Origin of the sequence: Streptomyces sp. NPDC020299 (assembly GCF_044387825.1) — a bacterium.
GTDB lineage: Bacteria > Actinomycetota > Actinomycetes > Streptomycetales > Streptomycetaceae > Streptomyces.
In genome coordinates this window covers 1-115,343 of record NZ_JBIRWL010000002.1, presented here as the reverse complement: position 1 = coordinate 115,343, position 115,343 = coordinate 1, and the positions used below count along the sequence as shown (strand labels likewise).

Here is a 115,343-nt window from a genome sequence, read left to right as displayed (position 1 = left end):
CTCCCGGAGCCGCTACGCTTGGCTCGCCGCAGCACCTACACCCCTGCCTACGTGGGGAGTTGAGGCGAGGGGCGGTCGAGATTTCGGACGGCAAGAGGGTGGGACACAGGTGCTGACAGCGGGCCGATACCGGTTGCAGGACGCGATCGGGCGAGGCGCCATGGGGGAGGTCTGGCGGGCCTTCGACGAGATACTGGGCAGACCCGTGGCGGTGAAGTTGCTGCTGCCCCAGAGCACCGACCCCACCGCCACTTCCCGCTTCCATCTGGAGGCGCGGACCGCCGGTTCCCTCAACCACCCGAACGTGGTCGGCGTACTCGACTTCGGTGAGCACGAGCGCGGTCTGTTCCTGGTGATGGAACTGGTCCAGGGCGACAGCCTCGCCCGGCTGCTCGCCACCTCCGGGCCCCTGCCCGCCGCGCACGTCGCCCGGATGGCCGCCGAGGCGGCCGCCGGGCTCGCCGCCGCCCACCGGCAGGGCATCGTGCACCGCGACATCAAGCCCGCCAACCTCCTGCTGGACGCCGACGGCACGCTGAAGATCGGCGACTTCGGCATCGCCCGCTTCTTCGCCGACCCCGGCGCCGCCCTCACCGCCACCGGGCAGATCGTCGGCACCAGCCTCTACCTCGCACCGGAACGCGCCCTGGGCAAGCCCGCCGGCCCGGCCTCCGACGTGTACTCGCTGGGCTGTGTGCTCTACCAGCTCCTCACCGGCCGTCCGCCCTTCCAGGGGGACAGCCCGCTGATGATCCTGCACCAGCACCTGGACGCCACTCCGGTGCCACCCCGCGCACTCGGCGTCGAACTGCCCCCCGCCTTCGAGGACTACCTGCTCGGACTCCTCGCCAAGCGGCCCGAGGACCGGCCGGCGGCCGAGGAGGTGGCGGACTGGTTCGGGCGCGGCGCCTGGCGCGGGACGGCGCAGCCCCTGCCGCAGGAACTGCCCGGCCAGAACCGCGGGGCCGCCGCCGGGGGCCCGCTCGGGCCGCGGATCCCCGCCCCGCGGGCCGCCGCACCGGCCGCGCGGGGTGCCGGCCCGCGGATGCCCTCCGCCGCCACCGCGGACCGTCCCGGCCCGGCGGCGGACACGGAGTGGCGTACGTCGGTGCACCGGGCCGCCGCGCAGCGCTCCCGCCCGTCCTTCCTGAGCCGCTCCCGGGTGCTCGTCCTGCTGGGCTGCGCCGCCCTGTTCGTCGCCGCCTTGCTCGCCGGCATGACCTGGTCCTAGCCGTCCGGAGCAGCGCCGCTCGGAACACGGGGTGTGTCGACCGGCGCATCGGGGGGACCATGGAAGGCAAGGCGTCTTCCGGCGCAGGCGGGCCGCCCTGAGAACCGACGGACGGTCCGCGCCGCCGGCGGAAGGAGTGCCGGCGATGAGCGAGGCCGATTGGGCTCCGGCGATCCTCGGCCGGACCGGAACCGGGCGACCGCGGGACCAGTCGTCGCAGCCCAGCGGGCTGATGGACGTGCTCGCCGTCGCGGCGGTGCTGCTGGACGCGGACGGGCGGGTCGTCCTGTGGAGCCCGGAAGCCGAACAGCTGTACGGCTACACCGCCGAGGAGGCGCTGGGCGAGTACGCGGCGCGGCTGCTGGTCCACGCGGAGCACTGGGACTGGGTGGTCAAGACCTTCATCGACGTCATGGAGACCGGCCAGAGCTGGGCCGGCACCTTTCCCATCCGCCGCAAGGACGGCAGCACACGGCGGGTGGAGCTGCGCAACATGCGCCTGCTGGACGACCACGGCGACTTCTACGCCCTCGGCCTGGGCACCGACTCACCGACGCTGCACGAGCTGGAGCGCGACGTCGCCCTGTCCACCCGGCTGATCTCCCAGTCCCCCATCGGGATCGCGATCTTCGACAGCGATCTGCGGTACGTGGCCGTCAACCCCGCTCTGGAACGCATCCACGCCATGCCCGCGCAGGACCACATCGGCCTCCACTACCGCGAGGTCATGAGCGACCCGGAGTTCGAGGCGGCCGAGGTGGCGATGCGCGAGGTGCTGCGCACCGGAGCCCCGCTGGTCGAGCAGGCGCCCCTGGTGGGTCAGACCGCGGCCGATCCCGGGCATCCGCACGCCTGGACGATCTCGTGCTTCCGGCTGGAGGACACCCAGGGCCGGATCCTCGGCCTGGCCGAGCTCGTGGTGGACGTCACCGAGCGGTACCAGGCGGCCAAGGAGGCCAGTGAGACGCGGCGGCGCCTGACCGTGATCGCCGACGGCTCCGCCCGTATCGGCACCACCCTGGAGGTCGGACAGACGGCCAGGGAACTGGCCGAGGTCACCGTCCCCGCCTTCGCCGACATCGCCGCCGTCGACGTACTCGACTCCGTGCTCGACGAGCACCGGCCCGCCTCCCGCGAAGGCTCCCCCGCATTCTTCCGCGCCCTCGCGGTGAAGGCCGCCTACCCCACCGACGCCATCCGGGCCGCAGACCCGCCCGGCCGGATCACCACCTACCCCGCCGACCGCCTGGCCACCCGGTGTGTACGCAGCGGCCGCCCCATCCTCGTCCGGCACGCCGACGGCAACGACCTGTCGCGCATCGCCCGGGACGAGCAGTCGGCCACCCTGCTGGCCCGTGCCGGAGTGCACTCCTACCTCGCCGTGCCGCTCGCCGCCCGCGGCACCACCATCGGCTTCCTCGGCCTGTCCCGCGCCCGCGATCCGCGGCCCTTCGACGAGGACGACATGGCCATCGCGGTCGAGCTGGCCTCCCGCGCCGCGGTGTGCATCGACAACGCCCGCGCCCACCAGAGCGTGCGCAACGCGGCCGAGGCCCTCCAGCGCAGTCTGCTGCCCGACCACCCGCCGCGCCTGCCCGGGCTGCGGGTGGCCTCCCGGTACCAGCCCGCGCAGGCCGCCTACGAGGTCGGCGGCGACTGGTACGACGTCGTCCCGCTCGACGGCGCCCGCACGGCCCTCGTCGTGGGGGACGTCATGGGCAGCGGCATCGACGCCGCCGCCACGATGGGCCGGCTGCGAACCGCCACCACCGCCTACGCCGACCTCGATCTCGATCCCGCCCAGGTGCTCCACCACCTCGACGCGCTCACCTCACGGCTGGAGCAGTACATCGCCACCTGCGTGTACGCCGTCTACGACGCCCGGAGCGCCGAGTGCCACCTCGCCACCGCCGGCCATCTCCCGCCCGCCCTGGTCCGCCCCGGCGAGGCCCCCCGCCTGCTGGACCTGCCGACCGGCGCACCGCTCGGCGTCGGCGGCGTGCCCTTCGAGACCGCCACGGTCCGGCTCGCCCCCGGCGACCAGCTGGTCCTGTACACCGACGGACTGGTCGAGACGCGCGAGGACTCCATCGACGAGCGCCTCGAGCTCCTGCTGCACCTCCTCGACAAGGCGGACTCCTCCTTGGAGGAGACCTGCGACCGGCTCCTGCACGACTTGCGGCATCCCGCGAACCACGACGACGTCGCCCTGCTCATCGCCCGGGTCCGCCCCTTCACGCCGGAGCCTTGACCGGCCGCCCGAGATGCGGATCAGCGGGCCTGTGCCGACCCTGGTAACGGGGCCCGTTCCGCCGAGGGTCCGTTCCGCCGAGGAGGCACACATCATGTCCATGATGGACAAGCTCAAGAGCATGCTGAAGGGCCATGAGAGCCAGGCGTCCAAGGGCGTCGACAAGGCAGGTGACTACGTCGACGACAGGACCCAGGGCAAGTACAGCCGCCAGGTCGACACGGCCCAGGAGCAGATGAAGGACCAGCTGGGCCGCGAGCAGGGCCGGGACAACCCGCCCCAGACCTGACCCGCCACCCTCCGCGAGCCGTCGCCCCGGGGCGCGCCGCGCCGCACGGGGCGGCGACACTTGTCCTTGCATGGACACGACGAGCTGGAGGGTGGGCATGACCGAGGCGTTGGTGCTGGGCGGCGGCGGGGTCGGCGGTATCGCCTGGATGACCGGACTGCTGACGGGGCTGGCCGACGGCGGACAGGACGTGACGGGGGCCGACGTGACCGTCGGGACCTCTGCCGGGTCGGCCGTCGCGGCGCAGCTGGGCAGTGGACTGACGTTGGCGGAGTTGTACGCCCGTCAGGTCGATCCCGCGTTACAGGCCGCCGAGATCATGGCGGAAATGGATCTGGAGGGGTTCGCCGCGGACATCGCCGCCGCGATGGGCGGTGCCGCGACCGTGGCGGACATGCGGCGGGCGGTCGGCAAGGTGGCGCTGGGCGCGACGACCGTGCCGGAGCCCGAGCGCCGGGCGGTGATCGAATCGCGGCTGCCGGTGCACCTGTGGCCCGCGCGGGCGCTCAGGATCGTCGCGGTGGACGCCGGGACCGGGGAACCGCGGGTGTTCGACAGCGCCTGTGGGGTGAACCTGGTGGACGCCGTCGCGGCGAGCTGCGCGGTGCCGGGTGTGTGGCCGCCCGTGACGATCGACGGGCGCCGGTACGTCGACGGCGGCGTGCGTTCCATCGCCAACGCCGACTACGCGTCCGGCGCTTCGCGGGTGCTGGTGGTCGTGCCGATGGGGGGCACCGAGCCGTTCCCGAGTGACGCGCCGCTGGAACAGGCCGTGGCTCAGCTACGCGCCCAGGGCGCCGAGGTTCTGGTCGTGGAGCCCGACGAGCCCTCCCTGTCCGCGATCGGCCCCAACCCCCTCGACCCCTCCACCCGAGGCCCGGCCGCCGAGGCGGGCCGCACCCAGGGCCGCACACTGCGGCTCGAATGGAGCCGCGTCTGAGCGGCTCCCGCGGTGCGAAGTGCCGGCGGGCCGGCCCAGGCCGTCAGCGGCTGGGCGCAGGCGTCGGCGGCTCGGGGCACGCCGTCAGCCGGCCGGCGCCGGGCCGGTGCCAGCCGCCAGCGGTTCGGCGCAGGCCGTCAGCAGCTCGGGGTACGCCGTCAACCGGCCGGCACACGCCGACAACGGGCCGGCGCCGGCCCCCAGCCGCTCGACGCACGCCGCCAGCCAACCCACGCCGGGCCCGCAACCGGACCGGTGCCAGCCAGCCATCAACGGCTCGGCCCAAGCCGTCAACCGGCCGACACACGCCGACAACAGGCCGGCGCCGGCCCCCAGCCGCTCGACGCACGCCGCCAGCCAACCCACGCCGGGCCCGCAACCGGACCGGTGCCAGCCATCAGCGGCTCGGCGCAAGCCGTCAACCGGCCGGCGCAGGCCTCAACAGGCCGGTGCCGGCCCCCAGCGGCTCGCGCAGGCCAACAGCGGCCCCGCGCAAGCCCTCAGCAGGCCGACGCAAGCCCTGAGCGGCTCGGGAATGCCTCGTGGGGGCCGGGCGGTTCAGGTGAGTTCGACGAGGAGGTCGCCGCCCTCGACCTGCTGGATCCGGTTGATGGCCAGGCGGGACACGCGGCCCGCCTTGGGCGCGGTGATGGTGGCCTCCATCTTCATCGCCTCGATGGTCGCCACCGTGGCCCCCGCTTCCACCTCGGTGCCCTCGGTGACCGCGAGCGTCACCACTCCGGCGAACGGCGCGGCGACATGGCCGGGGTTGGTCCGGTCGGCCTTCTCGGTGGCCGGAACGTCGGAGGCGGCCGCCTTGTCCCGTACCTGGATCGGCCGGAGCTGCCCGTTCAGCGTGGCCATCACGGCGCGCATGCCGCGTTCGTCGGCGTCGCCCACGGCCTGGAGCTCGATCAGCAGCCGCACGCCGGGCTCGAGGTCGACGCCGTACTCCTTCGCGGGGCGCAGCCCGTAGAAGAAGGCCTTGCTGTCCAGGACGCTGGTGTCGCCGAAGGCCTGCCGGTGGGTTTCGAACTCGCGCGTGGGGCCGGGGAACAGCAGCCGGTTGAGGGTCGCGCGAGGGGACTTCTCCAGGCCCTCGCGGTCCTCGGCGGACAGCTGCCGCACCGGCTTGGCCTCGGCGCGCCCCTGGAGGGCCTTGCTGCGGAACGGCTCGGGCCAGCCGCCGGGCGGGGTGCCCAGCTCGCCGCGCAGGAAGCCGATGACGGAGTCGGGGATGTCGTACCGGTTCGGCTCCGCCTCGAAGTCCGCCGGGTCCACCCCGGCACCGACCAGGTGCAGGGCCAGGTCGCCGACCACCTTGGAGGACGGGGTGACCTTGACCAGGTGGCCCAGCATGCGGTCGGCGGCGGCGTACATCGCCTCGATGTCCTCGAAGCGGTCGCCGAGGCCGAGCGCCACCGCCTGGGTGCGCAGGTTGGACAGCTGGCCGCCGGGGATCTCGTGGTGGTAGACGCGCCCGGTCGGTGAGGCCAGGCCCGCCTCGAAGGGCGCGTAGATGCGGCGCACGCTCTCCCAGTACGGCTCCAGGTCGCCGACGGCCTGGAGGTCGAGGCCGGTGGGCCGGTCGGAGTGGTCGGTCGCGGCCACGATCGCCGACAGCGACGGCTGGGAGGTCGTACCCGCCATCGAGGCCACCGCGCCGTCCACCGCGTCCGCGCCGGCCTGGATCGCGGCGAGGTAGGTGGCCAGCTGGCCGCCCGCGGTGTCGTGGGTGTGCAGGTGCACCGGCAGGTCGAACTCCCGGCGCAGGGCCGAGACGAGCTTCGCCGCGGCCGGGGCGCGCAGCAGGCCCGCCATGTCCTTGATGGCCAGGACGTGCGCGCCCGCCTCGACGATCTGCTCGGCAAGGCGGAGGTAGTAGTCGAGGGTGTACAGGCGCTCGCCGGGGTCGGACAGGTCGGCGGTGTAGCAGAGGGCTACCTCGGCGATCGCCGTGCCGGTCTCCCGTACGGCGTCGATGGCGGGCCGCATCTGGCCGACGTCGTTGAGCGCGTCGAAGATCCGGAAGATGTCGATGCCGGTGGCGGCGGCCTCCTGCACGAAGGCGTCGGTCACCTCGGTCGGGTACGGCGTGTAGCCCACGGTGTTGCGGCCGCGCAGCAGCATCTGGAGGCAGATGTTGGGCACGGCCTCCCGCAGGGCCGCGAGACGCTCCCAGGGGTCCTCGGCGAGGAAGCGCAGGGCGACGTCGTAGGTGGCGCCGCCCCAGCATTCCAGGGACAGCAGCTCGGGCAGGGTGCGGGCGACCACCGGGGCCACGGCGAGGAGGTCCTTGGTGCGCACCCGGGTGGCGAGCAGCGACTGGTGGGCGTCGCGGAACGTGGTGTCGGTGACGCCGATGGTCGGCGACTCGCGCAGCCAGCGGGCGAAGCCCTCCGGGCCGAGCTGGACGAGCCGCTGCCGGGAGCCCGCGGGCGGCTCACCGGCGGGCAGCGGGGGCAGCTTGGTGGTCGGCTCGATCAGCTCGGGCCGCTCGCCGTGCGGCTTGTTGACGGTGACGTCGGCGAGATAGGTGAGCAGCCTGGTGCCGCGGTCCGCGGAGGAACGCGCGGTGAGCAGGTGCGGGCGCTGCTCGATGAACGAGGTGGTGATCCGCCCGGCCTGGAAGTCCGGGTCGTCCAGGACGGCTTGCAGGAACGGGATGTTCGTGGCCACGCCGCGGATGCGGAACTCGGCCACGGCACGCCGGGCCCGGCCGATCGCGGCCTTGAAGTCCCGGCCCCGGCAGGTGAGTTTGACCAGCATCGAGTCGAAGTGCGCGCTGATCTCCGTACCGGCGTGGGTGGTGCCGCCGTCGAGGCGGATACCGGAGCCGCCCGGCGAGCGGTAGGCGCTGATGCGGCCGGTGTCGGGGCGGAAGCCGTTCGCCGGGTCCTCGGTGGTGATACGGCACTGGAGGGCGGCGCCGCGCAGGGTGACCGTTTCCTGGGACAGACCGAGGTCGGCCAGCGTCTCCCCGGCCGCGATGCGCATCTGGGACTGCACCAGGTCGACGTCGGTGACCTCCTCGGTCACGGTGTGCTCGACCTGGATGCGCGGGTTCATCTCGATGAAGACGTGGTTGCCGTCGCGGTCGAGCAGGAATTCCACGGTGCCGGCGTTGCGGTAGCCGATCTGCCGGGCGAAGCTCACCGCGTCGGCGCAGATCCGGTCCCGCAGCTCCGGGTCCAGGTTGGGGGCGGGCGCCAGCTCGATCACCTTCTGGTGGCGGCGCTGCAGCGAACAGTCGCGCTCGAAGAGGTGGATGACGTCGCCCCGGCCGTCGGCGAGGATCTGCACCTCGATGTGGCGGGGCTCGACGACGGCCTTCTCCAGGAACACGGTGGGGTCGCCGAACGCGGAGGCCGCCTCGCGTGCCGCCGCCTCGATGGACTCTCGCAGCTGAGCCGGTTCCTCGACGCGCCGCATGCCGCGCCCGCCGCCGCCCGCGACCGCCTTCACGAACACCGGGAAGCCGATCTCGTCGGCGGCCCGGACCAGTTCGTCGACGTCGGTCGACGGGGCGGAGGAGCCGAGCACCGGTACGCCCGCCTCGCGGGCGGCGGCGACCGCTCGCGCCTTGTTCCCGGTCAGCTCCAGGACGTGGGCGCTCGGTCCGACGAAGGTGATGCCCGCCTCCTCGCAGGCGCGGGCCAGCTCGGGGTTCTCGGACAGGAAGCCGTAGCCGGGGTAGACCGCGTCCGCGCCCGCGCGGGTCGCGGCGGCGACGATCTCCTCGACCGACAGGTACGCCCGCACGGGATGCCCGGGTTCACCGATCTCGTAGGCCTCGTCGGCCTTGAGCCGGTGCAGCGAATTGCGGTCCTCGTACGGGAAGACGGCGACCGTGCGCGCGCCCAGCTCATAGCCGGCGCGGAACGCTCGAATCGCGATCTCTCCACGGTTGGCGACCAGCACCTTGCGGAACATTGTCGATCCCTCCAGCCTGCCGGTGACGAACACCATGGTGTCGGCCACTCCCCTGCCGTGCCACGCGATGAACGTTAGGGGGTCCTGGGCCTGATGGGGGGCGGGATACGTCACATTGACATGAGCGGATCCAGCCAGATGGCCAGGAACCGGGTGGTCTCCTTCGGATCGTGGTTCAGCGCCGCCCGGAGGCGGTACGCCTTCGGACATCGGTCATCAGCTTGTCCAGCAGCCCGGTGAGCGTGTCGCGCTCCTGAGGGGACAGGCTGCCGACGAGCGCGGCCTCGCGGCCGAGCACGGCGTCGACGGACCGCTCGATGAGCGCGTGCCCCTCGACGGTGAGCGACACCTCGACGCTCCGGCGGCCCGCGGCCCCGGGAGCTCGCCGGACGAGGCCGTCCCGTTCGGCGCGGGCGACCCGCTGTGAGATCGCTCCGGCGGTCACCAGGGTCCTCCGGGCGATCTCCCGGGTGCTCAGGGCGTAGGGCGGACCGGAGCGGCGGATCACGGAGAGCAGGTCGAGGGTGGCCGCGTCGATGCCCGCTTCGCGCAGCGCACGGCCGCGGTCGTCGGCGAACAGCTTCCCCAGCCACCAGATCGGCGTGACGATCTCGATCGACTCGGTGGGGGTGCCCGGGCGTTCCCGCCGCCATGCCGCGGCGATGTCCGCGGCGGAGTGAGGGGGCACAGGGCCCCTTGGATCTGCCGGGCCCCCCGGTGCGGCCGTGGTGTCGGACATGTTTGCGATCCCTTGCCGGTGGCACCTACGTTTAGATCTAAACGTAGCAGTGAGCGAGGAGGGCCAGTGACCCGCACCGTGCTCGTCACCGGAGGCAGCAGCGGCATCGGCCGCGCCATCGCCGCGAGGTTCGCCGCCGACCGGGCGGAGGTCGTCATCACCGGACGCCGCGCCGGCACCGTCGAACGCGCCGCGAAGGAACTGGGTGTGCGGGGCGTGGTCTGCGACGCGACCGATCCCGACCGGGTCGCGGAGGTCGCCGGACAGCTCGCCACGATCGACGTCCTGGTCAACGCGGCCGGCGGCCTGCCCCCGGACGTTGCCGACGGCGGAGCGGCCCTGGAGCAGCTGCTGGCCCAGTGGCGAGCGAGCCTGGCCCAGAACCTGCTCGGCGCGGTCCTGACCACCGCCTCGGTGCGCGACAAGTTCACCGCGGGCGGCCGCGTCATCAGCATCGGCTCGATCGGGGCCGAGCGGCGGGGCGGCTCCTATGGTGCGGCCAAGGCCGCGCTGGCCGCCTGGAACGCCTCGCTGTCCGGCGAACTCGGGCCACACGGCGTCACCTGCAACGTCATCTCCGCCGGCTACATCGCCGGTACCGACTTCTTCCGCGGCGGGGTGAGCGACGAGCGCCACAGCGCCCTCGTCGCGGAGACGCACGACAAGCGCCCGGGCGGTGGACGACATCGCCGCGACCGCGCACTTCCTGGCGTCGCCCGGCGCCCGGCACATCACCGGCCAGACCATCCACGTCAACGGCGGTGCGTTCACCACCCGTTAGTCCCGGCGATGCCGTGAGCCCCGCCCCGCGCGAAGCAGGGCGGGGCTCACGGCATCGCGCCGTCCGGCCTCAGCCGATGTGGTAACTGTCGCCGTACACCTTCCAGTCCAGGGGCGGGTTCAGGTCGAGATTGCCCTTGCGCAGGAAGACGCGCTGCTCGGTGTCGACCCGGGTGGTGTCGCTGTGGGCCTCCTCCTGCTTCATGGCCCACACCCGGGCGTCGAGGAAGGCGCCCAGGTACGTCTTCTCGTCGCCGCCCTGGGCCGGCGGCTTGGCGCTGCGCAGGGCCCGCTTGCGGATGTTTCGGAAACTGGTGGGGTCGTCGCCGTCGCCGTGCATGACGATGGCGTCGTAGTAGGCGAACTGGCCGAGGGCGCGCAGCCCGTCCGTCTTGCCCTGCTTGACGGCGGGGTTGAAGTACACACGGTCGCGTTCGTCGTTCTGCGCCTGCTGGAACGCCGTGTCCTGGGCGGCCTTGCGCCAGTCCCTGGGGAAGTCGGGGTCGAGGCCGTCGTGCGAGTCGGAGCCGTTGACCCTGCGCAGCGCCGGGAGGTACTTGGCGAGGACGTTGCCGGGCTTGCGGTCGGTGTAGAGCTGTACGAGGTCGAGCATGTCGCCGGTGCCCGAGCAGAAGCCGATGATGCCGGCGGTGTAGCCGCGGCCGTCACCGATGTCCTCGATGTACTTGTACTGGGCCTTCCAGTCGAGCGAGGAGTTCTCCGCGCTCGACACCAGCTTCATGGCGATCTCCTTCTTCGCCGGGTCGTCGAGGCCTGAGGCGGCCGCCGGCTTCGCGACGGCTCGCGGGACGCTGAGCAGGGCCCCGGACGCCACGGCACCGATCACGGCGACGACGGTCCTGCGGGTAAGGGGGGTGGGGGCTGTTTCGCGGTCGGGGTGCGACACGGAGGCTCCAAGTGGGTGTGGGGGGTGGCGAGTTGGGGCGCGTGGACTTGATAGGAAAGTTTCCTATCAATCGGCTGTCGCAGCGGTAACCCTTCACGCGCAAATTCGTAGGAACACACAACGCGGGTGGTCCCCCCGTGCGAGTGGTGCATCGCCCGGGACGGTCGTAGCGTCGATAAAGAGTCGATCGTGGACGGGCGGTGTCGAGATGCGCGGACCGGTTGTATGGACAGCGATCACGCTCGGGGCGGGCGCGCTGCTCGCGGCGGCCGTGCCCCCGGCCGTCGCCACCGCGCCGGCCACGGCATCGGCGGCGGCACCGGCGGCGGCGACGAGCAGCACGGCGGTACGGCAGACCAGGCCCGTGCTCCTCGACTGCTTCGGGAATCCGGACGTACGCCCGGCCGCCTTCATCCTGGCCTGCGGTGACGGCAACAGCCGCCTCGCCAGGATGCGCTGGTCGCAGTGGGGGATGTCGGCGACGGCCACGGGCGTGAACCTGGTGAACGACTGCAAGCCGTTCTGCGCGGCGGGCAGATTCCACGCGTACGCGGTGACCGTGCGGCTCGACCGCCCCAAGCCCTGGAAGAAGCACCCGCAACTTCAGCAGTTCACCCGGTTGACCCTGACGTACACCGGCAGCAGCAGGCCGGAGGGGTTCCCCCGCGTGGTGACGTACCCCTTCCAGGGCTGATCCCGGGTCCGGCGCGGGTCAGCGCCGCCCGGCGTGCTCCCGCGCGGCGACGTACAGCTCCTCCGAGGTGGTGATCAGCTCCCGCCGCTCCTCCTTCGAGCCGACCATCGGCTGGGAGCCGTTGAGAGGCACCTGGGCGCTCTCCGGCAGGAACCGCACCGTCACCAGGCCGATGGCGCCGGCCAGCATGAGGTAGTAGGCGGGCATCATGTCGTTCCCGGTGAGGTTCACCAGGGCCTCCGTGACCAGTGGAGTGGTGCCGCCGAAGGCCGCGACGGCGAAGTTGAAGCCGATGCCCATGGCCGCGTAGCGCACGGCCGTCGGGAAGAGCGCGGGCAGGGTGGCCGCGCTCGGCGCGGCGAAGCAGGCGAGCAGGGTGGAGAGCAGGAGCACTCCGAGGACCGGGCCCCAGGTGCCGTGCATCTTGATCAGCAGGAAGGCCGGGACCGCCAGGACGACCATCGCGGCCGCGGCGACCCCGTAGACCGGGCGCCTGCCCACCCGGTCGCTGAGCCGGCCGATGAAGGTGAGCAGTACGACGATCCACACCATGCCGACCAGCACGAGGATGTCGGCGAAACCGCTGGAGCGGTGCAGTGTCTCCGTCTGGTACGTCGGCAGGAAGCCGGTGACCATGTAGTTGGTGACGTTGTAGAGCAGCACCAGACCGACGCAGATCAGCAGCGCCCGCCAGTGGTTCCTGACGATCGCCTTGAGCTCGCTGCCCGCCGACTCCTGCGCGAGGCTCTTCTCGTGTTCGTCCAACTGCTGCTGGAAGGCGGGCGATTCCTCCAGCTTGAGCCGCATGTAGAGACCGATCGCACCGAGCGGTCCGGCGATCAGGAACGGGATCCGCCAGCCCCAGGAGAGCATCTGGGTATCCGTCAGCATCAGGTTCAGCAGGGTGACCAGCGCGGAGCCGAGGGCGTAGCCGACGAAGGTGCCGAAGTCGAGCCAGCTGGAGAGGAATCCGCGCCGGCGGTCCGGCGAGTACTCGGCGACGAAGGTGGTGGCACCGCCGTACTCACCGCCCGTGGAGAAGCCCTGCACCATGCGGGCGAGGAGCAGCAGCACCGGAGCGGCGATGCCGATCGTGCCGTAGGAGGGGATCAGCCCGATGGCGAAGGTGCCGACCGCCATCATGATCATGGTGGTGGCGAGCACCTTCTGCCGGCCGAGGCGGTCGCCGAGGGGGCCGAAGACGAGGCCGCCGAGCGGGCGTACGACGAATGCGGCGGCAAAGGTCGCGAAGGACGAGATCACCTGGGCGGCGGGTGAGGCGCCCGGGAAGAAGACCTTGCCGATGGTCGCGGCCAGGTAGCTGTAGACGCCGAAGTCGAACCACTCCATGCAGTTGCCGAGGGCCGAGGCCCCGACCGCGCGCCGGAGCAGTGGCGGCTCGATGACCTGCACGTCCTCCTTGCGGAAGGCGCGCCGGTTCCGGCGGAGCCTGCGGGTGAGGTCGTCACGTACCTGTCGTGGCAGGTTCGCCACGCGTTTCGTGCCCTTCTGCCCGCCCGGGGATTCCTGTTGGCCTTCAGTGCCGGTGTCGACCATGCCGCCACCTTTCTCTCCTCATACCGCAATTCGCACACGCGACCGATGAGCCCCTGGGCCGCAACCCGCCGCATGTCACAGCTACTGCCCGGCTTTGCTCCAGGCACACGGGCAACGGAACGCATAGGCGGTGCGGCCGCCGGTCCGGCGGCACGGTGACCCCCGCCCGGCCGATGTCGTCGTCTCGGAGGGCACGCTCTCCGGTGTGATCGACTTCGGTGACCTCGGCGCCGGGGACCCGGCAGCCGGCCTCTCGGCCGCGTGGCTGCTTCGTCCGGTCGGCGCCGGCTCTGGAGCGGGTGCCGGTGGCGAGCTGAGCGGGGTCAGGCCAGGCAGGTCAGGGGGCGGCCGCCGTTGTAGGTGACCATGTCACTGAGCGCGGCCACGGCGTCGATGCGCCGGCCGAGCGGTCCGTCCTCCAACTCCGCGTAGGCCCGGTGCAGGTTGCCGACGATCCGCTCCCGGTCGAGCAGTTCGCCGTACTCCCCCAGGTCCAGTTCGCGGGCGGTCTGAAGCGGAGTCAGCCCGGCGTCGCGGCCGTCGCGGGCGGCCTTCTGCACGAACCGCAGATACCCGAGGACGTCATCGATGACCTCGGGCCCCGCGACGGCGCCGTGCCCGGGGACGATGGTCGTCGCGCCGAGCGGTTTGACGACCTCCTCCAGGACCTGGATCGCGCCGGCCACCGACCCCTGGAGCAGGAACGGGGTGCCTCCGTTGAACAGCAGGTCGCCGCTGAACAGCAGTTCGCGCTCCGGCAGCCAGACGATCGAGTCGTTCGTCGTGTGGGCCGGCACCCCCACGTGACGTACCTCGGCGCGCAGGTCGTCGGCCCACACGGTCACCGAGTCGGTGTAGGTGAGGAACGGCGGCTCTAGGACGAACTCGCCCCAGTCGACCTCCGTCCAGAACGGCTTGTCCTTCGGCTCGCCCCATTCGAGGACGCCTGCCCGGGTGGCCTCGTGCCCGACGATCGTGGCGCCGTTGAAGAGGTGGTTGCCGAAGGTGTGGTCGCCGTGGTGGTGGGTGTTGATGAGCGTGCGCACCGGCTGCGGCGTGACCTTGGCGATGGCGTCCAGGTAGGCGCGGGTGCGGCGGACCGTGGAGCACGCGTCGACGCTGATCACCCCGCGCCGGCCGACGAGGAAGCCGGTGTTGTTGATCCACCATGTCCCGTCCGGCTGGATGTAGGCGAAGACGCCGTCGCCGACCTCCTCGACCCGGGCCGGGGGAAGCGTGGCGACGTCGTGGTGGACACTGCTCACTGCGGGCTCCTGCGGTGGGTGAGCGGGGGTTCGTCGGACATCCCCGTGATCATCGCATCCGCGCCGGGCCCGCCGGTACCCCGCTCCCCGGCCGCCCGGGTCCGTCAGACCGCCGCCGCCCAGCCGTCCACGGTCGAGACCGTCGCCTGCTGGGGAAACACCTTCTCCGTCAGCACCCGGTGCACCTCCGGGTCGGCGTCGAGGCAGCCGTCGGACAGCACCGTGAGGGCGTAGTCCAGGTCCGCCGCCTGACGGAGGGTGGACAGCACGACGCCGCTGGTGGCGATGCCGGTGAGGACGAGGTGGTCGATGTCGTTCGCCCGCAGCACCATGTCGAGGTCGCTGCCGGCGAAGGCGCTGACACGCCGCTTGGTGACCACGATGCCGCCGGGTTCCGGCGCGACGCCCGGATGAACCCGAAGGGCGTCCTCGCCGCCGGCCGCCGGGGCACGGGACGGGAGCGCGCCGAACATCTTGTTGCGGGCGCTGACCTCCGGGTAGCCCGGACGGAACCCGACGACCACGTGGATCACGGGCAGCCCGGCCGCCCGCGCCGCGTCGATCGCACCACGCAGGCGCGGAAGGTAGGCGGGGTCCGGGAACCGGTCGACGACGGCCTGCTGGACATCCATGACGAGAAGTGCTTGCTGGGGCACCGCGCTGTTCCTTCCGTGCCGGGGGCGTGAGCGGATGGACGAATAGGTCATCGATTGATTACTTGCTGCTGACGTCCTTTTCAACCGCCGACCGGCGGGAGGCGCCTGGGCGGAGCGACACGGACGCGCTCCCGGGCGTTCCTGGGGGAACGCCGCCCCGTCAGTCCCGTTCCAGCGGATGCGCCAGCGTGCGCTCCGCCCAGTCCCCCGCGACCAGTTCCGCCGCCGCGCAGCCGGGCTTGCGCCGGGCCTGGTCGCGGAAGAGGTGGACGAAGGAGGCGGCGAAGCCCCGGCGGGGGTAGGCGGCGACCAGGGCCTCGCAGAAGCCGGGGTCGAACATGCCGAATCCGGTGCCGGAGACGTCGGCGCTCGTGCCGACCTGCAACAGATGGCTCTCCACGTCCGCTTCGGGCGCCACGTCGTCCCGCATGTGGAGCACGATCAGCTCCGCCGCCCGGTCGCGCCGTTCGGCCGGCCAGCCGAGGCCGGCCGTGAAGACCCGGGCCAGATGGCCGCCGGCGTCTTCGAACGGCAGCGTATGGCTGTCGAAGGGCGGGGTGAGGGCCAGATCGTGCAGCATCGCCGAGACGAACAGCAGCTCACGGTCGAAGTCGAGGCCGCGGGCGTCGGCCCAGGCCGCGCCGAAGAAGTACGCCCGCGACGAGTGATGGTGGAGGGCCTCGTCCGCGTACTCGGCACACACCAGCCGCGCCGCGTCCACGGCCGGCCCCGACGGCGCCCGGACCCCGGCCACGTCCTTCTGCATTCGCACTCCCCGCCCACCAGTCCAGCAGCAGAGAGATGATCATCCCACGGGCAGCCGCTCCTCGTGCGGATGTTCCGCGCACAGGCACCCCACTCCCTTCTCGATCCACTCCCGCCCGGCCCACTCCGGGTGCCGCTCGATCATCAGGGCCGAGACCTCCTCGACGATGGTGCTCTCGCTCACCGTGGTGTCCCGGCGCGCCCAGGTCTCGTCCCGCAGCAGCCGCAGGTAGTCACGTACGTCGGCCAGCAGCCGCGGTCCGCCGACGGCCCCGTGCCCGGGCACCACCACACGGGACGGCCGGGCGGCCAGTCGCTCCAGCACCGTGAGCCAGCGCAGGCCGGACACGTCGGTGTCGTGCGGCGGGAACCAGGGGAAGATCGCGAACTGCCCCGCCTCGACGAGGTCCCCGGTGAACAGGACGTCCGCGTCCGGCACCCGCACCACCTGGTCGCCCCTGCTGTGCGCACGGCCGGTGGCCTCCAGCCGGACGGCCCGTCCGCCGAGGTCGAGTTCATGGCTCCGGTCGTAGACGACATCGGGCTCCACGAGCTCCACCCCCCGCAGCCGCTGGGCCACGGACTCGCCGAGCCCTCGGAACATCCCCAGGTAGCCCGGCCCCTTCACCTTCAGATCCTCGGCCTGGGCCCTGTTGACCACGTACGTCGCGTGTTCCTTGAAAACCCGCGCGCCGAACGCGTGCTCGGGGTGGAAGTGAGTGGTCGTCAGAAAGAGCTTCCGCCCCCTGGCGTACTCGGCCGCGAGGGTCAGCACCGCCTCCGCGTTCGCGGGGCCCAGGCCGGTGTCGACGACCAGGACGGAGTGCCGTCCACCGATGACGCCTATGTTCGGCACCAGATCGGCGCCCCGGTCGGGAACGACCAGGAGGTCCCCGGCGATTTCCTGTGCGCCGGTCACATCGACGGCGGGGTCCTGCGTCACGGTGGGCTGGGTCACTACGGCTCCTCGGTACGGGCAACGGTCGGCGAACTGCCGCTCGTCCCAGTGCACCCCGCGGCGCCCAGGGGCGTCCAAGACCGATCCGGCACCCCCGATACCGCGCGGGTATCGTGGCCGGTGGTGGAGGGGCTCGCGCCGCTCCCCGTTCACCTGCCCGCGGGCCTCACCGCGGTGCCCCTGACCGGGGTGCCGCCCAGCGACCTCGTCATCGCCTGGAGCCGTGACCGGAGCACTCCGCTCGTCCGGTCCTTCGTACGGATCGCCACGGCGCTCCTCGGCCGGTCACAGGTGACGGCGGTCGGTGGGCTCCACGCTTGACTTGGAGTGCGCTTCAAGTTCTAGCGTCCTTGGCAGAGAGACGATCCACTCCGCAGGAAAGGCTGGACTCATATGAAGCAGCGAAGGCTGCGGGACCTCGAGGTGTCAGCCATCGGCCTCGGCTGCATGGGCATGTCCGCCTTCTACGGCTCCGCCGATCAGGACGAGGGTGTCCAGACCATCCGACGCGCCCTCGAGCTGGGCATCAACTTCCTCGACACCGCGCAGATGTACGGCCCGCTCACGAACGAGACGCTCGTGGGCCAGGCGGTCAAGGGCCATCGCGACGAGTACGTGATCGCCACCAAGTTCAACTACCGCATGGACGACGCCGTCCCCGGCGACATCAGCACGGTGGGGCGGCAGGACGGCTCGGCCGAGCATGTCCGCAGCTCGGTGCACGGCTCGCTCAAGCGGCTCGGCACCGACTACATCGACCTCTACTACCAGCACCGCGTCGACCCGAACGTCCCCATCGAGGAGACCGTCGGCGCCCTGGCGGAGCTGGTCGCCGAGGGCAAGGTACGGCACATCGGACTGAGCGAGGCGGGGCCGCAGACGCTGCGCCGCGCGAACGCCGTCCACCCGATCGCGGCCGTGCAGACCGAGTACTCGCTGTGGACGCGCGACCCGGAGGCCGAGGTCCTGCCGACGTGCCGGGAGCTCGGCATCGGCTTCGTCCCCTACTCGCCCCTGGGCCGCGGCTTCCTCGCGGGCCGGTTCTCCTCGCCCGACGAACTCGACAAGGAGGACTGGCGCCGCAGCGGGCCCCGCTTCACCGGCGACAATCTGGAGGTCAACCAGCGGCTCGCCGAGAAGGTCAAGGAGATCGCCGCCGAGAAGGGCGTGACACCGGCCCAGCTGGCGATCGCCTGGGTGCTGGCGCAGGGCGAGGACCTGGTCCCGATCCCGGGGACCAAGCGCCGCACCTACCTCGAGCAGAACGCCGGCGCGCTCGACGTCGAGCTGACCAAGGAGGACCTGGCCCGCATCGACGCCGAACTGCCCAAGCCCGCCGGAGAGCGCTACGACGAGGCCGGCATGCGGTCGGTGAACCTGTAGGACCCACGCGAAGGGGCCGGCCGAGCCGGCCCCTTCCCTGCTTCCCGCGCCGCGGCTAGGTGAAGTCCGCGTAGGCCAGATGGGCCGCGCACACCCGGCACCGGAAGAGGTACGCGGTCGGCTGACCGTCCTTGTCCAGCGCACCGAGGAACTCCTCGACCCGCCTGGCCGGCCATCCCCCGCCGCGCATCTCCTGGCCCAGCATCGCGAGCGCGTCCGGGTGACCCGCGAGTTCCCTCGCCCCGGCGAGCCCCAGGAAGGCGGCTCCGTCACCGCAGTGCAGCAGCCACCGCGGGTCCTGCCACGCGGAGAAACCCGGCGTGCGCTCCGCGATGGCCACCAGGACCTCCCGGGGTACGTCGTCGCCCGTGGCGTCCCCGCAGAAGAACGCCTCGTACCGGGCGGCCGCGCTCCCGTCCGCGATGCACCACGGGCACAGCGGGCCGTCCGGCTCCCCGGGCCCGTACACCGGGCCGGTGTAGAGGTACCCGCGTTCCCGCCCGCAGCACGCGCAGGCCCCCGGGGCGGCCACCACAAAACCGGTGGCCAGGGGGTCGGGGTGGTAGGGGAACTCGGGCAGCACTTCTGTCATGACCGCGACCCTAACGGCCGTCTCGCACCGGCCGGGCCGATTGATCCCGCATTGCGGTCATGACCGTGGCGACTGCGGGTAGCCGCTAATCCGACGCAGGCCGGCCGCCGGTTACTCGACGACAGGATCCCCACACACGAAGGCACATGGAACATGGTCATCCCGCTTAGGAATCAGGCGGCAGATGGACAGGACTACCGCGCTCCCACTCCGCTGCGCTACAGCGCCACCTGGGGCGCCGACACCCTGCGCAGCATCGACGCGCGGCGGGCGGTCTCGGCGTTCCTGGGACGCCTGGGGTATCTCCCCGGCCAGCGGGTGGGCCAGGACGCCAAACTGGTGGTCAGCGAGCTGGTCACGAACGCGCTGCGGCACGCTCCCGGCCCGTGCGGGCTGCTGCTGGAGCTGTCGCCCGCCGCGGATGTGCTGCACATCACCGTGTGGGACACCTCCACCCTCCAGCCGGAGCTCCAGCCCAGGGACGGCACCCGGATCGGCGGTCACGGGCTGAGGCTGGTCGCCATGCTCTGCGCCGGCCTGCGGACCGGACCGCTGAACGGCGGCAAACGCGTGACCGCGGACCTGCGCCTGCCGCCGCTGACCGCCGCCTGACCTCCGCCAGGAGCACGCGCCCGCCGCGCACACGGTGAGCCACTGGCCGAAGCCGGTTTCTGCCGGCCTCCGCGACCGCCTGCTCGTCGGCGAGGCCCGCGGTAGCAGCCGCAGGAGGCGCGCCGAGCGGGGCGTGCGGCAGCCGGTGTGCGTCCTGGACACGGCGCCCGACAGCATCGGCATGGTGGTCGCCCGCACCCGCAGGGCCCGGCGTGCCCGGTGCCGGACGCTGCCCGATCGCCCAGCGCGGGGACAGCGGGTCGCCGAAGTGCCGCTCGCGGTACGCCCTCGCCCCCGCGACAGCACCCCGCGTTCGACCACCCGAAAGGCCGAAGTATCGTGTGGTTACCATATGAGCGCCGCCTAGCTCGAAAGATAGATCTGTGACTGTCAACGACGACTCGTTCACCAACTGGAACAACCGCGAGGAAATCGCGGAGTCGATGATCCCGATCATCGGGAAGCTGCACCGCGAGCGGGACGTCACGATCCTGCTGCACAGCCGCTCCTTGGTGAACAAGTCGGTGGTCAGCATCCTGAAGACCCACCGGTTCGCCCGGCAGATCGCGGGCGAGGAACTCTCGGTCACCGAGACGCTGCCGTTCCTCCAGGCGCTCACCACGCTCGACCTCGGTCCCTCCCAGATCGACATCGGCATGCTCGCCGCGACCCACAAGGCCGACGACCGGGGCCTGACGGTGCCGGAGTTCACCGCCGAGGCCGTCGCCGGCGCCACCGGCGCCAACAAGATCGAGCGCCGCGAGGGGCGCGATGTCGTGCTCTACGGCTTCGGCCGCATCGGCCGCCTGGTCGCCCGGCTGCTGATCGAGAAGTCCGGCTCGGGCAACGGCCTGCGGCTGCGCGCGATCGTGGTGCGCGGCGGCGGCGAGCAGGACCTGATCAAGCGCGCCTCACTGCTGCGCCGGGACTCCGTGCACGGCCAGTTCCAGGGCACCATCACCGTCGACGAGGACAGCAGTACGATCTCCGCCAACGGCAACGAGATCAAGGTCATCTACGCCGACGACCCGACGTCGGTGGACTACACGGCGTACGGCATCAAGAACGCCATCCTCATCGACAACACCGGCAAGTGGCGCGACCGCGAGGGCTTGTCGAAGCACCTGCGCCCCGGCATCGACAAGGTCGTCCTGACCGCGCCCGGCAAGGGCGACGTGCCCAACATCGTGCACGGCGTCAACCACGACACGATCAAGCCGGACGAGCAGATCCTGTCCTGCGCCTCCTGCACCACCAACGCGATCGTGCCGCCGCTGAAGGCGATGGACGACGAGTTCGGCGTGCTGCGCGGCCATGTGGAGACCGTCCACTCGTTCACCAACGACCAGAACCTGCTGGACAATTACCACAAGTCGGACCGTCGCGGCCGTTCCGCGCCGCTCAACATGGTCATCACGGAGACGGGGGCCGCCTCCGCCGTCACCAAGGCCCTGCCCGACCTCAAGGCCCGGATCACCGGCAGCTCGATCCGCGTGCCCGTGCCCGATGTCTCGATCGCGATCCTCAACCTCCAGCTCGGGCGCGAGGCCGACCGCCAGGAGGTCCTCGACTACCTCCGCAACGTGTCGCTGACCTCGCCGCTCAAGCGGCAGATCGACTTCACCACCGCCCCCGACGCGGTCTCCAGCGACTTCATCGGCTCCCGTCACGCCTCGATCGTCGACGCCGGCGCCACCAAGGTCGAGGGCGACAACGCGATCCTCTACCTCTGGTACGACAACGAGTTCGGCTACTCCTGCCAGGTCGTCCGCGTCGTCCAGCACGTCTCCGGCGTGGAGTACCCGACGTACCCGGCCCCGGCAGTCTGATCCGGGCCCTTCCGTACTCCGCCGGCCGGGGTCCCCTTCTCCGGGGTCCCGGCCGGCGGTGTCATGCCAGCCGGATGCCGACGATGCAGGTGTCGTCGTCGGTGTCCGACCTGCTGTAGGTGAGCAGCCGGTCCAGCTGCTGGTCCAGCGTGCTGGGCGCGGACCTGGCGGTGACCAGCAGATGCGACAGCGACTCCTCCACGGACCGGTCGCGGCGCTCGATCAGGCCGTCGGTGTACATCAACAGCGTGTCACCGAGCGCCAGTTGCAGCTCGGTCTCCTCGTACACCGCCTCCGGCACCGCGCCGAGCAGCAGCCCCTTGAGGACCGGCAGCGCGGTCGCGTCGGCGTCCCGGACGAGTACCGGCGGCAGGTGCCCGGCCCGGGCCCAGCGCAGGGTGCGGTTGTCCCCGTCGTAGAGCGCGCAGACGGCGGTGGCGGTGACGGCGCCCGTGAGGTGGTGCGCCACGATGTTCAGCCAGGACAGCAGCTGCGCCGGCCCGGCGCCCGTCACGGCCAGGCCGCGCAGCGCGTTGCGCAGGACCACCATGCTGGTCGCCGCCTCGATGCCGTGCCCGGCCACGTCCCCGACGCACAGCAGCACCAGGCCGGAGGGCAGTACGACCGTGTCGTACCAGTCGCCGCCGACCAGTTGCTCCGCCTCGGCGGGGCGGTAGCGCACCGCCACCTGGAGGTCCGGAACGTGCAGCGGGGCCTGCGTCGGGGGCATGATCGCGTGCTGCAACTGGAGGGCCAGCCGGTTGCGTTCGTCGGCCTGCTGCTCGCTGTGGGCCAGTTGGTCGCGGGTGGCGGCGAGGGCGACCTCGGTCCAGTGCTGGGCCGAGATGTCCTGGTAGGCGCCGCGCACCCCGAACAGCCCGTCGTCGGTGCCGAGGACCGGCTCCGCCACCACCCGGATGTGGCGGGTGACCCCGTCGGGCCGCATGAGACGGAAGGCGGCGGAGGCCGGACGCCGGTGGTGCAGCAGCGTCCGCAGGAACCGCCTGATGGTGACGGCGTCGTCGGTGTGGGCGTGGGCGGGCAGGTCCTCCAGCGCGACCGGGGAGCTGGTGGGCGGCCGGCCGTACAGGCTGAAGAGCTGGCCGTTCCAGGTGATCTCGCCCGTCAGCAGGTTCTCCTCGAAGCCGCCGATGCGGCCGAGGCGCTGGGCGTGCTGGAGCAGGCTGGCGAGCCGGGCGGTCTCGTCCTCGATGCGCCAGATGAGCAGCACGCTCGAGCCGTGGCGGCTGACGCTGATGTCGGCGACGGCCGCGAGCGGGACCTGGTCGACGAGCGCGGTCAGGTTCATCCGCTGCGCCCGGAACGGCTCCCCCGTGGCGTAGACCCGCTCGACGCGCTGGAACAGCTCGGCTTCCCCGGCGGCCATGGGGTAGGCCTCCAGCAGCAGGGCGCCGCTGATGACGGCACGGGGGCGGCCCGCCGGGTCGAGGAAGCGGCTGTTGACGTGCTGGATACGGAAGTCGACGAGCTGTCCGGCGCCGTCGAGGTGCGGTACGAGGACCAGTGCCGGGTCGTGCAGTCCGTCCGCGAGGTCGCTCAGCTCCTGCGCGTCCGGAACCACCCGGGGTTCGTACGACGTCCCGGCCGGCAGCGGGTACGTCTCCAGGGTGTGCGCGCACAGCTCCGCGAGCGCCTCCACCTGCCGGACCACCTGCGGGGGCTGGGGTTCCTCCTCGGGCCTGGGCCAGGCGATCTCCAGCACGCCGTGGATGCGGCCGCCCGCCCCGGCCGGCAGGGCGACCCGCGCGCCGTCCGGATGCAGGAGCCGGCCGATCGTGGGCAGGCCGGACTCCGAGAGCGACGGCAGCCACTGCCCCGACCGCTCGGTGAGGCCGTGCCGGGCCACCGTGGCCACGTCCGGCGGGACATAGCGCCAGCGGGCCGCCTCGGCCTGCGGGAATCCGGCGCTGCCGGCGAGGGTCAGCGAGCCGTCGGAGCCCGCGGCCCAGATGGCCACGCCGACCGCGCCGAGCGGCCGCAGCGCGTGCTGGAGCAGGGAGTCGGCCACGGCCTGGGTGTCGCCGGCGGCCAGGGCGCCGCTCTCGGCCGCGCGCAGCCGTACGGCGGCCGATTCGTCGGCCTGGTCCGGCGCTCCCACGGTGGCGGCGAGGAAGGCGTCGGTCACCTCGGACATACGGTCCCGGGCGGCCTGGTTGATGACCTCCACCGCGAATTCCAGGGGCGTCACCCGGGCCTGCTCGGTGAGTTCGGTGAGCTGGCGCGCGGCCTGCGCCGGTCCGCAGCCGAGCCGCTCCACGAGGATGCCCTTGGCGAGCTCGATCAGCGCCCGTCCCTCGGCCTCCGCCTGTGCCGTCCGCACTTCCCGGCGCAGGCGCTCCACCGTCGCGGCGAGCCTGCCGACGGGCGTCGTCCGCGCGGACCCGGCCGGTTCGGCGTCCGGGCTGGGCTGCAGGGGGATGAGGGCGGAGGGGTCGGGAGCCGAAGGGTCGGCGGTGGGCTGGTCCCGGTCGGGGGACGGGTCGTTCGCCGGCTCGGGGGTCGAGTCGTACGTGGTCACGGTGTGCGGGCTCCTCGGCTGGCGGACGGCCCCGGCGTGCGGTGCCGCGCACGCGGGGCTGGGCTGGGCGCGGGCCCCGTCATGCGGGGAGCCAGCGCCGTACGCATGCGACGAGGTCCTGGGTGTCCACCGGTTTGGTGACGTAGTCACTGGCCCCGGAGGCCAGGCTCTTCTCCCGGTCGCCGGGCATCGCCTTGGCGGTCACGGCGATGATCGGCAGCTCGGCGTACCGCGGCACCTTCCGGATCTCGGCGGTGGCGGTGTAGCCGTCCATCTCCGGCATCATCACGTCCATCAGCACGAGGGCGATGTCCGGGTTGCCGACCAGCGTCTCGATGCCCTTGCGGCCGTTCTCCGCGTGCAGGACCCTGAATCCCTGCAGTTCGAGGATCCCGCTGAGCGCGAAGAGGTTGCGCGCGTCGTCGTCGACGACGAGGACGGTACGGCCCGCGGCGGCGTCGGTGGCCTCGAGCACCGGCACCTGTGGTTCCTCGGGCCGGACCAGGGTCAGCACCTCCCCGGGCTCCTCGGCCGACAGGTGCAGGGCGATGCGCTCGCGCAGCTCGTCCAGGCTGTACAGGTACTCCAGTGCCCGGCCGTCGGGACCGGAGCGCACGGCCTCCTCCCCGACCGGTCCGGCCCGGTGGCCGCTGTGCACCAGGACCGGAACGCTCGCCAGCGCCGAGTCGCCCTGGAGGGCGTCCAGGAAGCGGGCCGACTCGCCCTCGGGAGTGCCGAGTTCGACGACGACGCAGTGGCACGGCTCGGCGGCCAGGGCGCCGGCCGCCTCCTGGGCGCCGACGGCGGTGATGATGTCGACGGGCGCGTGGGAGGGGTCGCTCTCCCGGCCGTGTGCCAGGTCCCTGACCACGCTCTCCGCGACGAGGGTCAGCAGTCCGCGCGGTCGCTCCTCGACGACCAGCAGCCGGCGGGGACGCCGCTTCGTGCCGGTACGGACGCTCCCTTCCCGGAGATCGGGTTCGGCCGCCGTCTCGGACGCGAGTGTTTCCAGCGCCTGCTGCTGCGGGCGTCCACCGCGCGCCGAGTCCTCGAAGTCCGGTCGGGCCACGGGCAGATACAGGGTGAACGTACTGCCCTTGCCGGGGGTGCTGTCCACGGTGACGGCGCCGCCGAGCAGGTGCGCGATCTCCCGGGTGATGGACAGACCGAGGCCCGTGCCGCCGTACTTGCGGCTCGTCGTGCCGTCCGCCTGCTGGAACGCCCCGAAGATCGTCTCCAGTTGCTGCTCCGGAATGCCGATGCCGGTGTCCTTCACCCGGAAGGCGACGACGCCGCCGCTGCGCAGCACCCCTTGGGGCATCTCCCCGTCCAGCGCCGGTTCGATCCGCAGCTCGACACCGCCCTGCTCGGTGAACTTCACCGCGTTGGACAGCAGGTTGCGCAGGATCTGCCGGAGCCGGGAGTCGTCGGTGAGCAGATCGGCGGGCGCGCCGGTCGCCGTGGTGATCGTGAACTCGAGGCTCTTCTGCGTCGTCATCGGCTGGAAAGTGGCCTCGACATACTCGATCAGCTGCCGCAGCGAGACGCGCTCCGGGGTCACGTCCATCTTGCCGGCCTCGACCTTGGACAGGTCGAGGATGTCGTTGATCAGCTGGAGCAGGTCGGAGCCCGCGGAGTGGATGATGCCCGCGTACTCGACCTGCTTCGGGGTGAGGTTGCGGGACGGGTTCTGGGCGAGCAGCTGGGCCAGGATGAGCAGGCTGTTGAGCGGGGTCCGCAGCTCGTGGCTCATGTTCGCGAGGAACTCGGACTTGTACTTCGAGGCCAGCGACAACTGCTGTGCGCGGGCTTCCAGTTCCTGCCGGGCCTGTTCGATCTGGAGGTTCTTCGCCTCGATGTCCCGGTTCTGGTCGGCCAGCAGCGAGGCCTTGTCCTCCAGTTCGGCGTTGGAGCTCTGGAGTTCCTCCTGCCGGGCCTGCAACTCGGCGGAGCGGGCCTGGAGTTCGGAGGTCAGGCGCTGCGACTCGCCCAGCAGTTCGTCGGTGCGGGCGTTGGCCACGATCGTGTTGACATTGACGCCGATGGTCTCCATCAGCATCTCCAGGAAGTCCCGGTGGATCTGGGCGAAGGAGCTGACCGAGGCCAGTTCGATGACGCCGAGCACCTGGTCCTCGAAGACGATGGGCAGCAGCATCAGCGCGCTCGGCTCGACCTGTCCGAGCCCGGAGGAGATGGTGACGTAGCCCGGCGGCAGGTCGTCCACGGCGATGGTGCGGCGGCTGCGGGCCGCCTGGCCGACCAGGGAGCGGCCGAAGGGGATCCGGGTGGGCCGCGGGTCCTCCTCGGGGCGGCCGTAGGAGCCGACGAGTCGCAGCTCGGGGCCGCGGTCGCCGTCGTCGGCGAGGTAGAAGGCGCCGTACTGGGCGGACACCAGGGGCACCAGTTCGTCCATGATGAGCTCGGCGACCACGGGCAGGTCGCGGTGGCCCTGCATCAGGCCGGACAGACGCGCGAGGTTGGTCTTGAGCCAGTCCTGCTCCTGGTTGGCGCGGGTGGTCTCGCGCAGGGACTCCACCATCGAGTTGATGTTGTCCTTGAGCTCGGCGACCTCCCCGGAGGCGTCCACGGTGATGGACCGGGTCAGGTCGCCCTCGGCGACGGCGCTAGCCACCTCGGCGATGGCGCGGACCTGCCGGGTCAGGTTGCCGGCCAGCTCGTTGACGTTCTCGGTGAGGCGCTTCCAGGTGCCGGACACGCCCTCCACCTCGGCCTGGCCGCCCAGGCGTCCTTCGGTGCCGACCTCGCGGGCGACGCGGGTCACCTCGTCGGCGAACGCCGAGAGCTGGTCGACCATCGTGTTGATGGTCGTCTTCAGCTCCAGGATCTCCCCGCGCGCGTCGACGTCGATCTTCTTCGACAGGTCGCCCTTGGCCACGGCGGTGGTCACCAGCGCGATGTTGCGGACCTGGCCGGTGAGGTTGTTGGCCATGGAGTTGACGTTGTCGGTGAGGTCCTTCCAGGTGCCGGCCACGTTCGGCACGTGGGCCTGGCCGCCCAGGCGTCCCTCGGTGCCGACCTCGCGGGCGACGCGGGTCACCTCGTCCGCGAACGCGGAGAGCGTGTCGACCATGGTGTTGATGACGTCGGCCAGCGCCGCGACCTCGCCCTTGGCCTCGACGGTGATCTTCTGGGAGAGGTCGCCCTTGGCCACGGCGGTCGCCACCTGGGCGATGGACCGCACCTGACCGGTCAGGTTGGAGGCCATCACGTTGACGTTGTCGGTGAGGTCCTTCCAGGTGCCGGACACGCCCCGCACGGTCGCCTGGCCGCCGAGGTTGCCGGCCGTGCCGACCTCGCGGGCGACCCGGGTCACCTCGTCCGCGAACGCCGAGAGCTGATCGACCATCGTGTTCATGGTGTTCTTCAGCTCCAGGATCTCCCCGCGCGCGTCGACGGTGATCTTCTGCGACAGATCGCCCTCGGCGACGGCGGTCGCCACCTGGGCGACGTTGCGCACCTGGGCGGTGAGGTTGCCCGCCATGAAGTTCACCGAGTCGGTCAGGTCGCGCCACGTGCCCTTGACGCCCTTGACGTCGGCCTGGCCGCCCAGGCGTCCCTCGGTGCCGACCTCGCGGGCGACGCGGGTGACCTCGTCCGCGAACGCCGAGAGCTGGTCGACCATCGTGTTGATGGTGTTCTTCAGCTCCAGGATCTCCCCGCGCGCATTGACGGTGATCTTCTGCGACAGATCGCCCTTGGCCACGGCGGTGGTCACCTGGGCGACGTTGCGCACCTGGGCGGTGAGGTTGCCCGCCATGAAGTTCACCGAGTCGGTCAGGTCGCGCCACACACCGGCGACACCGGGCACCTGGGCCTGGCCGCCCAGCCGTCCCTCGGTGCCGACCTCGCGGGCGACCCGGGTCACCTCGTCCGCGAACGCCGAGAGCTGATCGACCATCGTGTTGACGGTCTCCTTCAGCTGGAGGATCTCGCCACGCGCGGGCACGTCGATCTTCTGCGACAGATCGCCCTTGGCCACGGCCGTCGCCACCTGGGCGATGTCCCGTACCTGCGTGGTGAGGTTGCCCGCCATGGCGTTGACCGAGTCCGTCAGATCGGCCCAGGTGCCGGAGACTCCCGGTACCTCCGCCTGGCCGCCGAGCGTGCCCTCGGTGCCGACCTCCCGGGCCACGCGGGTCACTTCGGAGGTGAACACCGACAACTGGTCGACCATGCCGTTGAACACGGTGGCGATGTCGCCCATGAGCCCGTCGGAGTCGTCGGGCAGGCGTGTCCCGAAGTCGCCGTCCCGGACGGCTGTCAGACCCGCGAGGAGTCGCCTCAGTTCCTGGTCACCCAGAACCGCCTCGGTCACCTCGGTCGCCTTGCCGGCCATGCGTCCCCTCGTTCCGCTCCCCAGAGCCCCCGGTCGAAGGCTCGGAACCGTGCCGGGAACGTTCTGCGGCCCGGCCGTTCGTGCACGCGTTTCCGCAGTTCACGGATGTGTCCACGGAGTGAAAATACGTCGAAGGCTAACCCAGGTGCGCGACCGCCCACAAAGCTTCCGGCCATGTTCCCGCTACCTGTGGGCGCATGAACGCACGGCAGGCATGGGGAGAGGTGAGCGGGGTACTCGGGCGCGTTTTCCCGCTCCGGTTCAGGCGTGCAGGGCGGCGTGCAGCGTGTCCGTCACCTGGACGCGGGCCGCCCTGGACGCGAGGGTGCCGCGCAGCAGGTCGAACAGGACGAACCCGTGGATCGTGCCGTGGTAGCGGACGGACACGACCGGGACGTCCGCCTCCCTCAGCCGCGCCGCGTACGCCTCGCCCTCGTCGCGCAGCACATCGGCCTCCGCGGTCAGGACGAGCGCCGGCGGCAGCCCCCGCAGCCTGCGGACGGCCGCGCGCAGCGGGGAGACGGTGCCGTGCGCGCGGGTCAGCGGGTCCGGGGCGTACTGCTGCCAGTAGCCGCGCATGGCGGCGCGGTCCAGGAAGTAGCCGTCCGCGAACTGCCGGTAGGACGGGGTGTTCATGGCCGCGTCGGTCACCGGGCAGACCAGTACCTGGTGGCGCAGGCCGGGCCCGCCGCGCTCCCGGGCCACGAGGGTCAGGGCGGCCGCGTGCTGGGCTCCCGCGCTCACGCCCACGACGGCCATCCGGCTCCCGTCCAGCCGGCATTCGCCGCCGTGCCGGGCGATCCACCGGGCGACGGTGTACGCCCGCTCGACGGCGTCCGGGTGACGGGCGTCCCGCGGCATGTCGTACTCGGGGACGACCACCGCGGCGTCCGCGCCGAGCGCGAGGTCGGCGACCAGTTTCCGGTGGGCGTAGGCGTCGGTGAGCATCCAGCCCAGCCCGTGCAGGTAGAGCACGACGGGCAGCGGCTCGTCGGCGCCGGCCGGGCGCAGGATCCGCACCCGGATGCGGTTGCCGTCGCCGCCCGGCAGGGCCAGCCACTCCTCCTCCAGGTCCGGCTCGTCGCGGCCGCCGCCGTTCCACAGGGCCGCCATGCGTGCCCGGGAGGCCGCCGCGTCGGTGGTCACCGGCGTGGGGCAGGTGTACGCGGCGACGAAGTCCCGGGCCCGCCTTTCGAGGACGGGCGTCGCCCAGAAGGCCGGCACGTCTTCTTCCACGGGAACTCCTGCCTGAGGGGCGGACCACGGGCCGTTCGCCACCCTAGGGGCGCTGCGCCGGAAGCGGGCGGGGGCACCGTACTCGTCCGTGTCGCTGCGTGCACAGTTCGGGTGCCCGAACAGGGATGTGCGGTCAGGAGGTGTGCGGTCAGGAGGTGTGCGAGATGTGCAGTCATATGACCTATCGGCTCCTCCGGTCGCCGCCGAAGAATCGTTTTCACGGGCCGTGGACAGGGGTGACCGTCCCCCCTCGCGCACCCGCGCACCGCGATCCTGGACGGCTGAAGGGAGCCCCTGTGAGCGCTCGATCCGAGACGGCCGCGACGCCGGGCACCGGAGCGTCCCGCGAGGTGGCGGCCGCCGTTTCGCGCTGGCTCGCGCCGGTCGTCGAGCACAGCCCGGGGGACGGGCCCGCGCGGGGCCGTGTGACGGGGCATCACCTCGGTTACGTACGGATGCTCGCCTGGGAGGCCGGAGCGCTGCGCCTGACCCGTGGCGCGGGCTCGATCGCGCGGGACGCCGGAGACGCCGAAGACGCCGTGGCCCTGGTGATCCCCCTGGACGGGACGGTGCGGCTCGCGCAGGACGGGCGGGGCGCCTGCGTCGAGGGCGGCCAGCCGGCCCTGATCGACCTGCGCCGGGCCTTCTCGGTCGAGCAGCGGGACCGGGCCCGGGTGCTCGTCCTCCGCCTGCCGGTCCACGCCCTGCACGTCCCGGTGTCCCACCTGCGGTCCCTGACCGCCCGCGCCCTGACGCCGGCGGGCGGGATGGCCGCGCTGCTGGCCACCGTTGTGCCGCACCTGGAGCAGTCGGCTGCCCGGGTCCCGCCGGTGGTGGGCGAACGGCTCGGGGGGATCGTCACGGAGTTGGTGGCGGCCCTGGTCGACGAACTCGCCGAGCAGGCGGACCCGCCCGTGGAGACGGGACGGGACCGGCTGGTCACCGGCGTCCGCGAGTACATCGACCGGCATCTCGAGAACCCCGGACTGTCCGCGGAGAGCATCGCCGCGGCGCACCTCATCTCCGTCCGCTATCTGCACCGCCTCTTCCAGGGCGAGGGGATCACCGTGGGGCGGCTGATCCAGCGGCGCCGGGTCGAGGAGTGCGCACGGGAGCTGGCCCGGCGCGGCCGGGTGAGCCCGTCCGTCTCCGTGGTGGCCGCCCGCTGGGGCTTCGGCAGCGCGGCGCACTTCAGCCGCGCCTTCAAAGCCGTCCACGGACACGCGCCCCAGCAGTGGCTCCGCCTGACGGAGACACCGGCCACGGGGACCGGCACGACCGACGGCACCTGCGACCCGATCGCGTCGTCCGGGCCAGGACAGCCAGGCGGCTCCGCCTGGACCACCCGGAGCTCCTGAAGTTCCCCTGACCGGGGCACCCCAGCGACAGTGTGGCGGCCACACGCCCTCCTGCCTCACAAGCGGCCGGGGCCTCGGGCCCGCAACTCGCTGTGCCGGCGGCCCGGCCGCGACCACGGCGCGGGCCGGCCACGACGGGGGCCGCCGGGCGGCGGCTGCCGCGCGCCGACGGCAGGACTGCCCGCGGCAGCCGGGCCGATCGCCGCATCCCGCCCGGGTCCGGCCGTCCGTGGCCGAGGCCTCGGGCCCGCAACCCGCCGTGCGACGGCTCGGCCACGGCCAGGTGTGCCGGGACGGCCCGCCAAAACCCGGGGGGCGGGCCGCTGTGCGCCGGCGGTGGTACCCCCGCCCCGCTCGCAACGTGACGGCGCCGACGTCCGTCTTTGGGCACCTCCTTCCGGCCAGTCGGCCAGTCGGTCACGGTCCGCCGTATCCGCCTCGGCTTCCCCCCTGTCACCAGCGCCGAACAACCGCCGTCCGCCTACCGCACAGACCCGGCGGCCGACGACTTCACCGAGCGATTCCTGTCGCTGTTCGACGCCTCGCTCGCCGACCTCGACCGGGTCATCGCACGGTATCCGGCGCTGCTCGACCCAGCCGGTGCCCCGGACTGCAGGTCGGTCCGCGGCGACCGGACCGATCGCCGGGTCGGCGCGGGCCCGGCCGTCCGGAACCCGGGGCACCACCGCATCCGGAGCGCACCCACCGGCACCCACCGGGGATCGCGCGGCACGCCCCCCGGCCGGCCGAACCTCCGAGCAGCGGCCCGGCCCCCGAGGGTCCGAAGCGCCCCCCTGTCAGCCGTCCGTCCCCCCGGCCCCCCGGGTCGGTCCGAGCCGGGCGTCGCGCCAGGCGCTGGGGGAGACGCCGTACGCGGCGCGGAAGCTGCGGCTGAAGTGGGTGGCGCTGGCGAAGCCCCAGCGGCGGGCGACCGCGGAGACCGTGGTGTCGCCGCGCCCGGGGCGGGCCAGTTCGCGCCGCGCCTCTTCCAGACGGCGGTGCTGGATCCAGCGGCCCACCGTGCTGCCGTGGTCCTCGAAGAGCTTGTGCAGGTAGCGGATCGAGATGTGCTGGGCCGTGGCGAGGGTCCCCGGTGTCAGTTCCCGGTCCCACAGGCGCGCGTCGACGTGGGCACGCAGCTGCCGGACCAGGCTGTCGCGTCCCTCGCCGCGGTCCCGGGGCCCGGCGTCGATGTCCTCGACGGCAAGCAGCGCGACCAACTCCGCTACGGTTCCGGCCAGATGGAGGGCCGTGCGGGGGGAGTACGCCTCCGTCGCCCCGGCGACCTCCCGCACCAGGGAGCCCAGCAGCGGCGCCACCGAGCCCCCGGCGAACGGGGCCCGGCCGCCCAGGGCACCGGCCTGGGCACCGGTGAGGGTGAGGGCGTACCGCGGTATCCGCACCAGGTGCAGGGTGAGGTCGTCGGGCGCACGCAGCGTGAAGGGCTCCGCCGCTTCGCAGAGGAAGAGGTCGCCGGGCCCGCAGGGCTCCGCGGTCCCCCGGCGGACGAGGGTCGCCCGGCCCGCGGCGCACAGGGCCAGCAGGAGCGAGGGGTCGGCGGTGGCGGCGCCGGGGTCATGGGCGTAGGACTGTGCCGTACCCCGCACCGTGGACACGTGCAGGAAGCCGAGGCTGTGGACGGATACGGGTGTCAGGCTCATTCGGCCCCTCTGGTCGACGCGTTCGTACGGCGTCCAGCCTGCGGCGGCACCGGTGCGACGGGGCGGCGGTCCGGCCATCCCTGCGGGCACGGGCAAGAGCCGTGCACGCTCGGGCAACCCGGCGGTGCCACGATGGCGCGGGGACGAAGGAGGGGGCACCGTGGGACCAGGACGCGGCGACACGGTCCTCGTCGGCAGGCACCGCGAACGGGAGGTGCTGGAGCGGTCCTTGGCCGCCGCGCGGTCCGGGGCGGCCGGCTCGGCGACCGTACTGCGCGGCGACGCGGGGATCGGGAAGACCGCGCTGCTGGACTGGACGGCCGCGTGCGCCGCCGAACAGGGCTTCACCGTCCTGCGGGCAGGGGCCGAGGAAGCGGAGTCCGGTATCGCCTTCGGGGTCCTGCACCAGGTGCTGGGGCCGCTGCTGGCGAACTCGCGGGCGCTGCCCCGGCAGCAACGGCACGCCCTGGAGCGGGCGCTGGGACTGCGGGACGGGCTCCCCTCCGGTGGTTTCATGGTCGGCGCGTCCGCGCTGGCACTGCTCGCCGAGGAGGCGCGCCGCCGCCCGGTGCTGATCCTCGTCGACGACCTGCACTGGGTGGACTCCTCCAGCGCCGCCGTCCTGCTCTTCCTGCACCAGCGGATCACGGACCTGCGTGCGGTCATGGTGTGCGCCGGTCGTCCCGACGGCCGCGCGCTGGAGGGCCGGCCCGTCCATCCGGTGGACGTCGGGGCGCTGTCGCGCGAGGAGTCGTGCGTGCTGCTGCGGCGCTGGCATCCGGGGCTGACCGCGGCGACGGCCGAGCGGGTGATGGACGAGGCGGCCGGCAATCCGCTGGCCCTGGCGGAGCTGCCCGGCCAGTTGGCCGGCGAGCACCGCAGCGGCGTCGTGCCGCTCCCGGAGCGCCTTCCGCTCGGCCGGCGGCTGGAAGCGGAGTACGTACGACGGCTGCGCTCGCTGCCCGCGGACGCGGGACGGGTCCTGCTGCTCGGCGCGCTGGAGGGCGGCGGCACCGTCCCGGAGGCCGTGCCCGGCGTCCGGGACGGTGCGGAGCGGACGCTCGGCCACATCGAGGGCAGCGGCCTGGCCCGGCTGGACCACACCGGGCGGCTGGTCTTCCGGCATCCGCTGGTGCGCAGCGCCGTGATCGCCGCCGCCTCGGACGCGGAACGCCGGTTCGCGCACCGGGCGCTGGCCGAGCGGCTGGCCGAGGACGACCCGCGCCGGCTGCTGCACGAGGCCTCGGCCGCCGAGGGGCCGGACGAACGGCTCGCCGCCCGCCTGCAGGAGGCGGGAACCCGGATCGCGCTGCGCGGGGGTGACGCGGAGGGCGCGCTGCTGCTGGACCGCGCGGCGGCCCTGAGCGCGGGGCCCGCGTCCCGGGCTCGGCGGCTGACCTGGGCGGCGGTGATGTCCGCCCGGGGCGGGCGGCTGGCGTACGCGGCCCGGCTGGTGCGGGAGTTGCGGCGGGGACCGGTGCCCGAGGACGTCGCCCCGCTGTTCGCCTACGCCGTCGTGTATGTCGACCAGAGTCACCATGTCGACTTCGCGTCCTCGTTCTCGCTGCTGCCCCGGGCCCTGGCCGCGCTGACCGCCCCCGGCGCCCCCGGCTTCGGCGACCTCGTGGAGCAGATGGTCTTCAAGCTGCTGCTGGCCTCCGCCTACACGGGCGACGCGAGGGGGTGGGAGACGCTGCGGCGGCACCGCGCGCATGTCTCCCCCGCCGCCCGGCTGTGTCTGCGCGCGTGGGCGGACCCCCCGCGCACGGCGCACGGGGCGGAGAGGGAACTGCGGGCGCTGGTGGCGCGGTCGGCGGCGCGCCGGGAGACGGGCGGCGCCTGGCTGCTGCTGTGGACGGCCGCCGCGGTCGACGGTGCGGACGCGGACCTGTGGCGGCTGCTCGCCGGGGAGCACGGCTACGCCACCCAGGGGTCCCTGGCGAAGGCGAGGTGCTATCAGGGGTTCCTGCGGGGCCGTTGGGAGGCGGCGCAGGACTGTCTGCGGGAGGCCGAGACCGCGGAGGAACTGGGCTACCACACCAACGCGCTGCTCTTCCGCCACTACTACGCGCACTTCCTGGCGGGCCGTGGGGACGAGCGGGGCCTGGCTCAGGCGCGGGCGCGGATCGAACCGGCGGCTTCCAGGGCGCGGATGCGGTTCGTCACGGACCGTCTGGACCACCTCGACGCCCTCGCCGCCCTGGCCCACGGACGGTACGAGGAGACGTACACCCGGCTGCGCGGGCTGATGGCCCCGGGTGAGCTGCCGTACGGCCTGCCCTGGTTCCACCTGCCGTTCTTCGACTTCGTGGCCGCGAGCCTGCGCTGCGGGCGGCGGGCCGAGGCGCTGGCGCACGTCGCGGCCGGGCGGGCGGCCCGGATGGACGCGATCTCCGCGCACCACGCGTTCCTGCTGGCCGCGGCGACCGCGCTCACCGCCGAGGACGACGCGGCAGACGCTGCCTACGCGGCGGCCTATGCCGTGCCGGGGGCCGGCCAGTGGGTGTTCGACCTGGCCCGGCTGCGGCTGGCGGACGGTTCCCGGCTCCGCCGACTGGGCCGGCGGGCGGAGGCGGACGACCTGCTGCGGGCCGCGTGCCGCACCTTCCGGGACCTGGGTGCCGGTCCCTGGGAGGAGCAGTGCCGGGCCGAGCTCGGCACCCTCGGGGGCACCGGCGCCGTGGGCCCCGGTCCGCTCACGGCGCAGGAGCTGCGCATCGCCCGTCTCGTCGCCACCGGGCTGACGAACAAGGAGGTCGGTGCCGAGCTGCGGCTGTCGCCCCGGACGATCGGGGCGCACCTGTACCGCATCTTCCCGAAACTGGGGATCACCTCACGGGCGGCCCTGGCCCGGGCCCTGCCGGAGGACCGGGCAGGTGCCGGGTCTCCTCCAGGGCCCGGGCCACTCCGCCGCGGGTCGTGATGCCGAGCTTGGGGAAGATCTTGTAGAGGTGGGCGCCGACGGTACGCGGTGACAGTCCGAGCCGCTCGGCGATCTGGCGGTTGGTCAGCCCCTGCGCCGCCAGTTCGGCGATCCGCAGCTCCCGCGCGGACAGCAGCGGATGCGGTACGCCGGCGTCACCCGGTGCCCCGCTGCCGGTGCCCGGCCCGTCGAGGGCGCGGGCGGCCTGTTCGGCCCAGGAGGTGGCGCCGAGGCGGGTGAAGGCGGTGAGCGCGGCCCGGAAGTGGTCCGTGGCGGCCTCGCCCCGGCCGCCTCGCTGGAGCCGTCCGCCATGGGCGAGGTGGGCCCTGGCGAGCGGGAACGGCCGGCTGCCGGCGCCCGGGTGGGCGTACACGACCTCGAACATCCCGTCCGCGTCCTCGTCCGCGGCCCCGAGGGCCTCCGCGACGGCCACCAGGAAACCGTGGTGGTCCGAGACATCCGCGATCCCGGACGCGCGGACCGCCCGCAGGTGCCGCCGGGCCTCCTCCGGCCGCCCGCTGTCCACGGCGGCCTGCACCCAGTCGACCAGCGACAGGTGGAACCAGGGCGTGCGGGCGGGGACGGTGCCGGGCGGGGCCAGGCGCCGCGCGTACCGCCAGGCCTCCTCGGCCCGGCCGTGGCCGAGCGCGCAGAGCACCTCCAGTCCCCGCAGCCGCTCGGTGACGCGACGCATCCGCCGCTCCTGCGCCATGGTGCCGAGGGTCGGTTCCAGCGCGGCGAGACCGGCGCGGTCCCCGCGGGCGGCGCGTACCTGTGCGACGTTCAGCAGGAACAGCATCTCGTGGAAGGGGTGACCGTGGGCGGCGGAGGTATCGGCGCCCCGGCGGGAGAGGGTGAGCGAGGCCTCCCAGCGGCCGTGTAGGAAGTCGTCGTGCGCGCGCAGGACGTCGACGAAGCCCTGGCGGCCGTGCGCCTGGCCGGATGCGAAGCGACTCCACAGCGCGCGGTGCTCGCCGACGGCGTCGAGGGCGGCGGCCGTCCACAGCAGGAGCCCGGCCGCGGTGGCCGCCCCGCCCCCGTCCTCGGGCAGGGCGGCGACCGCCCCGCGCAGCCGGTCCGGCAGGGCCTGCTCGTCGGGGTACGGCCCCGACCAGGCCCGAAAACACAGCGCCGCCCGTTCGGAGGTGCCCGCCATGTGGTGTTCGGCGGCGGCCCACGCCCGCTCGTCGCCGGTGTGGACGGCGACGACGAGCAGCAGAAGCAGCATCGGTTCCCACAGCCCGGCGCTCGGTTCCCCCGCACCCGCCGCGGCAGCGTGATCGAGGGCGCCGGGCAGCAGTTCGATGACGGGCGTCGGGTCCCCGTCGAGCTGGAGGCGGGCGCAGGCGACGGCGAACGCGTGCGCGGCGACGGGCTCGGGCCGTCCCGGGCGGGCCTCGGCCTCGGCCTCGGCGGCGAGGTCCGCCGCCGCGCGTGGCCGTCCGCCCCGAGCGGCCATGGCGGCCGCGGCGACGAGGCGCGAGGCCCGGCTCGCCGGGTCCGGGCTCAGCCCGGCCGCCCGCGCCATCAGCGCCGCCGCCTCGGTGTCCGCGCCCCGGGCGGCTTCTCGGCCGGCCTCCCGGTGCAGCAGCCCGGCCAGTTCGCCGTCGGCACCGAGGGCGGCGGCCGCCAGGTGGGTGAGCCGCCGCGCGCTGTCGGCGGGGTGGGCGTCGGCGAGCAGCCGGTGTGCCGCGCGGCGCTCGGCCGGTGCGGAGATGTGCAGCAGGCAGGCGCGCACCAGTGGATGGCGGAACACCAGACGGCCGGCGGTCGGGGCGGCGTGGGCCAGCCCGGAGGCCTCGATGTGCGCCCAGGTCTCCGTCCAGGGCGAGAGCGCATTTCGTTCCGCCAACTCCCGGAGTGCCGGCAGGCGTTGGGCGAACGCTCCACCGATGGCAGCCACCAGCAGCAGGTGCCGGGCGCCGTCCGGAAGGGCCCGCAGCCGGTCCTCGTAGAGGCGTCCGAGACGTTCGCCCAGCGGCAGTTCGTCGAGGAGTTCGGCGATCCCGGCCGCTGCCTGCCCCGGCAGCTCGTGCAGGGCGAGCGGGTTGCCGCCGGCGGTGCGCAGGACCCGGCGGCGGGTCTCCTCGGGCACATACGGGTGGAGGGTGTCCAGCAGCCGCTCGGCGTCCCGCTCGGCCAAGGGCGTCAGGTCGATCACCCGGCCGGGTGGGCGGTCGGTGCCGTCACCGCCCTGCCGGGTCGCGCCGATGACGACGACGGGCAGCGGGGCCAGGTGCCGCCGGACGTGGTCGAACACGGCGAGACTGGACGGGTCGGCCCACTGGAGGTCGTCCAGGAGTACGAGGACGGGCCGGCGCGCCGCGGCCCGGGCGAGCAGGGCGAGGGCGGCGCCGGCCACCGTGCGGCCCTGCGGCGGTGTGCCGTCGCGTACACCCAACGCGCTCTGAAGAGCGTGCCGTTGGTCCTCCGGCAGGGCCTCGGTGTCGTCGAGCAGCGGCCAGAGCATCTGGTGCAGGGCGGCGTACGGCAGGCCCGACTCGGCCTCGGCGCCGGTCATGCGCAGCACGCGCGGCCCGGCGCGCCTGGCCGCGGCCTCGGCCGCCTTCAGCAGCGCGGTCTTCCCCATCCCGGGATCACCCCGCAGCACGATCCAGGTACCGGCGACCGCGATGTCCGCCAGGGCCGACTCGATCACGGCGATCTGCGCGTCCCGCCCGGCCGGCACCGGCCCCGCGTCCCGGTCCCCGGGTCTGCCCGCACCGCTCATGAGCCCCCGTTACCCCGCCCTCGCTCCATACCGCCCGCCGCTCACCCAGTAGACCAGACGGGCTTCGGGCGAGACGTAGGGCACATGCGCGCGCTCGCGTGAAGCGGCGGTTCAGGGGCAGCAGAAATCACGGCGACTCGCACGACAGAAGGGGGACATCATGGCTTTCTTCACCATTTCCAGGCACCGTCCCCTTGTATTGCTGTCCTCGACGGACCTCGCCATGGAGTACGAGCGGCTGGCGGAGGAGAGCGCGCAGCTCAGGCAGGCCGTCACCTCGCACGCCGTCATCGACCAGGCGATCGGCGTGGTGGTGGCCGTGGCCCGGATCGCCCCGGAGGAGGGCTGGCGCGTCCTGATCGACGTCTCGCAGCGCACGAACACGAAACTGCGCACCGTCGCCGATCACATCCTGGACTTCGGCCAGGGCGGCACCCTGCCCGAGCCGATACTCACCGAACTGGGGCCGGCCCTCGACCGCCACGGGATCCGCTGCCGCGTGGAGCCCCCGCAGACGCACGGGCAGTGAACCGGTCCCCCGTCCCGGTCACCCGGGTGCGTCGGCCGGCTCGGCGGGCCGGCGCCGGCGCCACGGCCCGATGGGCGGTGTAGTCGTAGAGGTCGCACGTGCTGTGCGGCCCCATCGGACCGGGTGACTCCTCGCCCTCCCGGTCCAGGGGCATCCCGGGACACTCCGGCGCGGCGGGCACACCCACCGCCTTGGCGGCGTACATCAGGCCGACGGCGACGGGCAGCAGGAACAGGACGAGTAACACTCCGCGGAACCTCATCCGGCCGAACCTAGCCGATCACCGCTCCCGGCACCGTTTCGGGCGAGCGGCGCGCGGGCACCCGTGCCAGGCTCGGAAGGGAGCGCTCTGGGTGAGGGGCGGGACTTCGCCGTGCACGAGCCGCGAGCGAGGAGGTTGTCGAATGGACCGGGACAACCAGTGGTACGGCCCGCAGCCGGACGTGGCCGGGGCCTCCGGGTACGCCGACGCCCCACCGCGCATGGGGTTCTTCACGGACACCTCCGTCTGCATCGGCTGCAAGGCGTGCGAGGTGGCCTGCAAGGAGTGGAACGCCGTGCCCGAGGACGGCCTGGAGCTGACGGGCATGTCGTACGACAACACCCAGGGCCTCGGCGCGGACACCTGGCGGCATGTGGCCTTCATCGAGCAGCGCAGGCTTCCGGTCGGCCCGGAGCCCGGCTCCGGTCCCGAGGGCGTCGACGTCTTCGACGCGGCGCGCGGACTCGGCGCACCGGCCGGGACGATCGCCCCCGTGGCCCCCGACGGGCGGACCGAGCTGCGCTGGCTGATGTCCTCGGACGTCTGCAAGCACTGCACGCACGCGGCCTGCCTCGACGTGTGCCCCACCGGTTCGCTGTTCCGGACCGAGTTCGGGACGGTGGTCGTCCAGGAGGACATCTGCAACGGCTGCGGGTACTGCGTACCGGCCTGCCCGTACGGTGTCATCGACCAGCGCAAGGATGACGGGCGGGCCTGGAAGTGCACCCTGTGCTACGACCGGCTCGGCGCCGGGACGGAACCGGCCTGCGCCAAGGCGTGCCCGACCGACTCCATCCAGTTCGGCCCGCTGGACGAGCTGCGGGAGCGGGCGGCGGGCCGGGTGGCGCAGCTGCACACGGCCGGGGTGACCGACGCCCGGCTGTACGGCGAGAGCCCCGAGGACGGCGTCGGCGGCGACGGGGCGTTCTTCCTGCTGCTGGACGAGCCGGAGGTCTACGGTCTGCCACCCGACCCGGTGGTCACCACCCGGGACCTGCCCGCCATGTGGCGGCACGCCGCGACGGCCGCCGTCTCGCTGGTGGCGATGGCCGCCGTCAGCTTCGCCAGGAGGCCGTGATGACCGGTTCGGACGTCACCCGCGACGGCATGCGGGGGGAACGGCCCGAGCGGGAGGCCATGCCGGGAGCCCAGGGCTCGCGCCGTCGGCGGCGCAAGGGGCGCGGCGAACAGCCCATGGTGCCGGAAGCGGAGTTCGCGTCGTACTACGGCCGGCCGATCCTGCACCAGCCGACGTGGAAGCCCCTCGACATCGCCGGATACCTCTACCTCGGGGGGCTCGCGGGTTCCTCGTCGCTGCTCGCCGCCGGGGCGCAGGCCACCGGGCGGCCCGCGCTCGCCCGGCCGGCGAAGCTGGGCGCGGCCGGCGCCATCACGCTCTCGCTGGGCGCGCTCGTCCACGACCTGGGGCGGCCCGGCCGGTTCCTGAACATGCTGCGCGTCCTCAAGCCCACTTCGCCGATGAGCGTGGGGTCGTGGCTGCTGGCCGGCTACGCGCCGCTCACGGCGATCGCGGCGGCCACCGATGTCGCGGGCCGCTACCGGCTCGTCGGTTCCGCCGCGACGACCGCGTCCGCCGTCGTCGGTCCGGCCGTCGTCACCTACACCGCCGTGCTGATCGCGGACACCGCCGTGCCGTCCTGGCACGAGGGCTTCCGGCAGCTGCCGTTCGTCTTCGCGGGCTCGGGAGCGAGCGCGGCGGCCGGGCTGGCCCTGGTCTGCTCCCCGGCGGACCAGGCGGGGCCCGCGCGCCGCATGGCGGTCCTCGGGGCCGCGCTGGAGCTGAGTGCCTTCCGGGTGATGAAGCGACGCATCGGCCTGGCGGCCGAGCCGTACGAGGAGGGCAGGGCGCATGTCCTGCTGCGGGCGGCGGAACTGCTGACGGCGGGCGGGGCCGCGCTGGCGGCCTGCGCGGGACGGTACCGGGACCGGCGCCTCGCGGTGGCGGCGGGCGCCGCCCTGCTGACGGGTTCCGCCGCACTGCGGTTCGGCGTCTTCCACGCCGGGGTGGCCTCCGCGCAGGACCCCAAGTACACGGTCGTACCACAGCGGGAGCGACTGGCGTCCCGCACCGGCTGACGGCTGTCGTTCCGGCGGACGCCGAGGGACCCGGCAGCAGACGACCGGAAGCCGACCCTGGCACGGGACAACACCCCCGCCACAGAACCCACCGACCGCCACACCGACACCCGCACCGTGACGAAAACAGCCGACGCACCACGCCCGCCGACAGCTCTCGTTCCGACGGACGCCGAGGAACCCCGCAGCGAACGACCAAGAGCCGACCCTGGCACGGGACAACACCCCCGCCACAGAACCCACCGATCGCCACACCGATACCCGCACCGTGACGAAAACGGCCGGCGCAATCGCGCCCGCTGACAGCCGCGTTTCGGCGGTCACCTCCCGGGTACCTGGCCGCGGATGCCGGGTCGGCCCCGCGGCGGGACAATGTCCGCAGGAGGAGCGGGAGAGCCGCCGGCGCGGCATCCGGCACCGAAAGGGCGCAGGACATGGGCGTACGCACCTGGATCGACTCCTGGCCGGTCTACCGCCAGCTCACGGGGACGGACCCGCTGGGCCGGGGCGCCGCGGCCAAGAGCGGGACCAGCGCGCGCCTCACCCCGCGGATCGCCGGCGCCGACCGGGTGGTGAAGTCGGTGTGCCCGTACTGCGCGGTGGGCTGCGGCCAGAACGTGTACGTCCAGGACGGGCGGGTCACCCAGATCGAGGGCGACCCCGACTCGCCCATCTCGCGGGGGCGGCTGTGCCCGAAGGGGTCGGCGAGCCTCCAGCTGACCACCGGTGACGCCCGTGAGTACCAGGTGCTGTACCGGCGCCCGCACGGCACCGACTGGGAGCGCCTCGACCTGGACACGGCCATGCACATGATCGCCGACCGGGTGATCGCGGCGCGGCGCGCCGGCTGGCAGTGGGAGGTCGACGAGACCCGCACACGGCGCACCCTCGGGTTCGCGAGCCTGGGCGGGGCGACGCTGGACAACGAAGAGAACTACCTGATCAAGAAGCTGTTCACGGCGCTCGGGGCGATCCAGATCGAGAACCAGGCCCGCATTTGACACTCCTCCACCGTTCCCGGTCTGGGAACCTCGTTCGGACGCGGCGGCGCCACCACCTTCCAGCAGGACCTGCAGAACGCCGACTGCATCGTCATCCAGGGCTCGAACATGGCCGAGTGCCATCCGGTCGGGTTCCAGTGGGTGATGGAGGCGAAGGCCCGCGGCGCGAAGGTGATCCACGTCGATCCGCGCTTCACCCGCACCAGCGCGCTGGCCGACCTGCACGTGCCGCTGCGCGCGGGCTCGGACATCGCCTTCCTCGGCGGGATCATCAACTACGTCCTGGGCAACGACACGTACTTCCGTGACTACGTCGTGGCCTACACCAACGCGCCGGTGATCCTGCGCGAGGACTTCCGGGACACCGAGGACCTGGACGGCGTCTTCTCCGGCCTCGACACCGACACCCGCAGCTACGACAACCACAGCTGGCAGTACGAGGGCCTGGAGGTGGAGGCCGCCGCGGGCCAGCGCGACGACCGCTACGAGGAGCGCACCGGCGGCGGCCGCTCGGTGAGCGAGGCCGCGGGCGGCGAGGCGCACGGCGCGGGCGGCCCGGCGATCGGCGAGGGCGAGCCGGAGCGGGACGAGACGCTGACCCATCCGCGCTGCGTCTTCCAGGTGCTCAAGCGGCACTACGCCCGCTACACGCCGGAGATGGTCGAGCGGATCTGCGGGGTGCCGCAGGCCGTCTTCCGCCAGGTGTGCGAGCTCGTCACGGACAACTCCGGGCGGGACCGGACCACGGCCTTCGCCTACGCGGTCGGCTGGACCCAGCACACAGTGGGCGTCCAGTACATCCGCGCGGCCTCCGTCCTGCAGAGCCTGCTCGGCAACATCGGCCGGCCGGGCGGCGGCATCCTCGCGCTGCGCGGGCACGCCTCGATCCAGGGGTCGACGGACATCCCCACCCTGTTCAACCTGCTCCCCGGCTACATCCCGATGCCGCACGCCCACCGGGACCAGGGCCTGGACGCCTTCGTGGAGGCGGACGCGGCGCACAAGGGCTACTGGGGCAACATGCGCTCCTACCTGGTGAGCCTGCTCAAGGCGTACTGGGGCGAGGCCGCGACGGCGGACAACGACTTCTGCTTCGACTACCTGCCGCGCCTGACGGGCTCCCACTCGACCTACGAGACCGTCATGGCCCAGCTGGAGGGCACCTGCAAGGGCTACTTCCTCATGGGTGAGAACCCGACCGTCGGCTCGGCCAACTCCAAGCTCCAGCGACTGGGCATGGCCAACCTGGACTGGCTCGTCGTACGGGACTTCTCCCTGATCGAGTCGGCCACCTGGTGGAAGGACGGGCCGGAGATCGAGACGGGCGAGCTGCGTACCGAGGACATCCGCACCGAGGTGTTCTTCCTGCCCGCCGCCGCGCACACCGAGAAGGACGGCAGCTTCACCAACACCCAGCGGCTGCTCCAGTGGCACCACCAGGCCGTCGAGCCGGCCGACGAGGCGCGCAGCGACCTGTGGTTCACGTACCACCTCGGGCGGATCATCCGGGAGAAGCTCGCCGGGTCCGACGACTCGATGGACCGGCCCGTGCTCGACCTGACCTGGGACTACCCCACCAAGGGGTTCCAGGCCGAGCCGGACGCGGAGGCGGTCCTCGCCGAGATCAACGGCCACGACGCCGACGGCGGCCCCCTGTCGTCGTACGAGCAGCTCAAGCCCGACGGCTCCACCGCCTGCGGCTGCTGGATCTACTGCGGGGTGTACGCCGACGGCGTCAACCAGGCCGCCCGCCGCACACCGGGCCGGGAGCAGGACTGGGTCGCCGCACAGTGGGCCTGGGCCTGGCCGGCCAACCGGCGCATCCTGTACAACCGCGCCTCGGCCGACCCGGACGGCAAACCCTGGAGCGAGCGCAAGGCGCTGGTGTGGTGGGACGCGGAGCGGGGGCAGTGGACCGGCCACGACGTCCCCGACTTCAAGAAGGACAAGTCCCCCGGCTACCGTCCGCCGCCGGACGCGCAGGGCCCCCAGGCGCTGTCGGGCACGGACGCGTTCATCATGCAGGCCGACGGCAAGGCCTGGCTGTACGTGCCGTCCGGGCTGACAGACGGCCCGCTGCCGACGCACTACGAGCCGCAGGACTCGCCGTTCCCCAACCTGCTGTACGGCCGGCAGCGCAACCCCGTACGGCAGTTGCTGCCGCCGCACCCGGACAACCGCTACCAGCCCAGCGGCAACGAGCCCGGCTCGGAGGTGTTCCCCTACGTCGCCACGACCTACCGGCTCACCGAGCACCACACTGCGGGCGGCATGTCCCGCTGGCAGCCCTACCTGGCGGAGCTCCAGCCGGAGTTCTTCTGCGAGGTGTCCCCGGAACTCGCCGCCGAACGCGGGCTTGAGCACACCGGCTGGGCGACGGTCGTCAGTGCGCGGGGCGTCATCGAGGCGCGGGTGCTGGTCACCGACCGGGTGCCGCCGCTGACCGTGCACGGGCGCACCCTGCACCAGGTGGGGCTGCCCTACCACTGGGGCCCGAACGGCTACAGCACCGGCGACGCGGCCAACGAACTGGTGCATCTGTCCCTTGACCCCAACACCCACATCCAGGAGACGAAGGCGTTCGCCGTCGACATCCGGCCGGGACGCCGCCCCCGCGGTCCGGCCGCCGTGGAGCTGGTACGGGTCTACCGGGCGCGGGCGGGCATCGACGAGCGGACGGGCACGGAGCTGTGATCACCTGAGCACGATCGAGTGGGTTCCGCGGGGCACCAGCTCCCCGACCACCGGCGCTCCGGGCACCTCCCCGGCGACCAGCAGCCCGCCCGAGGTCTGGGCGTCGGCCAGCAGCAGCCGGGTGTCGGCGTCGGTGTCCCCGAAGTCCGTGAACGGCGCCACCCACTCCAGGTTGCGCCGGGTGCCGCCGCTGACGTACCCGTCGCCCACGGCCTCCCTGGCGCCGTCCAGGTAGGGCACGGCGGCGGTGTCCACGACGGCGGTCACGCCCGACGCCCGGGCCAGCTTGTGCAGATGGCCGAGGAACCCGAAACCGGTGACGTCGGTGGCGCAGGAGGCGCCGGCGGCCAGGGCGGCGGCGGACGCGTCCCGGTTGAGCGCCACCATGGTGGCGACCGCCTGCTCGAACCACTCGCCGGTGGCCTTGTGGCGGTTGTTCAGCACACCCAGGCCGAGGGGTTTGGTCAGCGACAGCGGCAGACCGGGCCGGCCGGCGTCGTTGCGCAGCAGCCGCGCCGGGTCCGCGAGACCGGTGACGGCCATGCCGTACTTGGGCTCGGGGTCGTCGACGCTGTGTCCGCCGCCGACGTGGCAGCCCGCCTCCGTGGCCACGTCCAGTCCGCCGCGCAGCACCTCACGGGCCAGGTCGAAGGGCAGCCGGTCGCGGGGCCAGGCCAGCAGATTGACCGCGAGGAGGGGCCGGCCGCCCATCGCGTAGACGTCCGACAGGGCGTTGGCTGCGGCGATGCGGCCCCAGTCGTACGGATCGTCGACGACGGGCGTGAAGAAGTCGGCGGTGCACACCACGGCCGTGTTCTCCTGCCCGGGAAGCGTGACGACGGCCGCGTCGTCGCCGGTGGCGAGCCCGACCAGCAGCGGACTGCCGGCCCCGGCGAGCGAGGGTGCCGTCAGACCGCTGACGACCTCCTCCAGCTCGCCGGGCGGGATCTTGCAGGCGCAGCCGCCGCCGTGGGCGAACTGCGTGAGCCTGACGGCTGCTTGGCGGGTCGGTGTCATGCCGGTCTCCTGGGGAACTAGCCTGGCGGTCGGTGGAGGCGTGTGGGTGCCTGGTGGCCCTCCCGGTCTTCAAAACCGAGGTGCCCGAGGATCTCGGGCAGGCGGGTTCGATTCCCGTCCGCCTCCGCTCCCCGGCCTCTCGCGGCAGCGCCGGCGCTGCTCGTCCACGCGCTCGGTGTGTCCCCGGGTGTCCAGGAACTCCAGCAGCGGAACGGCCACCCGGCGGGTGGTGTCGAGTGCCCTGCGGGCCTCGCTCAACGTGAACGGCTGCGGCAGCGTGCGCAGGACCGCCACGGCCTGCTCGTCCGCGCCGGGGAGCAGCACGATGCCGTCGGCGATCCTCAGCAGGGCACCCGCAGAGGCGGCGGCGGCCAGCGCCCGGCGGTTCAGTCCCAGCCGCGTCAGCCGGTCGGCCTCGGGTGCGCGGAAGGGCGTACGAGCCAGGTCGCCGCGTACCGCGTCGATGGCCGTCGCGACCGATGCCGGCAGTGCCGGGCGAGTGCTGCCGGGGCCGTACAGGCGGCCCTGGCGGCTGGTCAGCCGTGGCTCGCCCCGGGCGAGGGCGTCCACGAGGGTCCGGTCGGGCAGGCCCAGCAGATGGCGGGCCGCCTCGGTGGGCAGGCCGGGATCCAGGGGGTGGGCCTTGGCGTGCCGGTCCACCTCCGCCGCCAGGTGCTCGCGCAGCGCCGTCCAGTGCGTCTCGTCGGCCAGCCAGTCCCCGGCGACGGGCGCGGCCGGCGGCGGCACGCCCATCGCGAGGAGGTCCGAGCGGCGCACCAGGCCGCGCCTGCGCAGCTCCGCCGCGCCGTCCGGGCGGCCGGTCATGGCCGCGAGCTGTGCCGCCCGGGCCCGTCCGGCGCCGCGCCGGGCCAGCCGTGGCGGCCGTACGTCCAGTACGGTCACCCCGCACGGCGTGCGGCCACCGCCCGGCTCGCGCAGCACCGCCCGGTCGCCGAGCCGCAGGGGCAGGGGGCGGGCGAGGGTGAGCCGGGCGGTGTCCGGGCCCAGCGGGCGGACGGTCACGGGGACGGCGGCCGTACCGATGTGCAGGGTGACCGTGCGGGGCAGGTCGTCGACGGGCTCGCCGGCGATCCGGGCGTCCACCAGGCCGGTGGTCAGCCAGCGGCCCGGGGTCAGCAGCACCTGTCCGCGGCCGAGCGCACCGTCCGAGGGGCCGTGCACATTGACGGCCACCCGTGCCACACCGCTGACCTCGGGGCGTTCCTCGTGCAGGCACTGCAGACCGCGGACCCTCAGCTCGGCGGAGCCGTCCGCCGTGACGAGGTGGTCGCCCACCCGGAGGGTGCCCGCGCCGAGGGTGCCCGTCACCACGGTGCCGTGGCCGCGCACGGTGAACGCCCGGTCCAGCCACAGCCGTACGTCCGCGTCCGCGGGCGGCACGGGCAGTGCGTCGGCCAGGCGGGCAAGTTCGGCGCGCAGCTCGTCCAGTCCGGCGCCGGTGACCGCGCTCACCGCGACGGACGGCACCTTGCCGAGCGAGGTCGCGGCCATGCGCCGGGCGGCGTCGGCGCGCACCGGCCCGGGGTCCGCCAGGTCGCTGCGGGTCACCGCGAGCACGGCGTGCCGCACGCCGAGCGCGTCCAGGATCGCCAGGTGCTCCTCGGACTGCGGCTGCCAGCCCTGGTCGGCGGCGACCACGAACAGGACGGCGGGCACGGGCCCGACCCCGGCCAGCATGGTCGCGACGAACCGCTCGTGGCCCGGCACGTCCACGAAGGCGAGGTGCTCGCCGTCCGGCGGGAGCCGGGTCCAGACGAAGCCGAGGTCGAGGGTGAGTCCCCGGCGCCGCTCCTCCTCCAGGCGGTCGGGTTCCATCCCGGTCAGCGCCCGTACCAGCGCCGACTTGCCGTGGTCGACGTGCCCGGCGGTGGCCAGCACCCGCATGGCGGCTACCTCCCCGCGACCGACCGGACGGCGTGGGCGAGCCGCTCGTCGTCCTCCGCGGGCACCGCCCGCAGATCCAGCAGGCAGCGGCCGGCCTCCAGGCGCCCGACCACGGGGACCCGGCCGGTGCGCAGGGGCGCGGCGAACCGCTCCGGCAGGGAGAGCGCGGCGCTGGGCAGGGCCACGCCGGGCGCGCCGCCCCCGCCGACCGTCGCCGCGCTCTCGACGGCTCGTGCGTCGACGCCGTCGGCGTTCAGGGCGGCGGCCAGCCGGTCGGCGCGGGCCCGCAGCCGTGCGGGATCCGCGGTCAGCGCGGTGGCGGTCGGCGTCGGGGGACCGGTGAGCGTGGCCTCCAGTGCGGCAAGTGTCAGTTTGTCGACACGCAGGGCGCGGGCCAGGGGGTGCCGCGCGAGGGTGGAGACCAGTTCCGCGTCGCCGAGCAGCAGCCCGCACTGCGGTCCGCCGAGGAGTTTGTCGCCACTCGCGGTGACAAGTGCGGCGCCGTCGCGCAGCTGGGTCTCGGCGTCGGGCTCGTCGGGCAGCAGCGGATGCGGCTCGAGCAGCCCGGAGCCGATGTCCACGACCACGGGGGCGCCCAGCGCCGCCAGTTCACCGACGGCGGCGGCGCGGGTGAAGCCGGTGATGCGGAAGTTGGACGGGTGCACCTTCAGCACGCATCCCGTATCGGGGCCGATCGCGGCGGCGTAGTCGGCGGCGGTCGTCCGGTTGGTCGTGCCGACCTCGCGGAGCCGGGCCCCGGTGGAGACGAGGAGGTCGGGCAGCCGGAAGCCGTCCCCGATCTCCACCATCTCCCCCCGGCTGATGACGATCTCCTTGCCGGCGGCGAGCGCGGTGGCCACCAGGACCAGGGCGGCGGCACCGTTGTTGACGACGTGCGCGGCGCCGGCCGACGGCACCCGGTCGCACAGGGCGCGCAGGGCGGAGCGCCCCCGGCGGGCCCGCGCCCCCGTCACCAGGTCCAGCTCGACGTCGGTGGGGCCGGCGGCCTCCCCGACCGCCTGCCGGGCCGCCGCCGACAGCGCGGCCCGGCCGAGGTTGGTGTGCAGCAGCACCCCGGTGGCGTTGATCACCGGGCGGAGCCCGCCCGCCGTGTCCGGCAGCAGCGTCACGGCCGCGTCCGCCACCCGCTCGGGCGGGACGGCGCCGGCCCGCGCCCGCTCCTGCGCCTGTCGCACGGCCGTCTTCACCACGGTCGCGCCCAGCCGTGCCGCCGCCTCGGACAGCCGTGGGTCACGCAGCACGGCGTCGGTGCGCGGGATCCGCCGGCGTACGCCGGGGTCCGCCGGGACGCCGCCGCCCGTGGCCTGCGATGCGACCCGCTGGTCCATGGAGCCCTGCCTCTCCGGCCCTGCTTGTGGCTCTCGGGGGTGTTTCCATCGTCCCTCAGTGCCCCGGGCCGGTGGTTCGACACGCCCGGTCAGATCTGCTCCTCCACGCGGATCGCGTTGCGCAGGTCCTCGTGGGCCTGGCCGGTCCTGCCCTCGCTCTGCTCGAGGAGCGCGGCGGCGATGCTGTCCAGCTTGTGCTGCACCGCGCGCTCGGCGCGTCGCTCGGAGTTCTTCAGCAGGGCCGGCAGAAGCAGGTTGACCGAGGTCATGATGTCGCCGACGAGCAGCTGCCAGCCCAGGGGCAGGCCGGCGGCGTGGACGGCGACGAACGCGGCCACCAGGGCGAGGCAGAAGCAGGAGAAGGCGACGGAGCTGGTGAGGTTGGAGGCCCCTTCGGCCGGCCGCTCGAACCAGCCCCGCCCGCCCCGGGACCGCTCGGCGGGATGCGGCAGAGTCACGTCCGCCGGGTACCCGCCCTGGCGTCGCCTGCGCACCAGGACGGGTACTCGCTCAGAGCATCAGAGCAGATGTTCAGAGCAGGTGGGCGAAGACCACGAGGTTGTCCGTGTAGTCCTTGACCGTGTGGTCGTAGTCCCCGGCGCAGGTGATGAGCCGGACCTCCGCCCGGGGCGTGTCGGCGTAGACGCGCTCGCTGGGGAACTCGTCCTTGGCGAAGGTCTCCGCGCTGTCGACCACGAAGGACGGTTTCGTGCCGTCGGCCCGCTCCACGGTGAAGCGGTCGCCGGGTTTCAGCTCGCCCAGCTCCGCGAAGACCGCGGCCGAGGTCTTCGTGTCGACGTGGCCCGCGATGATCGCGGTGCCCGCCTCCCCGGGCGAGACGCCGTCGGAGTACCAGCCGACGAGGTTGATGTTGTCGGCGGGCGGCGGCTGGAGCCGGCCGGAGTCGCCGATGGCGAGGGACGTGAAGGGGGCGTCGACGGAGATCTTCGGGATGGACAGGCGCGTCGGTCTGGAGCGGGACAGGTGCTTGTCCGACCCGGGGGTGTCCGAGGCCGCCGATGCGGTGGGGGCGCCCGCGACGCTCGCCGCGTCGGGCGGATCGGGCGAGCCGGACGGCCCCTGTCTGCCGCCGATCAGGGCGACGGCCAGGAGTGCGATCGCGGCGGCCCACACCAGCCGCCCACCGGAGCGGGAGCCCGGCCCGGCCGGGGCCGGGTCGGAGGCGGTGGGGGTACGGGTGGGGGACGACGGGACAGCTGCCATGGGAAACCACCTCACTCGGACACGGCAGCGCGGCTGTCGGGGGGGGCGGGCAGCCGGCCGCCGGGCGCGGGGTGCGCGGGCGGCGGCCGTAGCCCTGGGACATCGGCCTTTCGGTCAGATGGCCGGTTCCCCGACCTTGCGGCGGCGCAGCGCGTACATGCCGGTGGCGGCCACGGCCACGACGGACAGCCCGGCGGCGGTCACGGCCGGCGTGGCCAGCGCGCCGCCTCCGGTGTGCATGCCGCCGCGCGGCTTGTCGTGGTCCTTCTCCTTGCTCCAGCCGCCGCCCTTGTCGTGCTCGTCGTCCTTGGAGGAGCCGGAATCGTAGCCGCTGTCGTCCCCGTCCGATTCGTAGTCGTCCCCGCTCGACTCGTTCTTGCCGCCACCGGAGTGGCCCCCGCCGCGCTCCTCGTCGTGGCTGCTGTCGTCGCCTTGCTTCTTGCTGTAAGAAGAGTCGTCACGGCCCTCGTCGCCCCCGTAGGCGTGGGCCCCGGGAGTGGCGATGGCGAGGGCGGCCGTCGCCGCCGCCGCGGCCAGGATCATGCGGGCAGATCGCATCTCGGAATCCTTCCGCCGGGGCCGGGCAGCCAATACTCCATCAGCTGTCATGACCCGACCTCCGACATGAACCACCGTCAGCCACGCCACCGGCTCGCACCATCCGGGCCGCCCAGCCGGGTTACCGGCGCGCCGCCGGTTCCCCCGAACGTGGCGGAGCGGGCGGCGGCTCTGGACGCGGTGTCACCATCCGCGGGTCACCGGCAGGGTGACGGTCGCCGGGCGCAGGCCGGGGACTTTCGCCGTCAGGGTGAGACGGCCCGGGTGTTTCGCCGGGCGCAGGATGGCGAGTGCCTGGCCGTGCCACGTGTGGCGCCGGGGCTGCCGGAAGCTGTCGGCGTTGTGCGGGTTGCCGTTGCCGACCGCGGCGAGTTCCCCCGCACCGGCTGTCTCGAAGCCCACCTGGAGCGTCGCGTCGGGCACGAGCCGGCCCCGGCGGTCGGTCACCTCGACGAGCACGTGTGCGAGGTCGTCGCGGCCGGTGGTGAGGGCCTTCATGTCCGGGACGAGGCGGAGGGCGGCCGGCGCCCCGACGGTGGTGAGGCTCGTACGGCCTATCTCCTTGCCGTTCCGGGAGGCGACCGCCGTCAGCTCGCCGGGGGTGTACGGAACGGTGAAGGTGGCCATGGCGCGTTCGGGGGCCGTGGGAGCGCCGCCCGCGAAGTCCGCGCCGTCGAGCAGCAGCCGTACGCTGTCGCCGGGTGTGTAGACGTGCACCGTCATGGGGTGGCCGGGGTCGACGTCCCAGGTCCAGCTGGTCAGTTCGTCGAAGTAGCCCCACCAGACCGCCACTTGCTCGGTTCCGGGCCGGGTGGGGCGTTCCACCAGCAGCTCGACGGGGCTGCGGCCGGAGATCGCGGCACGCCAGTGGTTCTGGGGCTTGCGGCGGCCGATCAGATCGAGGTCGCCGCAGTTGCCCTGGAAGTAGGGGTACGGGTAGCCGAAGCCGCCCCAGGAGTGGTGGAGCGTCCGGGCGACGGACCAGCCGGGCATGACGCTCTGGTCGCCGATGCTCGCGGCCGTTCCCTCGGGGGCCATGGGTGTCTTGCCGATGCCGGACTCGCCGAGGTAGTCCCAGGCGGCCCACACCCAGCTGCCGACGGCCCAGGGATGGTCCTCGGCGAACTTCGTGTCCTGGTAGATCGTCGCGGGGAAGCCCTCGCTCTGTGTCATCGCCTTCTCGGGGTGGGCGTCGTGCATGGGGCCGTAACCCTTGCCGTTGGCGTTGTAGTGCACGTCGCCGACGTCGACGTAGCTCCAGGAGGGATCGTCCGGTGAGAAGGTGGAGCCGCCGCCGAGGGTGATCGGGCGGGTGGGGTCGAGGGAGCGGAGCAGGCGCGCCATCTCGGCGCCGCGCTCGCCGTTGGTCTTGTCGGTGATCTCGTTGCCGAGCGACCAGATCACCACGCTGGGATGGTTGCGGTCCCTGAGGACGGTGCCGGTCAGGTCCCGCTCCCACCAGTCGGCGAAGTACACCGAGTAGTCCTGCGGGTTCTTCCCGGTGTCCCACACGTCGAAGAACTCGTCCATCACCAGCATGCCCAGCCGGTCGCAGGCGTCCAGGAGGGACGGCGTGGGCGGGTTGTGGGCGGTGCGGATCGCGTTGAAGCCGGCTGCCTTGAGGATCTCGACCCGGCGCTCCTCCGAACGGTCCAGCGCGACGGCGCCCATCGGCCCGTGGTCGTGGTGGACGCAGCCGCCGGTGATCTTCACGGGCTCGTCGTTGAGCAGGAAGCCGGACTCGCCGTTCCACACCAGCGACCGGATCCCGAACGTGGTGGTGAGCGTGTCGACGACCTGGCCGCGGTCCAGCACCTCCGCGCGGGCGGTGTGGAGGCTCGGGGAGTCGGGGGACCACAGGGCCGCCCGGGCGATCGGCAGGTCGAGCTCGGCGGCGGCCGTGGCGCCGGGGCCGACGGTCCGCGCGGGCGCCTGCCGGACGGCGACGGGGTGCCCGTGCGGGTCCAGGACCGTGACGCGTACCCCCGCCGACGAGGACCGCATGCCGAGGTTGGCGACCGACACCGCCACCCGGGCGACCGAACGGCGCGTGCCCGCCTCGGGCGTCGTCACCCGCACGCCCCACAGCGGGATCCGCACCGGGCCCGTCACGGTCAGCCAGGTGTGCCGGTAGATGCCGGAGCCCGAGTACCAGCGGCTGTTCTGGCCGCTGTTGTCCACGCGGACGGCGAGCACGTTCGGTCCGGTGCGGTTCAGGTGCGGTGTCAGGTCGTACGCGAAGGAGGTGTAGCCGTAGGGGTGGAAGCCGAGATGTACGCCGTTGAGCCAGACGTCGGCGTTCTGGTGGACGCCGTCGAACCGCAGCTCGGCGTGGTGGTCGCCGTCGCCGGGCGAGGGGAAGTGCTTGCGGTACCAGCCGATTCCGCCGACCGTGTAGCCGGTCGAGCCGCCGTTCTGGCTGCGCTGTGTGTCGAACGGGCCGATGACCTGCGGCGGGGTGGGCGCGGTGGGGTCGGGGTCCTTGAGGACCAGGAGTGAGGGGTCGCTGGTGGCGGCGCCGTCCGCGGTGCCCGCGTACGGCAGGTCCTCGATGCTCCAGTCGTGCGGCAGGTCCAGGGACCGCCAGGAGCCGTCGTCGTACGACGGTGACTCGGCACCCTCGGCGTCGCCGCGCAGGAACAGCCAGCCCTCGTCGAACGACCGCTCGCGTGCCCGCCCGGCCCCGCCCGGGTTCCCGGTCCGGGCCGCGGCCGCCGCCGGCGCCTCCAGGTCGAGTGCCGCCGCCCCCGCGGCCGCCGCACCGATCGCGAGGGCCTGACGCCGCGTCACACCGCCGTCCTGTCTCCGCTTCCCCATGGAACACCCTTCCATTCCATCGATGTCATTGACGCCATGACGCCATGACGCCAAGGCGCCAGGACGCAGAGCCTCGTCATGCCCCGATTGCCGCCGGACTCCTGCCCGGCCCCCGCCGCGTCCTCGCCGTCGCCGGTCTTCCCGTACGGCGCCGCGGAAAGCGACGGTCACGTCATGAAGCGGAGGCCAGCGCCGCCACCTCCGCCGGGGTGAGCGTCCTGCCGTAGACGCGGAAGTCGTCGACGGCCGCCTTCAGGTACGGGTCGGAGTACTGGGACCTGCCGATGTACGCGGCCCGGATGTGGTTGCCGAAGTAGCGTGGTTCGACGGTGACCGCGGTGTTGCGGCCTGCCTCCTTGCCGTCGACGTACAGCACGGCGGTTCCCGTGCCGTAGGTCACAGCCACGTGCACCCAGCGGTCGGTGGGCAGCGGGTCGGCGTTGATGCGCTGTTCCGCTCCCCCGCCGCCCGCGGTGATGGCGTACCGGAGGGTGCCGGCGTCGCTCAGCGGCGTCAGGAACATGTTCGCGGTGACGCCGGTGCCGAAGTCGAAGATGCGGGTCCAGGCGGCGGGTTGGCCGGAGAGGTTGACCCAGGTCGCCACCGAGTAGACGGAGGCGCCCGCCAACAGGTCGTCGGCGAGGGCGACATGGCCGTCCGTGCCGTCCAGGGCGACGGCACCGCCACTGCGGCCCTGTACCCAGGCGGCCCCACCGGCGAGGGTGGCGGCCTTTCCGTTTCCGGTGGCGTCGGAGGCCGTCGTGCCGGAGGTCTCGTCGAAGCGGTGCCAGGCCGCGAACTCGGGCGGCGGAGACGCCGGTTCACCGGTCTGCCAGTAGACGGTGTAGTGCTGGTGGTGGACGCGGGCGACGGGCAGCAGCGTCACCTTCTCGCCGTCCGCGCTCGCGGTCAGCCGCAGCGGGTTCGTCGCGGCCCGCCGGACCGAGGCGGGGTCCAGCCGCGGCATCCACGGGTTGGCGCGGTCGCCGTAGGCCCCGGCCAGGACCACCGGGCCGTGCAGCACGGCCTTGACGTCCGGGTCGTCGGGGGTGGCCTCGACGGTGGTGCGCATCGGCAGCGTCACCTCGACCCGGTCGCCGCGGCGCCAGGTCCGGTCGATGATCAGCCGGCTGCCCGCCGCCGGACGGTCCGGCAGGGTACGGCCGTTGAGCTTGGCGCGGGCGCCGGTGGCCCAGGCGGGGATGCGGATCAGCAGCTTGTGGGCGGCGCCTCCGGCGGTGACCGTGAGCACGGTGGAGGAGGAGTCGGGCAGGGTGGTGGCCTGCCGCCAGGTGATGCCCTTCTCCCGCCAGGTGACCTCGGAGGGGATGAACAGGTTGACCAGCAGCCGCTGTTCGTCGTGCGTGTAGACGGTGTCGGCGAACTTGGCCTGGGTCTCCATGCCGGTGCCGTGGTCGCAGGAGAAGTTGTCGTAGTCGGTGGAGTAGGCGTTCGGGTCCGTGCCCATGAAGGACGGCTGCTGCTTGAAGGAGCCGGGGGCCAGACCGGTGTAGTAGATGTTGAAGCCGTGCGCGGAGTCCGGGTCCTGCTCGCCGAGCATCTGGTTGAACAGGGTGCGCTCGTAGTAGTCGAGCAGGTCGGTGCGGTCCGGGGCGTGGAAGTGCAGCAGCCGGGTCAGCTTGAGCATGTTGTAGCTGTTGCAGTTCTCGCAGGTGCCGTTGGACAACTGGCCCGCGATGACGTCGGGTTCGTGGAAGGCCTCGCCGTTGCTGTTGCCGCCGATGACGTAGGTGTGGTGGTCGGTGACGATGCGCCAGAAGTTCTCGGCGATCGTGCGGTAGCGGTCGGGCAGACCCTCCTGCCACAGGCGCATCGCCCCGACCATCTTCGGTATCTGGGTGTTGGCGTGCAGCCCGGCCAGCCGGTCCTCGTTCGCCGCGAGGGGGTCGAAGACGCGGGCGTGCGTGAAGCGTTCGGCGACCTCCAGCCAGAGGGCGTCACCGGTGATCGCGTGCAGATCGGCGAGGACGTCGTTCATGCCGCCGAACTCGGTCTCCAGTACCCGCTGCATCTGCTCGTGACTGAGCTTCGCCGTGCGCTGGTTGACCCACTCCCCCTTGCGGAGGACCACGTCGAGCGCCTGCTCGTTCCCGGCCAGCCGGTACTGGTCGACCAGCCCGGCCATGATCTTGTGCAGGGTGTAGTAGGGGGCCCACACCCCCGTGCCGGCCTCCAGCCGGTCGAAGAAGCTCTCCGGGAAGGCCGACAGATAGCCCTTGCCGTAGCCCGCGGCCGGGGAGGCGGCCTGGCACGCGGCGAGCGCGGCGACCAGTTTGCGGCCCTTGTCGCGCAGGGCGGTGTCCCCCGTGGCCGACCAGCCGAGGGCGAGGCCCGACAGGAGGTGGCCGGTGGAGTGGCCGCGCAGTTCGACGTCCGGGCCCTCCCAGCCGCTACAGGGCTGGGCGGTGCTGGACAGGCCGACGTTGAGCCGGAAGGTGTGCAGCAGCCGGTCGATGTCGACGAAGCGCAGATAGGCGGTGTTGCGGCTCTGGTTGTCCTTGAACGGGCCCGTCAGCAGGGTCACCGCGGTGAGGGGGAAGGGCCGCACCAGCGCGGCGGACGAGGGCCGGCGGGTGCCGGGCGGGCGGGGCGCGGCCTGGGCGGCGGGGCTGTCGGTGACGGTCAGGGCCGCCGCGGTGGCTCCTGCCGCGGTGAGGAACGACCGTCTGCCGAGAGGTGGGGTCACGAAAGTCCTCCGCATGTCGGGTGCGTGGCGAGTCCCGTCCTCGCCCCACTGGCATATGTTCGAAATATCGAAGGCTGTGCGACATGCTGTGCGGATCACTACGGTAGAGGACTGCCTCCTGATGTCAATGACACCTTGGAGGCCGCACGGAACTGTTCGCGGGAGCGCTCCCATGGCACCATGGCGCGACTCCGCACGGGACGCGGAGCAGAGCCGTTTCGTCGAACAGAGAGCACCCGAGCCATGGAGAGCCTTGGAACCCTGGTACGTCTACTGTTGACATGTTCACGACGCATATGCGTCGTCCTCGCGGTCTGGGCCCTCGGCGCCGCCCTGGCCGCGGCGCCCGCGTCAGCGCGCCCGGCCGACGGGGCGTCGCGGACCACTCCGGCCGTGGCGGCGGCCAAGAGTGTCTACATCCCTCCGAGTTGGGCCGCCACGGGCGAAGTGCCCTGGGCTCAGAACCGCACCAAGGAGTCGGCGGACTTCGTCCTGTTGTGGGGCGAGAAGTCGGGCACCGATCCCAAGAACGCCGCGGCCGACTACCGGTTCGATCCGGACAACATCCTCAGCCAGCTGGAGAGCCTGTACGCGTTCTACGTGAACTCGATGAAGTTCACCCCGGAATCCGGACTCCTCGCCCAGTACAAGATCGACGTCATCATCACCCGCACCTGGAACCGCACAGCCCTGGACGCCTGGGCCACCGGCGGCTCGGCCGACGGCAAGGTGGGCGTCATCAACATCGCCCCCGCCGCCGCACTGCCCGGCTCCTGGGGACTGGCCCACGAACTCGGCCACGTCTTCCAGAACTACACCTTCCTCGGCAAGGGCGGGGACGCCGGGTTCACCGACGCCTCGGCGGGCACCTTCTGGGAGACCAGCGCCGAGTACATGGCCATGCAGGTGTACCCGGACGGCGGCGCGGGCGACCTGACGCGGTTCCTGCGCACCGAGAACCTGGCGTACTCCTCCAGCCGCCACCACTACGGCAACTGGATGCTGATCCAGTACCTCGTCGACAAGTACGGCGGGATGCAGACCTTCGACAACATCTGGAACCAGGCGAAGAACACCGAGCACCCCCTCGAGACCTACCGGCGCATCAGCAACCTGACCCAGGCCCAGCTCAATACCCGGATCGCCGAGTACGCCCAGCACCAGGTGACGTACGACTACTCCAACCGCTCTCACCTCATGCCGTTCATCAACAACGTGTACGGCGCGGGGTTCATCAACGCCTACAACGGCGTCCCGGTGAACGCGGTGAACCAGTCCGCCGGCCACTACGCGATCCCCGACGCCCTCGCTCCCTCGGACTACGGCTACAACAAGATCAAACTGGTCCCCTCCAGCTCCGGCGCGCTGATCAAGCTGCACTTCAAAGGGCACGTCAACGCGGCGGCCGGGTCGGGCTGGTCGTACGGGTTCGTCGCCGTGAACGGCAGCGGGACTCCCCGGTACGGGGCCGTCTCCAGCAGCCCCGACGGTCAGCTCAGCTTCCAGACCCAGTCCGGCGAGAAGGAGGTCTACCTCGTCGTCACCGGCACACCGAGCACCGTGCACCACTACGCCTACCTCGACGGCTACACCAAGAACTACCGCTATCCGTACGAGTTCCGGATCAGCGGTGCCACGCCCTCCGGGTACGAGTCGGGGTACCAGAAGCCGGCCGCGACCGGCGGCGGCCACTGGCACTCCAACGGCGGCGGCTGGGTAGACAACAGCGCCAACGTCGCCTCCAGCGTGTACGTCGGCCCGCGCGCCGCGGTCTTCGGCAACTCGACCGTGACCGGCAACGCCCGTATCGAGGGCCTGTCCTGGGTCAACTCGGGCGCCACGATCAGCGGCAACGTCGTGGTCAAGGACAACGCGATCGTGCAGGGCGGCGCCAGCCTCTCCGGCAGCCTCGTGCTCGGCGGCGACGCCGAGATGTGGATCGGCTGCTCGTCCGGCACGTACCTGATGTTCAACCCCGACCGCGGCTGCGACGGCCGGGGCGGGGAGAGCGACGTCAACCCGTCCTACAGCGCGTTCACCGACCAGGAACTCGCCATCACGGTCTAGGGGGACCGCAGCACAATGCACGGGTGGACGACATCATCATCCGCCCGGCCGAGCCCGGCGAACTCACCGCCGTCGCCGGGCTCCGCCGGCAGTGGGTCCTCGAGAACGGCGGCCAACCGCGCGCCGGACGCGACGAGTTCGTACGGCACTTCACCGGCTGGGCGCGGGAGAACGCCGCCTCGCACCGCTGCCTGGTCCTGCTCCGTGGCGAGTCCGTGATCGGCATGGCCTGGCCGGCGGTCCTGCCGCGGGTACCCCATCCGCATGCCCTGGAGCGGGCCTCCGGCGATCTGCAGTGCGTCTACGTCGTTCCCGGCGAGCGCGACGGCGGCCTCGGCGGGCGGCTCATCGACGCGGTCCTCGACCGTGCCCGGGAACTCGGCCTCGAACGGGTCACCGTCCACTCCAGCCCCCGGGCGGTTCCGGCCTACGCCCGCCACGGATTCGACGCCTCGCCCAGGCTGCTGCACGCCCGCACCGGCCGCTCGGGCGGCTCGGGCGGCTCGGGCGCCGACGCGCCGGGGTAGCCCGTCCGGGTCCGGTGGCTCGTGCGGCGGTGGGGCGGGCCTTAGCGTGAGCCGCGAGATCAGGGATGCCGCCGGCGCCGGTGCGCGCGGCGCGCTCACGCCGAGAAGGGGCCGGCCGTCATGCCCGACACACCACTGCCGGCCGTCCGCCGTGTCCTCGCGGCGGTCCTCTGCGCCCTGTCCGGCGTGGTGGCCGTCGCCTCCCCTGCCGACGCCGGGGTCGGCGAGGTGACCGAGTATCCGATCACCAGCACCGCCGCCGGCTTCCCGTCCGGGATCACGACCGGGCCGGACGGGGCGCTGTGGTTCGCGCAGTCCGGTGCGGACCGGATCGGGCGGATGGCGGCCGACGGAACGGTCGCGGACCACCCGACGCCGACTCCGGGCAGCGCCCCCTTCGGCATCACGCCCGGGCCCGACGGCGCGCTGTGGTTCACGGAGTCGGGGGCGGGCCGGATCGGGCGGATCACCACCGCCGGCCGGATCACCGAGTACCGGCTGCCCCATGCGGACAGCGCCCCGCTCGGCATCACGCCCGGGGCCGACGGCGCGCTGTGGTTCACGGAGTCGGACGCGAACCGGATCGGGCGCATCACCACCGCGGGCCGGATCACCGAGTACACCGTGCCCACCCCGGACGGCTGCCCGTACAGCATCGCCGCCGGGCCGGACGGCGCGCTGTGGTTCACCGAACTGCTCGGCGGCAGGGCCGGCCGGATCGATCTCACCGGGCGGATCACCGAATTCCCGCTCGGGGCCGACGACTTCCCCGACGACATCGTCTTTGGACCCGGAGGGATGTGGCTCACCGCCTCCGGCACGAACTCCGTGGACCGCGTCGACCTCGCAGGCCGGGTCACCCGCTTCCCGCTGCCCCAGCCGGACAGCGGGCCGAGCGGGATCACCCGCGGCCCCGACGGGCAGGTGTGGTTCGCCGAGCAGTCCGGCCGGATCGGCAGGATCACGGAGACCGGCGCCGTCCAGGAGTTCGCGGTGCCTTCGGGCGCCGACAAGGTCCCCTTCCGCCTCACCACCGGCCCGGACGGCTCCGTCTGGTTCACCGAACTGCCCGGCAACGCGCTCGGACGCGTGCAGGCGCTTCCCGCTCGACCATGACAGTGGGCATCATCGGGTCGGCTGCCCGGCGAGCGCCGGGAGGGAAGCGGGAGGAAGCCGTGGGCGAGGCACTGTCGCGGGCGATGTGGCGACGGTACGAACCGGTGCACGACCTGGTCTACGCGCCCGGGATCCGGCAGACCACCGACGCGCTGGGGATGCGCGGCTTCTGGATGGGGTACTTCGCGCTGCGGGCCGCACCGCTCGGCGCGGTGCCCCCGGCGGTCGTCACCAGCTGCTTCTACGTCTTCCACCGCGACCGGGTGGAACGGGCCCTGCCCGACGCCTGGGGGTACGCCGCCCCGGCCGAGGTCCTCGCGGCGCGGGCGCGGGCCGTGGACGCCGCGATGACGCGGCTGTTCGGGCCGGAGGCCGTCACCTCCCCCGAACTGGCCGAGGCTGCCGACCTGGCCTGGGCCGCGGCGATGGCCGCCGACACCGAGGGCCGGGTCCTCGGCGCGGCCAACCAGGCCCTGGAGCGCCCGGAGGAACCGCATGTGCGGCTCTGGCAGGCCGTCACCACGCTGCGCGAGCACCGCGGCGACGGCCATGTCGCCGCCCTGGTGGGTCACGGGCTCGGCCCGGTCGCCGCGATGGTGCTGAAGTCGGCCGCGGGCGAGTCCGACGGCTCCGTCCTGCGCGAGGGCCGCACATGGGACCTGACGGCATGGCGGGCGGCCGAAGCCGACCTGCGCGAGCGCGGCCTGCTCGCCGCCGACGGGACGCTCACCGTGGCCGGCGTCGCGGAGCACGAGGCGGTCGAGGCACGGACCGACGCCGCCGCGCAGCGGCCGTGGACCATCCTGGGCCAAGACGCCACCGAACGCCTCGCCCGCCTGCTCGAGCCGCTGGCCAGGACCGTGCGCGAGGCCGGCCTGCTGCCGTCCGGCAACCCCGTGGGCCTGACCGGCGACCCGGACACCGACCGGGAGTGATCCGCCCGCCGGCCAAGTCGGCCCGTACCCTGGGGGCGTGGCCGACAGCAGCGAGGAACCGGGGGCGGTGGCGTCCCGGCTCACCGGGCGTCCGGTGACCGGTGGGCGTCCGCTGTCCGGGGCCCTGGCCGAAGTCACCCTCGACGACGGCACGGTGGTGGTGGTCAAACGCGCGGACGGCCCGCGCGCGGTGCGGGCGGAGGTGGCCGGACTGCGCTGGCTGGCCGCCGCCGGTACGGTCCGGGTGCCCGCCGTCCACGGCCACGACGAGCACTGGATGGTGACCGAACGGATCCCGACCGGGCTGCCCGGCGCCGAGGCCGCGGCGCGTTTCGGCCAAGCGCTGGCCGCCCTGCACTCCGCCGGGGCGCCCGCGTTCGGGTCGCCGCCGCCCGACGGGCCCAAGGACGCCTACATCGGGCTCGCCCCGATGTACAACAGGGCCGGGGCCGACTGGCCGCGCTGGTACGCCGAGCACCGCGTGCTGCCGTACCTGCGGCGGGCCGTCGACGACGGAACCCTGCGTTCCGCCGAGGCGGCCGTCGTCGAGCGGGTCTGCGAGCGGCTGCCCGGTCTGGCCGGGCCCGCCGAGCCGCCCGCCCGGCTGCACGGCGACCTGTGGAACGGCAATGTGCTCTGGGGCGCCGACGGGCACGTCCACCTCATCGACCCGGCCGCGCACGGCGGACACCGGGAGACCGACCTGGCCATGCTCCACCTCTTCGGCTGCCCCCACCTGGACCGGATCCTGGCCGGCTACCAGGAGGCGGCCCCCCTCGCCGACGGCTGGGCGGACCGCGTCGGCCTGCACCAGCTGTTCCCGCTGCTGGTGCACACGGTGCTGTTCGGCCGTGGGTACGCGGAGCAGGCCCTCAGGGTGGCCCGGCGGGCGACCGACGCCTGAGCGGCGCTCGAAGCCGGCCTACTCCCCCTCGTCGGGTGCGCCGATCCGGCCGGACTTGATGTAGCGGGCCAGGTTGAGGTGGTCGCCGTGCTCCTCGCGCAGCCCCTCCGCCCACAGCACGCTCTGGGTGCCCTCGTGTTTGACCATGCCCGGGCTGACGCCGATGCGGAAGCCGCCGGGCAGGGGCTTGCCGTCCCGGTACGGGAGGAGGTCGAGCGGGGTGGGGCCGTCGGAGGCGTACACCGCGCAGTCGGAGAGGACCGCCACGGGGTACCGGCCGGTCGCGCGGGCCACCGCGAGCATCTTGCGGTGCATGTTGGTCCGCGCCTTGGAGATGACGGCGGCGCGGATGTCGGGGCGCCAGGTGGGCCGGTCCAGCGCGGGCCAGCGCTCGCCCGGCCGCCAGCCGCTGCGGGCGCGCTCGCGCAGCTTGCCGATGCCGCCCTTGACCGTGGCCTTGATCGCCGCCAGCACCAGGGCCAGTTCCGGGTCCCGGTCCTTGTGGACCTCCATCGCGGCCAGGAACTCCTCGGGCGCCATGCCGGTGGTGACGCCGAGGTCGGCCATGGTGGCGATGTAGGCGTCGCGCAGCCTGGTGTACCAGGCGTCCAGGTACGGGCCGTGCTCGGGCCGGACGTAGGCCTCCAGCGGGCCGACCTCGTGGCCGAGTTCGAGCGCGTACGCCACGGTCGGCGTCGCGTACCAGGCCGGGCCCTCGGGCGGCTCGCCGTCCGGGGTGAACGGGCTCGGCAGGCGCGGGTCGAGCCGGACATGGGACAGGTCGACCAGCCAGGAGCCGGGCAGCGACGGGTCGAAGGCGGGGTTGTGGAGGTGGACCGGCGCGCCGAGGCCCACCACCGTACGGTTGGCCGCCGCCGCGAACGCCATGTTGACGTCCACGCCGACGAGGTACGGCCGCATGCACTCCTCGTCGGTCAGCGGCCGGGCCCAGTCGTAGGCCTCCTCGCGCAGCACCTCGGCGGGGGTGCGCTGGTGGAAGCGCGGGAGGTGGGCGAGGAGCGGGTGGCCGTCGGGGGCCTCGCACGGGGCGCAGTCCACGGCCTCCGTCAGGGCGCCCGGGTTCGGCGCGGACACCCACTGGCCGTCGTCCTGCTTGACCGCGCGGGTCGGCGGATGCAGCGCCGTCATCAGCTCCAGGCCGGTGACCGCGGTGGAGCCGCGCGGGGTCAGGACCCGCGCCGCGTACGTACCGAGGACGCGAGCCAGGTCGGCGGGCGGCAGGTCGGCGGCCTCACCCCAGTGCCGGGTGTCCAGCGCGTGCCAGGAGGGGATGCACAGCTGGACGCAGGCACGCCGGCCGCCCTGTGCGGGGCGGTAGATCCGGGCCCACGGGCCGAGCCCGCGCCTGGTCAGCTGCCAGTCGGCCTTCTTCAGCTGCCGGACCGTCTTGTGGGACTCCGGGAGACGGCCGGCGAGGCGCTCCTCGTCGGTGAGCCGGGCGGGCAGCCCGTACCGCTCGCAGGCCGCCGCCGTCAGCACCACCAGCGGGTCGGCGTCCTTCCCCGACCGGTGCAGCCGCGCCTGCCCGAGTCGTGCCTCGCCGAGCGCCCACTCCACCAGCGCGGGGAGCGACCGTGCGGGCACGTCCAGCACCAGCCCGCCGACGCAGTACGCCGTCACCTCACCGTCGGTGATATTGATCACGGCGAGCGGGCCGTGGGCGAAGCGCGGGTCGACGGGCTCGGCCGGGGCGGGCGCGGCGGGGGTACGGGGCCGGGAGGGCGGTGTCTTCCCGGCGCTGGGGCGCCTGGCCGACGCGGGACGGGAGGGGACGGGCGCGGGGGACCACCGCGGGGACGTCTCCGCGGCGGACGCCGGTTCTCCGGCCGGTGCCGAGGCGGCGGCCGGCGCCGGTGACGCGGCGAGCGAGGAGCCGGGGTGACCGGGCGACTGCCGGGGGCCGGCGGCGAGATCGCGCGCGGCCGGTGGCGGTGGGGCCGGGTAGCGGTCGGCGAGGCCGGCGAGGAGCCGTCGGTAGGCCTCGAGGCGTTCTCCCCTGGGCTCGGCGCGGCCGGCCTCCCAGGCCTCGATGCTGGGCACCCGTACGCCTAGGGCCTGGGCCACGGCGGCCCGGGTCAGCCCGGCCGCCTCCCGCAGCCGCGTCCGCTCCGCAGGGACGGGCAGCACGGTGCCGCCGTCGACCGCGGCGAGCAGCGAGTCGACCGCCGAGAAGAGCTCATCGGGCTGGTCCGTCATTTCCACATCCGTCTTTCTCCCTGACGCCCTGCCGGATGCTATCTCAGCACTCACGCAACAACGCTCCGCAGTTTTCCCAGCTTCCGGCCGTGATCACGGAGAGTAAGGAAACCAACCACCCGTTCGACTCGTATAAGGAGGTGGAAGCCGAAACAGGGAGAGACCATGCAACCGTTCACGCTCAACTACGCGCGCCCCGCTGTGCAGTTGGACGTCACCACTCCGTACGCGTATGACTCCGGACTGCAGTTGAACGTCTTCCCCGACGGGCGGATCGCCGCAACCGACCACGCGACACTCAGAGCACTGGGGACCACCACCTCCACCGCCGGCTCCAAGACCCACTTCGACGACTGAGCCGGGCCCCGCAAGATGACCGTGCTCATCCTGACCACCGAAGAGGACGTGACCGCCGACATGGTGGTGCTCCGGCTCAACGAGTCGGGTGTCCCGGTGGTCCGGTTCGACCCCGCCGACCTGACCCGTGGCGTCGCCCTGTCGGGCGAGTACGTACACGGCGGCTGCCGCGGACACCTGTCCGTCGGGGGCCGGCTGGTCAGCATGAACGGCCTGCGCTCCATCTGGGTGCGCAGGCCGGGAGCAGCCGCCGCCCGTGCCGCCCAGCCGTCTCAGTGGCTGACGGAGGAGTCCTCCCAGGCGCTGTACGGCATGCTCCGCTCGACCGACGCCCGCTGGATGAACCATCCGGACGCCGCCCGGCGGGCCCGCCACAAGCCGTGGCAGCTCCGGGCCGCCCAGCTCAGCGGGCTCGCCGTGCCGGCCACGCTGATCACCACGTTCCCGCAGGCCGCCCGGGAGTTCGCCGAGCGCTTCCCGGATCTGGTGGTCAAGCCGGTCTCCGGCGCGCATCCACAGGAGCCGCCGCGCGCGGTGCCCACCAGCCGGGTCGCGCCGGACACCGACTTCTCGGCCGTCGCCTTCGGCCCGACGCTGCTCCAGCGCAGGGTCGCCAAGCGGGCGGACATCCGTCTCACCGCCGTCGGGGAGCGGCTGCTGGCCGCCCGCAAGCCGGTGGCGCCGGACGCGCACCCCGACGACGTGGACGTCCGTTTCGCCCCGTCGGCCGGCCCCTGGGCGCCCGTGGAGGTGCCCCCGCGGGTCGCGGAGGCCGTCCTCAGATATCTGAAGGAAGCCGAACTGGCTTACGGAGCTTTCGACTTCGCCGAGGACGCCGACGGGATCTGGTGGTTCCTGGAGTGCAACCAGTCGGGTCAGTTCGGCTTCGTGGAGCTGGACACCGGCCAGCCGATCGCCCGCAGCATCGCCGACTGGCTGGCGTACGGCACGGCAGAACCGCGCTCATCGGGGAACGGAACGGCGAACGGAACGAGGAGGTCCGCCCGCTGATCACGTCGTGCCGGCCGCGGCGTCGCGGCCGGACCGCACACGGTGCCCGTCGCCTCAGGGCGATCCGGGACCCGGCAGCTGCGGCATCCGCTCCCACGCCGGGGCCGGTGCCGCGGCCGGCGGCAGTCCGGGGCCGGGCAGGTGTCCTTGCGACTGCAGGGGCAGCATGACGACCTCCAGCTCCCTGCGCAGGCGCTCGGCCTCTCTGCGTACCCCCGCGGGTATGTCACCGCGTTCCGCGACAAGCCGGTCGTAAATGGGAGAATCCTGGAACACCCGTCAACATGCCTTTCGGACAACGGCCCATGGACATGGGCACGGTTGACGAGTGTAAGGATCCGGGCGAGTCCGCGTACGGGTTCCCCCGTCACACGGCCAAGGAGAGTCCGCCGTCCCCTTCCGTGTCCGTTCCGGTCCACCGTCCCGTCGCCGGCAGCAGGGCGTCCGCCCGGGCGACGGCCTCGCCGATGTCCATCGTCGCCATCATCACGCACAGCGTGTAACTCACGTCCTCGAGTTCCCGTGTCACCGCCGGTGTGCTCTGCTCGGCCTGGGCGATCCGCAGCGATGCGTAGCGGGTCAGCAGCTTCCTGACGGCCTTCGGGTCCGGGACCAGCACGAGGTGCCCCTCTCTAGAGTTTTGTGCACCGTATGCCCGCAAAGCCGTGGATCATGCCCATCTCGCGCGCCACGCCGTGGAGATGACGCGATCGTGTCGCACGCGCGCAGGGGCGGGGATCTCCGTGCGGCTGCCGGGCCGACCTGGGATCGTCACCGTTCCTTCACCCGCACCGCACGCATCCGTGACCCCGTTGTGAGCACTCGAAGTGCGTTGTCCGGACAAGGGGATGTCGTGGTCATCGTCGCCGTACTGCTGCTGCCGCTGCTGGCCGCCCTGCTGGTGGTCATGGACCGGGTGGAGGAGCACCTGCTCACCTCTGCCCCGGCCGGGCCACGGCATGCCGGCCGGCGCAGGCATCTGAGCCTGGTCCGGGGTGGGCGGCGGAGCGGGCCGGCCGAGCATGCGCGGACGGCGATCGCGGGCGTGCGGACCACGGCGGAGCGGCCGGCCGCCTGACGCACCGCGTTCCCGGCGGGCCCGGAGTGTGCGAGGCTGGCGCGATGCGCATCGGACTGCTCGGCACCGGCCCATGGGCCCGCATGGTGCACGCCCCGGCCCTGAGCGGACACGAGAAGACGGAGCTCGTGGGCGTGTGGGGGCGACGCCCGGACGCCGCGGCCGAACTGGCAAAACGTCACGGCACGCGTGCCTACGACGACGTGGACGCCCTGTTCGCCGAGGTGGACGCCGTCGCCGTCGCCCTGCCACCGGACGTCCAGGCCCCGCTCGCCGAGCGTGCGGCCCGCGCCGGGTGCCATCTGCTGCTGGACAAGCCGCTGGCCGCGACGGTGCCGCAGGGCCGGGCGGTCGTCGACGCGGTACGGGATGCCGGGGTCGCCTCGGTGATCTTTCTCACCACCCGGTTCCAGCCCGAGACCGAGGCGTGGATCGCCGAACAGGCGGACCGGGCGGACTGGTTCACCGCACGGGCGGACTGGCTCGGCGCGGTGTTCACGACGGACAGCCCGTTCGCGGCCTCACCGTGGCGCCGGGAGAAGGGCGGCCTGTGGGACGTCGGACCGCACGCCCTGTCCGTACTGCTGCCCGTCCTGGGCGACGTGCGGCATGTGGCGGCCGCGGCGCACGGCCCCGGGGACACCACCCATCTGATACTGGAGCACGCCGGGGGTGCCACCAGCACCTTGACGCTGAGCCTCACCGCCCCGCCCGGGGCGGCCGGAGCCACCGTCGAACTGCGGGGCGCGGCCGGGGTGACCGCGCTTCCGGAGAGTTCCGAGGGCGCCCTCGCCGCCTTCGGCCGGGCCGTGGACGCGCTGATCGGCGCCGCCCGCACGGGTCGTCCCCATGCGTGCGACGCCGGTTTCGGTCTGCGCCTGACCGAGATCCTCGCCACGGCCCATACGCTGCTGCCCGATCGGGCCGACTGAGCCCCGCGGCTGTCCGGGGCGGGTTCGCAGGGCCCGCGTCCTGAGCCCTGCCCCGCCGTAGGAGTCACGCGTGCCGGTGTGAGTGCCGGTCGCCGCTGACGAGCCGGTAGAGCACCAGCAGGATCAGCGAGCCGACGATCGCGGCGATCCACGTCGACAGGTCGAAGAAGCCGTCGATGGAGTCGACTCCGAAGATCACCTTGCCCAGCCAGCCGCCGAGCAGGCCGCCGACGATACCGATCAGCATCGTGATGATGATGCCTCCGGGGTCCTTGCCCGGCAGCAGCATCTTGGCGATGGCACCGGCCAGCAGACCGATCAGGATCCAGGCGATGATGCCCACTTGTCCTCCACAATCCGTCGGAATTCCGTGCTCCTTACGGATGTGCCGAGACGGTGCGGGCAAACCTGGGATTCGTAAAAACGTGAAACACCGCCAGCACGGCACCCGCCGTTTCCCGGGCCCGGCCGGGCGGCCGGGCGTAGCGTGGGCATGTGGGCAGGGTGGGCGTGCGGCCGTCGAGCCGGTATGCGGACCGCCCCGGCTGGCTGCGGGGAGCGCCGCCGCCGCGCTGGGTGCGGGTGCTGCCCGTGGCGCTGCTGGTGGGCGTGACGGCGGCCACGGTGGCCAGTCCGCACCCGCTCGACATCGGCTTCATGCTGGGCGCCATCCCGCCGCTGGCCGTGCTGTCCTACGGACCGCTGGCGACCGCGGTGCTGGGTGGTGCGGCCATCGGGCTGCTGAACGTGCCGGCCGCGAATCTGGACCGGCCGGGCAACACCGACCTGCTCACCATCTGTTTCGTCTCCTTGCTGAGTGTGTTCGTCTCCTTCGTGCGCAGCCACCGCGACGCCCAGCTGGTCACCGAGCGGACGGTCGCCGAGGCCGTGCAGCGGGCCGTGGTGCCCCCGCTGCCGGAGCGCGTGGGACCGGTGGGGTGCGTGGGCCTGTACCGGGCGGCGCAGCAGGGCACGCTGGTCGGCGGGGACTTCATCGACGTACGGATGAGTCCGCACGGGGTGCGGGCGGTGATGGTGGACGTGCAGGGGCACGGGCTGGTGTCGGTCCCGACCGTGGTGTCCCTGCTGGGGGCGTTCCGGGAGGCGGTGCTGGACGAGCCCGATCTGGAGTCCGTCGCCGCCCGCCTGGACCGCAGGCTCCGGGTGGACTCGGCGGCCGTCCGGCACGCCGAACTGTTCGCCACCGCGGTCTTCCTGGAGTTCTCCTGCGACGCCCGGTCGGTGCGGATGGTGGCCTGCGGTCATCCGGCACCGCTGCTGCTGCACGCGGGGCGGGCCCGCGAGGTCGAGGTCGTGCCGGGGGCTCCGCTCGGGCTCGGGCTGACCGATCTGGACCCGCCGAAGGAGGCCACAGTGGAGCTGGCGCCGGGCGACAGGCTGTTCCTGGCCTCGGACGGTGTCTGGGAGGCCAGGGACTCCGCCGGCGCGTTCTATCCGCTGGGCGACCGCCTCGGCGCGCTCGCCGCGGGCGATCCGGCCGGGCTGCCCGGCCGGGTGTGGGCGGATCTCGTACAGCACTGCGGCATCGTCCTGGACGACGCGACCATGCTGCTGCTGACACCGGAGCCGGCGCCGCTGCCGGTGTCGCCGGAGATCGTCGCTCCGTCGGCCTGAGTCACCCCCGAATCACTCCCGGCACGGTGGTCACAGAAACGCCACACTGCGCCACCCCTTCCGCCACATAGAAATATCTACCAGCATGCATATGCCGACTTGGGGTGCGGTCGCCCCGTAGCGCCAGATATCAGCCGGAGCAGCGCATGAACACGATGTGGACGCAGGGCGTGGAGTGGCTCGCCGCCGCCGCGCCGGACCCCCGGGCCTGCAAACGGGAGTGGGATCACGGCGACGGCGTCTCGCTGCTGGAGGCCGGCCGTTTCTGGGACCTGCTCAGCGTGCCCGAGCGGCTGGGGCTGCTCACCCTCGATCTGCTCTGGCAGCCCGCGCTGCCCGTCCCCGGACCCACCCTCGTGGACACCGTGGCCCACCGGGTCGGCTTCTTCCTGCCGCCCGATCCGTCCGGCCGGTGGATCGGCTCCGGAGTGCGGTACACGACCAAGGGCGCCTGGGTGGCCGCGCCCCCGCCGTACCGGCCCACCCGGTCCCTGGAGTGGCTGATCCCACCCGACGGCACCGGCGCGCTGCACTCCCCGGCCACCCTGGAACTGGCGCTGTGCCAGGCCAACGGCACCCTCGCCGTCCTGGCACCGGCATACGACGGCTGACCCGTCAGCGGCGCCCCGGCCCCGGCGCCTCGGATCCGTCGGGGACGGTACGGCCCTCGGCGCGCCACTCCGCGACCAGCTGGGCGTAGATCGGCTCGCGCGTGCGCAGCGCGGCGACCGCCGCGACGGGCCGGAGGGGCACGGGTTCCGGGCACCGTGAGCGCCTGAGCGCGAAGGGAAGTCGGTCCATGCCGGTGCCAACGCCCGCAGCGCGCCGGTGGTACGCGGGCACCCCACGCGCTCACCGGCCCGGGTGAACCCATCGCCCGATCGGGCCATGCGCCGGTCCGACAAGCACACGATGCTCGGGGCCCGGCGCGGTGCGTCAGCAGATCCGGGGCAGTTGCTCGCCGATCGGCATGTCGACCACCCGGGTGCCGCCCAGACCGGTGCGGGCCACCACCATTTTGGGGTGGTCGGCCACCGCCTCGCCGATGATCCGGGCCTCCGTGCCCAGCGGATGGTTCCGCATCGCGGCCAGGACGGCGTCGGCGTGCTCGCGCGGCACGAAGGCGACGAGTTTGCCCTCGTTGGCGACGTAGAAGGGGTCGAGGCCCAGCACCGCGCAGGCGTTGGCGACGGCGGGCGGGACCGGGACCTCGCGTTCGGTGAGGACGACGCCCGTGCCGGAGGCGGCCGCGATCTCGTTGAGGGAGGCCGCGAGACCGCCCCGGGTGGGGTCGCGCAGCACGTGCAGATCCGGGGTGACGGCGAGCATGGCCTCGACCAGAGAGCCCAGCGGCGCGCAGTCGCTGACGATCTCCACCCCGAACTCCAGGCCCTCGCGGACGCTCATGATGGCCACGCCGTGCACCCCGACCGGGCCGCTGACGATCACCACGTCACCGGGCACGACCCGCTGCGGGCGCAGGTCGACCCCGGCGGGCACGAGACCGATGCCGGCGGTGTTGACGTAGATCCCGTCGCCGTGTCCGGCCTCGACCACCTTGGTGTCGCCGGTGGCCACCTCGACGCCCGCCGCCCGCGCGGCCGTGCCGAGCGCCTCGGCCACCCGGGCGACGGTCTCCATCTCCACGCCCTCCTCCAGGATGAACCCGCAGGAGAGGTAGGCGGCCCGGGCACCGCTCATGGCGAGGTCGTTGACGGTGCCGTTGACGGCGAGGTCGCCGATGCTGCCGCCGGGGAAGAACAGGGGCCGTACGACATAGGAGTCGGTGGAGAAGGCCAGCCGGGCCCCGCCCAGGGACACGGTGGCGGCGTCACCCAGCTGGGCCAGGGTGGCGCCGCCGAAGGCCGGGGCGAAGACGTGCTCGACCAGTTCGGCGGAGAGCGTCCCGCCCCCGCCGTGGCCCATGACGATCCGGGGCTGGTCGCGCAGCGGGGCCGGGCAGGTCCAGCCGGTCAGGTCCAGAGTGTCGGTGGTGTCAGGCAACGGGGCTCGCCTCCCGGGCGGCTGGGGTGGTCTCCAGGCGCCGGTAGAGGTAGTACGCAGCGCAGGCGCCCTCGCTGGAGACCATGGTGGCCCCGAGCGGGGTGCGCGGGGTGCAGCGGGTGCCGAACGCCTCGCACTCGTACGGCTTGAGCAGGCCCTGGAGGACCTCGCCGCTGCGGCACTCGGCGGGTTCGCGGGTCTGGATGTCCTCGACACAGAAGCGGAACTCCGCGTCGTACTCGCGGTACTTCGCGGACAGCCGCCAGCCGCTGCCGGGGATCACGCCGATGCCCCGCCAGGCCCGGTCGGTGACCTCGAAGACGTCCTGGAGCATGGCGCGGGCGGCCGGGTTGCCCCCGGCCTGCACGGCCCGGGCGTAGGCGTTGTCGACGCGGTGCTCGCCGCGTTCCAGCTGGGCCACGGTACGGCGGACGCCTTCGAGGATGTCGAGGGGTTCGAAGCCGGTCACGACGATCGGGACGCGGTGCCGCTCGGCCAGCTCCGGGTACTCGTCGACGCCCATGACGGTGCACACGTGCCCGGCGGCCAGGAAGCCCTGCACCCGGCAGTCCGGGGAGCGCATGATCGCCTCGATGGCGGGCGGGACCCGGACGTGCGAGACCAGCAGGCTGAAGTTGCGGATGCCCAGTTTGCGGGCCTGGTGGACGGTCATCGCGTTCGGGGGCGCGGTCGTCTCGAAGCCGATGCCGAAGAACACCACCTGACGGTCGGGGTGCTCCTGCGCGACCCGCAGGGCGTCCAGCGGCGAGTAGACCACCCGGACGTCCCCGCCCTGGCCGCGCACCTGGAACAGGTCGCGTCCGGTGCCCGGCACGCGCAGCATGTCACCGAAGGAGCAGAAGATCACCTCGGGGCGGGAGGCGATCTCCAGGGCCTTGTCGATGACCTCCAGCGGGGTCACGCACACCGGGCAGCCCGGGCCGTGGATCAGCTCGACCTGCTCGGGCAGGAGCTGGTCGATGCCGTGGCGGATGATGGAGTGCGTCTGCCCGCCGCAGACCTCCATCAGGGCCCAGGGCCGGGTCACCGTGGCGTGGATCTCGTCCAGCAGCCGGCGGGCCAGCTCCGGGTCCTGGAACTCGTCGATGTACTTCACTTGTGCGCCTCCTCGCCCGTCGCCGCTTTCCAGGGGTCTGCGAACTCCTCTTCGAGCATGCCGAGTTCGGAGAAGAGTTCGAGCGTCTGCCGCGCCGACTCCTCGTCGAGGCGCTGCAGCGCGAATCCGACGTGCACGATGGCGTACTCACCGACCTGGAGGTCGGGCAGGTACTCGAGGCACACGTCCTTCACGACGCCGCCGAAGTCGACGGCGGCCATCCGGGTGCCGTCGCGTTCCTGGATGTCCAGCACTCTGCCGGGTACGGCAAGGCACATGGGTCTCTCCTCGCTGTGGGGTCAGCTGTGGGATCGGTCGGGAGTTCCGGGGACGGCTCGGGCGGCCACCACGAGCTGGCCGAGGGCCAGGCCGCCGTCGCCCGGCGGGACCAGGTGGTGGCGCAGCACCGTGAAGCCGTCGCCGTCCAGGGCCTCGGCGCAGGCCGACGACAGCACGGTGTTGAGGAACACGCCCCCGGTGAGGGCGACCGTGTCCACTCCGTGCCGCTCCCGCGCGCGTAGGCAGAGCCGGTGGACCAGGCCGGCCGTGCCCCGGTGGAAACGGGCCGCGACCGTCGCCGCCGGCACGCCGGCCCTCAGGTCGTCGACGATCGCCGCGAGGACGGGTGCCGGATCGGCCCGCAGGGGGCCGTCACCGGGCCGCTCCATAAGGGCGAAGGCGTAGGCGTCGCCGTCCCCGCGGGGGGCGCCCAGCGCGGCGGCCTCCAGCTCGACGGCCGCCTGTGCCTCGTATCCCGCCCGGTGGCACACCCCGGCGAGGGACGACACGGCGTCGAAGAGCCGTCCCATGCTGGAGGTGGGCACGCAGTTGAGGTTCCGCTCCAGCTGCCGCGCGAGTACGGCCATTTCGTCGCGCGGGCAGGTGGCCACGCAGGGCAGGCCGGCGGACCAGTCGAGCCCGGCCGCGCGCAGATGGGCGAGGGCCATGCGGTAGGGCCGGTGCACGGCGGTGTCGCCGCCGGGCAGGGGCACGTAGGCGAGGTGGGCGAACCGGGTGTAGCCGGCGTAGTCCGCGAGCAGGAACTCCCCGCCCCACACCGCCCCGTCGTCGCCGTACCCCGTGCCGTCGAAGGCGACGCCGAGCACCGGGCGGGAGCCGTCCAGGCCGTTCTCGGCCATCGCGGCGGCGATGTGGGCGTGGTGGTGCTGGACGCGGACGACGGTCCGGCCCGCCGCGTTCCGCTCGGCCCACCCGGCGGAGCGGTAGCCGGGGTGCCGGTCGGCCGCCAGCAGGGCGGGCCGGACCGGGGTGATGGACTCCAGCTGGGTCACGGCCCGGGCGAACGCCCGTTGGGTGGCGAGGTCGTCCATGTCGCCGATGTGCGCCGACAGCCAGGCGCGGCGGCCCTCGCCCAGGCAGAAGGTGTTCTTGAGGTCGCCGCCGACGGCGAGCGCCGGGCGGACGGGGATTGGCAGGTCCAGCGGCACGGGCGCGTAGCCGCGGGCCCGGCGCACGAGGAGGGGTCTCCCGTCGCACAGGCGGACCACGGAGTCGTCGCACGGCACGTGGATCGGCCGGTCGTGGGTGAGCCAGGCGTCCGCCAGGTGCGCCAGCCGCACAAGCGCCTCCGCTTCGTCGGTGACGATCGGCTCGCCGGCGACGTTGCCGCTGGTCATGACCAGCAGCCGGGGCCCTTCGGCGTCCCCCGGCAGGCCGAGCAGGAGGTGGTGCACGGGGGTGTACGGCAGCATGACGCCGAGGTCGGGACTGCCGGGGGCGACGGCGGGGGCCGGGCGCAGGGGCGCGGCGTCCTCGCCGGTTCCGCGGCGGCGCAGCAGCACGATGGGCCGGGCGGGGCCGCTGAGGAGGGCGTGTTCCTCGGGACCGAGCCGGACGAGGTGCTCGATGTCGGCGGTGCTCTGGGCCATCAGGGCGAACGGCTTGTCCCCGCGGGCCTTGCGGCGGCGGAGCAGGGCGACGGCGTCCGGGTGAGTGGCGTCGCAGGCCAGGTGGTAGCCGCCGAGTCCCTTCACGGCGACGATCGCGCCACCCGCGAGCAGCGCCCGGGCGGCGGCGACGGGGTCCGCCGTGCCGGTCTCCCGCGGTGCCCCGCCGGGCTCCGCCGCGGCGGTGAGCAGGCGCAGGCGCGGGCCGCAGGCCGGACAGGCGACCGGCTGGGCGTGGAAGCGCCGGTCGGTGGGGTCGGCGTACTCGCGGGCGCAGTCGGGGCACATCGGGAACCCGGCCATCGTGGTGGACGCCCGGTCGTAGGGCAGGCCGGTGACGATGGTGAACCGCGGTCCGCAGTGGGTGCAGTTCACGAACGGGTGGCGATGACGCCGGTCGGCGGGATCCGCGAGTTCCCCGAGGCACGCGGCGCAGGTCGCGGTGTCCGGCGGGACCAGGGTCCGGGCCGGGCCGGTGGCGCGGGAGGCCAGGATGGTGAACGCGGCGGACCCGGTGGCGGGCACTTCCTGGTGGTCGACCGCGTCGACGCGGGCCAGGGGCGGCGCGTCCCGCGCGATACGGGCGCAGAACCGGGCGACGGCCTCCGGCGCGCCCTCGACCTCCGCGACGACGCCCTCGGGCGTGTTGGTCACGTGTCCGGTCAGCCCCAGGGAGGTGGCGAGGGAGTGCACGTACGGCCGGAAGCCGACGCCCTGCACGACGCCCCGCACGGTGATCCGGCGGCGCAGCGCGGTGCGGTGGTCGGTCCCGGCCGGCGGGGGCAGGATGCTCACGAGCCGGACGGGACGGTGACGGTGACGTCGGCGGGGGCGGCGTGTTCGTGCCGGGGACGGCCCATGACGGGGCTGTGCAGCAGCGCGCCGTCCGCCGCCGCCAGCGCCCGGTCGAGCAGGGCGCCGGCCCCCTCCGCACGGCGCACCGAGGTGAGCAGCACCTCCACCCCGGGGTTGACCCGTTCGACGTTGGCGCGGAACTCCGCCTCGTCGAAGCCGACGGCCTCGGCGATGTCGGTCTTGGTGACGACCACCAGATGGGCGAGGCCGAACGCGGTGGGGTACTTCAGCGGCTTGTCCTCGCCCTCCGTCACCGAGGCGAGGACGACCCGGAGCGTTTCCCCGAGGTCGTAGGAGGCCGGGCAGACGAGGTTGCCGACGTTCTCCACGAACAGCAGCCGGGTGGGTTCGGGCAGCCAGCCCTGGAGGTGCCGGGCGAGCATCGCGGCCTCCAGGTGGCACAGCCCGTCGGTGAGGATCTGCTTGACCGGTACGCCCGAACGGGCCAGGCGGGCCGCGTCGTTCTCGGTGGCGAGGTCGGCGGTCAGCGCCGCGACCGGCACGGACCGCTGCCGGGCCAGGGTGAGTTCGTGTTCGAGCAGTGCGGTCTTGCCGCTGCCCGGGCTGGAGAGCAGATTGACGACGGTGGTGCCCAGGGCCGCGAGTTCCTCGCGCAGGGTGCGCGCGGCCTCGTCGTTGCGGGCGAGCACGGCCTGTTGCAGGTCGACCACACGGCACATGGTTCAGCGCTCCTCGAGGATCGGTTCGCGGGTGGTCCCGGGCGTCGGGCCGGTCTCCCAGCGCACGTCGGCGATGCGCAGCTCACGGCCGGACAGCAGCTCGGTGGTCCCGCCGTCGCATCGCGGGCAGCTCAGCAGGGGTGGCATCCCGACGGCCCACTCGTGCGCGCACGGCCCGCAGCGGGCCCGGCCCGGCACCGTGCCGACGGCGAGTTCGGCGCCCTCCAGGACGGTGCCCGCGCAGGCCAGTTCGAAGGAGAAGGACAGGGCGTCGGGGACGACTCCGGCGAGTTCGCCCACCTCCAGCCGCACCGATCGCACCGCGGTGACGTCTCCGGCCCGTTCCGCCGCCTCCTCCACCTCCGCGATCACCGCGAGGGCGATGGACATCTCGTGCATCTGCCTCCGTCCTGGCGCGGGCCGTCCGTACGCGGGCCACGGAGTCCCATTAGAGGCAGGGCGCCGACGGGCCCCGGCCCGGCACGCCGTCACCGGCCGGTCAGGTACGCCGTTTGCCGCAGCGCGGACGGCCCGCATGGATACGGACAGAAAGGGGAGCGTTTCGAAGCCAACTATCACTCAGCCGGTCGAGAGCGGTCGGCGACGGTGTGTACTGCGATGAGTGAACGACCGGACCAGCCAGGAGAGTTGTCGTGACCGTGACCGACCCCAGTGACCGCATCGCCATCGACCCGTTCGGCGCCGACATCCCCGGTGAGAGCGCCCGGCTGCGCGGGCTGGGCCCGGTCGTGCCCGTCGAACTGCCCGGCGGGATCCCCGCCTGGGCGCCCACCGGCTACGAGGTCCTCAAGGAGCTCATCCTCGATCCGCGGGTCAGCAAGGACGCGCGGCAGCACTGGCGGCTGTGGCCCCAGATCGGCGAGCATCCCTCGTGGGGCTGGGTGCTGGGCTGGGTGGGCGTGGTCAACATGCTCTCCGCCTACGGTCCCGATCACCGGCGGCTGCGCAGGCTGGTGGCGCCGAGCTTCACGCACCGCCGCACGGAGGCGATGCGCCCGCGCGTGGCCGCCATCGCCACCGAGCTGCTCGACGCCCTGGAGAAGGCCGGGGCCGACGGCCGGGTCGTCGATCTGCGCGCGGGCCTCGCGCTTCCGCTGCCCCTGCGGTTCATCTGTGAACTGTTCGGTGTGCCCGAGGAGATGCGGGAGGACACCGCGCGCATGGTCGGGGACCTCATGGACACCTCCGACCAGAGTCCGGAGCGTGCCGCGTTCACACAGCAGCGGATCGGTACGGTGCTGGGCGGGCTGATCGCCCACAAGCGTGAGCACCCGGGCGACGACATGACCACCGAGCTGATCCGGGTCAGGGACGAGGACGGCGACCGGCTCAGCGACGAGGAGCTGCTGTACACGCTGCTGCTGGTGATCGGCGCGGGCTTCGAGACCACGGTCAACCTCATCGGCAACGCGGCGGTGGCCCTGCTGCGGGACCCGGAGCAGCTGGCGGCGGTGCGTTCCGGCGCGATCGGCTGGGACGGTGTGATCGACGAGACGATGCGGGTGCACCCGTCGATCGCCACGCTGCCGCTGCGCTTCGCGGTCGAGGACCTGTTGGTGGGGGACGTGACGATCCCGGCCGGGGACGCGATCATCACCACGTACGCCGCCGCCGGGCAGGATCCCGCGCACTACGGGCCGCGCGCGGACCGGTTCGACGCGGCGCGCGCGGCGGACGACCATCTGTCGTTCGGCATCGGGGTGCACCGCTGCATCGGCGCGCCGCTGGCCCGGGTGGAGGCGCTGGCCGCGCTGCCCACGCTGTTCGACCGCTTCCCGGGCCTGCGGCTGGCCGCCGAGGACGACGGGCTGCGGCAGGTGCGGTCGTTCATCGCGTTCGGCTGGCAGGAGGTGCCGGTCACCCTGCGGGGCTGAAACCCCTGATGGGGCCCGACCGGTCCCCCGTGCCGGTCGCGCCCCCGGGACTGCCGAAGGTACGTGTGAGCTGGGCCGTTGGGTATCGCGCCGATGCCCGATGGGGCACGCGGAAGGCTCACCCGTGCACAGGTGCGTCCGAAGGGCCCTGATTCGCCCGGCCCAGCACGGGGGCGGCCAGGTCTCCGGCGGCCAGATGGGCGAGGACCACCTCGTAGAGGTCGGTGCCGGCGGTGAGCAGCCGGTGCTCGAGGACGGGTTCGGCGCCGCGGACGTGCTCCCGCACGGTCTGCGCGTGCACACCGAGGGCCTGGGCCGCGCGTTCGGCGTTGCCGCCGGCGGCGATCCAGGCGCGCAGCGTACCGCGCAGGTCCCGGCCGTCCTGGTCCAGCCGGCCGAGGAGGTCGTGCGCCCAGGTGCCCAGCGCGGACCCGGCGAGCAGGCCGTCGAGCCGCACGGCGGGCGTCCCGGGGGCCGCGCCGTCGGCGGGCGCCAGCGCGTGGGCGGCCTGCGTGTTCAGCGCGAGGTGGGCGACGGCGCGGACGGTGAGGTCGGTGAAGTCGGTGCCGAGCAGGGCCTCGACGCGGTCCATGCGGGCCCGCACGGTGTTGCGGCTGACACCGAGCACCTTGGCCGCGTTCACGGCCGTGAACTGCAGGCCCAGCCGGGTGGTGGCGAGCAGTTCGGCCCGGGTGTGGTGGGCCAGGGTGTCGAGGGGGCGCAGTACGGCGGCGGACCAGGCGTGCAGCGCCGCCGGGTCCATCAGCCGCTCGGGACGGGTGCGTTCGGCGTAGACCGCCGTGTGGTCGGGGCTGAAGCGGGCCACGGCGAGGGCGCTGATCGCCTGGCCGTAGGCGCCGGCGGTCTGCGCGAGGCTCTGCCGGAGGCTGCCGCCGAGGTAGGTGGCGGGGCGTTCGCTGACGAGCGTACGCAGCCCGTCCGGGGCCATGGGCGCGGGGCTGACGACGATGACGTGCCCGTCCATCGCCGGGCAGCGGACGACGAGGGCCTGACCGTCGGTCAGGTGCAGGCACTCGTCGGCGAGCCGGTCCCGTTCCTCGGGCAGGCTCTCGACTACGTACACATGGGCGGTGTCGGTGTCGAGCAGGCCCGGCCAGAGCCCGGCGGCGACCCGGCGGGCGGCGACGGTGTCCTCCACCATCAGCAGTTGCAGGATGGCCAGCCGCAGGTCGGCGGTCGCCCGCCGCAGCCGCTGTCCGGCGGCCGTCAACGCCCGCTCCCTGAGCAGCAGCTCGACGATTCCGGCGGTGTGGGTGACGATCTCGGCGGCGTCCCGGTCGAAGGGGGCCCCGCGGACCACGGCCAGGACTCCCGTCGACGCGTTCCGCGGCTGCGGCTGCCCGGGGTGGCGGATCGCGACCAGGCGGACGTGCCGGCCATCGTCCTGCAGTGCCGCGGCGGAGATCCGGCCGGTGACGAGGTCCGCGACGAGTTCGTCGTCGAGCGTGATCGGTTCACCGGCGAGCAGGGAGCCGTCGCCGCCCCGCAGACAGACGGTCGCGTCCACGGCGCGGGCGAGCCAGGCGACGAGCCGACGCGGATCGCGGGCCGTGGGGCGTAGTTGGTCGAGGAGTTCTTCGGCCCATGTGCCGCGGTGCGGCACCGGTGTCCGCGGCCCGTCGTCCGCTCGGCCTGCCACCTCGGTTTTCTCCCCTCGCCTGTCGCCTCGACCACGGCATACGGAGGGGAAAGGTACCTCACGCGCGGGCCGGGCCGGCGGGGCTCCGTTCCGCTCCGGCGGGGCCGGAGGGTACGGCTCCGCCGGCGGACACGGGGGGAGAGCCGCCGGCGGAGACGCGTTGCCCGGGGCCGGGGGAAGTCCACCGGGCGCTTCGTTGCTCGGATGCCCCGGAAAGCGCTCCCCACACCTCCCGTATCCGGCGGGAGTTCGCTCGGTCTCTCGCGCTGCGGCAGTCCACGCCCGGTGTGCTCGGGGACCAGCGCGCCGGCGTCGAAGGGGTCGGGCGGTCCGCGGCGTTCGCGGGCGCGTGCGCCGTGACGGCGCGTGGTCGGCATAAGCTCGGTGGATGGCGAAGTACTTCGATGTGCACCCCGAGAACCCGCAACCGCGCAGCATCGCCCAGGTGGCCGACGCGATCCGCTCGGGGGCGCTGATCGCATACCCCACCGACTCCTGCTACGCGCTGGGCTGCCAGCTGGGCAGCCGTGACGGCATCGACCGGATCCGGTCCATCCGCCGGCTGGACGACCGTCACCACTTCACGCTGATGTGCCGGGACTTCGCGCAGCTCGGCCAGTTCGTGCGGGTGGACAACGACGTGTTCCGGGCGGTGAAGGCGTCGACCCCCGGCAGCTACACCTTCATCCTCCCGGCGACCCGGGAGGTGCCGCGCAAGCTGCTGCACCCCAAGAAGAAGACCGTCGGCGTGCGCATCCCCGACCACGTGGTCACCCAGGCCCTGCTGGCCGAACTCGGCGAACCGCTGCTGTCCAGCACCCTGCTCCTGCCCGACGAGGAGGAGCCGATGACCCAGGGCTGGGAGATCAAGGACCGCCTCGACCACGTGGTGGACGCGGTGGTCGACTCCGGCGAGTGCGGCACCGAACCGACCACGGTCGTCGACTTCTCGGGCGGGGAGGCGGAGATCGTCCGACGGGGAGCGGGCGACACCTCACGCTTCGAGTGACCCCGGGGAGCCGCGGCGGGTCCGGCGGCCCTGCCAGGGAAGGCAGGGCGCGGCAGCCGCGTCCGTCCTCGCGCGCACCCGCGCAGTCACCCGCGCACGCGGGATCACCACCGCCGGCGCAAGCCGCGCCGAGGGGCCGCCTCCGCCCCTGCCCGGCCCCACCCCGCAGGCCCCGGCCGGGGTCGCGCGCGGGTGTGGCGATCTTGCGTGGCAGCATGGCCCTGCACGCCGCGCCGGGGAGGCAGGCAGCCCCGGTGACCATTCTGCGCAGGGAGACACTCACGCCATGACCGCCGTACAGGGCACCGCCGTGGACATCCCCACCGAGGACGGCACCGCCGACGCCTACCTCTCCCATCCCGTTGACGGCCGCCCCCACCCCGCCGTCCTGCTCTACCAGGACGCCTTCGGACTCCGCCCGCACCTGAGGGCCATGGCCGACCGGCTCGCCGGAGCCGGCTACACGGTGCTGGTGCCCAATGTGTTCTACCGGCACGGGCGCGCCCCGGTGGTGGAACTGCCGGAGTTCATCGACCCCGCCGCACGCCCGCAGATGTGGGAGCAGCTCACCCCGCTCATCATGTCGCTGACGCCCGAACTCGCCGCACGGGACGCGGGCGCCTATCTGGACTGGCTGGCCGGCAGCCCGCTGGCCGCCGACGGTCCGGTCGCGCTGACCGGGTACTGCATGGGCGCCCGGCTGGTGCTGTGCACCGCCGGCGCCCACCCGGACCGGGTCGCGGCCGCGGCCGGGTTCCACGGCGGACGGCTCGCCACCGACGACCCGGGCAGTCCCCATCTGGCCGCCGCACGCATCACCGCCGAGGTGTACTTCGGCCACGCGGACCAGGACCCGTCGCTGCCCGAGGAGCAGATCGAGCGCTTCGAGCAGGCGCTCACCGAGGCGGGTGTCCGGCACCGTTGCGAGGTGTACGCGGGCGCCGCCCACGGCTACACACAGGCCGACACGACGGCGTACGACAAGGAGGCGGACGAGCGGCACTGGACCGCGCTGCTCGATCTGCTGGACCGCTCCTTCTGATCCGTCGCCCTTTTCGCCTTCTGAATCCACCGGCGCGGCGCCCGGCTGCCGGGTGCCGCGCCGGCCGCATGTCGTTCAACTTATTGACATGGACGCATCCCGGCCCGACATTGAGAGCGCTCTCACAAATGGTCCGGACCAATATCCGAACCACCCCGAACCCCACACGGAGGTGGAGAGTGCTCGGCGGATTCCCGCGCAAGGCGCTGCCCCTGGCCGGCTCGGCCGCCCTGGTCGGCGCGTTGCTCACCCTGGGGACACCCCAACCGGCGGGGCCGCGGTGCCCGCCACGATCCCCCTGAAGCTGACCAACAACTCCGGCCGCGGCGCGCCGGTGTACGTGTACGACCTCGGAACGCTGCTCTCCACGGGCCGGCAGGGCTGGGCCGACGCGAACGGTACGTTCCACCCCTGGCCGGCGGGCGGCAATCCGCCGGCGCCCGCGCCGGACGCGTCGATCGCCGGGCCGGCCGCCGGACAGTCGAAGACCATTCGGATCCCGAAGTTCTCCGGCCGGATCTACTTCTCCTACGGCCAGAAGCTGGACTTCAGGCTGACCACCGGCGGACTGGTGCAGCCGGCCGTGCAGAACCCGAGCGACCCCAACCGGAACATCCTCTTCAACTGGTCCGAGTACACCCTCAACGACTCCGGGCTGTGGCTCAACAGCACCCAGGTCGACATGTTCTCCGCGCCGTACGCGGTCGGCGTGCAGCGCGCCGACGGAAGCGTGGCGAGTACGGGGCACCTCAAGTCGGGCGGCTACACCGGGTTCTTCAACGCGCTGCGCGGCCGGCCGGGCGGCTGGGCCGACCTGATCCGGACACGGTCCGACGGGACCGTACTGCGGGCCCTGTCACCGCTGTACGGCGTGGAGACCGGGGCTCTCCCGGCGAACGTCATGGACGACTACGTGAACCGGGTCTGGCAGAAGTACAAGTCGGACACTCTGACGGTCACCCCGTTCACCGACCAGCCGAACACCAAGTACTACGGGCGGGTCTCCGGAAACGTCATGAACTTCACCGACTCCTCCGGCGCGGTCGTCACCGGTTTCCAGAAGCCGGACGCCGCCAGCGTCTTCGGCTGCCACAAACTGCTGGACGCGCCCAACGACAACGTCCGCGGGCCCATCTCCCGCACGCTGTGCGCCGGTTTCAACCGCTCGACACTGCTGGTCGACCCCGACCAGCCGGACACCTCGCCGGCGGACTTCTACCAGGACACGGTGACCAACCACTACGCGCGCGAGATCCACGCGCGGATGACCGACGGCAAGGCGTACGCGTTCGCCTTCGACGACGTCGGCAACCAGGAGTCCCTGGTGCACGACGGCAGTCCGCAGCAGGCGTACCTGACGCTGGATCCGCTGAGCTGAGACGCGGGTGTCCCGCACGCGGACGGCTTCCGCGTGCGGGACACATGGACGGGTACGGGGGCGGTACGGGTCAGCTGGTCGTCAGGGCGGTGTCGTCCACGACGAAGCTGGTCTGGAGCGAGGAGTCCTCGGCACCGGTGAACTTCAGGGTGACCGTCGAGCCCGCGAAGGAGGACAGGTCGAAGGTCTTCTGGGAGTACCCGGAGGCCTTGTTGAGGTTGGAGTACGTGGCCAGGGTGGTCGAACCGGCGGTGACCGTCAGCTTGTCGTAGGCCGTGCTGCTGGTGGTCTCCGCGGTGTCGATGTGCAGGTAGAAGGTGAGCGACGCCTTGCAGCCGCTGGGGATGGTCACCGACTGGGACAGCGTGTCGGTGTGGGTGGAGCCGTAGCCGTCGAGCCAGGCGTAGTAGGAGCCGCCGTGGGCCGTCTGGCCGCTCTCATTGGTGATGACGCCGCTGGAGGCGGTCCACGTGGTGTTGCCCGACTCGAAGCCCTGGTTGCCGAGGAGCTGGGCCGAGGTGCAGGTGCCACCGCCGCCGCTGGAGCTGACCGTCCAGGTGAAGGAGGCCGTGCCGGTCGCGCCGGTGGAGTCGGTCACCGTGACGGTGGTGCTGTAGGTGCCCGCCGTGGTGGGCGTGCCGGTGATCGCGCCGGTCGAACTGTTGATCGACAGGCCGGTGGGCAGTCCGGTCGCGGCGTACGTCAGGGAGCCGCTGTTGGTGCTGCTCGCCGATATCTGCAGGCTCACCGCGGTGCCGACCGTGGAGGACTGACTGCCCGGGCTGGTCACCGTGACGCCGGTGCTGGGCGGGGTGATGTGGCTGCCGACGTTGATGCCGGCGAAGGCGTTGCCCACCCCGGCGTACTGGGTGGAGTTGGTGCCGTACAGCGCGGCGGCCGCGTTGAGGGCGGCGGTGCGGGCACCCGCGTAGTCGGTGCTGGACGTCATGTACGTCGTCAGCGCCTTGTACCAGATCTGCAGGGCCGCGGCCCGGCCGATGCCGGTGACGGCGACGCCGTCGGAGGTGGTGCTGGTGTACGTGACGCCGTTGATGGTCTTGGTGCCGCTGCCCTCGGACAGCAGGTAGAACATGTGGTTCGCCGGGCCCGAGGAGTAGTGCACGTCCAGGTTGCCGACACCGGAGTACCAGCTGTCGGCGGATCCGCCGTCCTTGCTCGGCTTGTCCATGTACCGCAGCGGCGAGCCGTCGCCGTTGATGTCGATCTTCTCGCCGATGAGGTAGTCACCGACGTCGGAGGAGTTGTTCGCGTAGAACTCGACACCCGCCGTGCCGAAGATGTCGGAGGTCGCCTCGTTCAGACCGCCGGACTCACCGCTGTAGTCGAGGCCCGCGGTATTGGAGGTGACGCCGTGGCTCATCTCGTGGCCGGCCACGTCCAGCGAGGTCAGGGCGTGGGTGCCGCCGGAGCCGTCGCCGTAGGTCATGCAGAAGCAGTCGTCGTCCCAGAAGGCGTTGACGTAGCTGCTGCTGTAGTGGACGCGGGAGTAGGCTGCGACACCGTCGTTCTTGATGCCGCTGCGGCCGAAGGTGTTCTTGTAGAAGTCCCAGGTCTCCTGGGCGCCGTAGGCGGCGTCCGCGCCGGCGGTCTGGGTGTTGGAGCCGGATCCGGTGCCCCAGACGTCGTCGGAATCGGTCATCAGGGTGCCGGTGCCCGACGTGCCGTTGTTGAGGCTGTAGGTCTTGTGGCCGCCGCGCGTGGTGTCGTACAGCTGGTACGTCGAACCGGACAGCGTGGTGTTCAGCGTGACGCTGCCGCTGTACTGGGTGTTGCCGGTGCCCGTCTCGACCGCCTGGTACCGGTGGAGTTCCTTGCCGGTGGTGGCGTCGGTGATGACGTGCAGCTTGCTGGGCGTGCCGTCGTCCTGGAAGCCGCCGACCACGGTCTCCCAGGCGAGCTTCGGGGTGCCGGTGCCGGCCCAGATCACCTTGCGGGCGCTGCCGGCGGTGGGCTTCTCGGCGTGGAGGGCCTTGGCGGTCTTCAGCGCCTTCGCCTGGGCGGCCGACCTGGTGACGGCGGCGGCGGTGGAGGCGACCTTGATCGTGTGCTTGTTGTTGAAGGTGGTGCTCACCGTGCCGGCGGCCAGGGAGGCCGGCGGGGTGTGCACGACGAGGTCGCCGCCGAGGACGGGGAGGCCGTCGTAGGTGCGCTCGTAACGGGTGTGCACGGTGCCGTCGTTGTCCTTGACGACGTCCTTGACGACCAGCTTCTCCTTGGCGCCGAGGCCGAGCGTGCGGGCGGTCGCGGAGGTCTTCTGCCTGGCGGACTTGAACAGCGCGGTGTGCTGGGCCGGGGTCAGCTTGGCCTCGAGCCCGCCGGTGCGCAGGGGGCCGGGGTGGGGGGTGGCGGGTTTGGCGGCGGCCGGGACCGCCTGGAGGCCGACGGCCAGGAAGGCCGCGGTGGAGACCAGGGCTGCTGCGGCCGTGGCCCGGGTGTGGGGAAGGCGTCTCACTCGTACTCCTCCTGCTGCGGCCGCCGGGTCGCGGCCGGTGACAGACCGGACAGACGGGTGTGCTGCCCGGGAAGAGCTGAGCTGTGCGGGACCGTGAACCGTGGTACGTGGAGCGAGGGAGGGGAGGATCGGTGTGCTGAGGGAGAATGACACTCTTGACTGGCACATGTCATCACCACCCGGGGTAATCAAGGGTTTTCCCTACCCCGGAGTCAGCCGGCCGCCGGCCATGCCCCGCCAACCGCCTGGCGACGGGCCGTTGTTACGGTTCACGGCGTGTCTGACTCCTCACGCGATACCGCGGAAGGCGCCGGCTGGGGCGCCGCCGAAGCCGGCGACTACCGGCGGCTGATGCCGGACCATGTCGAGAAGCTGTCGTGGCTCGACCCGAGAATGCTCTGGGCCGCGCGCAACGGCGTACTGGCGTCCTGGTTCGGCGACCCCACGGGCCGCACCCGCGGCCGCTGGGTGGCACAGCGGGCCGCCGCGGGGGCCCCGGCGGACAAGGTGATCCGGCGCGAGGACGGGGACCGGTTCTCCTTCATGGTCATCGGTGACACCGGGGAGGGGGACGCCTCCCAGTACGCCGTCGTACCAGGCTTCCTGAAGATCGGTCAGGGCACGGACTTCGCCGTCCTCGCCAGCGATGTGATCTACCCGGTCGGCAGCACCGACGACTACGGCACCAAGTTCTTCCGTCCTTACCAGGACTACCGGGCGCCGATCTACGCGATACCCGGCAACCACGACTGGTACGAGGACCTCGGCGCGTTCATGCGCGTCTTCTGCGACGACACCCCGCCCCTCGCCCCCGAGCCGGCGCCCCGCCCCCTCGGCCGCGCCTGGTGGCGCTCCCTGCTGTGGCACAAGCCTCGCCCGGCGGACGAGCAACGTCTCGCCGCCGCGCGGACGTTGCGGTCGGCACCGGAGCAACGGGCGGTCCAGCCGGGGCCGTACTGGGCGATCGACGCGGGACCGGTGCGGATCATCGGCATCGACACCGGACTGCTGGGCACCATCGACGCCGAACAGGGCGCGTGGCTGCGCGAGGTGTCGCAGGGGCCGCGACCCAAGATCCTCGTCACCGGCTCGCCCCTGTACGTGGACGGCGAGCGCCATCCCTGTGCCATCGAGGGCGGCGGCACCGTCGACGACATCGTCCGCGACCCCGCCCACCACTACGTGGCGGCGATCGGCGGCGACATCCACAACTACCAGCGGTACCCGGTCGACGTGGACGGGCGCACCGTCCAGTACGTGGTCTCGGGCGGCGGCGGGGCCTTCATGCACGCCACGCACACCATTCCCCGGGTCTGTGTCGGGGGCGTCACCGAGCGGGACTTCCGCTGCTATCCGCTGCGCGGCGACTCCCTGGCCTTCTACAGCAGGCTGTACGGTCACCGTCTGCGGCTGCGCCGCTTCTTCACCCTCACCGAGGCCGAGGCGACCGCCGTCGTCGCCGAGCGGCTGGGCATCGAACCGACCCGCGCCCCGGGCACACCGGTGCGCCTCACCCGCCGCGTCCGGCTGGTCGCGAGTCTGCTGGGCGCCGGACGCCGGCCCGAGCGCACATCCCGGTTCCGGCTGCCGGTGCGGAAGATCTACACCCAGCTGTTCTCGCCGGGCTCGGCCACCTACAGCCCGCCGTTCTTCAAGTCGTTCCTGCGTCTGGACGTCACCCCGGAGGCGGTCCGGCTGCGCTGCTTCGCTGCGACCGGGAACCGGGCGCAGGAGGTCGCGCCGCCGCTCGAGGACGAGGTCGTCATCCCGCTGATCTGAACACACGCGCGCAACACTCGCCTGCGACAATAGGCTCCGCACCGCAGAACCGACGTACGACCGCCGGAGGAAGCCCATGCCGTCCGCCGCACGCCCGTTGCGCAAGCTGGGCTTCCTCACGATCGGCCTGTTCGACGCGGCCGATCCGCGCCGGGGACACGAGTCCACGCTGGAGATCATCGAACTGGGCGAGCGGCTGGGCTTCGACAGCGCCTGGGTGCGCCACCGCCACCTCCAGTACGGCATCTCCTCCCCGGTCGCCGTCCTGGCCGCGGCCTCGCAGCGCACCCGCCGCATCGAACTCGGCACCGCGGTCACCCCGCTGGGCTGGGAGAACCCGCTGCGTCTCGCGGAGGACCTGGCGACGGTCGACATCCTCTCCGGCGGGCGCCTCAACCCGGGGATCAGCGTGGGTCCGCCCATGCACTACGACCAGGTGAAGGAGGCCCTGTACCCGGACACGGCCGGCGCCGAGGACTTCTCCTACGAGCGGGTGCGACGGCTGCTGGACCTCGTGCGGGGCAAGCCGGCCACCGACTTCAGCGGGGTCGAGGGGTTCGAAGTGTTCTCAAACGTGGTGCAGCCGCACTCACCCGGGCTCGGCCGCCGCATGTGGTACGGCGGCGGGAGCCTCGGGTCGGCGCGCTGGGCGGGCGAGCACGGGATGAACTTCCTGACCAGCAGCGTCGTCAAGGCGGAGGCCCCGGACGGGCCCGCGGACTTCGCGGAGATCCAGCTGTCCCACATCCGGGAGTTCCGCGCCCGCCACCCCGACGGCGAGGCGGCCCGGGTCTCCCAGGGCCTCGTCGTGATCCCCACCGACTCCGCCACGCCCGAGCAGCGCGCCAGGTACGAGGAGTACGCCGCCAAGCGCCTGCCCCGGACCGCCGCCCCCCAGGGCCCGGCGCGGCTGCTCTTCGCGCCGGACCTGGTCGGCACCTCGGCCGAGATCGCCGAACGGCTGCACGCGCACGCCGCGTTCCGGGAGGTGGACGAGGTGGCGTTCGCGCTGCCGTTCACCTTCGAGCACGAGGACTACGTGCAGATCCTCACCGACATGGCCGAGCGGCTCGGCCCGGCGCTGGGACGGCCCGCCGCCTGACTCACCAGCGGCCCGCCTCGGTACCGGTGACCGGCTCGGACGGCTTGCCGTCCACACCCACCGGCACCTCGCCCGTGAGCATCACCCGGTGCATGATCCGCGGGTGGCCCAGGTGGGCGCTGTCGCCGGGGGCGAGGTGGATGGTGGCCCGGTTGTCCCAGAAGGCGACGCTGCCGGGCTCCCAGCGGAACCGGACGGTGTACTCGGGCCGCACCGCCTGTTCCAGGAGCATCTCCAGCAGGGCGGCGCTCTCCGGCCGGGAGACGTCCGTGATCTGCTCCAGGTAGTAGCCGTTGACGAACAGCACCCGCTCCCCCGTCTCGGGGTGCACGCGGACCAGCGGGTGCACGGAGGCGACCTGGTGGTCGAGGAGGTGCCGGAGGTACGCGTCGTCGCCGGGGCGCGGCTGGTAGCCGACGCCGAGCCGGTGCTCGGCCCGCAGCCCGTCGACGAAGGCCCGTACGGGCGCGGACAGTCCTGCGTACGCGGCCGCCAGGTTCGACCAGGTGGTGTCGCCGCCGTACGGCGGGACGGTCTCGGCGCGCAGGATCGTCGCCGCGGGCGGGTCGATGCGGGCGCCGTGGTCGCAGTGCCAGCCGCGCAGCAGGGTGTGCCGGCGCCGCTGGAGCCACTCGTCGTGGTCCATGCCGAAGCGTCCGCCGAGCTCCAGCCGGTCGGCGGTGGTCTCCACCTCGGGGAACCCGGACGGCGAGGCGCTCCCGCGCCGCCCGAGGACGACCGGCTCGCCGAACCGGCGGGCGAAGGCGACATGGCCGGCGTGGTCCAGCCGCTGCCCGCGGAAGAACACCACCTTCCAGCGCAGCACGGCCTCCCTGATCAGGGCGACCACACCGTCGTCGAGGTCACCGGCCAGGTCCACGCCGGTGACCTCGGCGCCGATGTGCCCCGCGACCGGCCTGACCTCGACTCCCGCGGCCCGAGCCGTCTCCGCCCGGTCCGCCGTGCCCCTGTCCGTCGTCATGCGCGCTCCGATGGTCGTCCCTGCAGTCGTCCCGGGCCCCGGTTGATCATCACCCGTCCCGTCCGTGACGCTGGAGGGACGGCACAGTCGACGGAAGGCCCCACCGTGACCAGTATTCCGGCACACACCCTCAACGACGGCACCGCGCTCCCAGGGATCGGCCTGGGCACCTGGCCGATGAACGACACGCAGGCCGAGCAGGCCGTACGCGACGCCCTCCGGGCGGATTACCGACTTGTCGACACGGCGACGAACTACCGCAACGAGACGGGGGTCGGCCGGGGCATCGCGAGCAGCGGTGTCCCCCGGGAGGAGATCGTCGTGACGACGAAGCTGCCCGGCCGCCACCACGGCTACGAGGAGACCCTCGCCTCCTTCGAGGAGTCCCGGCGCCGGCTGGGCCTGGAGTACGTCGACCTCTACCTGATCCACTGGCCGCTCCCCCGCGTCGGCAAGTACGTCGACTCCTGGAAGGCGATGATCAAGCTGCGGGAGGACGGTCTCGTCCGGTCGATCGGCGTCTCCAACTTCACGGCGGAGCACATCGGGCGGATCGAGAAGGAGACCGGGGTCCTGCCCGCCGTCAACCAGATCGAGCTGCACCCGCTCTTCCCGCAGGAGGAGCTGCGCGCCTTCCACGCGGACAAGGGCATCGTCACCGAGAGCTGGAGCCCGCTGGGACGGGGCAGCCGCATCCTTGAGGACCCGACCGTCATCACGGTCGCCGAGGCACTCGGGGTGACGCCCGCGCAGGTGGTGCTGCGCTGGCACGTGCAGCTCGGTGCCGTGCCGATCCCGAAGTCGGCCGACGCCGTCCGGCAGCGGGAGAACCTCGACGTCTTCGGGTTCGAACTGGGTCCCGCCCAGATGACGGTCATCGCCGACCAGGTCCGCCGGCGTCTGGGCGGCGATCCCGACCGCCACGAGGAGTTCTGAGCCGGACCGTCCCCCCGGGGGCGCGGGGAGGCTGACGAGGATGTCCAGCAGCTCGGCGCGACCGCCGGGCTCGGCATGGAAGACGACGAGGATGAGGTCTTCGGCGCTGTCCACGCCCAGCTTGTCCGGGTGCAGATCCGGGTCGCCGACGTTCTCGAATGTTCTACGCCCTGCCGCACGGCGCCCCCTTCTCCGAGGACGCGGCGAACCCGGGCCGCCCGTTCCGGTGATCAGTCCGTCTCCGGTGACCGGTCCGGCAGCGGCTGTTCGGCCCAGATCGTCTTGCCGCCGGTCGTCTGACGGCTGCCCCAGCGCTGGGTGAGCTGGGCGACCAGCAGCAGTCCGCGGCCGCCCTCGTCGTAGGCGTGCGCGCGGCGCATGTGCGGTGAGGTGGAACTGCCGTCGGACACCTCGCAGATGAGGGCGTGGTCGCGGATCAGGCGCAGCTGGATGGGCGGTACGCCGTAGCGGATCGCGTTGGTGACCAGTTCGCTGACGACGAGTTCGGTGATGAAGACCGCCTCGTCCAGTCCCCAGGCGGCCAGCTGTTCGGTGGCCGCCTGCCGGGTGGCGGCCACCTCGGCCGGATCGGGCGGGACGTTCCAGGTGGCGACCCGGTCGGCGCCGAGCACACGGGTGCGGGCCAGGAGCAGGGCCACGTCGTCGGCGGGCTGCTCGGGCAGGACGGCCTTGAGCACGTTGTCGCCGAGCGCCTCGAGCGAGTCCGCGGGGATGGTCAGCGCACGGCACAGCTCCTCGGTCGCCCGGTCGACGTCGCGGTCGCGGTCCTCGACGAGGCCGTCGGTGTACAGGGCCAGCACCGAGCCCTCGGGCAGCTGGAGTTCCGTCGCCTCGAACGGCAGGCCTCCGACACCGAGCGGCGGTCCGGCGGTCATCGGGACGAGCTCGGCGGCGGAGCCGGGCAGGACGAGTGCCGGGGCCGGGTGGCCGGCGGCGGCCAGGGCGAGCCGGCGCGAGACGGGGTCGTAGACGGCGTACAGGCAGGTGGCACCCAGCTCGGCGATCTCCTCGGCGCTGCCGTCGGCCGCCAGGTGGGTCACCAGGTCGTCCAGGTGGGTGAGCAGCTCGTCCGGGTGCAGGTCGACGTCCGCCAGGGTCCGAACGGCGGTGCGCAGGCGGCCCATGGTCGCCGACGACTGGATGCCGTGCCCGACCACGTCACCGACCACCAGACCCACCCGGCTGCCGGACAGCGGGATCACGTCGAACCAGTCGCCGCCGATGCCGGCCTGCGACCCGCACGGCAGATAGCGGTGGGCGATGTCGACCGCCGCCTGCCCGGGCAGTCCGCGGGGCAGGAGGCTGTGCTGGAGGGCGAGGGCGGTGGTGCGCTCGCGGGCGAAGCGGCGGGCGTTGTCGATGCAGACGGCGACCCGGCTGGCGAGTTCCTCGGCGAACATCGCGTCGTCGGCACCGTAGTCGTCGGGGTGGGCGATGCGGACGCCCACCGCCACGCCCAGCGTGGTGCCCCGGGCCCGCAGCGGTACGGCGATCATCGAGTGGACACCCACCCGGTACCGGCGGCCCGCGGGACGCCGGGCGTTGCGCTCGGCGACCCAGCGGAGGAAGTCCGGCTCACCCGCCTGGCTGAGCACGGCCCGCCCCTCGCGCAGCGCCTGCGCGGGCGGGGTGGACCGGCCGTAGACGTCCGCCTGGCCCAGATGCAGGACGGCTTCCGGGGTGCCCTCGGTGACCGAGCCGTGCGCGACCCGGCGCAGCACGATGTCGCCCGCCGGGACCATGGGCGGCTCGTCCGCCCCGAGGACCCATTCGAGCAGGTCGACGCTGGCGAAGTCGGCGTACTGCGGTACGAGGAGTGCCACGACTTCCTCGGCGGTGCGCACGACGTCCAGGGTGGTGCCGATCGCGGTCGCCGCCTCGTTCAGCAGGGCCAGCCGCCGTCGGGCCCAGTACTGCTCGGTGCTGTCGAGGGCCGCCAGGGCGACCCCGGTCAGTTCGCCGGAGGGGTCGCGCACCGGCCACATCTCGATGCTCCAGGCGTGCTCCCGGTTCAGGGCGGGGGCGCCGGTGAAGCTCTCGTAGCGGGCCGGCCGGCCCGTCTCGGCGACCTGGCGCAGATGACGCAGGAAGCCCCGGCTGTGTGCGGCGTCCTCCACGGTGTCGGAGAAGTACCGGCCGGTCAGTGTCTCCTCGGGCACGCCCATCACCTGGCAGGCGGCGTCGTTCAGGCGGATGTAGTGCTGCCGGGTGTCGAAGACCGTCATCGACATCGACGCCTGCTGGAAGGCCCGGCCCGCGAGGGTGGGCTCGCCGCCGCCCGGCGGCCGGGCGGTGACGACGAATCCGGCCGGCCGGGCGTCGGGCCCGAGCACCGGGCACGCCGTCAGGGTGAGCTCGACGCGGCGTCCGTCGCGGTGGCGCAGCGCGACGGTTCCGGTGCGGGCGGCGACGGTGGCGGGCGGCGGCTCCTCGGCGAGCAGCGCTGCGGCCGGCCGGCCGACGACCTCCTCGGCCGAGTGGCCCGTGAGCAGCCGGGCGCCTTCGCTCCACCCGGTCACCACACCCAGGGTGTCAAGGGTCGCCGCGGCCGCGACATGCTTCATACGCCCCAGGATGATCCCTTTGCCCCACCGCATCAAGCGCGCATGAGCCGTGCCTCACTCGCGATGCGCGCGCAGTGCGGCCAGGGCCCGGTCGGCGTGCGTGGTCATGCGCAGTTCGCTGCGCACGACCTCCAGGACCGTGCGGTCCTCGGCTATCACGAAGGTGACGCGTTTGGTGGGTGCCATGGAGAAGCCGCGCTTGACGCCGAACAGCTCGCGGACCGTGCCGTCGGTGTCGGACAGCAGGGGCATGCCGAGGGTGTGCCGTCCGGCGAACTCCTGCTGGCGTTCGACCGGGTCGCCGCTGACGCCCACGGCCCGCGCGCCGACCGCGGCGAACTCGGCGGCGAGGTCACGGAAGTGGCAGGCCTCGGCGGTGCAGCCCTTGGTCAGGGCGCCGGGGTAGAAGAACAGCGCCACGGGGCCGTCGGCGAGCAGCTCCGACAGCCGTCGCGGTGTCCCCGTCTCGTCCGGCAGTTCGAAGTCCGCGGCCTTGTCGCCGACGCCGACGCCCTCGCTCATGCCTGGCCCTCCGCTCCGCGCGCGATCCCGCGGGCCCACAGCACCAGGGGCACCTGGAGCGGCAGCCGAACGAGGGCGGCGGTCCTGAGCGGCGCGGGCCGGTGCCGCCAGTCGACGGCCATCTGCACATTGGCGGGGAACACGCCGACGAAGAAGGCCGCGGCGGCCTTCGCGGTGGCTCGCCGCGTGCGGGGCAGTGCCACGCCCGCCGCGAGCGCCAGTTCCACGGCCCCGCTCGCGTACGTCCACGTCCTGGGCGACCCCGGCAGGGCCCGCGGGATCGTCGCGTCGAACTGGCGTGGCGAGGCGAAGTGGGCGACGCCCGCGGCGGCCAGCAGACCGGCGAGCAGCAGGGGCGAGCGTTCGGACCGGGGCACGGTTCCTCCTCGTGATGACCTGACCCCGGATATTACTCCCCGGTAGAGACAGCTCCGGGCAGCAGGTGGCGTCCGCTCAGGCGGAGGCCACCACGGCGTCCGCCTCCTGCCCGGGCTCGTCCTCGACCGCGTAGGAGAGGAAGTCGTCGACCATACGGTGGAAGAGCCCGGCCAGCTGCCGCAGCTCCTCGGGGGACCAGTCCCCGAGCGCCAGCTGCATGCCGCGCGCGCCGGCCTCCCGGACGCGCTCGACCGCCCGCCGGCCGGTGTCGCTGAGTTCGATGCGCTGGGCGCGCCGGTCGTGGGGGTCGGGGACCCGGGTGACGTACCCCGCCTTCTGGAGCTGCTGGACGGTCCGGGTCACATGGGACGCCTCGACGCCCAGGCGCTGGGCGAGCTCCCCCGGCCGCAGCGGCTCGGAGTCGGCGACCTGTCGCAGCAGGGCGACCGCGGCACGGTCCAGCGGCACCCCGGCGAGCGCCATGAGCCGGTCGTGCTGCCGGGCCCGGGTGCTCAGATAGGTGATGCGCGTCAGGGCGCGCTCGATCTCGGCGACTTCCGGGGAGGCGGGCGGCAGCGGTTCTGTGGACATGGGGCCCAGTTTACCATATCATTGCGTAACTCAAGTAAGTTACTGGCTGTGGGAGTCGTATGTCCCTCCTTGCCCGCCCGGCGGTGGCCCAGCTCGCCGCCAGGACGATGCAGACCCTCTCCCGGCTGGCGAGCCGGCGCGCGAGCGGCTCCGGCTCCGATGCCTCCTGGCACGCCCGGTTCCCGGAACACCCGCGCCACACCCGCGAGTTGACCATCCCCACGACCGTCGCCCCGGCCCGCGCGACCGTCTACCTGCCACAGGCCGACGCCGACGGGCCGCCGCCCCCGGTGCATGTGAACTTCCACGGCGGCGGCTACGTCATGGCCCTCACCGAGATCGACGACCCGCTGTGCCGCTTCCTCGCCGCGCAGGCCGGGGTCGTCGTGGTCAACGTGGACTACGCCGTCGCCCCGCAGCATCCTTTCCCGGCGCCGCCGCGGCAGGCCTTCGAGGCCGTCCGCTGGATCGCCGCGCACGGCGCGGAACAGGGTTGGGACGGTGCGCGGCTCACCGTGGGCGGCCAGAGCGCCGGTGGCGGGCTCGCGGCGGCGGTCGCCCGGCAGGCCCTCGAGGAGGGCGGCCCCGACATCGCCCTCCAGGTGCTGCACTACCCCCCGCTCGATCTCGCGACCGACGCCCGCGACAAGCGCGCCGCCGGGCCCCGGCCGATGCTCCGGCCGTGGATGGCCGACGTCTTCGACACGTCGTACGTCCCGGACCCGAAGCGGCGCGCCGACCCGCTGGTCTCACCCGCGCATCCGTCCGACACCGCCGACCTGACGGGCATCGCCCCGGCGCTGGTGATCACGGCCGAGTACGACCTCCTCCAGGCGGAGGGCGCGCGCTATGCCGAGCGGTTGCGGGCGGCGGGCGCGCTGACCGCGTTCCACGATGTGGCCGGGGCCGACCACGGGTACGACGGCCAGGACGACGACAGGGCCCGGGAGGTCTACGCCCTCGTCGCCGGTCACCTGCGGCAGGCGGTGGACGCCGAGGACCGGACGGGCTGAGGGCCCGCGTCCCCGGGGACGTCCCCGGTGTCCCGCGGGAAGCGGGGACGACATGGTGACGGGCCGTCACGGAAACGCTGACTGTCGTGATCACGCTTCGTGGTCACGAGAACGACAGCCGGAGGTTTCCATGATCCGACGGACCGTGCGGAGCGGCCTGCTGGCCGCGGTCGCGGTACTCGCGCTCCTGCCCACCGCGGCCGCTGCCGCCCCGGTAGGCGCCACTGCCCCGCAGCCCGTGCCCGCCGCCACCGCGCAGCACGCCCTCCCCTCCCTGCTCCCCGCCCGGCAGCACCCGGTGCGGCACCACACCACCCGCCGTGTCCACCGCGTCCGGCACCACGTGGCGGGGCGGGTGGCCACCCACCGCCACGCGCTGAACGTCCGCTCCGGCCCGGGTACCGGCTACCGGGTGGTCGGCCACCGGCACGACCACCGGCTCGTCTCCCTGACCTGCAAGCGCTTCGGCTCCGGGGTGTTCGGCAACCACCTCTGGTACCGGCTCGCCCATCACAAGGGGTACGTCTCGGCCCGCTATGTGCGGGTCGGTGCGGCCGTGCCGTGGTGCTGACGGCTCCGGGCCGCCGTACGTCCTGACCGCCGAGGCCTGTTCGGGAACCACCCCCTTCTCGAACAGGCCTTTGGCATGCCCCCCTTGCCTCACCTTCCTCATACCTTGCCGGGCTTTGCGTCGCCGTGTCCTCGGGAAGCCATCCCGGCATCAGGGGTGAAACGCCCATAGCGGATATGAAGTCGAGGGACGCAGCATGCGGCATCCCCAAGGACCGGCCACACCGGACGAACCACTGGTGGTCGGACTGCGTGAACTGAAGGACCGTACGGGGCTGAGTCTGGCCGCGCTGGCCGCCCGCACGCCGTACAGCAAGTCCGCCTGGCACCGCTATCTGACCGGCGGCAAACGGCCGCCCCGCTCGGCCGTGGAGGCCCTCACCCGTCTCGCGGGCGTCGACCCCGGTCCCGTACTGGCCCTGTGGGAGGCCGCCGACGAGCCTTCCACCGCGCCGCCTCCCACGGGCGGCGGCCGGGCACGCCCCCGGTGGCGGCGGCCCCTGCCGGCACTGGTCCTGCTGGGCGTGACCGCCGCGTTCGCCGCGGTCCTCGTCCTGACCGGACGGCACGGGACGTCCGGAACGCGTACGCAGGCGGCGATGGCGGCACCCCGCTGTCACGGGCGTTCCTGCCAGGGCGAGTTGCCCGACGCGTCGGCCTGCGCGCGGGACGCGCGGACCGGCAGCCGGGTCACCGGCGACGCCTACGACGTCCGGCTGCGCTACTCACCGGCCTGCGGCACGGCCTGGTCGGAGGTACGGGTGCGCTCCCCGCGCGCCCGGGAGGTCTCGGTGCGCGCGGGCCGGGACGTGCTCTCGGCGGCCTACCCGGCCGAGGACACCGCCGGGTACACCAGCCCCATGATCCCCGTGCCGTCGCCCCGGGGCGTGGAGGCATGCGCGGAGGTGGACGAGGAGCTGGCCTGCACGGGGCTGGACGTGGAGCCGCCGGCCCAGGGTTGAACCGCGCCGGACGCAATCCCGCCCGGCGCCTGCACATGTCCCCGGCCACGGAAGGCACGCGGCGCCCATCCCGGCAAGCCGTCTGGTCAGCCAGGGTGCCGCGATCTTCCCGGAGTCAAGCCGGAACTGCTCGTTGAACCGGGCGCCCAGCACGTGTTGCTGGAACACGGCGCCGGCAAGCACGTCCGCGGCAGCGTGGGCCTCAGCTCCTCGGGGGCCCGGTCGGTAGCCGGTGTGGCCGGCGCGTGGTGCGTCAGTCGCGCAGCGCCTCGATCACGCTGGTGAGGTGGGCGCGGACGGCCGCTTCGGCCGCCTGCGGGTCCCTGGCCGTGATCGCTTCGATCAGCGCCAGATGCTCGTTCAGGGATTGCTGGGGGCGCCCCGGCCGGAGTGCCAACTGGAAGCGATGGCGTACCAGTTGGGCGTTCAGCCGCTCCAGCAGGTCCAGGGCCGTCCGCTGGCCGGAGAACTCCCGGACCTTGGCGTGCAGTTCCTGGTTGAGCTCGGAGTAGGTCATCGGCTCACCGTCGGCCACGGCCTTGGTCATGGCCGTACCGAGCTCCGTCAGCTCGGCGAGCTGGTCGTCGCCGGCCGCGACGGCCGCCTTGGCCGCGCACAGCCCTTCGAGGACCATGCGGCACTCCGTGATGGCGACCGCTTCCTCCACGGTCACCACCCGCACCCGCGAGCCGCGGTTGCGGATCCGCTCGACCAGCCCCTGGGCCTCCAGATCGATCAGTGCCGCCCGGATACTGGCCCGCGTCACACCGAACTGCTCGGCGAGCTCGTTCTCCACCAGCCGCTGCGCCGGTGCCATCTCGCCGTGCAGGATCGCCTGCCGCAGCTGCGCGAGCGCATGCTGTTTGGCCTGCTCTCCGGTGGTGGGACCGGCTTCCTTCGGCATGTGCCCTCCCTGAATGAGTGCCTGTCGAACCTAAATCTAGCCAAACAACATTGTCAACAATTTTGTCTGACGTATTGCGGGCGATGACCGGAACAGTCGCAACCCTCCCCTCATTCCGCCCGGTACAGCTCGGTGAGCAGCTCGATCACCGCCTGCTGGGCGGGGTGCGGGTCGTCCCGCCACCAGGCCAGGCGCACGGCGACGGGCTCGGCGTCGCGCACCGGCCGGTAGACGACGCCGGGCCGCGGGTACTGGTGGGCGGTCGACTCGGCCGTCACGCCGATTCCGCGTCCGGCGGCGATCGTGGTGAGCCAGTCGTCGACGTCGTGCGTCTCCTCGACGGCCGGGCGGGTGTCCGGGGGCCACAGCTCCGGGGTGGCGGTACCGGTCCGGCGGTCGACCAGCAGCCTGCGCCCGGCGAGGTCGGCGAGCCGCACGGAGCGGCGCCGGGCCAGGGAGTCGTCGGCGGCCAGGGCGCACAGGCGGCGCTCCAGGCCGACGATGGCGGAGTCGAACCGCCGGTCCTCCAGCGGCCTGCGGACCACCGCGAGGTCGCAGGCGCCCTCGGCGAGTCCCGCGGACGCCGAGTTGACCCGGACCAGGTGGAGGTCGGTGCCGGGGTGGGCCTCGTTCCAGCGGCGCTGGAAGGCGACCGTGTGGCGGCCCAGCGCCGACCAGGCGTAGCCGATCCGCAGCCGGGTGTGCCCCGAGGTGGCCTCCCGGACCAGCTCGGCCACGTCGGACAGTACGCGCCGGGCCTGCGCGACGACCCGCAGCCCGGTGGCCGTCGGCGTCACCTCGCGGGAGGTGCGCCGCAGCAACCGCACGCCCAGGGCCCGCTCCAGCGAGGCCAGGGTCCGGGACACGGCCGCCTGGGAGACGCCGAGGGCGATCGCCGCGTCGGTGAAGGTGCCCTCGTCGACGATGGCCACGAGGCAGCGCAACTGCCGGAGCTCCAGGTCATCCATGCGTCAAGCGTATAGATCGTGGAGTGCATGCATTTTGCGCAAAGCCCGAGGCCACGCACGATCAGGTCATGACCCAAGCTCTCGAACCGACCGGTGTTCCGGCGACGCCGACCGCCACGGCTCCCGCACGCGGCGGGCGCCGGCCGAGGGCCGTGGCCGCCATGTTCGGCAGCGGCCTGTCCAACCAGACCGGCGCGGCGATCGGCGCGCTCGCCTTTCCCGTCCTCGGCCCGCTCGGTGTGGTGGCGGTGCGGCAGTACGTCGCGGCGGCGGTCCTGCTGGCCGTCGGCCGGCCCCGGGTGCGGAGCTTCACCTGGCGGCAGTGGTGGCCGGTCCTGCTGCTGGCCGGGGTCTTCGGGACCATGAACCTCACCCTGTACAGCGCCGTCGACCGCGTGGGCCTGGGGCTCGCGGTGACCCTGGAGTTCCTCGGCCCGCTGGCCGTGGCGCTGGCCGGGTCGCGGCGCCGGCTGGACGCGGGGTGCGCGGCGCTGGCCGGGGTGGGGGTGGTCGTGCTGATGCGCCCGCGACCCTCCGCCGACTACCTCGGCATGGGGCTCGGCCTCGTGGCCGCCTGCTGCTGGGCCTCGTACATCCTGCTCAACCGGGTCGTCGGCCGGCGCGTCCCCGGGGCCCAGGGGCCCGCGGCCGCCGCGGGCCTGTCCGCGCTCACCTTCCTGCCCGTCGGGATCGCCGTGGCCGTACGGCACCCGCCGACGCCCGGCGCCGTACTGTGCGCCGTCGCCGCCGGGGTGCTCTCCTCGGCCGTGCCCTACCTCTCCGACCTGCTCACCCTGCGCCATGTGCCGGCGCAGACGTTCGGGCTGTTCATGAGCGTCAACCCCGTGCTCGCGGCCGTGGTCGGGTGGGTCGTCCTCGGACAGGGGCTGGGCGCCTGGGAGTGGGCGGGCATCGGAGCGGTCGTCGCCGCCAACGCGGTGAGCATCCTGACCTCCCCCAATTAGCTTGCTTGACTCAAGTAAGTCACATGTGTTTGCCTAACTCAAGCAAACTCACCTGCGAGAGGGAGTCGCCCCATGACCACGATGAAGTCCCTCAGAACCGCCGGCTCCGGCAAGGTCGAGGTGGTGGACGCCGAGCGGCCCGCGCCGGGCCCCAAGGACGTGCTGGTCAGGATCCGCGCCTGCGGCATCTGCGGCACCGATGTCACCTTCCTGCACATGGGCGGCATACCGGCCCGCGCACACCTGGGCGGCGAGACGGTGCCCGTCGCGCTGGGCCACGAGCCGGCCGGTGAGGTCGTCGAGGTGGGGGCGGAGGTCAGGGGCCTGGAGGCCGGCGACCGGGTGGTGGTCAATCCGCAGGACGCGCCCACCGGGATCATCGGCTGCGGCGGGAAGTACGGCGGCATGAGCGAGTACCTGCTTATCGAGAACGCCGTCGTCGGCAGGAGCGTGGCGGTCTTCCCCGACACCGTGCCCTTCGACGTCGCCTCCCTCAACGAGCCGATGGCGGTGGCCCGGCACTGCGTCAACCGCTCCGCGGCGGGGCCCGCCGACAAGGTGGTGGTCTTCGGCGCCGGGCCGATCGGGCTCGGCGCCGCCATCTGGCTGAAGCTGCGCGGGGTGGAGCACGTGGTGGTGGCCGACGTGATCCCCGCACGGCTCGACAAGGCGCTGGCCGTCGGGGCGGACGCGGTCATCGACTCCGCGCGGGAGGACGTGACCGCCCGCCTGACCGAGCTGCACGGACAGAGCGCCAACGCGCTCGGGCAGCCACGGCCGGGCACCGATATCTATATCGACGCAGCCGGCGCCGCGGCCGTCTTCAACACCGTGGTGGCGTCCGCGAAATGGGGCGCCAAGCTGGTCATGGTCGCCGTACAGAAGAAAGGGTCCGAGTTCGACCTCGGCGGGATGCTGCGCAGCGAGCTGACCCTCGTCGCCTCGCAGGGCTATCCCACCGAGATCTTCGAGGTCACCCCCGAACTCGTCGAGCACCACGAGCGCTTCGAGAAGCTCATCAGCCACCGTGTCCCGTTCACCGAGGCCGACCGGGCCTTCGAGCTCGCGCTGACCCCGGGGGCCGCGGAGAAGGTCGTCGTGACCTTCGACGAGTAGCCGAGTAACCGAGTAACCGAATAGCCGAATAGATGGGAAACGGTTCCGGGTCACGGGCCGGGGCTGACGGGCGCCAGCCACATCCCCACGATCGCGTCGGCGAGGCCGGTGGCGGTCTCGCTCCAGGTGGGGCGCGGGGTCGGGGCGCCGTCGGCGAGGGCCCGTTCGCGCTCGGCACAGGTGTGCAGGATCAGGGTGCGGGCCATCAGGCCACGTTCGGCGCGGACCTCGGCGGGCAGCTCGGGCAGGGTCCGGTGGAGGCCGTCGACGACCTGACGCAGCGACGGCGACTCGAGGGACTCCTCGACGAGGATGTCGTGCAGCGCCGGGTCGGTCATCACCTGGGCGCAGAACCGGGCGTACCAGGTGGGGCTGCCGAGCCCGGCCAGGTGCTCGGTCACCGGGCGCACCAGGCAGTCCACCCAGTCCCGTACGTCGGTGGAGTCACCGGTGGCGGCCACCGCGCGGGCACGGATCCCCTCGATCCGCTGGGCGTGCCGGCGGGCGACGGCACGGACCAGGTCGGTCTTGGTGCCGAAGTGGTAGCCGACCGCGGCGTTGTTGCCCTGACCGGCGGCCTCGCTGACCTGGCGGTTGGACACGGCGTACACGCCGCGTTCGGCGAACAGCCGCTCCGCCGCGCTCAGGATGGCCTCCCGCGTCGCGCCCACCTGATCCGCCCGCGCCGTCCTGCCCGCCATGCTCACCACCGCTCCGGGACTGCGCACCGCCCCGGGGCGGCCAGTCCCGCGAGCCGTCCCGGGTCCTCGACCGGGGCGGCGAGGTCCAGCCAGGGAAGCCTACGTGCCCGCTTCCGGCGACCCGCGGACACACCCGGGAGTTCACTGCCCTTATCGTAAGTCAAGCAACTGACTTAAACATGCGAAGTCACTCGGAGGCCCCTGTCATGTCCGACGCCCCCTCCGTCCGGTCCGCCGCGGCCGGACGATCAGCCCCACCCCGGCCCAACGCGGTGGTGGCCGTACTGGCCCTGGCGGGCATCACCGTGTCGCTGATGCAGACCCTGGTGATCCCGATCGTCCCTGAGCTGCCCGTCTACCTGCACGCCTCGGCGTCGAACGCCGCCTGGGCGGTGACCGCCACGCTGCTCGCCGCCGCCGTGGCCACGCCGGTCGCCGGCCGGCTCGGTGACATGTTCGGCAAGCGCCTCATGCTGCTGGCCAGCCTGGTGCTGCTGGTGGCCGGCTCGGTGGTCTGCGCGCTGAGCGACTCGCTGGTCCCGATGATCGCGGGTAGGGCGCTGCAGGGCCTGGCCGCGGCCGTGGTGCCGCTCGGCATCAGCATCATGCGCGACGAGCTCCCGGCCGAGCGGCTCGCCGGCTCCACCGCCCTGATGAGCGCCTCGCTGGGCGTCGGTGGCGCGCTGGGCCTGCCCTCCGCGGCCTTCATCGCCGATCACTACGACTGGCACGTACTGTTCTGGACCTCCGCAACCCTGGGCGTCGTCGCCCTCGTGCTGGTCCTGGCCCTCGTGCCGGAGTCGCAGGTGCGCACCGGCGGGCGCTTCGACGTCGTGGGCGCGCTGGGGCTGGCGGCCGGACTGGTGTCCCTGCTGCTGGCCGTCTCCAAGGGCGCCGACTGGGGCTGGGGCAGCGGGACCACCCTGGGGCTGTTCGCCGCCGCCGTCGTGGTGCTGGTGGCGTGGGGCTGGTACGAGCTGCGGACCACGCAGCCGCTGGTCGACCTGCGCACCACGGTCCGCCGCCAGGTGCTGTTCACCAACCTCGCCTCGATCGCGTTCGGTTTCTCGATGTTCGCGATGTCGCTGGTGCTCCCGCAGCTGCTCCAGCTGCCCGCGCAGACCGGCTACGGCCTGGGCAAGTCCATGCTCACGGTCGGCCTGGTGCTCGCCCCGCAGGGTCTGGTGATGATGGGCTTCGCGCCCGTCTCGGCGGCCATCACCAAGGCCAGGGGCCCGAAGGTGACGCTGATGTGCGGTGCCGTGATCGTGGCCGCCGGATACGGCCTCAACATCCTGCTGATGAGCGAGGTCTGGCACCTCATCCTGGTGTCCTGCGTCATCGGCGCGGGCGTCGGCTTCGCGTACGGCGCCATGCCGGCCCTGATCATGGGCGCGGTGCCGGCGGCCGAGACGGCCGCGGCCAACAGCCTCAACACGCTGATGCGGTCCATCGGTACGTCGGTGGCCAGCGCGGTCGCGGGTGTCGTCCTCGCCCAGATGACCATCAGCCTCGGCGGCCACGCGCTCCCCTCGGAGAACGGCTTCAAGGTCGTCATGGCCCTGGGCGCCTCGGCCGCCGTCCTCGCCTTCGTGCTCGCCTCCTTCCTGCCCCGGCACCGCCCGGCGGACGCGGCACCCGCCCCTGCGTCCGCCGCGCCGCCGGCCGAAGCGGCCGAGGTGGCCTGACGGCCGGGTGCCCCGGGCCGGACCGCGCCCCCGTACGGCGGAGTCCCGCGGGGGCACGGGCCGGCCGTCACGTCCCGGGGCGACGCGGCCGGTATCCGCACCGTGGCCGACCAGGGGGGATCTCGCTCTCCCCCGGCGCCATCCGCGCGCTGATCGCGCACTTCCCGGACGGGACCGGTCCGGGCCGGCCCGTACCGGTCGTGTCCGTCGCCCGCGCCCCGGCCTGCGTCGCCGGAGGCACCGGCGGCACCGGCCGTTCAGGGGAACCGGCCCGGAAAGGCGCGTGAGCCGGGCGGGCGCGGTCGACATCTTCAGCCGTGACCGCCGTGACGCTGCCGCTGATCCCGCCGATGCTCGCCACGCCGGGCACGCTGCCGCCCGTCGCACAGGACGCCCGGTGGGCCTACGAGACCAAGCAGGACGGCCAGCGGGTCGTGGTCTACCTGCCCGGCGACGGCAGCCTGCTGCTGCGCAACCGCTCCGGCGAGGACATCACCGCCGCCTACCCCGAACTCCAGCCGCTCGGTCGTGCCCTCGGCACCACCCCGGCCGTCCTGGACGGCGAGGTCCTCGTCCTCGACGAACACGGGCGCGCCGACTTCCAGTTGCTGCAGAGCCGCATGGGCCTCGCCCACGCACCGGCCCGGGCGGCCCGCCGTGCGGCACAGGTGCCCGCCCATCTGGTGCTGTTCGACCTGATGCACCTTCAGGACATCCCTCTTCTCACCCTCCCCTACGTCCGGCGCCGGGTACGGCTGGAGGACCTCGGCATCGAGGGGCCGTCCTGGTCGACCCCGGCCGCCGTCGTCGGCCACGGCGGCGAGGCACTGCGGGCGACCCGGGAGCACGGGCTCGAGGGCCTGGTGTGCAAGCGGCTGGACTCGGTGTACGAGCCCGGCGTGCGCTCCCGTGCCTGGATCAAGATCCGGAACATGCGCAGCGAGGACGTCATCGTCGGCGGCTGGCTGCCCGGGAAGGGCCGGCTGACCGGGCTGCCGGGCGCGGTACTGGTCGGCCAGCGCGCCGCCGGCCGGCTGCGGTACGTCGGCGGGGTGGGCACCGGCTGGAGCGAGGCCGAGCGGGCCGAACTGGCCCTGCTGCTGCGGGCCGCCGAGACCGGCGTGTGCCCCTTCGACCCCGTGCCGCCGGTCTCCGGCGCGCACTGGGTGCTCCCCCGGCTGGTCGGCGAGGTCAGCTACAGCACCCGCACCCGGGCGGGCATGCTGCGCCAGCCGTCCTGGCTGCGGCTGCGACCGGACCTCGCGCCGGAGGAGTCGGCGGCGGACCTGCCCGACGACACGGTCTGACACCGACTGGCACCGCCCGGCACCGCCCGGCACCAGGGCACTGTCGGGCGCGACTTCATCACCGGTACGCCCCCGCCCCCTTGGCAACGCAAGGGCGGGCGTGGATGCTGAACTGCCTTGCCCCCCACCCACGTTGGAGGACCAGTGTCGTCCCGCACGTTCCGCATCGGGCGCCGGAGATGGCTCGCCGGCCTGGCCGGTGCCGCCGCCCTCGTCGTCGCCTTCCCCGCCGCCGCCTTCGCCGCCCCGCCCCAGGCGCTGCCCGTCAACGCCGAGGCCGCGGAACTGACGTACCAGCCCGCCTTCGACTACGACACCGACGGCTGCTACCCGACGCCCGCCATCGGCCCGGACGGCACGGTCAACGGTGGGCTGAAGCCGACGGGCGCGCTCAACGGCAACTGCCACGACGCCTCCGACCTGGACAACACCAACAGCTACTCACGCTACAAGTGCGACAACGGCTGGTGCGCCTACATGTACGGCCTGTACTTCGAGAAGGACCAGGCCCTGCCGGGCAGCAGCATCGGCGGTCACCGGCACGACTGGGAGCACGTCGTGGTGTGGGTGCGGGACGGCCAGGTGCAGTACGTGTCGACCTCGAACCACGGCTCGTTCACCGTGCACGCGGTCTCCGAGGTCCGCTTCGAGGGGACGCACCCGAAGGTCGTCTACCACAAGGACGGCATCAGCACCCACTGCTTCCGGCTGGCGAACGGCAACGACGAACCGCCGGAGAACCACAAGCACACCTGGCAGTACCCGTCGCTGGTCGGATGGAACGGCTACCCGGCGGGCCTGCGTGACAAGTTGAGCGCGTACGACTTCGGCAGCGCCCACTTCGGGCTGAAGGACGACAGCTTCGCCTCGCACCTGGCCAAGGCCAAGCCGTCCGGGATCACGTTCGACCCGGCTGCCTGAGACCGGCCCGGCGCTCAGGCGAGGGAAAAGTTCCGCTACAGCCTGACGGCCACGCGCTGAACCTGGCACCGAGGAGGCCGGCACACCCACTATCGTGTCCCCATGGCTGTCCCGGAACTCATCCGTATCGTCTCCCGCGACTCGCCGATGGCACTCGCCCAGGTGGAGCGGGTCCGCGCCGAACTGGCCGCCCTGCATCCGGGGGTGCGCACGGAGGTCGTCCCGGTGAAGACGACCGGGGACAAGTGGCTCGGCGACCTGGCGCAGGTCGAGGGCAAGGGGGCGTTCACCAAGGAGGTGGACGCCGCCCTGCTGGCCGGTGCGGCGGACCTCGCGGTGCACTGCGTCAAGGACGTGCCCGCCGACCGGCCGCTGCCCGCCGGGACGGTGTTCGCCGCGTTCCTCGAGCGGGACGACATCCGTGACGCGCTCGTCCACCCGGACGGACTCACCCTCGGCGAACTTCCGCCGGGCACCCGCGTCGGCACCTCCTCCGTGCGCCGGGTCGCCCAGTTGGCCGCTTCCCATCCGCACCTGGAGTGCGTGCCGTTCCGCGGCAACGCCAACCGCCGGCTGGAGAAGCTCGCGGCCGGTGAGGCCGACGCGCTGCTGCTGGCGGTCGCCGGTCTGGAGCGGATCGGCCGGCGGGACGTGATCACCGAGGTGCTGTCCGAGGAGACGATGATGCCGCCGATCGGCGCGGGCATCCTCGCCCTGCAGTGCCGCGAGGGCGACACCGAACTGATCGACGCGGTCAGCGGACTGGGCGACCCGGACACCCACCGGGAGGCCACCGCGGAGCGCATGTTCCTGCATGTGCTCCAGGGGCACTGCAACAGCCCGATCGCCGGGTACGCGCGCGTCGACCCCAGTGGCGAACTGGCCCTGCGGGCGTGTGTGTTCACCCCGGACGGCAAGACCCGGCTGAACGCCCACGAGTGGGCGGGCCGCCTCGACCCGGCCACCCTGGGCACATCCGTCGCGGTGTCCCTGCTGCGGCAGGGCGCCCGGGAGATCATCGACGGCATCCCGCACTGACGCCCGGCGCCGGGACCGCGGCCGTCAGGCGGTGGCGGTGCCCGGCTCTCCCTGGTCCCGCAGGAAGGCGCTGACCTGGTGGGCCAGGCTGCCCGGTCCGGCACCCGTGGCGGCGCCGGCGCCGACCTGGCTCTCGTGCACACCGAGACCGCCCGCCCACAGCCGGCGCTCGGTCCACTCCTCGTCGACCCGCAGCTGGATCTGGACGTCCACCTGGGCGAGGGCGGCCTCGGGACCGGCCGCGTACAGCACGGCGGTGGCGCGGCGCAGCGGGTAGACGTCGAAGCCCTCGATGAACTGGGAGTTGCGCCAGTCGATGAAGGCGCTCTCGCCGTCGGGGCCGAGGCGGACGTCGATCTGGCCGTCCTCCAGGTGCACGAGGAAGTGCTGGTCACCCCGGTTCTCGACGGTCACCCGGAGACGGAAGTACGTCAGCCCGGCGGCGGCGTCGTCCCGTCCGCGCGGTGGCTCCGCCGCCTCCAGACGGTGGACGCGGACCCGCAGACCGGCATGCTCCTCGTACTCCTGCCAGTCCCCGACCACGTTCGGCTCGTACACAGTGCCCCTCTCGACCTCAAGGCCTGCTTCCTATCTGTGGGCTCAGCGCACTGTCAAATGAGCAGAATGCGCTGTGGCCAGGGGATTCGCCCGCTTTGATCAACGATCAAGCGTTGCGCAGCAGAAATCCCGTCAGCGGGCATGCCGGCGGAGTGAGGGTGCGTGCCGCACATCACGTCCTCGGCAAGATCAGCGGGCCAGCCGGCCGAGAGTCGAGGAGGCCGCGGTGATGCCGAGCGCGGCGGCCACCGCGAGGACGCCGAAATCGGCGGCGAGATGCGCGGGCGTGCCCAGCAGGAGGCCGCGCAGGGCGTCGACCTGGTAGCTGAGCGGGTTGACCTTGCTGACGGCCTGGAGCCAGCCGGGCATCACGGAGACCGGGTACAGGGCGTTGGAGCCGAAGAACAGCGGCATCGTGATCGCCTGCCCGAAGCCCATCAGCCGGTCGCGGCTGAGGACGATGCCCGCGATGGTCATCGACAGGCAGGAGAAGAAGACGGAGGCGAGGACGACGGCCGCCCCGACGCCGAGCAGCTTCAGCGGGTTCCAGGTCAGCGCCACGCCCAGGACCGCCGCGATGACGATGACGACCACGGCCTGGACCAGCGACTTCACACCCGCCGCGAAGGCCTTCCCGGTGATCAGCGCCGACCGCGGGGTCGGGGTGACCAGGAGCTTGTTGAGGATGCCGGCGTCCCGCTCCCAGATGATCTGGATGCCGTAGAAGATGGCGATGAACATCGCGGACTGGGCGATGATGCCGGGCGCCAGATAGTCGGTGTAGGGGATGCCACCGGTGGGTATCGCCCGGATCCGGCTGAAGGTCTGACCGAAGATCAGCAGCCACAGGGCGGGCTGGACCGCCCGCGTGTACAGCTCGGTGCGGTCGTGGCGCAGCTTCTGCAGTTCCACGGCACACATCGCGCCGACCCGAGCGGGCAGCAGCCGCCATCCCGCCCGGGGCACAGGCGGCCTGAGCAGCAGGTCCGTGCCCTCAGCCGACGCGGTTCGCGGTGCGGCGGGTGCTTCGGACATCGCGGAAACCTCCCTGCGACCGCTCGTCGAGACCACTGCCGGCGACGTCCCGGAAGACGTCCTCCAGGGTGGGGAGGGTGGTGGTGTCCCGGCGTTCGGCGAGGCCGTGGCGGAGTTCGGCCGGGGTGCCCAGGGCCCGGACGCGGCCGTGGTGCATCAGGCCCACCCGGTCGCAGTACTGGTCGGCCTCGTCCATGTAGTGGGTGGTGACCAGGACTGTCATGCCGGTGGCGGCGCGGACGGCGTTGATGTGTTCCCAGACGCCGGTGCGGGCGATCGGGTCCAGACCGATGGTGGGCTCGTCCAGGATCAGCAGGCGCGGGGCGCTGACCAGGGCCTGGGCGAGTTCCAGGCGCCGGACCATGCCGCCGGAGTAGGTGCCCGCGAGCCGGTCGGCGGCCTCGGCGAGGCCGACGGCGGTCAGCGCCTGGCCGACCCGGGCGGCGCGCTCGCGGCGGGGGACGTCGAAGACCCGCGCGAACAGGGCGACGTTCTCGCGTCCGGTGAGCCCGCTGTCGGCGGACAGCTGCTGGGGGACGTAGCCGAGCAGCCGGCGTACGGCCATGCGGTCCTTGGCGGTGTCGTGGCCGAAGACCCGGACCATGCCGGGCGGGACCGGCAGGAGGGTGGTGATGCAGCGGATGGCGGTGGTCTTGCCGGCACCGTTGGGGCCGAGCAGCCCGAAGACCTCGCCCTCGCGCACGGCCAGGTCGAGCCCGTCGACCGCCTTGGTGTCCCCGAAGGCGTAGGCGAGCCCGGCACAGGTGACGGCGTCGGTGGTGGTGTCCCGCGTCATGGTTCCCCGGCCTCCTCGTGCAGGGTGACGGCCAGCTCGCGCAGCGCCGGAAGCGCGGCGCGCAGCGCTTCCCGGTCGGCTTCGCCGAGCCGGGCCACGTGCCGGCCGACGAGCGCCGCCCGCCGTCGCTGCCAGTCACTCAGCCGGCCGCGGGCCGCCTCGGTCAGTTGCAGGCAGGCGGCGCGCCGGTCGGCCGGATCGGTCTCCCGGAGCAGGTATCCGTCCCGGACCAACTGGTTGACCAGGGTCGACACCGAGTTGCCGGCCAGGTACAGCTCCTTGGCGGCGTCCGAGATCCCGATGCCCGGCCGGCCCTCGACCAGGCGCAGCAGTTCCACTTCGGCACCGCGCAACCGCGACACGGTGAGTCCGCCGCGCAACCGCCGGCGGATGAGCCGCTGCACCCCGACCAGGGCGGCGGCCAGTTCCTCCGGAAAGGTCTCGGTTTCCGGTTCCACACGGTGAGATTACCTCTGTGACAGAGGCAATCTCACCCAAGCGGAGGTCAAGACCAAGGAGAAGGGAGATAATCGGTGTATGTCATCCTATGAGGTGATTCGTTTTGAAACATCCGACTGCGGAAGTGTCTTCCCACCCGGCACCCGCTGAGGGAGGTGCGCGCGATGCGCGGCACCAACAGGACGAAACCCCACCCGCACGACGACGCCCCGGACACCGCCGAGGCGTTCGAGCGACTCGCGGTACTTCCCGACGGCCCCGAGCGACAGGCGCTGCGGGACGAACTGGTCCGGCTCTGGCTGCCCATGGCCGAGCGTATCGCCGTGCGCTTCCGGGGCCGCGGCGAGTCACTGGAGGACCTCTACCAGGTGGCGGCGCTGGGCCTGGTGAAGGCGGTCGACCACTTCGACCCGGCGCGCGGCCGTGCCTTCGAGGCATACGCCGTACCGACCGTCACCGGCGAGATCAAACGCCACTTCCGTGACCACATGTGGACCCTGCACGTGCCGCGCCGGGTGCAGGACCTGCGCAACCGCGTGCGCAGCACCGTGAAGGACCTGGCGCAGACCACCCCGGGCCGCGCGCCCACCGTCGCCGAGATCGCCGAGCGCGCGCACCTGTCCGAGGACGAGGTGCTGACCGGCCTGGAGGCCCTGGAGTGCTTCACGGCGCTGTCACTGGACGCCGAGATGCCCGGCACGGACGGTTACGCGCTGGGGGACGCCCTGGGCGGGCCCGAGCCCGGCTACGACCTGGTCGTCGACCGGGCGGCGGTCAGACCCTGTCTGCAGGCGCTGCCCGAGCGCGAGCGGATGATCCTCTACCTGCGGTTCTTCCGCGGCATGACGCAGAGCCGGATCGCACAGCAGCTCGGCATCTCGCAGATGCACGTCTCCCGGCTGCTCAGCAGCTGCTTCGCGCACCTGCGGGAGGAGTTGCTGGCCGAGACGGACATGGCCTGACCGGTCACTCGGCGTCATGGCCCGATCCGTCACTCGGGCGGCGCGCCCGGGATCCGGGTCGGGCCGTGCCGGTCGAGGGCGTCCTCCAGCGCGGCCCGGACGTCGGTGGGCAGGTCGCCCGTCCGGCCCCAGACGAGCACGAGTTCGGCGATGTTGCGGAGCTTGATGTTGGTGTGCTGGGAAACCTCCTTCAGCACCATCCACCCCTGGTCGGGCGCGACCCGCCCGAGCCCGACCATCACCCCGATCGCCTGGTCCACGACGGCGTGCGAGGTGACGGCCTCCTTCAGCTGCTGGACTTCCTCCTGCAACGCGAGGACGCGGTCCGGGTCGGCCTCGTCCTGGCGGCCGTCAGCGGTCATGGTCGCCTCCCTGTCGGCACAGGGCTTCACCTCGCGGCCCTGAGCCCATCAATACACCGTGGTTCCGGACCCCGCCACGCACCGCCGAGCCGTTTGGGAACACGCGGACGGGGTACTCCGCAGGCGCCCTTACCGCTTCCGGATGGACACTGGTGGGAGACCGGTGGCTGCCGGTCGCCGAGACCAGGACGCGACTGCCATGAATCACGACACCACCCTCCCCGGCGGTACCACGGACCCACGGAACCTCACGCACGTCGTCTCCACGCATTCCGTGTTCGGTACACCCTGCTGGGTGAGTCTGACCAGCCGCGACCTGCGAGCCACACAGGAGTTCTACGGAGCCGTGCTGGGCTGGAAATGGCGCGAGGTCCGGATGGGCGACCACTTCCGCATCGCGCTGGCGGGCGGGGTACCGGTCGCGGGCATCGCGGCGGTCGCCACCATGTGGCAGATGGCGGTGGCATGGACGCCGTACTTCGCGGTCCCGGACGCGGACGTGGCCGCGGCGCGGGCCCGGGAACGCGGCGGCACGGTGGCCGTCGGGCCACTGTCCTTCCCTCCGGGCCGGGCGGCGCTCCTCGCCGACCGGGACGGCGCCACCTTCGGGATCTGGGAAGGCAAGCTCGTCTCCAACTGGGAGTCCTGGCGGAAGGCGGCGCCGACCTTCATCCGGTTGCACACCCGCAACGCCTTCGACTCGGCCATCTTCTACGGCGAGATCCTCGACTGGGCCGCCTCGGACCGTCCCGGCTGCTGCCAGGTCGAGTACGAAGGGGGCGAGGTGGTGCTGCGCAGCCGGGGCGACGTGGTGGCGCGCATCGACTCCGGTGCGGCGGAGGCGGCGCCCGACCCCACGGTCCGGCCGCACTGGCAGGTCCACTTCGCCGTGGACGACGTGGCGGCCTGCGCCCGGGCGGCGGAGCAGCACGGCGGCAGCGTGCTGCGGGAGGACGTGGACGAGGCGATCCTGCGCGACCCCGACGGCGCGCAGTTCACGGTCACGGCCCGGTCGGACCGGTGACCTGACCGCTGCGGGACGGGCGGGACAGCAATACCAGGCTGCGGGGCTCCAGCCGCAGGCGGGTGCCCGCCTTACGTTCCCGTTCGTCGGGGACGCCCTCGGGGTCGGCGGTGTCGATCAGCGTGGCCCAGCGCTCCCCGTAGGTCCGGTCGGGCAGGCGGAAGTGCACGGGCTCCCAGTAGCCGGTGAGGAGCAGCAGGAACGAGTCGTCGATCACCGGGCGCCCGTACGCGTCCCGTTCGGCGATGGCGTCGCCGTTGAGGAACATGCCGACCGAGTGCGCGTCGGCGCGCTGCCAGTCCCGGTCGGTCATCTCGCGCGCGTCGGAGCGCAGCCAGACCAGATCGGGCAGCGGCTGCTCGGAGTTGGTGGCCGTCTCACCGCGGAAGAAGCGGCGGCGGCGCAGTACGGGATGCCCGGTGCGCAGCGCGATGAGGCGCCGTGTGAAGTCCGTGAGCGTGCGCTGCTCCTTGGTCAGCCGCCAGTCGATCCAGGAGACTTCGTCGTCCTGGCAGTAGGCGTTGTTGTTGCCGCGCTGGGTGCGGCCCAGTTCGTCGCCGTGGCAGAGCATCGGGATGCCCTGGGACAGCAGCAGCGTGGCCAGCAGATTGCGTTGCTGACGGGCGCGCAGCTCCCGTACGGCGGGGTCGTCCGTGTCGCCCTCCACCCCGCAGTTCCAGGACCGGTTGGCGCTCTCGCCGTCCTGGTTGTCCTCGCCGTTGGCCTCGTTGTGCTTGTCGTTGTACGACACGAGGTCGCGCAGGGTGAAACCGTCGTGCGCGGTGACGAAGTTGACGCTGGCGCGCGGCCGGCGCCGGCTGTGCCCGTACAGGTCGGCGGAGCCGGTCAGCCGGGAGGCGAACTCGCCGAGGGAGCCGGGTTCGGCCCGCCAGAAGTCCCGTACGGCGTCCCGGTAGGGGCCGTTCCACTCCGACCACAGCGGTGGGAAGTTGCCCACCTGGTAGCCGCCCTCGCCGACGTCCCACGGCTCGGCGATCAGCTTGACCCGGCTGATCACCGGGTCCTGCTGGATGAGGTCGAAGAACGCCGACAGCCGGTCCACCTCGTGGAACTGCCGGGCCAGGGTGGCCGCGAGGTCGAAGCGGAACCCGTCGACGTGCATCTCGGTGACCCAGTACCGCAGTGAGTCCATGATCAGCTGGAGCACGTAGGGGTGCCGCATCAGCAGGCTGTTGCCGGTGCCGGTGGTGTCGTAGTAGTGCGCCCAGTCGCCGTCGACGAGGCGGTAGTACGAGGCGTTGTCGATGCCCCGGAAGGAGAGGGTGGGGCCCAGCTCGCTGCCCTCGGCGGTGTGGTTGTAGACCACGTCGAGGATCACCTCGAGCCCGGCCTCGTGCAGCGCCTTCACCATCGCCTTGAACTCGTCGACCTGTTGCCCCCGGGTGCCGAAGGCGGCGTAGCCGTTGTGCGGCGCGAAGAAGCCGATGGTGTTGTAGCCCCAGTAGTTGGACAGCCCGCGGTCCTGGAGCACGCCGTCGTGCACGAACTGGTGCACCGGCATCAACTCGATGGCGGTCACGCCCAGTTCGGTCAGGTGCTCGACGACCGCGGGGTGGGCGAGGCCGGCGTAGGTGCCGCGCAGCCGCTCCGGGACGCGCGGGTGGGTGCGGGTCGTTCCCCGTACGTGCGCCTCGTAGATCACGGAGTCGGCGTACGGCCGCCGGGGCGGCCGGTCGTCGCCCCAGTCGAAGTACGGGTCTATCACCACGCCGAGCATGGAGTGCCCGGCACTGTCGGCCGGGGAGGGACCGCTCGGCGCGCGTTCGTACAGCGAGGCGTGGTTGTCGATCTGCCCGTCGACGGCTCGCGCGTACGGGTCGAGGAGCAGCTTGGCCGGGTTGCAGCGGTGGCCCAGGTCGGGGTCCCAGGGTCCGTGGACCCGGTAGCCGTAGCGCTGCCCCGGCCCGATCCCGGGCAGGTAGCCGTGCCAGACGAAGCCGTCGACCTCGTTGAGCGGAACGGGGGTCTCGGTGCCCGAGTCGTCGACGAGGATCAGGTCGACCCGCTCGGCCACCTCGCTGAACAGGGCGAAGTTGGTGCCGTGCCCGTCGAAGGACGCGCCCAGCGGGTAGGGGTGCCCGCTCCACACGGGCGCCGCTTTCCGGGATCGCCGCGCGGTCACCGGGCCCCTTCCAGGACGCCGTCCGCCGCGGCGGCGAGGGCGGTCACCGGCAGTTCGCGGGGCACGTCGAGTCCCTCGATGAGGTTGGGCGCCGGGGCCGTCGGGACCAGCGGGACGCGCTGGCCGGCGCGGGCGCGCCGCGAGAACCAGATGATCTTGCTGCCGCCGACGGTGGCGCAGCAGCCCCAGCCGTCGCTCATCGCCGCGATGCGGACCAGGCAGCCGCGCAGATCCTGGTCCGGGCGCAGGTCGCGGTCATCGCCGCCGACCGCGGTGATGAGGTGCTGGCCGTTCCACCACATCTCGATCGAGATGTGCTTGTCGGTCGCGTGCTCGTCGATCGCCCGCAACAGCAGTTCGACGCCGCTGCGGACCGGGTCCACGAGGTTCTCGAGGTCCCAGTAGCGGAGGTGGGCGGCCAGGATGCGGCTGACCTGTCCGACCCGTTCGGGGCTGACTTCCACGTCGAGGTGGTAGTAGCAGGGCACTGCGGTCTTCATCGTCGCTTGCTCCTCACCGGCGAAGCTCTCGCTCGTCCTCGCCCCGCCCGGCCCAGTGCCGGACACGGAGGGTGAGCGTTGGTCGCTTCTGAGTCAGATCCACAGTGCGGTCGCTACGCCATTCGTGCAACACGAGAGCACCAGTGAGGTAGTTGAGAAGCCAACAAGACGCTGCGTGGCTGTGCGTGCACCATAAGTGAAAGCCTCGAGCGCCGTAACGGATCCGTGCATCCCCGTGCCCGGATGCCACCCGACCGTCGGGAAGCGTGCCCAGTCGAGAGCGTCGGAAGGTGAAGGGGCCATGCTGCTACCCGCGAAGGCCGAAGTGGCCCGGTTGTTGCGGCGGTACCGGGCGTGGGAACGGCTGATGCTCGCCTCGCCCTCCGACCGGACCGTACGGACCGCCTTCGAGGACTCGGGCTACACCCTGTGCGTACTGATGGGAAAGCGGTGCGCCCGGGAGGCCGCGGACGCCGCCGAGCGCTATCTGCGCACCACCCTCGCCGTCTACCTCCAGGAGCAGGCCGGGCGCCCCCTGGTGAAGGGCCGGTCCAGACGGGCTCCCCCGCCCAAGCGGCGGCCGACGGCGGGAACGTACTGACCTGATCTTCCAGCACCCATCGGATTCACAGCCGGGCCCCGGGCCCGGCTTCGCGCACGGCGGAGGTGACACCCATGAGCTCGACCGAGACCATCGGCCGCATCCCGGTCCGGGACGTCCAACCTGCCGTGGAGCACGGCAGACGCCCTGCGAAGGCGGTCGTCGGGGAGACCTTCCAGGTCACCGCCTCCGTCTTCCGCGAGGGCCATGACGCCGTCGGCGCGAACGTGGTGCTGTGCGATCCCGAGGGCCGTCCGGGCCCCTGGACGCCGATGCGTGAACTCGCCCCGGGCACCGACCGGTGGGGCGCCGAGGTCACCCCTGGGGCCATGGGCCGCTGGACGTACACGGTGGAGGCCTGGAGCGACCCGGTGGCCACCTGGCGGCACCACGCGCGGATCAAGGTCCCGGCGGGGATCGACACCGGCCTGGTGCTCGAGGAGGGCGCCGAACTGCATGCCCGGGCCGCGGCCGGGGTCCCCGCGGGCCGGAAGCGCAAGGTGGTGCTGGCGGCCGCGCGGGCCCTGGGCGACGACTCCCTGGCCCCTGACTCCCGGCTGGCGGCGGCGTTGGCGCCGGAGGTGGGCCAGGTCCTGGCCCGGTATCCGCTGCGGGAACTGGTCACCGCCTCCGATTCCCTGCCGCTGCTGGTGGAACGCGAACGGGCCCTGTACGGCTCCTGGTACGAGTTCTTCCCCCGCTCCGAAGGCACCCGAGAGCACCCCCACGG

At 72.9% G+C, this 115,343-nt stretch carries 95 protein-coding genes, 1 tRNA gene and 4 pseudogenes; 50 read left to right on the top strand and 50 right to left on the bottom strand.

Features of this window, described 5'->3' with window-relative positions; translation table 11 throughout:
• Positions 1 to 109 precede the first annotated feature (109 nt).
• From ACH45E_RS04705 to ACH45E_RS04690, 4 genes are all read left to right on the top strand, one after another.
• Positions 110 to 1,231, top strand: coding sequence for a serine/threonine-protein kinase (locus ACH45E_RS04705; protein WP_361451270.1), 1,122 nt, complete (start codon positions 110 to 112; stop codon positions 1,229 to 1,231).
• A gap of 145 nt (positions 1,232 to 1,376) precedes the next feature.
• Complete coding sequence (locus ACH45E_RS04700) at positions 1,377 to 3,482, top strand: SpoIIE family protein phosphatase (protein ID WP_361451273.1); 2,106 nt, start codon at positions 1,377 to 1,379, stop codon at positions 3,480 to 3,482.
• Between the two features lie 94 nt (positions 3,483 to 3,576).
• Positions 3,577 to 3,771, top strand: a complete 195-nt coding sequence (locus ACH45E_RS04695; RefSeq protein WP_361451276.1) for an antitoxin — start codon at positions 3,577 to 3,579, stop codon at positions 3,769 to 3,771.
• Between the two features lie 70 nt (positions 3,772 to 3,841).
• The gene (locus tag ACH45E_RS04690; protein WP_399039989.1) at positions 3,842 to 4,711 is read left to right on the top strand and encodes a patatin-like phospholipase family protein; all 870 of its coding nucleotides are present in this window, start codon (positions 3,842 to 3,844) and stop codon (positions 4,709 to 4,711) included.
• Between the two features lie 558 nt (positions 4,712 to 5,269).
• Here the strand turns inward: ACH45E_RS04690 and ACH45E_RS04685 are convergent.
• Together ACH45E_RS04685 and ACH45E_RS04680 are read right to left on the bottom strand one after the other, a co-directional pair.
• Positions 5,270 to 8,644: a pyruvate carboxylase gene (locus ACH45E_RS04685; RefSeq protein ID WP_361451532.1), complete on the bottom strand. Its 3,375-nt coding sequence runs from the start codon at positions 8,642 to 8,644 to the stop codon at positions 5,270 to 5,272.
• A gap of 175 nt (positions 8,645 to 8,819) precedes the next feature.
• On the bottom strand, positions 8,820 to 9,383 hold the full coding sequence (locus ACH45E_RS04680) for a MarR family transcriptional regulator (RefSeq protein ID WP_361451282.1): 564 nt from the start codon (positions 9,381 to 9,383) through the stop codon (positions 8,820 to 8,822).
• Here ACH45E_RS04680 and ACH45E_RS04675 point away from each other — a divergent pair.
• A pseudogene (locus tag ACH45E_RS04675) lies at positions 9,321 to 9,935 on the top strand (SDR family oxidoreductase); the annotation flags it as partial. The gene ACH45E_RS04680 and the pseudogene ACH45E_RS04675 sit on opposite strands and share 63 nt — an antisense overlap.
• Before the next feature lie 124 nt (positions 9,936 to 10,059).
• Entirely contained in the window at positions 10,060 to 10,164 is a 105-nt protein-coding gene (locus ACH45E_RS04670; RefSeq protein ID WP_361451535.1) for an SDR family oxidoreductase, read from the top strand.
• 69 nt (positions 10,165 to 10,233) lie between these two features.
• Here ACH45E_RS04670 and ACH45E_RS04665 read toward each other — a convergent pair whose 3' ends face one another.
• Positions 10,234 to 11,070 (bottom strand): chitosanase, encoded by an 837-nt coding sequence (locus ACH45E_RS04665; protein WP_361451285.1) that lies wholly within the window; start codon positions 11,068 to 11,070, stop codon positions 10,234 to 10,236.
• A gap of 208 nt (positions 11,071 to 11,278) precedes the next feature.
• Here ACH45E_RS04665 and ACH45E_RS04660 point away from each other — a divergent pair, with 208 nt between their 5' ends.
• Entirely contained in the window at positions 11,279 to 11,764 is a 486-nt protein-coding gene (locus ACH45E_RS04660) for a hypothetical protein (RefSeq protein WP_361451288.1), read from the top strand.
• Between the two features lie 18 nt (positions 11,765 to 11,782).
• On the opposite strand, the gene ACH45E_RS04655 is transcribed toward ACH45E_RS04660, so the two are convergent.
• Positions 11,783 to 13,321 (bottom strand): MFS transporter, encoded by a 1,539-nt coding sequence (locus ACH45E_RS04655; protein ID WP_361451291.1) that lies wholly within the window; start codon positions 13,319 to 13,321, stop codon positions 11,783 to 11,785.
• Positions 13,322 to 13,457: 136 nt separating this feature from the next.
• On the opposite strand from ACH45E_RS04655, the pseudogene ACH45E_RS04650 reads away from it, so the two are divergent.
• Positions 13,458 to 13,613, top strand: a pseudogene (locus ACH45E_RS04650) (phosphotransferase); the annotation flags it as partial.
• Between the two features lie 31 nt (positions 13,614 to 13,644).
• Here ACH45E_RS04650 and ACH45E_RS04645 read toward each other — a convergent pair.
• From ACH45E_RS04645 to ACH45E_RS04630, 4 genes are all read right to left on the bottom strand, one after another.
• Positions 13,645 to 14,586 (bottom strand): MBL fold metallo-hydrolase, encoded by a 942-nt coding sequence (locus ACH45E_RS04645; protein WP_361451294.1) that lies wholly within the window; start codon positions 14,584 to 14,586, stop codon positions 13,645 to 13,647.
• A gap of 104 nt (positions 14,587 to 14,690) precedes the next feature.
• Entirely contained in the window at positions 14,691 to 15,242 is a 552-nt protein-coding gene (locus tag ACH45E_RS04640) for an isochorismatase family cysteine hydrolase (RefSeq protein WP_361451297.1), read from the bottom strand.
• A 160-nt stretch (positions 15,243 to 15,402) separates the two neighbouring features.
• Positions 15,403 to 16,008, bottom strand: a complete 606-nt coding sequence (locus ACH45E_RS04635; protein ID WP_361451300.1) for an HD domain-containing protein — start codon at positions 16,006 to 16,008, stop codon at positions 15,403 to 15,405.
• 39 nt (positions 16,009 to 16,047) lie between these two features.
• A complete protein-coding gene (locus ACH45E_RS04630) occupies positions 16,048 to 16,965 on the bottom strand; it encodes an MBL fold metallo-hydrolase (protein ID WP_361451303.1) in 918 nt (305 codons plus the stop codon).
• Positions 16,966 to 17,088: 123 nt separating this feature from the next.
• On the opposite strand from ACH45E_RS04630, the gene ACH45E_RS04625 reads away from it, so the two are divergent.
• Complete coding sequence (locus ACH45E_RS04625) at positions 17,089 to 17,286, top strand: hypothetical protein (RefSeq protein ID WP_361451306.1); 198 nt, start codon at positions 17,089 to 17,091, stop codon at positions 17,284 to 17,286.
• Positions 17,287 to 17,358: 72 nt separating this feature from the next.
• Positions 17,359 to 18,348 carry an aldo/keto reductase gene (locus tag ACH45E_RS04620; protein ID WP_361451309.1) on the top strand — a complete coding sequence of 330 codons (990 nt, stop codon included), beginning with the start codon at positions 17,359 to 17,361 and terminating at the stop codon, positions 18,346 to 18,348.
• 55 nt (positions 18,349 to 18,403) lie between these two features.
• Here ACH45E_RS04620 and ACH45E_RS04615 read toward each other — a convergent pair whose 3' ends face one another.
• Positions 18,404 to 18,940 (bottom strand): CbrC family protein, encoded by a 537-nt coding sequence (locus tag ACH45E_RS04615; RefSeq protein ID WP_361451312.1) that lies wholly within the window; start codon positions 18,938 to 18,940, stop codon positions 18,404 to 18,406.
• Positions 18,941 to 19,093: 153 nt separating this feature from the next.
• On the opposite strand from ACH45E_RS04615, the gene ACH45E_RS04610 reads away from it, so the two are divergent.
• On the top strand, positions 19,094 to 19,552 hold the full coding sequence (locus tag ACH45E_RS04610) for an ATP-binding protein (RefSeq protein ID WP_361451315.1): 459 nt from the start codon (positions 19,094 to 19,096) through the stop codon (positions 19,550 to 19,552).
• A 383-nt stretch (positions 19,553 to 19,935) separates the two neighbouring features.
• A complete protein-coding gene (locus ACH45E_RS04605) occupies positions 19,936 to 21,381 on the top strand; it encodes a glyceraldehyde-3-phosphate dehydrogenase (RefSeq protein WP_361451318.1) in 1,446 nt (481 codons plus the stop codon).
• A gap of 61 nt (positions 21,382 to 21,442) precedes the next feature.
• Here the strand turns inward: ACH45E_RS04605 and ACH45E_RS04600 are convergent, their stop codons facing one another.
• From ACH45E_RS04600 to ACH45E_RS04590, 3 genes are all read right to left on the bottom strand, one after another.
• Complete coding sequence (locus ACH45E_RS04600) at positions 21,443 to 23,821, bottom strand: SpoIIE family protein phosphatase (RefSeq protein ID WP_361451538.1); 2,379 nt, start codon at positions 23,819 to 23,821, stop codon at positions 21,443 to 21,445.
• Between the two features lie 178 nt (positions 23,822 to 23,999).
• A complete protein-coding gene (locus ACH45E_RS04595) occupies positions 24,000 to 28,277 on the bottom strand; it encodes a HAMP domain-containing protein (protein WP_361451321.1) in 4,278 nt (1,425 codons plus the stop codon).
• A gap of 261 nt (positions 28,278 to 28,538) precedes the next feature.
• Positions 28,539 to 29,513, bottom strand: a complete 975-nt coding sequence (locus tag ACH45E_RS04590) for an alpha/beta hydrolase (RefSeq protein ID WP_361451324.1) — start codon at positions 29,511 to 29,513, stop codon at positions 28,539 to 28,541.
• Positions 29,514 to 29,809: 296 nt separating this feature from the next.
• Here ACH45E_RS04590 and ACH45E_RS04585 point away from each other — a divergent pair, with 296 nt between their 5' ends.
• Positions 29,810 to 30,871 carry a helix-turn-helix domain-containing protein gene (locus tag ACH45E_RS04585; protein ID WP_361451327.1) on the top strand — a complete coding sequence of 354 codons (1,062 nt, stop codon included), beginning with the start codon at positions 29,810 to 29,812 and terminating at the stop codon, positions 30,869 to 30,871.
• A gap of 797 nt (positions 30,872 to 31,668) precedes the next feature.
• Here the strand turns inward: ACH45E_RS04585 and ACH45E_RS04580 are convergent.
• The gene (locus ACH45E_RS04580) at positions 31,669 to 32,532 is read right to left on the bottom strand and encodes an AraC family transcriptional regulator (RefSeq protein ID WP_361451330.1); all 864 of its coding nucleotides are present in this window, start codon (positions 32,530 to 32,532) and stop codon (positions 31,669 to 31,671) included.
• A gap of 160 nt (positions 32,533 to 32,692) precedes the next feature.
• Here ACH45E_RS04580 and ACH45E_RS04575 point away from each other — a divergent pair, with 160 nt between their 5' ends.
• A complete protein-coding gene (locus ACH45E_RS04575; protein WP_361451333.1) occupies positions 32,693 to 35,455 on the top strand; it encodes a LuxR family transcriptional regulator in 2,763 nt (920 codons plus the stop codon).
• Here ACH45E_RS04575 and ACH45E_RS04570 read toward each other — a convergent pair.
• Positions 35,361 to 38,186 carry an AAA family ATPase gene (locus ACH45E_RS04570; protein WP_361451336.1) on the bottom strand — a complete coding sequence of 942 codons (2,826 nt, stop codon included), beginning with the start codon at positions 38,184 to 38,186 and terminating at the stop codon, positions 35,361 to 35,363. The genes ACH45E_RS04575 and ACH45E_RS04570 overlap by 95 nt on opposite strands.
• A 160-nt stretch (positions 38,187 to 38,346) precedes the next feature.
• Here ACH45E_RS04570 and ACH45E_RS04565 point away from each other — a divergent pair, with 160 nt between their 5' ends.
• The 4 genes from ACH45E_RS04565 (at position 38,347) to fdh (ending at position 44,769) form a co-directional block, all read left to right on the top strand.
• The gene (locus tag ACH45E_RS04565) at positions 38,347 to 38,715 is read left to right on the top strand and encodes an ANTAR domain-containing protein (protein ID WP_361451339.1); all 369 of its coding nucleotides are present in this window, start codon (positions 38,347 to 38,349) and stop codon (positions 38,713 to 38,715) included.
• 404 nt (positions 38,716 to 39,119) lie between these two features.
• Positions 39,120 to 40,055, top strand: a complete 936-nt coding sequence (locus tag ACH45E_RS04560; protein WP_361451342.1) for a 4Fe-4S dicluster domain-containing protein — start codon at positions 39,120 to 39,122, stop codon at positions 40,053 to 40,055.
• Complete coding sequence (nrfD, locus tag ACH45E_RS04555; protein WP_361451345.1) at positions 40,055 to 41,074, top strand: NrfD/PsrC family molybdoenzyme membrane anchor subunit; 1,020 nt, start codon at positions 40,055 to 40,057, stop codon at positions 41,072 to 41,074. Before ACH45E_RS04560 ends, nrfD begins: the two co-directional genes overlap by 1 nt.
• A gap of 434 nt (positions 41,075 to 41,508) precedes the next feature.
• Complete coding sequence (gene fdh, locus ACH45E_RS04550; protein WP_361451347.1) at positions 41,509 to 44,769, top strand: formate dehydrogenase; 3,261 nt, start codon at positions 41,509 to 41,511, stop codon at positions 44,767 to 44,769.
• Here the strand turns inward: fdh and selD are convergent, their stop codons facing one another.
• Positions 44,770 to 45,786 (bottom strand): selenide, water dikinase SelD, encoded by a 1,017-nt coding sequence (gene selD, locus ACH45E_RS04545; protein ID WP_361451350.1) that lies wholly within the window; start codon positions 45,784 to 45,786, stop codon positions 44,770 to 44,772.
• 34 nt (positions 45,787 to 45,820) lie between these two features.
• Here selD and ACH45E_RS04540 point away from each other — a divergent pair.
• Positions 45,821 to 45,913 (top strand) — tRNA-Sec (locus tag ACH45E_RS04540).
• Positions 45,914 to 45,948: 35 nt separating this feature from the next.
• Here the strand turns inward: ACH45E_RS04540 and ACH45E_RS04535 are convergent.
• The 7 genes and pseudogenes from ACH45E_RS04535 to ACH45E_RS04505 all read right to left on the bottom strand — a co-directional run.
• Positions 45,949 to 47,691, bottom strand: a pseudogene (locus ACH45E_RS04535) (SelB C-terminal domain-containing protein); the annotation flags it as partial.
• Between the two features lie 5 nt (positions 47,692 to 47,696).
• Entirely contained in the window at positions 47,697 to 49,040 is a 1,344-nt protein-coding gene (gene selA / locus ACH45E_RS04530) for an L-seryl-tRNA(Sec) selenium transferase (RefSeq protein WP_361451353.1), read from the bottom strand.
• An 89-nt stretch (positions 49,041 to 49,129) separates the two neighbouring features.
• Entirely contained in the window at positions 49,130 to 49,498 is a 369-nt protein-coding gene (locus ACH45E_RS04525) for a hypothetical protein (RefSeq protein ID WP_361451356.1), read from the bottom strand.
• A 73-nt stretch (positions 49,499 to 49,571) separates the two neighbouring features.
• Positions 49,572 to 50,264 (bottom strand): class F sortase, encoded by a 693-nt coding sequence (locus ACH45E_RS04520; RefSeq protein ID WP_361451359.1) that lies wholly within the window; start codon positions 50,262 to 50,264, stop codon positions 49,572 to 49,574.
• A 114-nt stretch (positions 50,265 to 50,378) separates the two neighbouring features.
• Positions 50,379 to 50,822, bottom strand: a complete 444-nt coding sequence (locus ACH45E_RS04515) for a hypothetical protein (protein WP_361451362.1) — start codon at positions 50,820 to 50,822, stop codon at positions 50,379 to 50,381.
• A 183-nt stretch (positions 50,823 to 51,005) separates the two neighbouring features.
• Complete coding sequence (locus tag ACH45E_RS04510; RefSeq protein WP_361451365.1) at positions 51,006 to 53,639, bottom strand: glycoside hydrolase family 2 TIM barrel-domain containing protein; 2,634 nt, start codon at positions 53,637 to 53,639, stop codon at positions 51,006 to 51,008.
• A 172-nt stretch (positions 53,640 to 53,811) separates the two neighbouring features.
• Positions 53,812 to 56,346: a beta-L-arabinofuranosidase domain-containing protein gene (locus tag ACH45E_RS04505; RefSeq protein ID WP_361451368.1), complete on the bottom strand. Its 2,535-nt coding sequence runs from the start codon at positions 56,344 to 56,346 to the stop codon at positions 53,812 to 53,814.
• Positions 56,347 to 56,622: 276 nt separating this feature from the next.
• Here ACH45E_RS04505 and ACH45E_RS04500 point away from each other — a divergent pair, with 276 nt between their 5' ends.
• The 5 genes from ACH45E_RS04500 (at position 56,623) to ACH45E_RS04480 (ending at position 61,895) form a co-directional block, all read left to right on the top strand.
• The gene (locus tag ACH45E_RS04500; RefSeq protein WP_399039977.1) at positions 56,623 to 58,413 is read left to right on the top strand and encodes a DUF6055 domain-containing protein; all 1,791 of its coding nucleotides are present in this window, start codon (positions 56,623 to 56,625) and stop codon (positions 58,411 to 58,413) included.
• 23 nt (positions 58,414 to 58,436) lie between these two features.
• Positions 58,437 to 58,940 (top strand): GNAT family N-acetyltransferase, encoded by a 504-nt coding sequence (locus tag ACH45E_RS04495; RefSeq protein ID WP_361451374.1) that lies wholly within the window; start codon positions 58,437 to 58,439, stop codon positions 58,938 to 58,940.
• Positions 58,941 to 59,060: 120 nt separating this feature from the next.
• Entirely contained in the window at positions 59,061 to 60,056 is a 996-nt protein-coding gene (locus tag ACH45E_RS04490) for a hypothetical protein (RefSeq protein ID WP_361451377.1), read from the top strand.
• Between the two features lie 59 nt (positions 60,057 to 60,115).
• Positions 60,116 to 60,991: a hypothetical protein gene (locus ACH45E_RS04485; RefSeq protein ID WP_361451380.1), complete on the top strand. Its 876-nt coding sequence runs from the start codon at positions 60,116 to 60,118 to the stop codon at positions 60,989 to 60,991.
• A 37-nt stretch (positions 60,992 to 61,028) separates the two neighbouring features.
• A complete protein-coding gene (locus ACH45E_RS04480) occupies positions 61,029 to 61,895 on the top strand; it encodes a fructosamine kinase family protein (RefSeq protein WP_361451383.1) in 867 nt (288 codons plus the stop codon).
• An 18-nt stretch (positions 61,896 to 61,913) separates the two neighbouring features.
• Here ACH45E_RS04480 and tap read toward each other — a convergent pair whose 3' ends face one another.
• On the bottom strand, positions 61,914 to 64,112 hold the full coding sequence (tap, locus tag ACH45E_RS04475; RefSeq protein WP_361451386.1) for a telomere-associated protein Tap: 2,199 nt from the start codon (positions 64,110 to 64,112) through the stop codon (positions 61,914 to 61,916).
• A gap of 165 nt (positions 64,113 to 64,277) precedes the next feature.
• Here tap and tgmA point away from each other — a divergent pair, with 165 nt between their 5' ends.
• Together tgmA and tgmB are read left to right on the top strand one after the other, a co-directional pair.
• Positions 64,278 to 64,469, top strand: coding sequence for a putative ATP-grasp-modified RiPP (gene tgmA, locus ACH45E_RS04470; protein ID WP_132853957.1), 192 nt, complete (start codon positions 64,278 to 64,280; stop codon positions 64,467 to 64,469).
• A 15-nt stretch (positions 64,470 to 64,484) separates the two neighbouring features.
• Positions 64,485 to 65,480: an ATP-grasp ribosomal peptide maturase gene (gene tgmB / locus ACH45E_RS04465; RefSeq protein ID WP_361451389.1), complete on the top strand. Its 996-nt coding sequence runs from the start codon at positions 64,485 to 64,487 to the stop codon at positions 65,478 to 65,480.
• Between the two features lie 54 nt (positions 65,481 to 65,534).
• Here tgmB and ACH45E_RS04460 read toward each other — a convergent pair whose 3' ends face one another.
• Complete coding sequence (locus tag ACH45E_RS04460) at positions 65,535 to 65,756, bottom strand: hypothetical protein (protein ID WP_361451392.1); 222 nt, start codon at positions 65,754 to 65,756, stop codon at positions 65,535 to 65,537.
• A gap of 91 nt (positions 65,757 to 65,847) precedes the next feature.
• Entirely contained in the window at positions 65,848 to 66,099 is a 252-nt protein-coding gene (locus tag ACH45E_RS04455; RefSeq protein ID WP_361451395.1) for a DUF5133 domain-containing protein, read from the bottom strand.
• A 234-nt stretch (positions 66,100 to 66,333) separates the two neighbouring features.
• Here ACH45E_RS04455 and ACH45E_RS04450 point away from each other — a divergent pair, with 234 nt between their 5' ends.
• Complete coding sequence (locus tag ACH45E_RS04450) at positions 66,334 to 66,558, top strand: hypothetical protein (protein ID WP_361451398.1); 225 nt, start codon at positions 66,334 to 66,336, stop codon at positions 66,556 to 66,558.
• Positions 66,559 to 66,602: 44 nt separating this feature from the next.
• Entirely contained in the window at positions 66,603 to 67,490 is an 888-nt protein-coding gene (locus ACH45E_RS04445; protein WP_361451401.1) for a Gfo/Idh/MocA family oxidoreductase, read from the top strand.
• Positions 67,491 to 67,554: 64 nt separating this feature from the next.
• On the opposite strand, the gene ACH45E_RS04440 is transcribed toward ACH45E_RS04445, so the two are convergent.
• Positions 67,555 to 67,833: a GlsB/YeaQ/YmgE family stress response membrane protein gene (locus ACH45E_RS04440; RefSeq protein WP_361451404.1), complete on the bottom strand. Its 279-nt coding sequence runs from the start codon at positions 67,831 to 67,833 to the stop codon at positions 67,555 to 67,557.
• 152 nt (positions 67,834 to 67,985) lie between these two features.
• On the opposite strand from ACH45E_RS04440, the gene ACH45E_RS04435 reads away from it, so the two are divergent.
• Positions 67,986 to 69,125 (top strand): PP2C family protein-serine/threonine phosphatase, encoded by a 1,140-nt coding sequence (locus ACH45E_RS04435; RefSeq protein ID WP_361451407.1) that lies wholly within the window; start codon positions 67,986 to 67,988, stop codon positions 69,123 to 69,125.
• A 155-nt stretch (positions 69,126 to 69,280) separates the two neighbouring features.
• Positions 69,281 to 69,736, top strand: coding sequence for a hypothetical protein (locus tag ACH45E_RS04430; RefSeq protein ID WP_361451541.1), 456 nt, complete (start codon positions 69,281 to 69,283; stop codon positions 69,734 to 69,736).
• A gap of 4 nt (positions 69,737 to 69,740) precedes the next feature.
• On the opposite strand, the gene ACH45E_RS04425 is transcribed toward ACH45E_RS04430, so the two are convergent.
• The 7 genes from ACH45E_RS04425 to hypA form a co-directional block, all read right to left on the bottom strand.
• On the bottom strand, positions 69,741 to 69,878 hold the full coding sequence (locus tag ACH45E_RS04425; RefSeq protein WP_361451410.1) for a hypothetical protein: 138 nt from the start codon (positions 69,876 to 69,878) through the stop codon (positions 69,741 to 69,743).
• A gap of 183 nt (positions 69,879 to 70,061) precedes the next feature.
• Entirely contained in the window at positions 70,062 to 71,129 is a 1,068-nt protein-coding gene (gene hypE / locus ACH45E_RS04420) for a hydrogenase expression/formation protein HypE (protein WP_361451413.1), read from the bottom strand.
• On the bottom strand, positions 71,122 to 72,246 hold the full coding sequence (hypD, locus tag ACH45E_RS04415; protein ID WP_361451415.1) for a hydrogenase formation protein HypD: 1,125 nt from the start codon (positions 72,244 to 72,246) through the stop codon (positions 71,122 to 71,124). Before hypD ends, hypE begins: the two co-directional genes overlap by 8 nt.
• Positions 72,243 to 72,524, bottom strand: coding sequence for a HypC/HybG/HupF family hydrogenase formation chaperone (locus ACH45E_RS04410; RefSeq protein WP_361451418.1), 282 nt, complete (start codon positions 72,522 to 72,524; stop codon positions 72,243 to 72,245). The genes hypD and ACH45E_RS04410 overlap by 4 nt, the downstream gene beginning before the upstream one ends.
• A gap of 21 nt (positions 72,525 to 72,545) precedes the next feature.
• Entirely contained in the window at positions 72,546 to 74,948 is a 2,403-nt protein-coding gene (gene hypF / locus ACH45E_RS04405) for a carbamoyltransferase HypF (protein ID WP_361451421.1), read from the bottom strand.
• Positions 74,945 to 75,688 (bottom strand): hydrogenase nickel incorporation protein HypB, encoded by a 744-nt coding sequence (gene hypB / locus ACH45E_RS04400; protein WP_361451424.1) that lies wholly within the window; start codon positions 75,686 to 75,688, stop codon positions 74,945 to 74,947. Before hypB ends, hypF begins: the two co-directional genes overlap by 4 nt.
• Positions 75,689 to 75,691: 3 nt before the next feature.
• A complete protein-coding gene (gene hypA, locus ACH45E_RS04395; protein ID WP_361451427.1) occupies positions 75,692 to 76,087 on the bottom strand; it encodes a hydrogenase maturation nickel metallochaperone HypA in 396 nt (131 codons plus the stop codon).
• Between the two features lie 254 nt (positions 76,088 to 76,341).
• Between hypA and ACH45E_RS04390 the strand changes: the two genes are divergently transcribed.
• Positions 76,342 to 77,583: a cytochrome P450 gene (locus tag ACH45E_RS04390; RefSeq protein WP_361451430.1), complete on the top strand. Its 1,242-nt coding sequence runs from the start codon at positions 76,342 to 76,344 to the stop codon at positions 77,581 to 77,583.
• Between the two features lie 118 nt (positions 77,584 to 77,701).
• Here ACH45E_RS04390 and ACH45E_RS04385 read toward each other — a convergent pair whose 3' ends face one another.
• Complete coding sequence (locus ACH45E_RS04385; protein ID WP_361451433.1) at positions 77,702 to 79,243, bottom strand: helix-turn-helix domain-containing protein; 1,542 nt, start codon at positions 79,241 to 79,243, stop codon at positions 77,702 to 77,704.
• Between the two features lie 388 nt (positions 79,244 to 79,631).
• Between ACH45E_RS04385 and ACH45E_RS04380 the strand changes: the two genes are divergently transcribed.
• The 3 genes and pseudogenes from ACH45E_RS04380 to ACH45E_RS04370 all read left to right on the top strand — a co-directional run bounded on the left by ACH45E_RS04380 (position 79,632) and on the right by ACH45E_RS04370 (position 82,672).
• A complete protein-coding gene (locus tag ACH45E_RS04380) occupies positions 79,632 to 80,252 on the top strand; it encodes an L-threonylcarbamoyladenylate synthase (protein ID WP_361451436.1) in 621 nt (206 codons plus the stop codon).
• A gap of 286 nt (positions 80,253 to 80,538) precedes the next feature.
• The gene (locus tag ACH45E_RS04375) at positions 80,539 to 81,294 is read left to right on the top strand and encodes a dienelactone hydrolase family protein (protein ID WP_361451439.1); all 756 of its coding nucleotides are present in this window, start codon (positions 80,539 to 80,541) and stop codon (positions 81,292 to 81,294) included.
• A gap of 128 nt (positions 81,295 to 81,422) precedes the next feature.
• Positions 81,423 to 82,672: pseudogene (locus ACH45E_RS04370) on the top strand (glycoside hydrolase family 64 protein).
• Positions 82,673 to 82,742: 70 nt separating this feature from the next.
• Here ACH45E_RS04370 and ACH45E_RS04365 read toward each other — a convergent pair.
• Entirely contained in the window at positions 82,743 to 85,145 is a 2,403-nt protein-coding gene (locus tag ACH45E_RS04365; RefSeq protein ID WP_361451442.1) for a M4 family metallopeptidase, read from the bottom strand.
• Positions 85,146 to 85,421: 276 nt separating this feature from the next.
• On the opposite strand from ACH45E_RS04365, the gene ACH45E_RS04360 reads away from it, so the two are divergent.
• Positions 85,422 to 86,924, top strand: a complete 1,503-nt coding sequence (locus ACH45E_RS04360) for a metallophosphoesterase (RefSeq protein WP_361451445.1) — start codon at positions 85,422 to 85,424, stop codon at positions 86,922 to 86,924.
• A gap of 76 nt (positions 86,925 to 87,000) precedes the next feature.
• On the top strand, positions 87,001 to 88,026 hold the full coding sequence (locus tag ACH45E_RS04355; RefSeq protein ID WP_361451447.1) for an LLM class flavin-dependent oxidoreductase: 1,026 nt from the start codon (positions 87,001 to 87,003) through the stop codon (positions 88,024 to 88,026).
• Position 88,027: 1 nt separating this feature from the next.
• Here ACH45E_RS04355 and ACH45E_RS04350 read toward each other — a convergent pair whose 3' ends face one another.
• The gene (locus tag ACH45E_RS04350; RefSeq protein ID WP_361451450.1) at positions 88,028 to 89,008 is read right to left on the bottom strand and encodes a TauD/TfdA family dioxygenase; all 981 of its coding nucleotides are present in this window, start codon (positions 89,006 to 89,008) and stop codon (positions 88,028 to 88,030) included.
• Between the two features lie 105 nt (positions 89,009 to 89,113).
• Between ACH45E_RS04350 and ACH45E_RS04345 the strand changes: the two genes are divergently transcribed.
• The gene (locus ACH45E_RS04345) at positions 89,114 to 89,944 is read left to right on the top strand and encodes an aldo/keto reductase (RefSeq protein ID WP_361451453.1); all 831 of its coding nucleotides are present in this window, start codon (positions 89,114 to 89,116) and stop codon (positions 89,942 to 89,944) included.
• Between the two features lie 230 nt (positions 89,945 to 90,174).
• Here the strand turns inward: ACH45E_RS04345 and ACH45E_RS04340 are convergent, their stop codons facing one another.
• From ACH45E_RS04340 to ACH45E_RS04325, 4 genes are all read right to left on the bottom strand, one after another.
• The gene (locus ACH45E_RS04340) at positions 90,175 to 92,529 is read right to left on the bottom strand and encodes a SpoIIE family protein phosphatase (RefSeq protein ID WP_361451456.1); all 2,355 of its coding nucleotides are present in this window, start codon (positions 92,527 to 92,529) and stop codon (positions 90,175 to 90,177) included.
• A gap of 54 nt (positions 92,530 to 92,583) precedes the next feature.
• The gene (locus ACH45E_RS04335) at positions 92,584 to 93,051 is read right to left on the bottom strand and encodes a peroxiredoxin (protein ID WP_361451459.1); all 468 of its coding nucleotides are present in this window, start codon (positions 93,049 to 93,051) and stop codon (positions 92,584 to 92,586) included.
• A complete protein-coding gene (locus tag ACH45E_RS04330) occupies positions 93,048 to 93,428 on the bottom strand; it encodes a DoxX family protein (protein ID WP_361451462.1) in 381 nt (126 codons plus the stop codon). The genes ACH45E_RS04335 and ACH45E_RS04330 overlap by 4 nt, the downstream gene beginning before the upstream one ends.
• A gap of 76 nt (positions 93,429 to 93,504) precedes the next feature.
• Positions 93,505 to 94,020, bottom strand: coding sequence for a MarR family transcriptional regulator (locus tag ACH45E_RS04325; RefSeq protein ID WP_361451465.1), 516 nt, complete (start codon positions 94,018 to 94,020; stop codon positions 93,505 to 93,507).
• 59 nt (positions 94,021 to 94,079) lie between these two features.
• Between ACH45E_RS04325 and ACH45E_RS04320 the strand changes: the two genes are divergently transcribed.
• From ACH45E_RS04320 to ACH45E_RS04310, 3 genes are all read left to right on the top strand, one after another.
• Positions 94,080 to 95,033 carry an alpha/beta hydrolase fold domain-containing protein gene (locus ACH45E_RS04320; RefSeq protein ID WP_361451468.1) on the top strand — a complete coding sequence of 318 codons (954 nt, stop codon included), beginning with the start codon at positions 94,080 to 94,082 and terminating at the stop codon, positions 95,031 to 95,033.
• A 130-nt stretch (positions 95,034 to 95,163) separates the two neighbouring features.
• On the top strand, positions 95,164 to 95,604 hold the full coding sequence (locus ACH45E_RS04315; protein WP_361451471.1) for an SH3 domain-containing protein: 441 nt from the start codon (positions 95,164 to 95,166) through the stop codon (positions 95,602 to 95,604).
• Between the two features lie 196 nt (positions 95,605 to 95,800).
• Positions 95,801 to 96,565 carry a DUF2690 domain-containing protein gene (locus ACH45E_RS04310; protein WP_361451474.1) on the top strand — a complete coding sequence of 255 codons (765 nt, stop codon included), beginning with the start codon at positions 95,801 to 95,803 and terminating at the stop codon, positions 96,563 to 96,565.
• A gap of 253 nt (positions 96,566 to 96,818) precedes the next feature.
• On the opposite strand, the gene ACH45E_RS04305 is transcribed toward ACH45E_RS04310, so the two are convergent.
• Both ACH45E_RS04305 and ACH45E_RS04300 read right to left on the bottom strand, forming a co-directional pair.
• Positions 96,819 to 97,469 (bottom strand): GntR family transcriptional regulator, encoded by a 651-nt coding sequence (locus ACH45E_RS04305; RefSeq protein WP_361451477.1) that lies wholly within the window; start codon positions 97,467 to 97,469, stop codon positions 96,819 to 96,821.
• A 110-nt stretch (positions 97,470 to 97,579) separates the two neighbouring features.
• Positions 97,580 to 98,437, bottom strand: coding sequence for a LysR family transcriptional regulator (locus ACH45E_RS04300; RefSeq protein ID WP_361451480.1), 858 nt, complete (start codon positions 98,435 to 98,437; stop codon positions 97,580 to 97,582).
• A gap of 152 nt (positions 98,438 to 98,589) precedes the next feature.
• Here ACH45E_RS04300 and ACH45E_RS04295 point away from each other — a divergent pair, with 152 nt between their 5' ends.
• Both ACH45E_RS04295 and ACH45E_RS04290 read left to right on the top strand, forming a co-directional pair.
• On the top strand, positions 98,590 to 99,402 hold the full coding sequence (locus tag ACH45E_RS04295; RefSeq protein WP_399040207.1) for an EamA family transporter: 813 nt from the start codon (positions 98,590 to 98,592) through the stop codon (positions 99,400 to 99,402).
• Positions 99,403 to 99,474: 72 nt separating this feature from the next.
• The gene (locus tag ACH45E_RS04290) at positions 99,475 to 100,518 is read left to right on the top strand and encodes an alcohol dehydrogenase catalytic domain-containing protein (RefSeq protein WP_361451483.1); all 1,044 of its coding nucleotides are present in this window, start codon (positions 99,475 to 99,477) and stop codon (positions 100,516 to 100,518) included.
• 50 nt (positions 100,519 to 100,568) lie between these two features.
• On the opposite strand, the gene ACH45E_RS04285 is transcribed toward ACH45E_RS04290, so the two are convergent.
• On the bottom strand, positions 100,569 to 101,219 hold the full coding sequence (locus tag ACH45E_RS04285) for a TetR family transcriptional regulator (protein ID WP_361451486.1): 651 nt from the start codon (positions 101,217 to 101,219) through the stop codon (positions 100,569 to 100,571).
• A 206-nt stretch (positions 101,220 to 101,425) separates the two neighbouring features.
• Here ACH45E_RS04285 and ACH45E_RS04280 point away from each other — a divergent pair, with 206 nt between their 5' ends.
• The 4 genes from ACH45E_RS04280 to hemC all read left to right on the top strand — a co-directional run bounded on the left by ACH45E_RS04280 (position 101,426) and on the right by hemC (position 106,173).
• A complete protein-coding gene (locus tag ACH45E_RS04280) occupies positions 101,426 to 102,907 on the top strand; it encodes an MFS transporter (protein WP_361451489.1) in 1,482 nt (493 codons plus the stop codon).
• Between the two features lie 326 nt (positions 102,908 to 103,233).
• The gene (locus ACH45E_RS04275; protein WP_361451547.1) at positions 103,234 to 104,214 is read left to right on the top strand and encodes an ATP-dependent DNA ligase; all 981 of its coding nucleotides are present in this window, start codon (positions 103,234 to 103,236) and stop codon (positions 104,212 to 104,214) included.
• A 144-nt stretch (positions 104,215 to 104,358) separates the two neighbouring features.
• The gene (locus ACH45E_RS04270) at positions 104,359 to 105,135 is read left to right on the top strand and encodes an NPP1 family protein (protein ID WP_361451492.1); all 777 of its coding nucleotides are present in this window, start codon (positions 104,359 to 104,361) and stop codon (positions 105,133 to 105,135) included.
• A gap of 102 nt (positions 105,136 to 105,237) precedes the next feature.
• The gene (hemC, locus tag ACH45E_RS04265) at positions 105,238 to 106,173 is read left to right on the top strand and encodes a hydroxymethylbilane synthase (protein ID WP_361451495.1); all 936 of its coding nucleotides are present in this window, start codon (positions 105,238 to 105,240) and stop codon (positions 106,171 to 106,173) included.
• Positions 106,174 to 106,197: 24 nt separating this feature from the next.
• Here the strand turns inward: hemC and ACH45E_RS04260 are convergent, their stop codons facing one another.
• From ACH45E_RS04260 to ACH45E_RS04245, 4 genes are all read right to left on the bottom strand, one after another.
• On the bottom strand, positions 106,198 to 106,731 hold the full coding sequence (locus ACH45E_RS04260; RefSeq protein WP_361451498.1) for a hypothetical protein: 534 nt from the start codon (positions 106,729 to 106,731) through the stop codon (positions 106,198 to 106,200).
• A gap of 189 nt (positions 106,732 to 106,920) precedes the next feature.
• The gene (locus ACH45E_RS04255) at positions 106,921 to 107,766 is read right to left on the bottom strand and encodes an ABC transporter permease (protein ID WP_361451501.1); all 846 of its coding nucleotides are present in this window, start codon (positions 107,764 to 107,766) and stop codon (positions 106,921 to 106,923) included.
• Positions 107,726 to 108,562 (bottom strand): ATP-binding cassette domain-containing protein, encoded by an 837-nt coding sequence (locus ACH45E_RS04250; RefSeq protein ID WP_361451504.1) that lies wholly within the window; start codon positions 108,560 to 108,562, stop codon positions 107,726 to 107,728. Before ACH45E_RS04250 ends, ACH45E_RS04255 begins: the two co-directional genes overlap by 41 nt.
• Positions 108,559 to 109,020 (bottom strand): MarR family transcriptional regulator, encoded by a 462-nt coding sequence (locus ACH45E_RS04245; protein WP_361451508.1) that lies wholly within the window; start codon positions 109,018 to 109,020, stop codon positions 108,559 to 108,561. Before ACH45E_RS04245 ends, ACH45E_RS04250 begins: the two co-directional genes overlap by 4 nt.
• A 165-nt stretch (positions 109,021 to 109,185) precedes the next feature.
• Here ACH45E_RS04245 and ACH45E_RS04240 point away from each other — a divergent pair, with 165 nt between their 5' ends.
• Positions 109,186 to 109,983, top strand: a complete 798-nt coding sequence (locus tag ACH45E_RS04240; protein ID WP_361451511.1) for an RNA polymerase sigma factor SigF — start codon at positions 109,186 to 109,188, stop codon at positions 109,981 to 109,983.
• A gap of 29 nt (positions 109,984 to 110,012) precedes the next feature.
• Here the strand turns inward: ACH45E_RS04240 and ACH45E_RS04235 are convergent, their stop codons facing one another.
• A complete protein-coding gene (locus tag ACH45E_RS04235) occupies positions 110,013 to 110,345 on the bottom strand; it encodes an ANTAR domain-containing protein (RefSeq protein WP_361451514.1) in 333 nt (110 codons plus the stop codon).
• Positions 110,346 to 110,544: 199 nt separating this feature from the next.
• On the opposite strand from ACH45E_RS04235, the gene ACH45E_RS04230 reads away from it, so the two are divergent.
• Complete coding sequence (locus tag ACH45E_RS04230) at positions 110,545 to 111,369, top strand: VOC family protein (RefSeq protein WP_361451517.1); 825 nt, start codon at positions 110,545 to 110,547, stop codon at positions 111,367 to 111,369.
• Here ACH45E_RS04230 and glgX read toward each other — a convergent pair.
• Both glgX and ACH45E_RS04220 read right to left on the bottom strand, forming a co-directional pair.
• On the bottom strand, positions 111,347 to 113,512 hold the full coding sequence (gene glgX, locus ACH45E_RS04225; protein ID WP_361451520.1) for a glycogen debranching protein GlgX: 2,166 nt from the start codon (positions 113,510 to 113,512) through the stop codon (positions 111,347 to 111,349). The two genes, ACH45E_RS04230 and glgX, sit on opposite strands and share 23 nt — an antisense overlap.
• Positions 113,509 to 114,012: a pep a2 gene (locus ACH45E_RS04220; protein ID WP_361451523.1), complete on the bottom strand. Its 504-nt coding sequence runs from the start codon at positions 114,010 to 114,012 to the stop codon at positions 113,509 to 113,511. The genes glgX and ACH45E_RS04220 overlap by 4 nt, the downstream gene beginning before the upstream one ends.
• 301 nt (positions 114,013 to 114,313) lie before the next feature.
• Between ACH45E_RS04220 and ACH45E_RS04215 the strand changes: the two genes are divergently transcribed.
• On the top strand, positions 114,314 to 114,613 hold the full coding sequence (locus ACH45E_RS04215; protein WP_361451526.1) for a DUF5133 domain-containing protein: 300 nt from the start codon (positions 114,314 to 114,316) through the stop codon (positions 114,611 to 114,613).
• Between the two features lie 74 nt (positions 114,614 to 114,687).
• Positions 114,688 to 115,343: maltotransferase domain-containing protein (locus ACH45E_RS04210; protein WP_361451529.1), on the top strand; the 656-nt coding region annotated here is incomplete at its 3' end.

Coding starts and splice junctions, on each gene's coding strand:
- ACH45E_RS04620 (WP_361451309.1), top strand. CDS start 17,359: ATGAAGCAGCGAAGGCTGCGGGACCTCGAGGTGTCAGCCATCGGCCTC.
- ACH45E_RS04290 (WP_361451483.1), top strand. CDS start 99,475: ATGACCACGATGAAGTCCCTCAGAACCGCCGGCTCCGGCAAGGTCGAG.
- tgmA (WP_132853957.1), top strand. CDS start 64,278: ATGCAACCGTTCACGCTCAACTACGCGCGCCCCGCTGTGCAGTTGGAC.
- ACH45E_RS04220 (WP_361451523.1), bottom strand. CDS start 114,012: ATGAAGACCGCAGTGCCCTGCTACTACCACCTCGACGTGGAAGTCAGC.
- ACH45E_RS04690 (WP_399039989.1), top strand. CDS start 3,842: ATGGACACGACGAGCTGGAGGGTGGGCATGACCGAGGCGTTGGTGCTG.
- ACH45E_RS04235 (WP_361451514.1), bottom strand. CDS start 110,345: ATGACCGCTGACGGCCGCCAGGACGAGGCCGACCCGGACCGCGTCCTC.
- ACH45E_RS04300 (WP_361451480.1), bottom strand. CDS start 98,437: ATGGATGACCTGGAGCTCCGGCAGTTGCGCTGCCTCGTGGCCATCGTC.
- ACH45E_RS04255 (WP_361451501.1), bottom strand. CDS start 107,766: ATGTCCGAAGCACCCGCCGCACCGCGAACCGCGTCGGCTGAGGGCACG.
- ACH45E_RS04510 (WP_361451365.1), bottom strand. CDS start 53,639: ATGGGGAAGCGGAGACAGGACGGCGGTGTGACGCGGCGTCAGGCCCTC.
- ACH45E_RS04310 (WP_361451474.1), top strand. CDS start 95,801: ATGCGGCATCCCCAAGGACCGGCCACACCGGACGAACCACTGGTGGTC.
- tgmB (WP_361451389.1), top strand. CDS start 64,485: ATGACCGTGCTCATCCTGACCACCGAAGAGGACGTGACCGCCGACATG.
- ACH45E_RS04580 (WP_361451330.1), bottom strand. CDS start 32,532: ATGAGCCTGACACCCGTATCCGTCCACAGCCTCGGCTTCCTGCACGTG.
- ACH45E_RS04350 (WP_361451450.1), bottom strand. CDS start 89,008: ATGACGACGGACAGGGGCACGGCGGACCGGGCGGAGACGGCTCGGGCC.
- ACH45E_RS04280 (WP_361451489.1), top strand. CDS start 101,426: ATGTCCGACGCCCCCTCCGTCCGGTCCGCCGCGGCCGGACGATCAGCC.
- ACH45E_RS04355 (WP_361451447.1), top strand. CDS start 87,001: ATGCCGTCCGCCGCACGCCCGTTGCGCAAGCTGGGCTTCCTCACGATC.
- ACH45E_RS04285 (WP_361451486.1), bottom strand. CDS start 101,219: ATGGCGGGCAGGACGGCGCGGGCGGATCAGGTGGGCGCGACGCGGGAG.
- ACH45E_RS04230 (WP_361451517.1), top strand. CDS start 110,545: ATGAATCACGACACCACCCTCCCCGGCGGTACCACGGACCCACGGAAC.
- ACH45E_RS04445 (WP_361451401.1), top strand. CDS start 66,603: ATGCGCATCGGACTGCTCGGCACCGGCCCATGGGCCCGCATGGTGCAC.
- ACH45E_RS04565 (WP_361451339.1), top strand. CDS start 38,347: ATGGCTTTCTTCACCATTTCCAGGCACCGTCCCCTTGTATTGCTGTCC.
- ACH45E_RS04655 (WP_361451291.1), bottom strand. CDS start 13,321: ATGGTCGACACCGGCACTGAAGGCCAACAGGAATCCCCGGGCGGGCAG.
- selD (WP_361451350.1), bottom strand. CDS start 45,786: ATGACACCGACCCGCCAAGCAGCCGTCAGGCTCACGCAGTTCGCCCAC.
- ACH45E_RS04520 (WP_361451359.1), bottom strand. CDS start 50,264: ATGGCAGCTGTCCCGTCGTCCCCCACCCGTACCCCCACCGCCTCCGAC.
- ACH45E_RS04430 (WP_361451541.1), top strand. CDS start 69,281: ATGTGGACGCAGGGCGTGGAGTGGCTCGCCGCCGCCGCGCCGGACCCC.
- ACH45E_RS04560 (WP_361451342.1), top strand. CDS start 39,120: ATGGACCGGGACAACCAGTGGTACGGCCCGCAGCCGGACGTGGCCGGG.
- ACH45E_RS04635 (WP_361451300.1), bottom strand. CDS start 16,008: ATGCAGAAGGACGTGGCCGGGGTCCGGGCGCCGTCGGGGCCGGCCGTG.
- ACH45E_RS04240 (WP_361451511.1), top strand. CDS start 109,186: ATGCGCGGCACCAACAGGACGAAACCCCACCCGCACGACGACGCCCCG.
- selA (WP_361451353.1), bottom strand. CDS start 49,040: ATGGACCAGCGGGTCGCATCGCAGGCCACGGGCGGCGGCGTCCCGGCG.
- ACH45E_RS04570 (WP_361451336.1), bottom strand. CDS start 38,186: ATGAGCGGTGCGGGCAGACCCGGGGACCGGGACGCGGGGCCGGTGCCG.
- ACH45E_RS04700 (WP_361451273.1), top strand. CDS start 1,377: ATGAGCGAGGCCGATTGGGCTCCGGCGATCCTCGGCCGGACCGGAACC.
- ACH45E_RS04685 (WP_361451532.1), bottom strand. CDS start 8,644: ATGTTCCGCAAGGTGCTGGTCGCCAACCGTGGAGAGATCGCGATTCGA.
- ACH45E_RS04615 (WP_361451312.1), bottom strand. CDS start 18,940: ATGACAGAAGTGCTGCCCGAGTTCCCCTACCACCCCGACCCCCTGGCC.
- nrfD (WP_361451345.1), top strand. CDS start 40,055: ATGACCGGTTCGGACGTCACCCGCGACGGCATGCGGGGGGAACGGCCC.
- ACH45E_RS04680 (WP_361451282.1), bottom strand. CDS start 9,383: ATGTCCGACACCACGGCCGCACCGGGGGGCCCGGCAGATCCAAGGGGC.
- ACH45E_RS04315 (WP_361451471.1), top strand. CDS start 95,164: ATGATCCGACGGACCGTGCGGAGCGGCCTGCTGGCCGCGGTCGCGGTA.
- tap (WP_361451386.1), bottom strand. CDS start 64,112: ATGACGGACCAGCCCGATGAGCTCTTCTCGGCGGTCGACTCGCTGCTC.
- ACH45E_RS04325 (WP_361451465.1), bottom strand. CDS start 94,020: ATGTCCACAGAACCGCTGCCGCCCGCCTCCCCGGAAGTCGCCGAGATC.
- ACH45E_RS04660 (WP_361451288.1), top strand. CDS start 11,279: ATGCGCGGACCGGTTGTATGGACAGCGATCACGCTCGGGGCGGGCGCG.
- hypB (WP_361451424.1), bottom strand. CDS start 75,688: ATGTGCCGTGTGGTCGACCTGCAACAGGCCGTGCTCGCCCGCAACGAC.
- ACH45E_RS04335 (WP_361451459.1), bottom strand. CDS start 93,051: ATGAGCGAGGGCGTCGGCGTCGGCGACAAGGCCGCGGACTTCGAACTG.
- ACH45E_RS04305 (WP_361451477.1), bottom strand. CDS start 97,469: ATGCCGAAGGAAGCCGGTCCCACCACCGGAGAGCAGGCCAAACAGCAT.
- ACH45E_RS04215 (WP_361451526.1), top strand. CDS start 114,314: ATGCTGCTACCCGCGAAGGCCGAAGTGGCCCGGTTGTTGCGGCGGTAC.
- ACH45E_RS04250 (WP_361451504.1), bottom strand. CDS start 108,562: ATGACGCGGGACACCACCACCGACGCCGTCACCTGTGCCGGGCTCGCC.
- ACH45E_RS04490 (WP_361451377.1), top strand. CDS start 59,061: ATGCCCGACACACCACTGCCGGCCGTCCGCCGTGTCCTCGCGGCGGTC.
- hypA (WP_361451427.1), bottom strand. CDS start 76,087: ATGCACGAGATGTCCATCGCCCTCGCGGTGATCGCGGAGGTGGAGGAG.
- ACH45E_RS04375 (WP_361451439.1), top strand. CDS start 80,539: ATGACCGCCGTACAGGGCACCGCCGTGGACATCCCCACCGAGGACGGC.
- ACH45E_RS04515 (WP_361451362.1), bottom strand. CDS start 50,822: ATGCGATCTGCCCGCATGATCCTGGCCGCGGCGGCGGCGACGGCCGCC.
- ACH45E_RS04595 (WP_361451321.1), bottom strand. CDS start 28,277: ATGGCCGGCAAGGCGACCGAGGTGACCGAGGCGGTTCTGGGTGACCAG.
- hemC (WP_361451495.1), top strand. CDS start 105,238: ATGGCTGTCCCGGAACTCATCCGTATCGTCTCCCGCGACTCGCCGATG.
- ACH45E_RS04695 (WP_361451276.1), top strand. CDS start 3,577: ATGTCCATGATGGACAAGCTCAAGAGCATGCTGAAGGGCCATGAGAGC.
- ACH45E_RS04380 (WP_361451436.1), top strand. CDS start 79,632: ATGGCGAAGTACTTCGATGTGCACCCCGAGAACCCGCAACCGCGCAGC.
- ACH45E_RS04320 (WP_361451468.1), top strand. CDS start 94,080: ATGTCCCTCCTTGCCCGCCCGGCGGTGGCCCAGCTCGCCGCCAGGACG.
- ACH45E_RS04340 (WP_361451456.1), bottom strand. CDS start 92,529: ATGAAGCATGTCGCGGCCGCGGCGACCCTTGACACCCTGGGTGTGGTG.
- ACH45E_RS04610 (WP_361451315.1), top strand. CDS start 19,094: ATGGTCATCCCGCTTAGGAATCAGGCGGCAGATGGACAGGACTACCGC.
- ACH45E_RS04410 (WP_361451418.1), bottom strand. CDS start 72,524: ATGTGCCTTGCCGTACCCGGCAGAGTGCTGGACATCCAGGAACGCGAC.